This is a genomic window from Actinopolymorpha alba DSM 45243, from assembly GCF_000373925.1.
Taxonomy (GTDB): domain Bacteria; phylum Actinomycetota; class Actinomycetes; order Propionibacteriales; family Actinopolymorphaceae; genus Actinopolymorpha; species Actinopolymorpha alba.
On record NZ_KB892707.1, the window covers coordinates 344,579 to 459,921 of the forward strand.

The 115,343-nt window shown below is 69.2% G+C and carries 101 protein-coding genes, 1 pseudogene and 1 riboswitch (2 of these 103 running past the window's edge); of the genes and pseudogenes, 60 read left to right on the forward strand and 42 right to left on the reverse strand.

All coding sequences use genetic code 11. The annotated features are described in order from the left end of the window. The 4 genes from B141_RS0101530 to B141_RS0101545 form a co-directional block, all read right to left on the reverse strand. Positions 1-902 carry the 5' portion of a DMT family transporter gene (locus B141_RS0101530; protein ID WP_020573403.1) on the reverse strand. The gene continues 64 nt to the left of window position 1, outside the view, so 902 of the gene's 966 nt are visible here — the first part of the coding sequence; it begins with the start codon at positions 900-902; its stop codon lies beyond the left edge, outside the window. Beyond that, the gene (locus B141_RS0101535) at positions 899-1,762 is read right to left on the reverse strand and encodes a deoxyribonuclease IV (RefSeq protein WP_026256805.1); all 864 of its coding nucleotides are present in this window, start codon (positions 1,760-1,762) and stop codon (positions 899-901) included. Before B141_RS0101535 ends, B141_RS0101530 begins: the two co-directional genes overlap by 4 nt. 33 nt (positions 1,763-1,795) lie before the next feature. Next, on the reverse strand, positions 1,796-3,733 hold the full coding sequence (gene pknB, locus B141_RS0101540; RefSeq protein ID WP_020573405.1) for a Stk1 family PASTA domain-containing Ser/Thr kinase: 1,938 nt from the start codon (positions 3,731-3,733) through the stop codon (positions 1,796-1,798). 165 nt (positions 3,734-3,898) lie between these two features. Then, positions 3,899-4,678 (reverse strand): class I SAM-dependent methyltransferase, encoded by a 780-nt coding sequence (locus B141_RS0101545; protein ID WP_020573406.1) that lies wholly within the window; start codon positions 4,676-4,678, stop codon positions 3,899-3,901. Positions 4,679-4,772: 94 nt separating this feature from the next. On the opposite strand from B141_RS0101545, the gene B141_RS0101550 reads away from it, so the two are divergent. Genes B141_RS0101550 through B141_RS45200 form a run of 3 tightly spaced genes read left to right on the forward strand, consistent with a single transcriptional unit; the run spans position 4,773 to position 6,807 of the window. Beyond that, complete coding sequence (locus tag B141_RS0101550) at positions 4,773-5,957, forward strand: NAD(P)/FAD-dependent oxidoreductase (RefSeq protein WP_026256806.1); 1,185 nt, start codon at positions 4,773-4,775, stop codon at positions 5,955-5,957. Further along, positions 5,954-6,340, forward strand: coding sequence for an Rv2175c family DNA-binding protein (locus B141_RS0101555; RefSeq protein ID WP_020573408.1), 387 nt, complete (start codon positions 5,954-5,956; stop codon positions 6,338-6,340). The genes B141_RS0101550 and B141_RS0101555 overlap by 4 nt, the downstream gene beginning before the upstream one ends. 41 nt (positions 6,341-6,381) lie before the next feature. After that, on the forward strand, positions 6,382-6,807 hold the full coding sequence (locus B141_RS45200) for a barstar family protein (protein ID WP_020573409.1): 426 nt from the start codon (positions 6,382-6,384) through the stop codon (positions 6,805-6,807). Positions 6,808-6,910: 103 nt separating this feature from the next. Here the strand turns inward: B141_RS45200 and B141_RS0101565 are convergent, their stop codons facing one another. After that, positions 6,911-8,047, reverse strand: coding sequence for a polyprenyl synthetase family protein (locus tag B141_RS0101565; RefSeq protein ID WP_020573410.1), 1,137 nt, complete (start codon positions 8,045-8,047; stop codon positions 6,911-6,913). Between the two features lie 57 nt (positions 8,048-8,104). Between B141_RS0101565 and metF the strand changes: the two genes are divergently transcribed. Further along, a complete protein-coding gene (gene metF, locus B141_RS0101570) occupies positions 8,105-9,004 on the forward strand; it encodes a methylenetetrahydrofolate reductase [NAD(P)H] (protein WP_020573411.1) in 900 nt (299 codons plus the stop codon). A gap of 16 nt (positions 9,005-9,020) precedes the next feature. Here the strand turns inward: metF and B141_RS0101575 are convergent, their stop codons facing one another. From B141_RS0101575 to B141_RS38410, 3 genes are all read right to left on the reverse strand, one after another. Further along, entirely contained in the window at positions 9,021-10,391 is a 1,371-nt protein-coding gene (locus tag B141_RS0101575) for a phytoene desaturase family protein (RefSeq protein ID WP_020573412.1), read from the reverse strand. Positions 10,392-10,429: 38 nt separating this feature from the next. Continuing rightward, on the reverse strand, positions 10,430-11,023 hold the full coding sequence (locus B141_RS0101580) for a DUF4126 domain-containing protein (protein ID WP_020573413.1): 594 nt from the start codon (positions 11,021-11,023) through the stop codon (positions 10,430-10,432). Between the two features lie 366 nt (positions 11,024-11,389). Next, positions 11,390-12,883 (reverse strand): MFS transporter, encoded by a 1,494-nt coding sequence (locus B141_RS38410; RefSeq protein ID WP_020573414.1) that lies wholly within the window; start codon positions 12,881-12,883, stop codon positions 11,390-11,392. An 897-nt stretch (positions 12,884-13,780) separates the two neighbouring features. On the opposite strand from B141_RS38410, the gene B141_RS38415 reads away from it, so the two are divergent. The 3 genes from B141_RS38415 (at position 13,781) to B141_RS0101600 (ending at position 15,884) form a co-directional block, all read left to right on the forward strand. After that, entirely contained in the window at positions 13,781-14,287 is a 507-nt protein-coding gene (locus B141_RS38415) for an SAV_6107 family HEPN domain-containing protein (protein ID WP_020573415.1), read from the forward strand. A 155-nt stretch (positions 14,288-14,442) separates the two neighbouring features. After that, on the forward strand, positions 14,443-15,252 hold the full coding sequence (locus B141_RS0101595) for a class I SAM-dependent methyltransferase (RefSeq protein WP_020573416.1): 810 nt from the start codon (positions 14,443-14,445) through the stop codon (positions 15,250-15,252). A 203-nt stretch (positions 15,253-15,455) separates the two neighbouring features. Further along, positions 15,456-15,884 carry a DUF3040 domain-containing protein gene (locus B141_RS0101600; RefSeq protein WP_020573417.1) on the forward strand — a complete coding sequence of 143 codons (429 nt, stop codon included), beginning with the start codon at positions 15,456-15,458 and terminating at the stop codon, positions 15,882-15,884. A 241-nt stretch (positions 15,885-16,125) separates the two neighbouring features. Here the strand turns inward: B141_RS0101600 and B141_RS38420 are convergent, their stop codons facing one another. The 3 genes from B141_RS38420 to B141_RS0101615 are packed head-to-tail and all read right to left on the reverse strand — an operon-like array spanning position 16,126 to position 20,884. Next, positions 16,126-18,486: a transglutaminase TgpA family protein gene (locus B141_RS38420; protein WP_020573418.1), complete on the reverse strand. Its 2,361-nt coding sequence runs from the start codon at positions 18,484-18,486 to the stop codon at positions 16,126-16,128. Then, the gene (locus B141_RS0101610; RefSeq protein ID WP_020573419.1) at positions 18,483-19,856 is read right to left on the reverse strand and encodes a DUF58 domain-containing protein; all 1,374 of its coding nucleotides are present in this window, start codon (positions 19,854-19,856) and stop codon (positions 18,483-18,485) included. Before B141_RS0101610 ends, B141_RS38420 begins: the two co-directional genes overlap by 4 nt. Positions 19,857-19,861: 5 nt before the next feature. Next, the gene (locus B141_RS0101615) at positions 19,862-20,884 is read right to left on the reverse strand and encodes an AAA family ATPase (protein ID WP_020573420.1); all 1,023 of its coding nucleotides are present in this window, start codon (positions 20,882-20,884) and stop codon (positions 19,862-19,864) included. A gap of 598 nt (positions 20,885-21,482) precedes the next feature. On the opposite strand from B141_RS0101615, the gene mraZ reads away from it, so the two are divergent. The 18 genes and pseudogenes from mraZ to B141_RS38440 all read left to right on the forward strand — a co-directional run bounded on the left by mraZ (position 21,483) and on the right by B141_RS38440 (position 41,249). Then, entirely contained in the window at positions 21,483-21,923 is a 441-nt protein-coding gene (mraZ, locus tag B141_RS0101620) for a division/cell wall cluster transcriptional repressor MraZ (protein WP_020573421.1), read from the forward strand. 284 nt (positions 21,924-22,207) lie between these two features. After that, positions 22,208-22,450: a hypothetical protein gene (locus B141_RS0101625; RefSeq protein ID WP_157180729.1), complete on the forward strand. Its 243-nt coding sequence runs from the start codon at positions 22,208-22,210 to the stop codon at positions 22,448-22,450. Between the two features lie 14 nt (positions 22,451-22,464). Then, entirely contained in the window at positions 22,465-23,457 is a 993-nt protein-coding gene (gene rsmH, locus B141_RS0101630) for a 16S rRNA (cytosine(1402)-N(4))-methyltransferase RsmH (RefSeq protein ID WP_020573423.1), read from the forward strand. 76 nt (positions 23,458-23,533) lie between these two features. Continuing rightward, complete coding sequence (ftsL, locus tag B141_RS38425; protein WP_020573424.1) at positions 23,534-24,121, forward strand: cell division protein FtsL; 588 nt, start codon at positions 23,534-23,536, stop codon at positions 24,119-24,121. After that, positions 24,118-26,319: a peptidoglycan D,D-transpeptidase FtsI family protein gene (locus B141_RS0101640; RefSeq protein WP_084678039.1), complete on the forward strand. Its 2,202-nt coding sequence runs from the start codon at positions 24,118-24,120 to the stop codon at positions 26,317-26,319. The genes ftsL and B141_RS0101640 overlap by 4 nt, the downstream gene beginning before the upstream one ends. Positions 26,320-26,476: 157 nt before the next feature. Continuing rightward, positions 26,477-28,054: a UDP-N-acetylmuramoyl-L-alanyl-D-glutamate--2,6-diaminopimelate ligase gene (locus B141_RS38430; protein ID WP_020573426.1), complete on the forward strand. Its 1,578-nt coding sequence runs from the start codon at positions 26,477-26,479 to the stop codon at positions 28,052-28,054. A gap of 5 nt (positions 28,055-28,059) precedes the next feature. Beyond that, positions 28,060-29,466, forward strand: coding sequence for a UDP-N-acetylmuramoyl-tripeptide--D-alanyl-D-alanine ligase (locus B141_RS0101650; protein ID WP_020573427.1), 1,407 nt, complete (start codon positions 28,060-28,062; stop codon positions 29,464-29,466). Continuing rightward, positions 29,463-30,542: a phospho-N-acetylmuramoyl-pentapeptide-transferase gene (gene mraY, locus B141_RS0101655; RefSeq protein WP_020573428.1), complete on the forward strand. Its 1,080-nt coding sequence runs from the start codon at positions 29,463-29,465 to the stop codon at positions 30,540-30,542. The genes B141_RS0101650 and mraY overlap by 4 nt, the downstream gene beginning before the upstream one ends. Further along, positions 30,524-31,993 (forward strand): UDP-N-acetylmuramoyl-L-alanine--D-glutamate ligase, encoded by a 1,470-nt coding sequence (gene murD, locus B141_RS0101660; protein ID WP_169512890.1) that lies wholly within the window; start codon positions 30,524-30,526, stop codon positions 31,991-31,993. Before mraY ends, murD begins: the two co-directional genes overlap by 19 nt. A 33-nt stretch (positions 31,994-32,026) precedes the next feature. Beyond that, on the forward strand, positions 32,027-33,319 hold the full coding sequence (gene ftsW, locus B141_RS0101665) for a putative lipid II flippase FtsW (protein WP_020573430.1): 1,293 nt from the start codon (positions 32,027-32,029) through the stop codon (positions 33,317-33,319). 5 nt (positions 33,320-33,324) lie between these two features. After that, the gene (murG, locus tag B141_RS0101670; RefSeq protein ID WP_026256813.1) at positions 33,325-34,437 is read left to right on the forward strand and encodes an undecaprenyldiphospho-muramoylpentapeptide beta-N-acetylglucosaminyltransferase; all 1,113 of its coding nucleotides are present in this window, start codon (positions 33,325-33,327) and stop codon (positions 34,435-34,437) included. Further along, positions 34,434-35,873 carry a UDP-N-acetylmuramate--L-alanine ligase gene (murC, locus tag B141_RS0101675; protein WP_020573432.1) on the forward strand — a complete coding sequence of 480 codons (1,440 nt, stop codon included), beginning with the start codon at positions 34,434-34,436 and terminating at the stop codon, positions 35,871-35,873. The genes murG and murC overlap by 4 nt, the downstream gene beginning before the upstream one ends. Further along, positions 35,870-36,676 carry a cell division protein FtsQ/DivIB gene (locus tag B141_RS38435; protein ID WP_020573433.1) on the forward strand — a complete coding sequence of 269 codons (807 nt, stop codon included), beginning with the start codon at positions 35,870-35,872 and terminating at the stop codon, positions 36,674-36,676. Before murC ends, B141_RS38435 begins: the two co-directional genes overlap by 4 nt. 195 nt (positions 36,677-36,871) lie before the next feature. Further along, a pseudogene (ftsZ, locus tag B141_RS51165) lies at positions 36,872-37,810 on the forward strand (cell division protein FtsZ); the annotation flags it as partial. Between the two features lie 774 nt (positions 37,811-38,584). Then, positions 38,585-39,277: a YggS family pyridoxal phosphate-dependent enzyme gene (locus B141_RS0101690; RefSeq protein ID WP_026256814.1), complete on the forward strand. Its 693-nt coding sequence runs from the start codon at positions 38,585-38,587 to the stop codon at positions 39,275-39,277. A gap of 66 nt (positions 39,278-39,343) precedes the next feature. Continuing rightward, a complete protein-coding gene (locus B141_RS0101695; RefSeq protein WP_020573436.1) occupies positions 39,344-39,841 on the forward strand; it encodes a cell division protein SepF in 498 nt (165 codons plus the stop codon). A 198-nt stretch (positions 39,842-40,039) separates the two neighbouring features. Further along, a complete protein-coding gene (locus B141_RS0101700) occupies positions 40,040-40,336 on the forward strand; it encodes a YggT family protein (RefSeq protein WP_020573437.1) in 297 nt (98 codons plus the stop codon). A 97-nt stretch (positions 40,337-40,433) separates the two neighbouring features. Then, positions 40,434-41,249, forward strand: coding sequence for a DivIVA domain-containing protein (locus tag B141_RS38440; protein ID WP_020573438.1), 816 nt, complete (start codon positions 40,434-40,436; stop codon positions 41,247-41,249). 146 nt (positions 41,250-41,395) lie between these two features. On the opposite strand, the gene ileS is transcribed toward B141_RS38440, so the two are convergent. Next, the gene (ileS, locus tag B141_RS0101710) at positions 41,396-44,590 is read right to left on the reverse strand and encodes an isoleucine--tRNA ligase (RefSeq protein WP_020573439.1); all 3,195 of its coding nucleotides are present in this window, start codon (positions 44,588-44,590) and stop codon (positions 41,396-41,398) included. 216 nt (positions 44,591-44,806) lie between these two features. Here ileS and B141_RS38445 point away from each other — a divergent pair, with 216 nt between their 5' ends. The 8 genes from B141_RS38445 (at position 44,807) to B141_RS38460 (ending at position 54,996) form a co-directional block, all read left to right on the forward strand. Then, positions 44,807-45,142: a DUF167 domain-containing protein gene (locus B141_RS38445; protein WP_051113914.1), complete on the forward strand. Its 336-nt coding sequence runs from the start codon at positions 44,807-44,809 to the stop codon at positions 45,140-45,142. Between the two features lie 102 nt (positions 45,143-45,244). Next, positions 45,245-46,210, forward strand: coding sequence for a TraR/DksA C4-type zinc finger protein (locus B141_RS52510; RefSeq protein WP_020573441.1), 966 nt, complete (start codon positions 45,245-45,247; stop codon positions 46,208-46,210). Beyond that, on the forward strand, positions 46,183-46,923 hold the full coding sequence (gene lspA, locus B141_RS38455) for a signal peptidase II (protein WP_084678040.1): 741 nt from the start codon (positions 46,183-46,185) through the stop codon (positions 46,921-46,923). The genes B141_RS52510 and lspA overlap by 28 nt, the downstream gene beginning before the upstream one ends. Continuing rightward, a complete protein-coding gene (locus tag B141_RS0101730; RefSeq protein ID WP_020573443.1) occupies positions 46,920-47,867 on the forward strand; it encodes an RluA family pseudouridine synthase in 948 nt (315 codons plus the stop codon). Before lspA ends, B141_RS0101730 begins: the two co-directional genes overlap by 4 nt. A gap of 325 nt (positions 47,868-48,192) precedes the next feature. Then, complete coding sequence (locus B141_RS0101735) at positions 48,193-48,525, forward strand: chorismate mutase (RefSeq protein ID WP_020573444.1); 333 nt, start codon at positions 48,193-48,195, stop codon at positions 48,523-48,525. 242 nt (positions 48,526-48,767) lie between these two features. Then, the gene (dnaE, locus tag B141_RS0101740) at positions 48,768-52,301 is read left to right on the forward strand and encodes a DNA polymerase III subunit alpha (protein ID WP_020573445.1); all 3,534 of its coding nucleotides are present in this window, start codon (positions 48,768-48,770) and stop codon (positions 52,299-52,301) included. Positions 52,302-52,486: 185 nt separating this feature from the next. Continuing rightward, positions 52,487-53,077 (forward strand): hypothetical protein, encoded by a 591-nt coding sequence (locus tag B141_RS0101745; protein WP_020573446.1) that lies wholly within the window; start codon positions 52,487-52,489, stop codon positions 53,075-53,077. A 176-nt stretch (positions 53,078-53,253) separates the two neighbouring features. Next, positions 53,254-54,996: a DUF3352 domain-containing protein gene (locus B141_RS38460; protein ID WP_084678041.1), complete on the forward strand. Its 1,743-nt coding sequence runs from the start codon at positions 53,254-53,256 to the stop codon at positions 54,994-54,996. Positions 54,997-55,172: 176 nt separating this feature from the next. On the opposite strand, the gene ybaK is transcribed toward B141_RS38460, so the two are convergent. Beyond that, positions 55,173-55,676: a Cys-tRNA(Pro) deacylase gene (gene ybaK / locus B141_RS0101755; RefSeq protein ID WP_020573447.1), complete on the reverse strand. Its 504-nt coding sequence runs from the start codon at positions 55,674-55,676 to the stop codon at positions 55,173-55,175. A 1,233-nt stretch (positions 55,677-56,909) separates the two neighbouring features. On the opposite strand from ybaK, the gene hisD reads away from it, so the two are divergent. From hisD to priA, 7 genes are all read left to right on the forward strand, one after another. Beyond that, positions 56,910-58,235 (forward strand): histidinol dehydrogenase, encoded by a 1,326-nt coding sequence (gene hisD, locus B141_RS0101765; RefSeq protein WP_020573448.1) that lies wholly within the window; start codon positions 56,910-56,912, stop codon positions 58,233-58,235. A gap of 138 nt (positions 58,236-58,373) precedes the next feature. Then, positions 58,374-59,189, forward strand: coding sequence for an inositol monophosphatase family protein (locus B141_RS38465; RefSeq protein WP_020573449.1), 816 nt, complete (start codon positions 58,374-58,376; stop codon positions 59,187-59,189). Continuing rightward, positions 59,189-60,271: a histidinol-phosphate transaminase gene (locus tag B141_RS0101775; RefSeq protein ID WP_020573450.1), complete on the forward strand. Its 1,083-nt coding sequence runs from the start codon at positions 59,189-59,191 to the stop codon at positions 60,269-60,271. The genes B141_RS38465 and B141_RS0101775 overlap by 1 nt, the downstream gene beginning before the upstream one ends. Further along, complete coding sequence (gene hisB / locus B141_RS0101780) at positions 60,268-60,897, forward strand: imidazoleglycerol-phosphate dehydratase HisB (protein ID WP_020573451.1); 630 nt, start codon at positions 60,268-60,270, stop codon at positions 60,895-60,897. Before B141_RS0101775 ends, hisB begins: the two co-directional genes overlap by 4 nt. After that, the gene (locus B141_RS50200; RefSeq protein ID WP_020573452.1) at positions 60,897-61,046 is read left to right on the forward strand and encodes a hypothetical protein; all 150 of its coding nucleotides are present in this window, start codon (positions 60,897-60,899) and stop codon (positions 61,044-61,046) included. The genes hisB and B141_RS50200 overlap by 1 nt, the downstream gene beginning before the upstream one ends. 16 nt (positions 61,047-61,062) lie before the next feature. Beyond that, positions 61,063-61,701 (forward strand): imidazole glycerol phosphate synthase subunit HisH, encoded by a 639-nt coding sequence (gene hisH, locus B141_RS0101790; RefSeq protein ID WP_020573453.1) that lies wholly within the window; start codon positions 61,063-61,065, stop codon positions 61,699-61,701. A 72-nt stretch (positions 61,702-61,773) separates the two neighbouring features. Then, a complete protein-coding gene (gene priA, locus B141_RS0101795; protein ID WP_020573454.1) occupies positions 61,774-62,511 on the forward strand; it encodes a bifunctional 1-(5-phosphoribosyl)-5-((5-phosphoribosylamino)methylideneamino)imidazole-4-carboxamide isomerase/phosphoribosylanthranilate isomerase PriA in 738 nt (245 codons plus the stop codon). 24 nt (positions 62,512-62,535) lie between these two features. On the opposite strand, the gene B141_RS0101800 is transcribed toward priA, so the two are convergent. From B141_RS0101800 to B141_RS0101810, 3 genes are all read right to left on the reverse strand, one after another. Continuing rightward, positions 62,536-63,135 carry a Uma2 family endonuclease gene (locus B141_RS0101800; protein WP_020573455.1) on the reverse strand — a complete coding sequence of 200 codons (600 nt, stop codon included), beginning with the start codon at positions 63,133-63,135 and terminating at the stop codon, positions 62,536-62,538. A 165-nt stretch (positions 63,136-63,300) separates the two neighbouring features. Then, positions 63,301-64,362: a zinc-dependent alcohol dehydrogenase family protein gene (locus B141_RS0101805; protein WP_020573456.1), complete on the reverse strand. Its 1,062-nt coding sequence runs from the start codon at positions 64,360-64,362 to the stop codon at positions 63,301-63,303. 186 nt (positions 64,363-64,548) lie between these two features. Beyond that, the gene (locus B141_RS0101810) at positions 64,549-65,442 is read right to left on the reverse strand and encodes a helix-turn-helix transcriptional regulator (RefSeq protein ID WP_020573457.1); all 894 of its coding nucleotides are present in this window, start codon (positions 65,440-65,442) and stop codon (positions 64,549-64,551) included. Positions 65,443-65,733: 291 nt separating this feature from the next. On the opposite strand from B141_RS0101810, the gene B141_RS0101815 reads away from it, so the two are divergent. The 6 genes from B141_RS0101815 (at position 65,734) to B141_RS0101840 (ending at position 74,486) form a co-directional block, all read left to right on the forward strand. Next, complete coding sequence (locus tag B141_RS0101815; protein ID WP_237742593.1) at positions 65,734-67,986, forward strand: HAD-IB family hydrolase; 2,253 nt, start codon at positions 65,734-65,736, stop codon at positions 67,984-67,986. Then, positions 67,983-69,167: a zinc-dependent alcohol dehydrogenase gene (locus tag B141_RS0101820; RefSeq protein WP_020573459.1), complete on the forward strand. Its 1,185-nt coding sequence runs from the start codon at positions 67,983-67,985 to the stop codon at positions 69,165-69,167. The genes B141_RS0101815 and B141_RS0101820 overlap by 4 nt, the downstream gene beginning before the upstream one ends. Continuing rightward, positions 69,164-70,744, forward strand: a complete 1,581-nt coding sequence (gene larAH / locus B141_RS0101825; RefSeq protein ID WP_020573460.1) for an NPN-dependent hydroxyacid isomerase, LarAH14/15/16 family — start codon at positions 69,164-69,166, stop codon at positions 70,742-70,744. Before B141_RS0101820 ends, larAH begins: the two co-directional genes overlap by 4 nt. A gap of 7 nt (positions 70,745-70,751) precedes the next feature. Beyond that, positions 70,752-71,693, forward strand: coding sequence for a lysophospholipid acyltransferase family protein (locus B141_RS0101830; protein WP_020573461.1), 942 nt, complete (start codon positions 70,752-70,754; stop codon positions 71,691-71,693). Positions 71,694-71,796: 103 nt separating this feature from the next. Further along, positions 71,797-73,821 (forward strand): plasmid pRiA4b ORF-3 family protein, encoded by a 2,025-nt coding sequence (locus B141_RS45205; protein ID WP_157180730.1) that lies wholly within the window; start codon positions 71,797-71,799, stop codon positions 73,819-73,821. A gap of 113 nt (positions 73,822-73,934) precedes the next feature. Continuing rightward, entirely contained in the window at positions 73,935-74,486 is a 552-nt protein-coding gene (locus B141_RS0101840) for a YbhB/YbcL family Raf kinase inhibitor-like protein (protein WP_020573463.1), read from the forward strand. Between the two features lie 116 nt (positions 74,487-74,602). Here B141_RS0101840 and B141_RS0101845 read toward each other — a convergent pair whose 3' ends face one another. Continuing rightward, positions 74,603-75,778 (reverse strand): phosphatidylinositol-specific phospholipase C1-like protein, encoded by a 1,176-nt coding sequence (locus tag B141_RS0101845; RefSeq protein ID WP_020573464.1) that lies wholly within the window; start codon positions 75,776-75,778, stop codon positions 74,603-74,605. A 227-nt stretch (positions 75,779-76,005) separates the two neighbouring features. Between B141_RS0101845 and hisF the strand changes: the two genes are divergently transcribed. From hisF to B141_RS0101860, 3 genes are all read left to right on the forward strand, one after another. Beyond that, positions 76,006-76,773 (forward strand): imidazole glycerol phosphate synthase subunit HisF, encoded by a 768-nt coding sequence (gene hisF / locus B141_RS0101850; protein WP_020573465.1) that lies wholly within the window; start codon positions 76,006-76,008, stop codon positions 76,771-76,773. A gap of 88 nt (positions 76,774-76,861) precedes the next feature. Then, the gene (locus B141_RS38475; protein WP_169512891.1) at positions 76,862-78,331 is read left to right on the forward strand and encodes an FG-GAP-like repeat-containing protein; all 1,470 of its coding nucleotides are present in this window, start codon (positions 76,862-76,864) and stop codon (positions 78,329-78,331) included. Positions 78,332-78,340: 9 nt separating this feature from the next. After that, positions 78,341-79,171, forward strand: a complete 831-nt coding sequence (locus B141_RS0101860; RefSeq protein ID WP_020573467.1) for a phosphotransferase family protein — start codon at positions 78,341-78,343, stop codon at positions 79,169-79,171. A 178-nt stretch (positions 79,172-79,349) separates the two neighbouring features. Here B141_RS0101860 and B141_RS0101865 read toward each other — a convergent pair whose 3' ends face one another. From B141_RS0101865 to B141_RS52115, 6 genes are all read right to left on the reverse strand, one after another. Continuing rightward, entirely contained in the window at positions 79,350-81,020 is a 1,671-nt protein-coding gene (locus tag B141_RS0101865) for a dipeptide ABC transporter ATP-binding protein (RefSeq protein ID WP_020573468.1), read from the reverse strand. After that, on the reverse strand, positions 81,017-81,856 hold the full coding sequence (locus tag B141_RS0101870) for an ABC transporter permease (RefSeq protein ID WP_020573469.1): 840 nt from the start codon (positions 81,854-81,856) through the stop codon (positions 81,017-81,019). The genes B141_RS0101865 and B141_RS0101870 overlap by 4 nt, the downstream gene beginning before the upstream one ends. After that, on the reverse strand, positions 81,853-82,800 hold the full coding sequence (locus tag B141_RS0101875) for an ABC transporter permease (RefSeq protein ID WP_020573470.1): 948 nt from the start codon (positions 82,798-82,800) through the stop codon (positions 81,853-81,855). The genes B141_RS0101870 and B141_RS0101875 overlap by 4 nt, the downstream gene beginning before the upstream one ends. Positions 82,801-82,807: 7 nt before the next feature. Then, positions 82,808-84,331 (reverse strand): ABC transporter substrate-binding protein, encoded by a 1,524-nt coding sequence (locus B141_RS0101880; protein WP_020573471.1) that lies wholly within the window; start codon positions 84,329-84,331, stop codon positions 82,808-82,810. Positions 84,332-84,413: 82 nt separating this feature from the next. Continuing rightward, complete coding sequence (locus B141_RS0101885; protein WP_020573472.1) at positions 84,414-85,106, reverse strand: HAD-IA family hydrolase; 693 nt, start codon at positions 85,104-85,106, stop codon at positions 84,414-84,416. Between the two features lie 32 nt (positions 85,107-85,138). After that, the gene (locus B141_RS52115) at positions 85,139-85,267 is read right to left on the reverse strand and encodes a hypothetical protein (RefSeq protein ID WP_020573473.1); all 129 of its coding nucleotides are present in this window, start codon (positions 85,265-85,267) and stop codon (positions 85,139-85,141) included. Positions 85,268-85,368: 101 nt separating this feature from the next. On the opposite strand from B141_RS52115, the gene B141_RS0101895 reads away from it, so the two are divergent. Then, the gene (locus B141_RS0101895) at positions 85,369-86,679 is read left to right on the forward strand and encodes a hydroxyacid-oxoacid transhydrogenase (RefSeq protein WP_020573474.1); all 1,311 of its coding nucleotides are present in this window, start codon (positions 85,369-85,371) and stop codon (positions 86,677-86,679) included. A gap of 145 nt (positions 86,680-86,824) precedes the next feature. Here B141_RS0101895 and B141_RS51175 read toward each other — a convergent pair whose 3' ends face one another. The 5 genes from B141_RS51175 to B141_RS0101920 all read right to left on the reverse strand — a co-directional run bounded on the left by B141_RS51175 (position 86,825) and on the right by B141_RS0101920 (position 92,347). Next, positions 86,825-87,835 carry an HNH endonuclease gene (locus B141_RS51175; protein WP_237742594.1) on the reverse strand — a complete coding sequence of 337 codons (1,011 nt, stop codon included), beginning with the start codon at positions 87,833-87,835 and terminating at the stop codon, positions 86,825-86,827. A gap of 358 nt (positions 87,836-88,193) precedes the next feature. Then, positions 88,194-89,852, reverse strand: coding sequence for a glycosyltransferase family protein (locus tag B141_RS0101905; RefSeq protein WP_020573476.1), 1,659 nt, complete (start codon positions 89,850-89,852; stop codon positions 88,194-88,196). A gap of 31 nt (positions 89,853-89,883) precedes the next feature. Then, positions 89,884-90,882 carry a glycosyltransferase family 2 protein gene (locus B141_RS0101910; protein ID WP_020573477.1) on the reverse strand — a complete coding sequence of 333 codons (999 nt, stop codon included), beginning with the start codon at positions 90,880-90,882 and terminating at the stop codon, positions 89,884-89,886. 293 nt (positions 90,883-91,175) lie between these two features. After that, on the reverse strand, positions 91,176-91,940 hold the full coding sequence (locus B141_RS0101915) for a hypothetical protein (RefSeq protein ID WP_026256821.1): 765 nt from the start codon (positions 91,938-91,940) through the stop codon (positions 91,176-91,178). Then, positions 91,940-92,347, reverse strand: coding sequence for a hypothetical protein (locus B141_RS0101920; protein ID WP_020573479.1), 408 nt, complete (start codon positions 92,345-92,347; stop codon positions 91,940-91,942). The genes B141_RS0101915 and B141_RS0101920 overlap by 1 nt, the downstream gene beginning before the upstream one ends. 292 nt (positions 92,348-92,639) lie before the next feature. On the opposite strand from B141_RS0101920, the gene B141_RS0101925 reads away from it, so the two are divergent. Both B141_RS0101925 and B141_RS0101930 read left to right on the forward strand, forming a co-directional pair. Then, complete coding sequence (locus B141_RS0101925) at positions 92,640-93,503, forward strand: helix-turn-helix domain-containing protein (protein ID WP_020573480.1); 864 nt, start codon at positions 92,640-92,642, stop codon at positions 93,501-93,503. Between the two features lie 29 nt (positions 93,504-93,532). Beyond that, on the forward strand, positions 93,533-93,799 hold the full coding sequence (locus tag B141_RS0101930) for a DUF397 domain-containing protein (protein WP_020573481.1): 267 nt from the start codon (positions 93,533-93,535) through the stop codon (positions 93,797-93,799). A 135-nt stretch (positions 93,800-93,934) separates the two neighbouring features. On the opposite strand, the gene B141_RS0101935 is transcribed toward B141_RS0101930, so the two are convergent. From B141_RS0101935 to B141_RS0101980, 10 genes are all read right to left on the reverse strand, one after another. Continuing rightward, a complete protein-coding gene (locus tag B141_RS0101935; protein WP_020573482.1) occupies positions 93,935-95,614 on the reverse strand; it encodes a PH domain-containing protein in 1,680 nt (559 codons plus the stop codon). Next, a complete protein-coding gene (locus B141_RS0101940) occupies positions 95,611-96,132 on the reverse strand; it encodes a PH domain-containing protein (protein WP_020573483.1) in 522 nt (173 codons plus the stop codon). Before B141_RS0101940 ends, B141_RS0101935 begins: the two co-directional genes overlap by 4 nt. A gap of 92 nt (positions 96,133-96,224) precedes the next feature. Continuing rightward, positions 96,225-97,031 (reverse strand): energy-coupling factor transporter transmembrane component T family protein, encoded by an 807-nt coding sequence (locus B141_RS0101945; protein WP_020573484.1) that lies wholly within the window; start codon positions 97,029-97,031, stop codon positions 96,225-96,227. 67 nt (positions 97,032-97,098) lie between these two features. Then, positions 97,099-98,649 carry an ABC transporter ATP-binding protein gene (locus B141_RS0101950; protein WP_020573485.1) on the reverse strand — a complete coding sequence of 517 codons (1,551 nt, stop codon included), beginning with the start codon at positions 98,647-98,649 and terminating at the stop codon, positions 97,099-97,101. Beyond that, positions 98,646-99,272 carry an ECF transporter S component gene (locus B141_RS0101955; RefSeq protein WP_020573486.1) on the reverse strand — a complete coding sequence of 209 codons (627 nt, stop codon included), beginning with the start codon at positions 99,270-99,272 and terminating at the stop codon, positions 98,646-98,648. The genes B141_RS0101950 and B141_RS0101955 overlap by 4 nt, the downstream gene beginning before the upstream one ends. Before the next feature lie 117 nt (positions 99,273-99,389). Then, positions 99,390-99,508, reverse strand: a riboswitch (TPP riboswitch). A 218-nt stretch (positions 99,509-99,726) separates the two neighbouring features. Next, positions 99,727-100,359: a TIGR03085 family metal-binding protein gene (locus B141_RS0101960; RefSeq protein ID WP_020573487.1), complete on the reverse strand. Its 633-nt coding sequence runs from the start codon at positions 100,357-100,359 to the stop codon at positions 99,727-99,729. A gap of 60 nt (positions 100,360-100,419) precedes the next feature. After that, complete coding sequence (locus B141_RS0101965; protein WP_020573488.1) at positions 100,420-103,887, reverse strand: GH92 family glycosyl hydrolase; 3,468 nt, start codon at positions 103,885-103,887, stop codon at positions 100,420-100,422. A 35-nt stretch (positions 103,888-103,922) separates the two neighbouring features. After that, positions 103,923-104,462: a GNAT family N-acetyltransferase gene (locus tag B141_RS0101970; protein ID WP_020573489.1), complete on the reverse strand. Its 540-nt coding sequence runs from the start codon at positions 104,460-104,462 to the stop codon at positions 103,923-103,925. Between the two features lie 38 nt (positions 104,463-104,500). Then, a complete protein-coding gene (locus B141_RS38480; protein WP_020573490.1) occupies positions 104,501-104,701 on the reverse strand; it encodes a DUF6186 family protein in 201 nt (66 codons plus the stop codon). Beyond that, positions 104,698-105,135: a hypothetical protein gene (locus tag B141_RS0101980; RefSeq protein ID WP_020573491.1), complete on the reverse strand. Its 438-nt coding sequence runs from the start codon at positions 105,133-105,135 to the stop codon at positions 104,698-104,700. Before B141_RS0101980 ends, B141_RS38480 begins: the two co-directional genes overlap by 4 nt. Before the next feature lie 252 nt (positions 105,136-105,387). Between B141_RS0101980 and hisI the strand changes: the two genes are divergently transcribed. From hisI to B141_RS38495, 4 genes are all read left to right on the forward strand, one after another. Continuing rightward, positions 105,388-105,825 carry a phosphoribosyl-AMP cyclohydrolase gene (gene hisI / locus B141_RS38485; protein ID WP_084678044.1) on the forward strand — a complete coding sequence of 146 codons (438 nt, stop codon included), beginning with the start codon at positions 105,388-105,390 and terminating at the stop codon, positions 105,823-105,825. Next, positions 105,822-107,327, forward strand: a complete 1,506-nt coding sequence (locus B141_RS0101990; protein WP_020573493.1) for an anthranilate synthase component I — start codon at positions 105,822-105,824, stop codon at positions 107,325-107,327. Before hisI ends, B141_RS0101990 begins: the two co-directional genes overlap by 4 nt. After that, on the forward strand, positions 107,324-107,896 hold the full coding sequence (locus B141_RS38490) for a Trp biosynthesis-associated membrane protein (protein ID WP_020573494.1): 573 nt from the start codon (positions 107,324-107,326) through the stop codon (positions 107,894-107,896). Before B141_RS0101990 ends, B141_RS38490 begins: the two co-directional genes overlap by 4 nt. A 74-nt stretch (positions 107,897-107,970) precedes the next feature. Then, positions 107,971-108,273, forward strand: a complete 303-nt coding sequence (locus B141_RS38495) for an HGxxPAAW family protein (RefSeq protein ID WP_020573495.1) — start codon at positions 107,971-107,973, stop codon at positions 108,271-108,273. A gap of 123 nt (positions 108,274-108,396) precedes the next feature. On the opposite strand, the gene B141_RS0102005 is transcribed toward B141_RS38495, so the two are convergent. The 4 genes from B141_RS0102005 to B141_RS0102020 all read right to left on the reverse strand — a co-directional run bounded on the left by B141_RS0102005 (position 108,397) and on the right by B141_RS0102020 (position 111,575). After that, positions 108,397-109,398 carry a serine hydrolase domain-containing protein gene (locus B141_RS0102005; RefSeq protein WP_157180731.1) on the reverse strand — a complete coding sequence of 334 codons (1,002 nt, stop codon included), beginning with the start codon at positions 109,396-109,398 and terminating at the stop codon, positions 108,397-108,399. Continuing rightward, positions 109,395-110,099 (reverse strand): hypothetical protein, encoded by a 705-nt coding sequence (locus B141_RS0102010; protein WP_020573497.1) that lies wholly within the window; start codon positions 110,097-110,099, stop codon positions 109,395-109,397. The genes B141_RS0102005 and B141_RS0102010 overlap by 4 nt, the downstream gene beginning before the upstream one ends. A 157-nt stretch (positions 110,100-110,256) precedes the next feature. Continuing rightward, on the reverse strand, positions 110,257-110,895 hold the full coding sequence (locus tag B141_RS0102015; RefSeq protein WP_020573498.1) for a GNAT family N-acetyltransferase: 639 nt from the start codon (positions 110,893-110,895) through the stop codon (positions 110,257-110,259). 125 nt (positions 110,896-111,020) lie between these two features. Further along, the gene (locus B141_RS0102020; protein WP_020573499.1) at positions 111,021-111,575 is read right to left on the reverse strand and encodes a P-loop nucleotide/nucleoside kinase family protein; all 555 of its coding nucleotides are present in this window, start codon (positions 111,573-111,575) and stop codon (positions 111,021-111,023) included. A 128-nt stretch (positions 111,576-111,703) separates the two neighbouring features. Between B141_RS0102020 and B141_RS0102025 the strand changes: the two genes are divergently transcribed. The 4 genes from B141_RS0102025 to B141_RS0102040 all read left to right on the forward strand — a co-directional run. After that, on the forward strand, positions 111,704-112,159 hold the full coding sequence (locus tag B141_RS0102025; protein WP_020573500.1) for an Lrp/AsnC family transcriptional regulator: 456 nt from the start codon (positions 111,704-111,706) through the stop codon (positions 112,157-112,159). Positions 112,160-112,321: 162 nt separating this feature from the next. Continuing rightward, positions 112,322-113,224: a dimethylargininase gene (ddaH, locus tag B141_RS0102030; protein WP_337587597.1), complete on the forward strand. Its 903-nt coding sequence runs from the start codon at positions 112,322-112,324 to the stop codon at positions 113,222-113,224. A gap of 11 nt (positions 113,225-113,235) precedes the next feature. Continuing rightward, positions 113,236-114,462 (forward strand): ornithine--oxo-acid transaminase, encoded by a 1,227-nt coding sequence (gene rocD, locus B141_RS0102035; RefSeq protein ID WP_202805616.1) that lies wholly within the window; start codon positions 113,236-113,238, stop codon positions 114,460-114,462. A gap of 305 nt (positions 114,463-114,767) precedes the next feature. Continuing rightward, on the forward strand, positions 114,768-115,343 hold the start of the coding sequence (locus B141_RS0102040) for a GxGYxYP domain-containing protein (RefSeq protein ID WP_020573503.1). It continues 1,494 nt past the right edge of the window; 576 of the gene's 2,070 nt are visible here — the first part of the coding sequence; its start codon is at positions 114,768-114,770; its stop codon lies off the right edge, out of view.

The following is a 115,343-nucleotide window of genomic DNA, read 5'->3' on the forward strand; positions in this document are numbered from 1 at the left end:
ATCGCGGCCAGGATCAGGGCGCCTCCCGCCAGCATCCGGATCGTCACCGACTCACCGCCGAAGACGAGGGCGAACGCCGTGGCCCAGACGGGCTCCATGCACATGATGACGGCCGCCCGGGTGGGTGTGAGGTGCGCCTGCGCCCAGGTCTGCGTGACGAGCGCGAACGCGCCCGCGATGAGTGCCATGTAGAGCAGCGCCAGCCAGTCGCCACCGCTGTCGGGCAGGGTGATTCCACCGGGTACGGCGGCGATCCCGCAGACAACGGCGATCACCGCCATCTGGACCACCGACAGTCCGAACGCGTCGCGCGGATTCGTCCAGGCGCCGAGACCCACGATGTGCAACGCGTACAAAGCGGCGGAGAGCAGGGTGAGGACCTCGCCGTACCCGAACGCGAAGCCACGCAGCGCCAGCACCGCCAGTCCCGCTGTGGCCAGCGCCACCGCGAACCAGGTCGCCCGGCCAATCCGGTGCCGCAGGAGAACCCCGGCGAGTACGGGCGTGAGTACGACGTACATCCCGGTGACGAACCCCGAGACCGACGCCGCCGTGTGGGCGAGGCCTTCCGTCTGAAGGATCTGCGCGAGCCCGTACACCAGCCCGAGCACCATGCCCCGACGCCGTGCCGTCGGGCTCAGCCGGACCACCGTCCTGGGCGCGATGAGTACGAGGACCACCGCCGCCACCGCGAACCGCACGGCGAGGAAGTCGGGCACCGGCACTCGCGTGACGAGGTCCTTGATGAGAAAGAACGTCGAACCCCACGCCGCGGTGACACCGAGCAGCCCGAGGACCGCGAGCGTCGACCCACGCCCGCCCCCGTGGACCGGCCCGGCCACCGCCTTGATGGATCCGGCATCCTGACCCACCGCCGAGCGGTCCGGCGTACGGCCGGTCACCGCTTCCTCAGCTTCTTGAGCAGGGCGATGTCCTCTCGCCAGGCATCCTGGCCACCCGGTGTCTCGAGAATGACTGGTACGCCCCGCATCGCCGGGTGGCGGACCATCGCCCGGAAGGCGGCTTCGCCGATGTGGCCCTGCCCGATTCGTTCGTGGCGGTCGCGGAAGCTTCCCCGCGGGTCCTTGGAGTCGTTGCCGTGGACGAGTCGCAGCCGGCCCGGACCGGCGAGTTCGACGAGTTGCTGGAGCGTCCGGGTCATGCCGCCGCGACGGTCGAGCGGTGCGCCGGCGGCGAAGACGTGGCAGGTGTCGAGACAGATACCGAGCCTGGGATGGCGGTCGAGAGCGTCGAGGTAGCCGGGCAGATCCTCGATGCCGGCGCACAGCGAGCGCCCCTGACCCGCGGTGGGTTCGAGGAGCAGGGCCGGGCCGTCTTCCGGGAGCCGGTCGAGCAGGGGGAGCAGGCGTTCGCGGATCTGCTTCATTGCCTGTTCGTACGCACCATCCGACACACACGACCCGGTGTGGACCACCACGCCGCGCGCGCCGATCGCCGCCGCGCGGGTGAGGTTGTGGGCGATGGTGTCAACCGAACGTTGCACTGTCTCCTCGGTGGGGGATCCGAGGTTGACGAGGTACGGCGTGTGGACGAACGCCGGGACGCCGGCCTCCTCGCAGAGCGTCCGGAAGAGCTGGTCCTGGGTGGGGTCGCCCTGCGCCTGGGCCCATCCGCGCGGGTTGCCGACGAAGACCTGGAGGGTTTCGGCGCCAAGATCGCGGGCTACCCGGAACGCTCCCTTGGCGAGCCCGCCGGAGACGGGGACGTGACAACCAATGGGACTCAGGCGGGTCGGCGACACCGGCACAGCTTCTCAGACGCCCGGCCGGCCGGGTCAGACCACCTCGATCACGATCGTCGACCCAACCCGCGCGCGTTCACCGCCGCCCGGTGTCTGGTTGACGACGTAGTGGAGGCCCACGTAGTACTGGTTCTGCCGGACCTCGACCTGGAAGCCCGCGTCGGTGAGCGCCTTCTTGGCGTCCTCCTCGCCGAAGCTCTGCACGCTCGGCACCGGCACGAACTCCGGCCCCTTCGACACCTCCAGAGCCACCGTGTCGCCGCGGTAGCCGTTGCCCTGCCCGGGATTTTGGTTCACGACAGCACCCGGCGGCACTGTGTCTGAGAAGACCTCAGAGGTCGTGACCTTCAGGTTGAGCTGCTCGAGTGCGGCCTTGGCCTGGTCTGCTGGCTGGCCGATGACGGAGGGAATGGCGACCGGCTCGCGTCCCTTGCTGACGACCAGGGACACCGGGGTCTTCCGGCGAAGCGCCGTGCCGGGTACTGGAGTCGAGGAGATCACCCGGCCGGATCCGACGGTGTCGCTGAAGGCCTGCTCGGCCGTGCCCACGGTCAGGTTCGCGTCCTCGATGAGCTGCCGGGCCCGCTCCTCGGTCAGCCCGGCCAGTGTCGGCGCCGGGTGGAGTTCCGGGCCGCGGGAGAGGATCACCTTGACGGTGCTGCCGCGGAAGGTGCGGGTGCCGGAGGCCGGATCGCTCCGCACCGCGCGGCCCTTGCCGATCGTGTCGTTGTACGCCTGTCCCGCGACGACGAAGCGCACGCCGGCCGGCCCGCCGACCTTGGCGAGCGCGCCCTCCGCGACGTTCACAACGGAGGGCACGGTGGTGAACGGACCGAACCCGCCGAGCCAGGCGCCGCCACCGGCCGCGGCCGCGAGTAGCACGACCACCGCGACGACGAACGGTGTGCGCCGCCACCACGGCTGCACCGGCCGCGGGCCCGGACCCAGCCCGTCGTCGAGGCCGGCGTTCGGGTCGAGGGGCGTGCCGGTCGCGGGCGTCTGCTCGGTGGGGTCCTCTCTCAGCAGCTCCATCGGAGCGACCAGGGTGTGTTCGGCCCGCGGCCCGGCCTGCTGCCGGAACATCGTGAGGTCCTGGGTCAGCTCGGGATCGTCGACCCCCTCGGTCAGCGCGGTGCGGGCCCGCCGGAGATGCTGGAGGAACACTCGCGCGTCGGCGGGGCGCACGTGCGGGTCACGGGCGGTGGCGCTCAGGACGAGGCCGTCGACGTACGCCGGGATGTCGGGAACGGACTCAGACGGTGCCGGCACGTCTTCGTTCACGTGCTTGTAGGCGACCTGGATGGGGGAGTCGCCCTCGTGTGGCTTGGCGCCGACGAGCATCTCGTAGAGGACGATGCCGGCCGCGTAGACGTCCGCCCGGGCGTCGGCCGTGCCGTGGGTGACCTGCTCGGGCGCGAGGTAGGAGACGGTGCCGATCAGCAGACCCTGGGTGGCTGTGGTGGTGGCCGCGGAGACGGCTCGCGCCAGCCCGAAGTCGGCGACCTTGACCGAACCGTCGTCGCCGAGCAGGACGTTCTCCGGCTTGACGTCGCGGTGGACCAGGTCGGCCTCGTGCGCGATGGCGAGTGCCTGCAGGATCTGGTCGAGGATCTCCAGAGCCCGTGCCGGGCTGAAGTGCCCCTCGCTGTGGAGCTCCTGGCGGAGGGTGCGGCCGGCGACGTACTCCATCGTGAGGTACGGCGTGCCGTCGTCCTCGCCCTGGTCGAAGACCGCCACGACGTTTGGATGTGACAACCGCGCCGCCGAGCGGGCCTCGCGCTGGAACCGCCGGACGAAATCGGCGTCGTCGACGAGGCCGGCGTGGAGAACCTTGACGGCGACCGTGCGGTCGAGACGGGTGTCGACGGCTTCGTAGACCGTCGCCATCCCACCGCGGGCGACGCGGCGGCCCACGTGGTACCTGCCGTCGAGCAGGCGACCAACCATGGGGTCACTGACGGTCACATCCACGGAGGAGCCTCGCTCAGGTGTTGATTCGGACGAGATGAGTGTAAGGACACGAGGTCAGAGCGCTAAGGAGGCCGCGCCGATTCAACCGGTCACCACTCACGCTCGGTCTGACGACGGAGCCGGATCGTCGTCAGAACCCTCCTACCCCGCCATTGCCTCGCTCGCTCATGACGTCGCAGCGATGACTCCCACGTGACCGGTGAGACGGAATGCGCCCGTACGCGCGACCTCCGCTCGGATCCCGCCCTCGACGGCGGCGAGGTAGCTGGCCCAGGTCACGCCGTCCGGTAGGTGACGCGCCTGCTCGGCCCGGCAGCTGTTGACGTACGCGACCACGGGCGTGGCGTCGGGTACGACGATCTCGGAGTGGTACTCGTCGACCTCACAGGCGCCGAAGACCTCGCGGACCAGCTCGACGCCGCCCTCGAGCAGGAACCGCCGGCCAGGGTTGGGATAGGGCGGCGGGTCAACCACGCCGAGGTCGCGCAGCGCCGTGTCCCACAGATCGGCCAGCTCCCGGCTCGCCACCCGCCCGTTGGTGCTGGCCAGGAGGCGGCCGCCGGGGCGGAGCACCCGCCGCAGCTCCCGGAGCGCCGTCCGCGGCTCGGTGGCGAGGTAGAGCATGTGCATCGCCAGCGCGGCCCCGGCCGAACCGTCGGCGAACGGCAGCCGGTCGACCTCACCCACCACCTCAGGACCCATCCCAGCCGACAGGTCGACGGGAACCACCCGCAGCTCCGGTCGCGTGGCGCGCAGCCGGTTGGTGTAGCTGCCGGTGCCCCAGCCGACGTCGAGCACCGGGCCGTTCACCGTGCCCAGCCTTCGCAGGGCCAGGTCCACGATGTCAATGCGAGGTTGCTGCCAGGCGTAGATGGAGATCCGGTCTGCCAGGCGGGAGTTGTCGGCGTACGCCTCGCCGACGAGGATCGAGTGGTCGACCGTCATGGACCATCACCGTAGACCGTCGTAGAGGGTCCAAATGACCACGTCACGATGCCGCGATCTGTCGGTGCGAGAGGTTTTGAATAGGGTTCAGGACGTGGAGCGTGTCGTGGTGGTGGGAGCAGGACTGGCTGGACTCCGGACGGTCACAGCACTCCGGGAGCAGGGGTACTCCGGCGAACTCATCCTCGTCGGCGCTGAGCGGCATCCGCCGTACGACCGGCCGCCCCTGTCGAAGGCGATCCTGCTCGGTACGGCAGACGATTCGGCGCTGCCTCTCGATCCGGCGAGCCTGAAGGTCGACCTTCGCCTGGGAACGCGGGCCACGGGGCTCCGCGACGGTGTGGTCGAGACGGACGACGGCGACCTCGCGTACGACGGGCTGGTGATCGCGACCGGATCCGAACCCATCCGGCTTCCCGGCGAGGGGGCGCACTACCTGCGGACTCGCGACGACGCGTTCGCGCTGCGGAGCGTGCTGCGTCCCGGTGCCACGGTGGTCATCGTGGGCGCCGGGTGGATCGGCGCGGAGGTGGCGACGGCCGCGGCCCGGCACGGTGCGCGGGTGACGGTCGTCGAGCAGGCGGCGACGCCCGTCGCTCACGCGCTGCCCTCCGAGGTGGGTCAGCGGCTCGCGCCGTGGTACGCCGAGGCCGGGATCGACCTGCTGTGCGGGCAGCGGGTCGGCGTGGTCCGCCCTGACGGCGTCGAACTCGCCGGCGGGACGACGCTCCGCGCGGACGTGGTGGTGGTCGGCGTCGGCGTACGCCCGGCGACCGGTTGGCTCGACGGCTCAGGCCTGGAGGTCGATCGGGGAGTCCTGGTTGGTGCCGACCTGCGGACGAGCCTGCCTGGCGTCCTCGCCGTCGGGGACGCCGCTGCCCGATGGTCGCCGCGGTACTCCACCCGGATCCGCGGCGAGCACTGGGACGACGCGCTGCGGGCACCGGTGGTCGCGGCCGCGAACGCTCTGGGCGGCGCCGAGACCTACGACCCGGTGCCGTACGTCTGGAGTGAGCAGTTCGGCCACATGGTGCAGTACGCCGGGATCCCCGCCGCCGGCGGCAACCTGGTGTGGCGGGGGGACCCGGACACGGACTCCGGTTGGGCGGCGTTCTGGTTGGCGCCGGACGGCCGGATCTTGAGTCTGCTCGTCGTCGACCAGCCTCGGGACTTCGTCCAGGGCCGCCGGCTGGCCGAGGCCGGGACGCCGGTCGACCCCGAACTCCTGCGGGACCCCGCGATTAGTGTGAAGGCATCCGTGGCAGGCTCAGCAAGGTGAGCAACGACGAGCCGACGACACGCACGATGTCCACCGATCTGGATTCGCTGGTTCCCGAGTGGTTGACGCTGCCGGAGGTGGCCGACCGGCTCGAGGTCAGCGTGGGCAGGGTCCGCCAGCTACTGCGCGAGGGCGAGCTGCTCGCCGTACCCCATGGTGAGCGCGGCGCCCTCCACGTTCCGGCGGCGTTCCTGGCTGGTAACCGCGTACTCAAGGGTCTCGGCGGCACCCTCACGGTCCTTCACGACGCGGGGTACGACGCCGAGGAAGCGGTGCGCTGGTTCTTCACCGCTGAGGACGCTCTTGCCTGTCCGCCGATCACCGCGCTCGCCCAGAACCGCGGCAAGGAGGTCCGCCGCCAAGCCCAGGCTCTGGGCTTCTGAGCCAGGTCACTCCTGCTGAGCACGTGTGAAAGGAGTCGGCCATGCCGGAGCTTGCGCGGCTACTGGCCGGTGAGCGGGCGCCGGGCGTCTACTGGTGGCCCGTCGCGCCCGGGGCGGAGAAGCTACGGGTCGAGGCCGAGGACGCCGGCTGGCGGTTCGTGGAGCTTGACACCACCATGGTCGTCGACAAGGCGGGGTTGCTCGATGCGATCGCGACGACGTTCGGGTTCCCGGCGTACTTCGGCCGCACCTTCGACGCGCTCGCGGACTGCCTGAGCGACGTCCGCGACGAGATCGGTGTGCTGGTGCTGTGGGAGGGCTGGGCGGCGCTCGCGGAGTTGAACCCGCAGACGGCCGGACTGGCGCTTGAGGTGTTCGGCGAGCGGGCCGCGGAGAAACGCTGGGGGCCGTTCGCGGTGCTCGTCGCCGGCCTGGGTCCTGAGCTCGACATCCCGACCTTCGAGTAGGTCCGCCCCGAGCATCCGAGGACGCCTGCCTTCGTCACCGGGCGCTGCGATCTCCGCCGGGAATGACCACGTATACGTGATCATTCCCGGGCGGACCGCGCGGTCAGCCAGTGCGCTGCGTCGCAGCCTGCGCGAGTTCGCCGAACGCGTCCCGCACGCCCTCGTCCGCCAGAGGTGCCTGGGCGAGGGCGGCGGCGGCCTGCTCGGTGAGGTCCACGATGAGGCGTTCGACGGCGGCCAGCGCACCCGAGGCGACGATGATGTCCCGCAACTCGGCGACGCCTCGGGACGTCAGCGCCCGGTCACCGAACCGTTGTCGGAACCGCTCCGCCTGCGCCGGCGTCGCCGCCGCCAGCGTCTTGGCGACCAGCACCGTGCGCTTGCCCTCCCGCAGGTCGTCGCCGGCGGGCTTGCCGGTCACCGTGGGATCGCCGAAGACGCCGAGGATGTCGTCCCGCAGCTGGAACGCCTCGCCGAGCGGCAGGCCGTACGCCGAGTACGCCGAGATCAGCTCAGACGAGCCCCCGGCCAGGGCCCCGCCCAGGTGGAGGGGGCGTTCGACGGTGTACTTCGCGCTCTTGAACCGCACCACCCGCATCGCCCGGTCCTGCGGCGTCGTACCCGATGCCTGGCTCACCAGGTCGAGGTACTGCCCGGCCATCACTTCGGTACGCATCAGGTCGAAGTAGCCGAATGCCGGCAGCAACCGCTCGGCCGGCAGCCCGCATCCCCGGAGCATCTCGTCCGCCCAGCACAGGCACAAATCACCGAGGAGCAGCGCACCGCCGAGCCCGAAGCGTTCGGCCGGACCCTCCCAGCGCCGCTGGTCGTGCAGCGCCTGGAACCGCCGGTGAACCGACGGCTTCCCGCGCCGGGTGTCAGACGCGTCCATGAGGTCGTCGTGGACGATCGCCGCGGCCTGGAGCAGCTCGAGAGCCGCCGCCGCGACGACGATCCGGGGGTCGTCGGGGTCGCCGCCCGCTCCGCGCCAACCCCAGTAGCAGAACGCCGGCCGCAGCCGCTTGCCACCGGCGACCGAGTCGGTGATGATCTCGCGTTGGGTGTCGAGCTCGGCGTCGATCGACTGGAGTTCGGCGGCCCGCTCGCGTAGGAACTCCTCCAGGGCCTGGTCAACCCGGGCCCGCAGGCCACCGAGCCCCGCCAGGTCGGCCAGCGCGGGTACCCCGGCCAGCCCTGGCAGGTCGAGCCCGGTGGCGGCGCCGCTGTCCGTATGCCTCATGTCCTGCACGCGCGCCAGCCTAGACGGGGCAGTATCCGCTACCAGTAGCCTGGGCGCATGGCTCTCGGACTGCCGTCAACTAGTCCTGGCACGGCCACGATCCGCGAGCTGCTCGCGGGAGGTGACCGGTCGTACTCCTTTGAGTTCTTCCCGCCGAAGAACGACCAGGGCGAGCAACAGCTGTGGCGTGCGCTGCGCGAGTTGGAGACCCTCGGGCCGACGTTCGTGTCGGTGACGTACGGCGCGGGCGGTTCCACCCGCGACCGCACGGTCCGCATCACGGGCCGGATCGCCGCGGAGACGACGTTGACGCCCGTCGCGCACCTCACCTGCGTGGGCCATTCGCGCGCCGAGCTGCGTTCGGTCATCGGGGCGTACGCCGACGCGGGGGTCCATAACGTGCTGGCGCTCCGCGGAGATCCTGACGGCGGGCTCGGCCAGCCATGGGTGCGGCATCCCGAAGGCCTCGACCACGCGGACGAGCTGGTGCTGCTGCTCCGCGAGCTGGGGAGCTACTGCGTGGGGGTGGCGGCGTTCCCCGAGGGACATCCCGAGGCCACCGACCTGGAGGCCGACGCGAGGTTCCTGGCGCGCAAGGCCGCGGCGGGCGCCGACTTCGCGATCACGCAGTTCTTCTTCAACGCCGATGACTACTTCGCGCTGGTCGAACGGGCCAGTCGTTACGGCTGTGAGATTCCGATCATTCCGGGCATCATGCCGGTGACCAACGTCAAGCAGATCCAGCGGTTCGCGACCCTGTCGGGTGCGGAGTTCCCTGCCAGCCTCGCCGAGCGGCTCCTCGCGGTCGAGGACGACCCGGCCGCGGTCCGCGCCATCGGCGTGGAGGTCGCCACCGAGCTGTGCGCGAAGCTGCTCGACGGCGGCGCACCGGGCCTGCACTTCTACACCCTCAACCGCTCGACGGCCACTCGCGAGATCTACGCCAACGTGGTGTGAACGGATCCCGCGGGTCCTACGCCGGCCCGATCTCCTGGGCGATGGCGGCGGCGCCGAGCAGGACGTACGGCACGCCAGGTCCCGGGTGCGCGGTGCCGCCCGCGAGGAACAACCCGCGGATCGGCGACCGGTTGAGAGGCACACCGAGACCCCGCCACGCTCCGCGCCAGACCGGGCCGTACGCCGGGACCTCCACCTCCACGCGGGCCACCACCTGGTCGCGCAGGTCCAGCCCACGCCCGGCGAGGAGGTCGAGCGGATCCTCCACCGGACCCTCCGCTGGTCGACCCTGAGGGGCTAGCACCGTCACCGCCCGGTGGCCGGCGGGTGCCAGCGCGGGACCGTCCGGCGTCCTCACGACCACGGGAGCGCCCGGTGCCTCACCGTGCACCACGGTCTCGTACGGAAGGTCCTGATGCTCACCGCCGTCGTCGCGGAGCCCGAGACACACCATCCGGGATGCCGGCGCGGGACGCACGCGAGCGACGGCGCGGCGAAGCGCCCTGGGTGGCGGCGTACCCAGCAGGTCCCGCACCACCGAGCGGACGTCGACGTCCGTCACCACGACATCCGCGGGCAGCTCCACGCCGTCTCGCAGGCGTACGCCCGTCACCGTTCCGGCGTCGGCAGCGATCGCCGTGACCTCAGCGTTGCGGCGTACGTCGACGCGGCGCTCGGCCAGGCGGTCAGCCAGAGCCGTCACCAACGGGGCGAACCCGCCGGCGCAGGTCCAGATCCCGAACGTCCGCTCGACGTACGCCTGGACCGCCGCGAACCCCGGGGTTTGGCGTGGATCTGACCCCGCCGCGAGGGTGGGGTACTCGAGGACGCTCTGAAGGATCCCGCGGACCTTCGGATCCGGCCCGCCCGCGGCGTGCGCGGCGGACCGCAGTGACCGGCCGACGCCGAGCCGCCGGAGACCTGACAGGCCGAGGGCGCGCGGTCCGGCGTACGGCACCTCGAGCACGCGCGTGCGCAGCAGCTCCCAGGTCGGAGTGAGATCGTCGACCATCCCTTCCCAGCGTTTTGCGGCGGCCTCCCCGACGGCGCCGGTGAACGCCCGCAGCTGGTCTGACCGGCCACTCAGCGGGAGGTCGAGGACGCTGCCGTCCGCGAACAGGTGCCGGCGTGGAGCGGTGACCGGGACCAGGTCCAGAACGCGTTCGAGGGGGCGGCCGGACTTGCGGAAGAGGTCGCGGATCGTGGCCGGCAGGGTCATCGCGGCTGGCCCGGCGTCCCAGCGGAAACCCGCGTGCTCCACCGTGCGGACGACGCCACCGAGCTGCGCGGAGCGTTCGCACAGGGTGACCTCGTGGCCGAGCTTGGCGAGGCGCGCGGCAGCCGCGAGGCCGGCGAACCCACCCCCGACGACAACAATCCGAGCCACAACCGCTGGAGCTTAGGGCATGCCCTGACCCGCGCGGCTCAGACGTGCTCGAGCGCCTCCCGGCGGCGTTCCCGCCATCGTCGATAGCCCCGGCGTACCCTCCGCGTCAGGGCCACCGCGATGATGCCGCCACCACCCAGCAGGACGGCGACGATGCCGAACGCCGTCCACGGTTGGAAGACCGCGAGCGCCAGCGCCCCGGCGACCGAGAAGTCCTCGACAGTGCTCAGGACGATGTTGCTCGCGGGTTCTGGCGAGGTGTTGACGGCCAGGCGCAGGCTCGCCTTGACAGCGTGGCTGGCCAGCGCCGTCGTCCCGCCCAACGTCGCGGCGACGGCCTGGTCCAGGCTCGACGCGTCGCCGGTGAGGAGCAGGCCGAGGATCGCTCCGACAGTGGGCCGGATCGCCGTCGAGATGGCGTCCCAGCCGGAGTCGACATACGGGATCTTGTCGGTCACGAACTCCAGGGCGTACAACGCCCCGGTGACCACGAGTACGTCTGTGCGTTCCAGGGCGGCCGGTATCCCGTCGATGCCGGCGTACCTGCCCAGGAGGCCGAGCAGCAGCACGGTGGCGTACGCGTTGACGCCGCTCGCCCAGCCGCTTGTGAAGACCAGCGGCAGGAGCTCCATTACCGACCTCCCCCCGGGCGTCGTCGCGCGCCCGCAGGAGCCAGTGTCGCCTATGACGCTGGTCGGGCGCTGAGCTGCCCGCGCCGCGTCGAGGTCAGGTGACTGGGATGTTCTGCCCGGGCCAGGATCGGGGAAATACCTAGGCGGGAATGAGTACATCGCCGGATGGTGGTGGCACGGTGCGGGCGGCGAGGATTGCATCCGTGGCGCGCGGCTGGCCTGGGCCGTTCCGGCAATCCCGGCCCTCGACCCGGAAGTCTCCGGCCCTGACCGCGCGCTGACGTGGGGACGTTGGCTCGGGTGGGCCCCTACGGGGGTGGGGCTCACCCAAAGCGGCGACGATCTGCCTTGAGCCCGCCCGTGCGGTCAGGTCCTGACGTGGTACTCCGGGAGCACCGTCGAGACCTGAGTCCCCGGCCGGCGCCCCAATGTCTGTGACGGCACATGCCCGGCCGATCCGTTGACCGTGCTGGTGTACGGCGCGTCGTACGTCGGTGACTGCACAAGGGACTCGAGGGACTCTGGCGGCGGGACCGCGATCGGGTCGCGGTGCCGCCGGGCGCGGGCCAGCGCGAGGTCACGCGCCTTCTGAAGCTCCCGGCGTTGCCGGCGCTGTGCGCGCGGGTCGGCCCGATGCCTGCCGCCGTGCGGCGACCCGACCACCGACACGAGGAGCACCACGAAGGCAGCGGCGAACCCCGAACACACCAGCACGCTTCTGATCGATGTCGCCTGAGCGACGACTCCGGCCAGAAGGATGGACAAGCCCTGCCCGATCTGCAGGACCGTGTTGCCCAGGCCGATGACCCGCCCACGCACGTCCTGGTCGACGATCCCGACGATCGTCGCCTGAAGGTGCGCGATGTGCCCCATGGCGACGCCGGCGAGGAACAACCCGCCGGTGATCACGACAACGAACGGGGTGAGTCCGGCCGCGGCCACGCAGAGCCCGACGGCGAGGGAGAAGGGGACGAGGACGATTTCGCGTCGCCGCTGGGTCATGCGGCCGACGATGACCAGGCCGACAGCGCTCCCAAGAGCCGGTGCCGCGAGGAACGCCCCGGCCGCCTGCGTGCCCAGACCGAGTTGCTCGGCGTAGGGAATTGCCAGCCCCTCGGCGGTGGCGAGGACCGTTGGTCCAAGGAACAGCAGCCAGAACAACGTCGGCATCCGCCCCGTGTCGCGGACCACCCGGATGCCTTCCCAGGTGTCGCGGAGCAGGTTGGCCTTCTGCCCGCGCGCCTTGGCGGGGGCGGGCCGGCGTACGACGAACATCCCGAGCAGGACGGCGGAGAGGACGTAGGTCGCCATGTCGGCCAGCAACGCCGGCTGTGCCCCGACGAGAACGACGATGAAGCCGCCGGCCGCGAAGCCCACCACCTGCACCACCTGCTGGCTGGTGCCAACCAGAGCGTTCCCGGCGACGAACCGGTCGCCATCGAGGATGTCTGAGAGGATCGCCATCCGTGCGGCGCCGAATGGTACGCGGACGAACTCCACCAGCAGGAGTACGGCCAGCGCCACCTCCACCCGCGGAGTGCCCAGCGCGATGACTGCGGTCAGGGCGGCGCGGAGCAGATCACAGGAGATCAGCAACTGCCGGCGCGGGAACCTGTCGGCGAGGGTCGAAAGGACCGGCCCGCCGAGGACGCCGGGTAGGTAGGTGACAGCGAACGTCGCAGCGGTCAGGGCGGGCGAGTTCGTGCGTTCATAGACCAGGGCCGCGAGGGCGAACTTGCCGAGCTGGCTTCCGATCCGGGACAGGACGTCGGCGACGAAGAGCGCGCTGAACTCCCGGTTCCGAAAGAGGTCTCGGTACCGGACGGTCGATCTGCCGGCGCGGCTCACAGCATCGATCATGCCTCATGATCGACACGTTGTGTCGCACCGTAGTCACGGAAATTGGCATGCGAGACGGTTTCAATGCACCGCATCTTCGAACGAAGCGGTGAAAAGGACGCACCACTCTCCGGATATGTGCCGTGGCGCAGAGCATCTGGCTGGCTGCGTCGCTGCGTCTCGCGACCCGCAGTCGAGGGTGGCCGCATGGTGTCAGCCGGGCCGCTGTCGGTGGTCCCTGAGACAGTGCGGACATGGTTGATCACGCGGCGCTGCGGATAACTGGCCTGACCTGGCGGTTCGTTCGATGCCGGGCTGTCATCCGCGGCGTCCGAGCCGCATTCCGTCGCTTGCGTGCCGGGCGGGTTGACGCGCACCTGGCGGTGGGCTACGTTGGTGACGCTCGAACATATGTTCGAGCTCGCCGGGTGGGGGAGTCGGGTCCCTCACTCATTGGGCGGATCAGTCCGGCGAAGCAGTTCGACCCCTGCTCGCGCCGGACTGCCGCTGGATCCGGGCGGAGCACGCAGGGCAGGGGAAAGTGCTCCGCCCGGTCCGGCCATCGGGGTCGTGACAGCTGGCAGATGTGGAAGGCGGGACGTCTCCACCAGACAGGCGGGAGTGAGCCCATGGAGTTCGGGGCGGAGATGTTGGTCGGGTCTGAGGCCCCTGCATTTCCACCACGGCTCTGGCGCGAGCGGCTGTGGCTTGCGGGGGAGCGCTCCACCTGTTGGGTCGAGTTGGGGGCGCAGCGGCAGTCGACGTCGACGGCTCTTCGGAGGCGGGACGTCGGTTGTCGGCGAGGGGTGGCCGCTTGGACGCCCACCTCGCACGTTCCGGGGGCGCGCTCTGAGGAGCGCACCGTAAGCACCCCTCCGCGCCTTGAGAAGCGCTGAGCCAACTGGAAGGAGTCCTCTCATGCCGACACGTGCTGCGGCTCAGTTCCAGGCCCCTCTCGGGCCGAGCGTCTTCCTTTCCCTTGACCGCGCCCGTGCGTCCCTGGCCGACGCGATGATGAGCGAGACACCGGCCGAGCGCTACGTCGCGGCGCACGTCGCTGCCTTGCGCACGGCGGCCGCCGTCCTGGCCGCCCGAGCCCGGCCAGCGGTGCGGCGAGGCCAGCGAAATGCCTGGGCTCTGCTGACCCGTGTCGCACCCGAACTCGGCGAGTGGGCGACGTTCTTCGCCGCGGGCGCTGGAAAGCGCGCGGCGGCCGAGGCTGGTCTTGCGCACACGGTGACCGCTCGCGAGGCCGACGACCTGGTCCGAGACGCGGAGAGGTTCCTCGCGGTCGTCGAGCGCCTCCTCGAGTTGCCCCATCAACCCACGCTGCTGCGCCAGGTGGATGAAGCCGGCGGCGTCTCGCCCGCCATGGGCGTGGTGCGCGACTTGTCCCGCTCGCGCCAGCCGGGAGCAGCCGCCTAAGAGGTCGCGCGGATAGTGCCGTCCGCATCTGCGGCTGGCGCCGCGCGACCTCTAAGACCTCCGTGTTCCTCCGCGAGGCGGTGTCTCGACTTGAGCTTCCACCCGCGACACTAGGGTGGTCCGGCCTACCCGCCACCAGCTCAGAGGAGGCTTCCGTGCCCGAGCGCGGTCGGAGCGCAGGAGGTTCGCTGGGTGCCTCCGCGGGCGAGTCATCCGCGGGTGCGGCCGGCCACCGCCGGACCGTGCGGAGCGAACTCGCCTGGCGTCTGGTGCGCGCCGTTCTTGGTGATCAGATCACCGCGACCGGGCGGTCCGTGCTCGATGTCGTCGACGCCGGGGGCGGCACGGGCACTCTCGCCGTGCCCGTTGCGGAGCTGGGCCACCACGTCACCGTGGTCGATCCAAGCCCGGACTCGCTCGCCGCGTTGGAACGCCGAGCCGCCGAGGCGCGGGTGACCGACCGGATCCATGCTGTCCAAGGAGACGCGGTCGCGCTCTCCGACATCGTCGGCCCCGCCTCGACCGACCTCGTGTTGTGCCACAGCGTCCTCGAAGTCGTCGACGACCCAGCCGTCGCGCTCCAGTCGATGGCAGAGGTGCTCCGCACTGCCGGGGCGCTCAGCGTCGTGGTGGCCAACCCGAACGCCGTCGTCCTCGCCAAGGTGCTGGGTGGACACATCGCGGAGGCACGCCAAGCTCTGACTGATCCGGCCGGACGTTGGGGCGCGGCTGATCCGATGCCGCGGAGGTTCACCGTTGAGCAACTCCGCGACGTGGTCGAGCAGACCGGGCTCCAGGTGGTAGCCGAGCATGGCCTGCGGGTCTTCGCGGACCTCGTGCCAGGTGCGTTGTCGGACGAACCCGGCCTCGCGGGCATGTTGCTCGAGTTGGAGGCCGAAGCCGCCGAGGACCCGACATTCCGTGCCCTCGCCAGTCAGATCCACCTCCTTGCCCGCCGCATCTGAGCGGCACTTTCACGGGTCTCGGGTACCGTGTCGTACGGAAGTGACGTTTCGGACGTCCCTCGCGTGTCACCGGTTTGTGGAGCCAACGACAGGCGTCGGTACGGTCGAACGTGCTAGGTCGGCTACCGTGCACGTCCAAGCCTGCCTAGACTGCAGCTAGGTGTTTAGAGATCGAAACACGGCAGTGTCCCGTTGGAGGTCAGGTGCCTCTCTCCGACCACGAGCAGCGACTGCTCGAGCAGATGGAGCGGGCCCTTGCCGCCGAGGACCCGAAGCTGGCCTCGGCGTTGCGGGGGGTCGATCTCCGCACCCGGCAACGTCGCCGGGCGGTCATTGGTGCTGTTGTGTTCGTTGTGGGCATGGTGATGATGCTCGGCGGCGCGATCATGATGACGACCGGGCGTAATGTCGCCGGCTTCATCGTGGTGAGCGTGCTTGGGTTCCTCGTCATGCTCCTGTCGGCTTACTACGTCGCGACGAGTCTGCGCCACATGCCCGCCTCGGGTGAGATGCCCAAGGTCGTGCCCCTTCGCGCGCGGGGGCGCCGTCCCCGCGCGAAGTCCAAGACGTCCGGCACCTTCATGCAACGGATGGAGGAACGCTGGCGCCGACGTCGCGAGTCCGGCTTCTGACAGCAGGGTTCCGGCTTCTGACATAGACGCGGCGGAGTCGCAGCACGCGGGGAACCTTCCCCGCGTGCTTTCAATTGGACGGGCGACCTGCGCTGCCGGCTTGCATGATCATGATCCTCATCATGAAGACTCACAGTACGTAGAGTCCCGTCCGGCTTCATGAACACCATCATGATCACGGGATCAGCGTTGCATGCCTGTCCCGCGCCTCCAGGGAGCGCGGGACTCTTGGGTCGTCAGCTCACCGTGCGCTGGCCGCTGTACGCCGTCGGCGTGCTCGCCGGGTCAGCCGTCCGCCCAACGTGTCCGTGAAGTCGAGCACACCGACCAGGGGCTGCCACAGTGCCGGCACCCGCCGCCACAGCGAGGCCGGGAGCAACAGCGCGAGCAGACGGCGCCGCCGTGATGCTTGGGCGCGCAGGGCCTTCGACACCGTTTCGACGGCCTGACCAACGGCTCCCACCTCGCCGGGATCGAGCGCGTACCGGCTCCGCTGCACTGACTCAACAAGGCGACGGAGGGCGGGCGCGGCCTCCTGCGGAAGCCTCGTCAGCAACCGCTCGCCGGTTGAACGTGGGGTCGCGGAGCTGTCCCAGGACAGGCCGAGGTCGGTTGCGACGTCGGCGAGTTCGCGCCATGCCCCCTCGACCAGCCGACCCGGCTGCCGTTGTGACAGCCGAACGCGGCGAATGCCCAACCGGGTCAGCATGGGGAGCGAGAGTACGAGCAGGACGAGTACGCCGGCGAGGACGTACATCGGGTTGATACTCATGCCCCCGGAGGCGTCCGGCGTGGGTCCCGTCGGGTTGTTGTCGCCCGGGACGGGCGCCGGCGAGGCGCTGGCGCGGTTCTGTCGCGGGTCCTCCTGGCTGGAGGTCGCGCGAGGCGACGCCGTGACGGTGACGCCGGAGTCGGGCACGGTCCACGACGGTGCGCTACCCGTCTGTGCCTGCGGGGTGGGCTCGAACCGCACCCACCCGAAACCGGCGAAGTAGAGCTCAGGCCAGGCATGCGAGTCGTGAGCCGTGACCACCCAACGGTTGTCCGCCTGGCGCGTCCCTGGCATGTAGCCGATTCCGACCCTGGCGGGAATGCCGAGCGTCCTCGCCATGATCGCCATCGTCGCGGCGAACTGCTCGCAGTAGCCGCGCTTGTCGGCAATGAACTCCAGCATCGCGGAGCCGCCGTGGCCCTGCTGGGTGGAGAGGTCGTAGATGAAGTCGGTGCGGAACCACCGCTGGAGCGCGACCGCCTTGTCGTAGTTGGTGCGAGCACCGGCGGTGTGCTGCTTGGCGAGCTGAATCACCTGCTGGGGAAGGTCGGGTGGGACCTGGGTGTAGCGGCTGAAGATCGCCGACGGTGCCGGCCCCGCGGCCCGCAGCGCCTCCGGGTTGAGGTCGAGTTGAAGGCTGGTCACCTGGTAGGCGAGTCCCGCGGTCTCGCTGCCCTCCCCGGCGACGATGTCGAGGGTGTCGGGGTCGTACTTCCAGTCGCCCGGCACGCTGATGACGCTGCTGGGGTAGGGCGTCGGCAGCCACCTGGACTGCAGGATGTTGTTGATCTGGAACGTCGTACGGACCGGCGTGCGGGGTACGGCGGGGTTGAGCCCCGGGGGTTCGGGGAGTCGCCTGGTGTCTCGCGCTCCGCCGCCGGGTATGACGCGCACATTGCGCTGGGACGGCTTCCACAGCTGACCGTCGAAGACGTCGAGTGTGACGAGCTTGATGTAGTCAGGCGTCGTGGTATCGGTGACATAGCTCATCACCGGAAGGTCCTGGGGGCGCCTGAGGTTGCGCTTGAGGTCGACGATGGGGTTGTCGACCTCGATGGTCCGCCCGGTCGAACCAAAGCCGGAGCCCTCGCCCTGGCCGAAGACGCCGTCGGGGAGTGCGGGTACGGCGGCGGGGACGACGACCGACAGACCGATCACGGCGGCGCCGACCCGCCGACCGGTCTGACCCAGCAGCGAAGTCTGCACACCATCCTGCGGTCCCGCGACCTCGTCGGCGATGCCGATCACGCGGCCCCAACGGCTCAGGCGTTCGCGTCCCTCGGTGACCAGCAGGAGGACGTATCCGATGGCGGCGGGAACGAACGCGAGCGCGGAGACTCCACCCGACACCGTGGTGGCCGGGATGCTGTACAGCAGTAGAAGAGGGAGACCCGCCCACGGAGCCAGCCGGAAGGTCGCCGAGAGCGTGTCGACGGCGATGGCGACGATCCCGACGCCGAGAGCGGTCACCATCACGAGGTTGGCGTCGTAGGGCACCGGGGCCGCATACCGGACGACGATCAGCAGGCCCTCGTTGATGCGATCGACGAACGACTGGACCGACTCAGCGCTCGGCAGGACGCCGAAGCGGAGGTTCTCTCGAGCGAAGACGAGGATGAACCCCCAGCCGAGCGCGGCCAGCTGACCGAGCGGAACCAGCAGTCGTGGGGTGCCGAGCTGCCGGAGGCCGAAACCCACCGCCGCGACGAAGAGCACCACGAACGCGGTCGTACCAAGCCACCTCTGGCCGTGGTAGGCGGGAACGAGTGCGAGACAGGCGAGCAGCGTGGCGACGGTGCCCGCGATGCTCCTTCGCAGTGCTCCACTCACGGGGTTCGTCCTCCTACCAGGTCGGGCGGCGGCGAAGGCGTTCCGGCGGCGTCCGGCGCGACGGCCGCTGTCTGGTGAGGCGCCCGTGCGGTGTCGCCAACCGAGGCACCCTCTCCGAGGGTCAGTCGGGCCCATACCTGGGGTATGGCCTCGCCAGCGCGCGCGACGGCGACCCGCCAGCCGCCTCGGCGCAGCATGCTGAGGCTCTCGGAGAGTTGCTCGGCGACCTCCTCTGGCGCGCGTTCCTTACCCAACGCCCACGAGGGAGAGTCGATGACGATGGCGAGGGCACTGCTGGCCCGCTGCCGGAACCGCACCATCGCCTCGGCTTCCGCGGGCGTCAGGACACCGAGCACCGCGATGAGGACGCCGTGCGAACCATCGCGCGGCAGGTTGATCGAGGCATGACTGAGCTGGCCGGTCGACGACTGTCCGACCACGGCGAGGGCGTCGAGCAGGAGCCCCTCGGCGTCGGCGGACGGACCGGATTCGCGGGAAGTGGCCGCGACCGCCGCGCCGGCATCAGTGACCAGCCGGGTGGAGTAGCCGCGCCGGAGCAGATGTACGCCGATCGAGGCGGCGGCACTCACCGCCCACTCGAAGGACGAGGCGGGACCGCTGCCACGGTGACCGATCCGGCGGGTGTCGAGGAAGAGCGTCGCTCTGCTCTGCCAGGGTTGCTCTTCGCGACGAACCATCAGCTCGCCTCGCCGGGCACTCGACCGCCAGTGCACCCGGCGCAGGTCGTCGCCGTCGCGGTACTCGCGGACGGTGATGTCCTCCTGGCCGTCGGCGGTGGACGAACGCGGGCGGTTCTCGCCGTTCGTCGCCCACTCGCCGCCGACCCGGGCGGGCGGCAGAGCATGAATCTCGGGGGTGACCAGGAGAGTGTCCTGTGCCTTGAACGAACGGGTCAGCTCGACGAGTCCGAAGGGGTCGGTGACCCGTAGCGAGAGCGGGCCGATCGGGAACCGACCCCGGACGTCGGAGCGCACGGCGTAGCCGACGTCGCGGCGCCAGCGTGCCGACATGCGGTCGAGCACGAACCGAGGTCTGGCCCCGAGGACGTACGGCACCTGGTCTTCGAGGAGCAGCAGGCCGGTCGGCATGCGTCCGGCGTTCTCGAGTCGGAGTCGAACGCTGGACTGCTGGCCCACCGGCACCCGCACTGGCTGGATCGAGCGGGACGCGGCGATGCGGTAGCGCGTGCGGGCGACCACGAGCACAGTCACGATCGGCAGGGCGACCAGGAAGACGGCCACCCTGAGGAGGTCCTTCTGCCCGAGTACGAGTGCGCAGACGGCGGCGGCGCCGCCCGCGGCCAGGAAGGCCCGACCGCGGGTGGTGAGAGAGGAAAACCGGCCGCCCATCGGGCTCACCGGCGGCGGTTCGGGTCGGGTACCGGCACGGTACGGAGGAGGTCGGCGACGACCTGTTCCGCCGTACGGCGTGCGATCTGGGCCTCGGCCGCCGGTAGCAGCCGGTGGGCGAGGACGGGAATGGCGAGGGCCTGGAGGTCGTCGGGGAGGACGTACTCCCGGTCATCGAGCGCGGCGGCGGCCCGGGCCGCGCGGATGAGGTGAAGGGTCGCCCGCGGTGAGGCGCCGAGGCGGAGGTCAGGGGAGTGGCGGGTCGCGGTCACGATGTCGATGGCGTACTCCTTGACCGCGGGTGCGACGTAAACCCCCTGCACGATGTCGATGAGCTTGGCGATCTCGCGGGCGTCGGTGACCGGCTCGAGGTCGTCGAGTGGCGAGTGCGCGCCGTGGGTGTCGAGCATCTCCAGCTCTGCCTGGGCGCTCGGGTAACCCATGGACACCCGGGCCATGAACCTGTCCCGCTGCGCTTCGGGCAGCGGGTAGGTGCCTTCCATCTCGATGGGGTTCTGGGTCGCGATGACCATGAACGGCGGCTCGAGGTGGTAGGTCGTGCCGTCGACCGTGACCTGCCGCTCCTCCATGCACTCAAGGAGCGCGGACTGGGTCTTAGGTGAGGCGCGGTTGATCTCGTCACCGACGACGATGTTGGCGAAGATGCCGCCCGGGCGGAACTCGAAGTCGTGGGTCTCCTGGTTGTAGACCGAAACGCCGGTGACGTCGCTCGGCAGGAGGTCCGGAGTGAACTGGATGCGCCGCACGCTGCAGTCGATGGAACGCGCGAGTGCCTTGGACAGCATGGTCTTGCCGACGCCGGGCACATCCTCGATGAGCAGATGTCCTTCGGCGAGCAGGACGGTGAGCGCGACTTTGACGACGTCGGACTTGCCTTCGATCACGCGCTCGACCGCGTCGCGTACCCGTGCAGCGGTCTGGGTGAGATAGGGAAAGTCAGCCGCGGGAGCCCATCGTTGCTCACCTGGTCGCCTCGTCGGCTCGATCGTCGGGCCGGTCGACACCATGGCCTCCCTCATCAAGCAGGGCCGCTGCGCCGAGCGGCGTGATGGGTCGAGTCTCTCAGGTTCGAGCGGTGCACGGGATGGTGGTTCTCAAGACCTACACGCGTCTCCGGCCGTTCCGTCCTCCCGCAAGGGCGGTCGACCGTGGGGGTGCCAAACAATCTCAAATCAGCCCTCGCCGCGAGCCCGCGGGTCATGCCTTTACCGGGCGTCGAATGTCGTACGCACCTCTGCGTCAGACCGTACGTCTTCCACGACAAAACGTCGCCCTTCCGAAACAAATTCTCCAGGTACCCCTGCATACGTCGCAGCCGAGGTTCCGGTTCCGACGCGGAGCCCCTCCACTTCCCTCCCCGGCGTACCCGGGTCGGCCGCGTACACCGGGCTGTGGATCCGGGGTGCGGTGGGTGGGGACGCGCCGGCCCGCCACCGGCGCTCCACCCACGCCCCACTTCACTCCACCCCCTCTGACCTGCGGCGTTGCCGAAAGAAGCCGCCGGAACGACGGCGTGCAGGGCGCAAGAATGGTTGACCGGGGAGTGAAGTGGGGTAAAGTGGCGCGCAGTGGTGGAGAGCGGCACCCAGCGAGTTTCACGGGGAGGTGGCGGCCACGTTCCTCGGCACCCACACCCCGCGCCTCGACGAGAAGGGGCGGCTGTTCCTCCCGGCAAAGTTCCGCGACGAACTGGCGGAGGGGCTTGTGGTGACACGGGGGCAGGAACGTTGCCTGTACGTCTGGCCGCTCGCCGAGTTCGGTCGGCTGACCGAGCAGATGCGTCAGGCACCGGTCACCAACAAGGCCGCTCGCGACTACCTGCGGATGCTCTTCGCCGGCGCGTCAGACGAGAAGCCCGACAAGCAGGGGCGGATCACGCTCCCGCCGATGCTGCGCGAGTACGCCGGCCTCACCCGCGACTGCGTGGTGATCGGCGCGATGAACCGCGTGGAGATCTGGGACGCAGAAGCCTGGGCCAGGTACTCCAGCGAGCAGGAGCAGGCCTTCGCCGAGCTGAGCGAGGAGGTGCTGCCCGGAATCCTCTGAGCCCCCGGACCCTGGCGATGATCCCGGCCCTGACCTCCTTTGGTCGTGCCAGCTCGGGATCTGGCCACAGAAGAAGTACCCACGAGCGCTTGATCCCGGTCGTCCACCTGGTTGACCAGGTCGAGAACTCAACTCCAGCAACGAAGCAGTGGTCGTGCGGCGAGGTCTCCAGCCCGCTCTCTGCGCCTTCTGACGCAACTTCCCCGGCGCCAGACGGCGGCTTCCCCAGCGAGCGGGCGGGGACCTGGCCGCACGGAGTCAGATGTGTGGCAAGGGGGCACGACGTGAACGACCAAGCTCACGTGGACGGCGACGACCGTCGGGGGCACGTGTCCGTGTCGCTCCCAGTTCGGCCTCTCGCCGCGCCTGTCACGCAGGTCGTGCCCAGCGTGCCTGACGAGTCGGCGCCGGAGCAGATCTCCCTCGGCCAGGCCGTTCGGTCGCGGGCGCTGGTGATCGTCTTCTCCCTGGCCGCCTCGGTCCTGGTCACCCTGATGCTCTCGACCCTGCTGGGAATCCCGGGCTGAGGGTGGTGCGTGTCATGAATCCCACCGCCGACCAGCCGATCCACGTGCCGGTCATGATCGAGCGGGTCGTCGACCTCCTCGCGCCGGCGCTCGCCCGACCCGGCACGGTCGTGGTCGACACGACCCTGGGGCTCGGCGGGCACGCGGAAGCCCTCCTACGGGAGTGCCCCGAGACCCGACTCATCGGCCTCGATCGCGACCCCCAGGCGATCGCCGCCGCGGGTGCCCGCCTCGCGCCGTTCGGTGACCGCGCCACCCTTGTGCACGCGGTCTACGACGAGATCACCGCGGTCCTGGCCCGGCTCGGCATCGGCCGTATCGACGGCGTCCTCTTCGACCTCGGCGTCTCCTCTCTTCAGTTGGACGAGACCGCCCGCGGGTTCGCCTACAGCCGGGAGGCGCCGCTGGACATGCGGATGGATCCCACCACGGGACCGACCGCGGCGGACGTGCTCAACACCTATTCCGCGTCGGACCTGGCCCGGATCCTGCGTGAGTACGGCGAGGAGAGGTACGCCCGGCGGATCTCCGAGGCGATCGTCCGCGAGCGGCAGGTGGCGCCGTTCGTGACCAGCGAGCGCCTGGTCGAGGTGCTCCGGGCGGCGATCCCGATGGCGAAGCAGCAGACCGGAGGGCACCCGGCCAAGCGCACGTTCCAGGCACTCCGCATCGAGGTCAACGGTGAGTTGCGGGCGCTCGAGCGCGCGTTGCCGGGCGCTGTCGACGCCGTGGCGGTGGGTGGGCGGGTCGTGGTCCTGTCGTACCACTCGCTGGAGGACCGGCTCGTGAAGCGGACGCTTGGCGCGCTGTCCCAGCCGGACGTTCCGTACGGCGTCCCCGAGGTTCCACCGGGCTACGAACCCGTCCTACGGCTTCTCACGCGAGGGGCCGAGAAACCGTCCGCCGCGGAGGTGGAGGCGAATCCCCGGGCGGCGTCTGCCCGGCTGCGGGCCGCCGAACGTATCCGCGCGGGTCGCTTGTCGGCGAGCAAGGGGGGAGCCGCATGAGCGAGCGGAGCGAGCGAATCATCCAACGCAGCGCCTTGAGTGCCTCATGCGCGCCCGACGCGAAGCGAGGGCGCTCATGAGCGTTGTGGAGAGTCTGGACAGGCCGCGGCGTGAACAGGCACGACGCGAACGCCGGCTGCAGGTCGTACCCGACTCCGCGGGCCAACCGTCGCGCGCGCCGTTCGTCCTGCTCGTGGTCGTGATCCTCGGGGTGGGGCTCGTGGGTCTGCTCCTGCTCAACACCTCGCTGCAGCAGGGTTCGTTCGCGATCCACGATCTCAACCGGACGACCTCGCAACTCGAGGAACGCCAGGGTGTGCTGGAGCAGCGGGTCGCCACCCTGCAGGCCCCCGAGACGTTGGCGAGCCGCGCCCAATCGATGGGCATGGTGCCCAACACCAACCCGGTCTTCCTGCGGTTGTCTGACGGAGTGGTCCTCGGTGATGCGGTTCCAGCCAAGCCGCGGGTGACCGCGCAGCCCACCCCGACCGGAACACCTGGCGGACAGGCGACGCCGCCCGCCGGCCAGCAGACCGTGCCCCCGGGACGGGTGACGCCAGGACCCAACGGCCGGCCGACCCCGGCGCCCACTCAGCCCTCCGGGCAGGGACAGAACCACCCGAGTCGGGCGCCCACCGTGCCAACAACGGGAGGGAACCCATGACGGCCAGCCGCCCACCGCGTCCGGGCGACCCCGCTGGAGGAGGCGCCCGGCAGCCGCGTGCCCACGGGACGACTGGACAGCCACGAAAGGCCGCGACACCGAAGCGGACCGGCCAGGGCGGCCAGGCCGGCAGGACCAAGTCGAGCAAGGGGAACGATCCGGGCAAGCGGCGCACGCCGGTCGAGCCCGGTAAACCCGCCCGGTCCAGCACCGCGGGCCGGTCCGGAAACTCCGGCCGTTCCAGCAGCAGCCGGACCGGACAGCCCCGGCGGTCGGCGGAGGAGGGACGCTCAACCCCGCGCCGGAGCCAGGCGACCCGGAAGGGGCGCGAGGCCGTCGACAGCCGGCCACGCCGTTCGGCCAGCCAGTCAGGTAAGCGGCCGACGCGGCCGGTCAGACCATCGCGACCACCCAAAGCACGCAAGCCCCCCAAGCCGCCACGTCAGCGCCGCGGTCTCCGGCTGGGTACGTCGACGCGCCGACTCCGGGTGGGCTTCCTCGCCGTGGCCTTCGTGATGTCGGTGTTCGCCGGGCGGCTCCTGCAGCTGCAGGGCGTCGACGCGGCGGCGTACGCGGAGGCGGCCGTGAAGGAGCGCCTCCAGTCGGTGACGCTGCGCGCGACCCGGGGCGAGATCACCGACGTCAACGGCGTACCCCTCGCGGCGACGGTCGACACCGTCGCCGTCACCGCCGACCCGACGCTGACCAGGAACAACGCCAGTCAGGTTGCCGAGGTCCTCGCACCCATCCTGGACGTCCCGACCGACGACCTGGCGACGAAGCTGCGCAAGCCCAAGAGCCGGTTCGTCTACCTGGCCCGCAAGGTGCCCGCCGACACCTGGAAGAAGGCCAAGGACGCGCTGGACGCGGAGGGCCTGCGCGGCGGTGTCTTCGGACATGAGCCCGACCCTCTCCGCACGTACCCGTCCGGACCGGTCGCGGCGAACGTCGTCGGGTTCGTCGGCGGCGAGGGCAAGGGCCTGGCCGGGATGGAGTACGCGCTCGACACCGAGTTGCACGGCAAAGACGGCAAGATGGTCTACGAGCGGGGCACCGGCGGCCAGCAGATCCCGCTTGCGAAGAGTGCGGAAGAGGCGCCGGTGCCTGGTGCCAACGTCCGGTTGACGATCGACCGGGACGTGCAGTGGCAGGCCCAGCAGGCGATCGCCGAGCAGGTACGCCGTACCAAATCCCGCAGTGGCGACGTCGTGGTGTACGACGTCCAGAACGGCGAGATCGTCGCCTTGGCGACCGCGCCGACGTACAACCCCAACAACCCCGGCAAGTCACCGGGAGCCAACCGGGTCAACCGCCCGCTGCAGGAGGTCTACGAGCCCGGCAGCGTGGCGAAGGTCCTCACCGCGGCCGCGCTGATCGACGGCGGCTACGTCACGCCCGACACGAAGATCCGGGTGCCCGGGAGCCTCGTCCGCGACGGCAACCGGATCGGCGACTGGTGGGGGCACGGCACCATCAACCTGACCTTCGCCGGCGCCCTGTCGAAGTCGAGCAATATCGGGACCGTCCTCGCGGCCGAGCGGATGCCGAAGGCGCAGCAGGACAGCTACCTGCGGAAGTTCGGTCTCGGCCAGCGCACCGGCATCGATCTCCCCGCTGAGGGCAAGGGCTCCCTCGCCGACGGGAAGGACTGGAGCGACCTGACGCGGGCAACCATCTCGTTCGGGCAGGGCATGTCCGTGAACGCCGTCCAGATGGCCGCGGCCGTCGGCGCGGTCGCCAACGGTGGGGTCCGGGTGGAACCGCGGATCGTCAAAGGCTTTGTGGACGACAAGGGTCGGTTGTCGCCCGCACCGGAGCCGAAGAAGACCCGGGTGGTGAGCGCCGAGGCGGCGGCCACCGTGTCCCGGATTATGGAGCAGGTGGTCCAGGGTGAGGAAGCACTGGCGAAGAAGGCCGCGATTCCCGGCTACCGCGTCGCCGGCAAGACCGGCACCGCCCAGCGGGTCGACTCCTCCTGCGGCTGCTACCGCGGCTACACGGCGTCCTTCGCGGGATTCGCCCCGGCGGACAAGCCGAGGTTCGTGGTGTACGTCGTACTCCAGGATCCCAAGGGTGGCGACAACAGCGGAAGTGGCCTCGCGGCACCCGTCTTCCGCGACATCATGGCGTTCACGTTGCAGAAGTACGGCGTGCCACCCACGGGCACCAGGTCGCCGGCCCTGCCGCTCACCTGGTAGGCCGGGCGCAGGCGGTCTCTCTGCGTGACCGCGGTACTCTCACGCCCCGGACCGACGGTTGGGAAAGCCCACCACAAGGGCCGCTCGGCGAGCGGCCCTGGCTCATCAGGAGAACCCCCCGCTCCTGCACGTACGACACATCGAGGGAGGAGACGCCGTGGCCGTCCCCGTCGCTCGATCGACGACCCCTCGGCCGACCAACCCTCCCAGGCGCCGGTTGGCCGACGCGGTGACGGTCGTGAAGGCCCAGCCGGTCGATGATCCTGGCGACGTCGTGGTCACCGGCGTGGCGCAGGACTCGCGCCGGGTGGTGCCGGGTGATCTGTATGTCGCGCGTCCGGGTGGTTTCGCCCACGGTGCGGCCTATGCCCAGACCGCGGCACGTGCCGGCGCAGTCGCGGCCCTGACCGACCCCGCCGGGGTGGCGCCGTGCCAGGCGGCCGGGCTCCCGACCCTTGTCGTACCCAATCCGCAGGCCGTCCTCGGCGACGTCTCGGCCTGGGTCTACGGCTACCCCTCCCGAGATCTGCTGATGCTCGGCGTCACGGGGACCAACGGCAAGACGACGACCGCCTACCTCCTCGACGCCGCCCTGCGGCGGGCGGGTCACCGGAGTGGGCTGGTCGGGACCGTCGAGACCCGGATCGCCGACGAGACGATCCCGAGTTCGCGTACGACACCGGAGGCGCCCGACCTTCAGGCGCTCTTCGCTGTGATGCGTGAGCGCGGCGTGACCGCGGTGGCGATGGAGGTCTCGAGCCATGCGTTGTCGCTCGGCCGGGTGGACGGCACGGTCTACGACGTCGCGGGGTTCACCAACTTCTCCCAGGACCACCTGGAACTGCACGGCACCATCGAGGCCTACTTCGCGGCCAAAGCGGCGCTCTTCACCCCTGCTCGCGCCCGGCTCGGCGTCGTGAACGTCGACGACCCCGCCGGCAGGCGGCTCGCCGGGTCCGCCGACCTCGACCTGATCACCGTTTCTCCGTCCGGCCGGGAGGCCGCTGACTGGTCAGCCACGGGCGCGGGCCCGACGCCCGGCGGGGGCATGGCGTTCGACGCGCGCGGGCCAGGCGGGCTCGCTCTGCGGATCAGTCTCGGCCTACCCGGTGACTTCAACGTCGACAACGCCCTGCTGGCCGCCGCGATGCTCCACGCGGTGGGGATCGACGGCGACGCGATCGTCGAGGGGTTCGCGGGCGCGCAGGTGCCGGGGCGGATGGAACGCTTCGAGTCGGCGCGGGGCTTCACCGCGATCGTCGACTACGCCCACACCCCGGACGCTATCGACCGGGCGCTCCGCGCGGTCCGGGGGTGGACGAAGGGGCGGGTGATCGCCGTGGTGGGGTGCGGGGGAGACCGCGACCACGGCAAGCGTCCCCTGATGGGGCAGGCCGCGGTACGCAACGCCGACCTCGCGATCATCACCGACGACAACCCGCGCTCGGAGGATCCGGCCGCGATCCGAGCCGCCGCACTGGAGGGAGCGCGTGCCCTTCCGGCCGCTGACCGTGGCGAGGTCACCGAGGTCGGTGACCGGCGGGAGGCGATCCGGTGCGCCTTGGATGCCGCCCGACCCGGCGACACCGTGCTCGTGCTCGGCAAGGGACACGAGCAGGGCCAGGAGGTCGCCGGCGTGGTTCACCCCTTCGACGACAGGGTCGTCGTTCAGGAGGTTCTTCAGGAGATGTCCGACACGATCGAGACCGTCGAGCAGAAGGGCGCCGACCGGTGATTCGCATGACGCTCGCCGAGATCGCCGAGGCGGTCGGCGGCGAGCTTCACGGCGCGGACCCTGAGGCCGTGGTCAGCGGGCCCGTGGTCGCCGACTCCCGCAGAGCCGAGCCGGGCGGTCTGTTCGTCGCTGACGGCCCCGGTCACGGCTTCGCGGCGGACGCGGTCCGTCTCGGAGCGGTGGCGGTTCTTGGCAGCCGCCCACTCCCGGGTGTGCCCTCGATCGCGGCGCCCGCGGCGCCCGGGCACGAGGTCGACGCCTCCGTGGTCGCGGTGGGCCGGCTGGCCCAGCAGGTTGTCGACCGGCTCGTCGACACCACCGTGGTCGCCGTCACCGGGTCGTCGGGCAAGACGAGCACCAAGGACCTCCTGGCACAGGTCCTCGCGGGCGCCGGACCGACGGTCGCGCCGGAGGCGTCGCTCAACGACGAACTCGGGATGCCCCTCACCGTCCTGCGGGCCGAGGAGTCGACGCAGTTCCTGGTGCTCGAGATGGGCGCGAAGGGCGTCGGACACATCCGGTACCTCACCGGGATCGCGCCGCCCGACATCTCGGTCGTTCTCAACGTCGGGCTGGCCCACGCCGGCAAGTTCGGTAGCCGGGAGGCGACCGCGGCCGCGAAGGGCGAGCTGGTCGAGGCCCTGCTCGACGACGGGCTCGCGATCCTGAACGCCGACGACGAGCTGGTCCGCGCGATGGCGGGTCGCACCTCCGCGCCGGCCGTGCTGGTCGGCGAGTCGGCCGACGCCGCGGTCCGGGCTGAGAAGGTCCACCTCGACGAGGCCGGGCGGGCGGTGTTCGTCCTGGTCACGCCGCACGGCGCCACCGACGTACGCCTCAACCTCGTCGGCCGGCACCACGTCGGCAACGCGCTCTCGGCTGCCGCTGTCGGTCTGGCCGTGGGGATGGACCTGTCGACCGTGGCGGAGCGGCTCTCCGGAGCGGTGCCGCGGTCTCGCTGGCGGATGGAGGTCAGCGAGCGCGACGATGGCGTCACGATCGTCAACGACGCCTACAACGCCAACCCCGACTCGATGCGCGCGGCCCTCCAGGCGCTGCCGGCCATCGCCCGTGGGCGCCGGTCGTGGGCTGTGCTGGGGGAGATGCTCGAGTTGGGGGATGCCTCGGACAAGGAGCACGAGGCGATCGGCAGACTGGTGGCGCAGCTGGGCGTGTCCCGGCTGGTGGTGGTAGGTGAAGGCGCCCGCGCGATCGAGCGCGGTGCGCGGTCCGAACGACAGTGGGGAGAGGAGTCGGTCTTCGTGCCGGACGCCGAGCAAGCGTTCGAACTCCTGCGTAAGGAGCTTCGACCCGGCGACGTCGTACTCGTGAAGTCGTCCCGTGACGCGGGGCTCCGCCATCTTGGCGACGCCTTGCGTGACGGTGCGGAGACGGTGGAGGGCCGAGCGTGAAGGCGATCCTCCTTGCCGGCGGGGTCTCCCTGCTGATCGCCCTGTTGGGCACGCCAGTGGCGATCCGAATACTCGCCGCACGGGGGTACGGCCAGATCATCCGCGACGACGGACCGACGTCGCATCACACCAAGCGCGGCACACCGACGATGGGCGGTGTCGTGATCATCGCGGCCGCCGTCCTGGGCTACGCCGCGGCCCATCTGTACTCCTGGCGGCTGCCGTCGGCGTCAGGTGTCCTCGTCCTGCTCCTGATGGTGGGGCTGGGGCTCGTCGGGTTCCTCGACGACTACCTCAAGGTCTCGCGCCAGCGCAGTCTCGGCCTGCGCGCCAAGACCAAGCTCGCCGGCCAGATCTCGGTGGCGGTGATCTTCGGGATCCTCGCCCTGCAGTTCCCCGACGAGCGGGACGTCACACCGGGTTCGCCGTTCGTGTCGTTCATCCGCGACATCGACTGGCTGAAGCTCGGGTCGGTGGTCTTCGTCCTCTGGGTCCTGCTCATGATCGCGGCCACCTCGAACGGCGTGAACCTCACTGACGGTCTCGACGGCCTCGCCACCGGCGCGTCCGTGATGGTCTTCGCCGCCTACACACTGATCTGTGTCTGGCAGTTCAACCAGTCCTGCTTCAAGGAACCCGCGGCCAAGTGCTACGAGGTGCGAGATCCGTACGACCTGGCGGTGGTGGCGTTCGCGGTGACCGCGGCGTGTTTCGGGTTCCTGTGGTGGAACGCCTCACCGGCCAAGATCATCATGGGTGACACCGGTGCGCTGGCGCTCGGTGGTGGCGTCGCCGGCTTCGCGATCATGACGCGCACCGAACTCCTGCTCATCCTGATCGGCGGGTTGTTCCTCATCGAGGCCGCCTCGGTGATGCTGCAGACCGGCTTCTTCAAGTTCACCCGATGGCGGACCGGCACGCCGCGCCGGATCTTCCGGATGGCGCCGATCCACCACCACTTCGAGTTGAAGGGCTGGAACGAAGTCACCATCGTGATCCGGTTCTGGATCATCTGCGGCATCTGTGTGGCCGGCGCGATCGGGATCTTCTACGCCGAATGGGTGGCAGGCACATGACCATCACTCCGAGCTGGCTCGACACCGCGGACCGTCGTTCGCCCTGGTCGCAGGTGACGGCGCTGGTCGCCGGCATCGGCGTCTCGGGCTACTCCGCGGCGGCCGGGCTGCTCGGTGTCGGCGCCCACGTCATCGTCGTCGACGAGCGTGCCGGGGACGCCGAACGCGAGAAGGCGACGATCCTCGAGACCCTCGGCGCGGACGTCCGGCTCGGTCCCGGCGTTACGGCGACGCTCCCGGCGGGCGTCGACTTCGTGGTGACCTCACCCGGCTGGCAGCCGGACGCGCCCGCACTCGTGGCCGCGGCCGGCCGCGGCGTACCCATCCTCGGTGAGATCGACCTGGCTCTGCGGCTCCGCGATCCCGACAACGCCGCGCCCTGGCTCGCGCTCACCGGCACCAACGGCAAGACCACGACGGTGGCCATGCTGGCGGCGATCCTGCGGGCGGCCGGCCTCCGGACGGCGGCGGTCGGCAACATCGGCGACCCCGTCGTCGACGCGGTGCTGGACCCCGAGCCCTACGACGTCCTCGCCGTCGAGCTGTCCAGCTTCCAGCTGCACTGGGCCCGCCGGTTGTCTCCACGGGCGGCCGCGGTGCTCAATGTCGCGCCGGACCATCTCGACTGGCATGGCACCATCGACGCGTACGCCCGTGACAAGGGCAAGATCTTCGAGGGCTGCGAGATCGCCTGCGTCTACAACGTCGCCGACGCCGCTACCGAGGAACTCGTCAGGGAAGCCGACGTCGCCGAGGGCTGCCGCGCGATCGGGTTCACCGCCGGTGTTCCGGCGGTCGGCATGCTCGGGGTCGTCGATGGTGTCCTCGCCGACCGCGCGTTCGTGGAGCAGCGCCAGACCTCCGCGGCCGAGCTGTGCACGCTGGACGACCTGCCCTCGAAGGCGCCCCACAACGTCGCGAACGCGCTGGCGGCGGCCGCGCTGGCCCGGGCGCACGGCGTGCCCGTCAGCGCGGTGCGGGCCGGCCTGCGTGGGTTCACCCTGGAGCCGCACCGCATCCAGCACGTCGCAGACGTGGACGGCGTGGTGTACGTCGACGACTCCAAGGCGACGAACGCGCACGCGGCGCTCGCGTCCCTGATGACCTACGACCCCGCGGTCTGGATCGCGGGCGGCCTGGCGAAGGGCCAGGACTTCGACGATCTGGTGCACGCTGTCAAGGGCCGGTTGCGTGGCGTGGTGCTGCTGGGTCGCGACCGGGAGCTCATCGCGGCCGCACTCGCGCGACACGCGCCGGAGGTCCCAGTGATCGAGGTCGCTGACGGCGACACTGAGGTGATGGATCGCGTCGTGGCGCACGCACGCCAGCTCGCCCGGCCGGGCGACACCGTGCTCCTCGCGCCCGGCTGCGCGTCCTTCGACCTCTTCACGAGCTACAGCGCCCGTGGCGAGGCCTTCGCGGCTTCGGTACGTCGGCTCGGAGGTCGCTGACCTGGCACCACTCCGACCGGGAGGCCTGCGCGTGTGCACACAGACGGGACCCACGTGACGACCGCCGCCGAGGAACCCCGGCCCGCCGGCGGCGACCCGCGGGCCCGGCCCGGTGGCTGGCTGGCCGAGGTCCGGCGCTCGCTCGACCGGCCGCTGACGTCGTACCACCTGATCCTCGGGGTCAGTGGCCTGCTGCTGGCGCTCGGGATCGTCATGGTGCTGTCCGCGTCGAGCATCCTGTCGTTGCAGCGGTACGGCAACTCGTACGCGCTGGCAATCCGGCAGCTCCTGTGGGTGGCCGGCGGACTGCCGCTGGCGTTCCTCGCGTCCCGACTGCCGCTCCGCGTCCTCCGGGGCCTGGTTTATCCGGGCCTGGCCGTCTCCGTGGTGCTGCTCGGGCTCACGTTCACCCCGCTGGGCGTCGAGATCAACAGCAACCGCAACTGGCTGTCGTTCGGCGGGCCGTTCATGCTGCAGCCCAGTGAGGCGGCCAAGCTCGCGCTGGTGCTGTGGGGTGCGGATCTCCTCGCGCGCAAGGAGAAGCTCCTCACCGACTGGCGGCACCTGACCATCCCGTTCGTCCCCGTCTGTGTGGTCGTGCTCGGGCTCATCCTGGGTCAGGGTGACCTCGGGACCTCGCTCGTGCTGTTCTCGCTGGTCCTGGTGTTGTTGTTCGTCGCGGGACTGCCGATGCGGTTCTTCGGCATCCTCGTCCTGGCGGTCGGCGCGGTCGTGACGTACATGGCGGTGACCAGTGACCGCCGGCTCAGCCGGCTCACCAGCTTCCTCGACCCGTTCGCCGACTACCGCGACAGCGGCTGGCAGGCCGCGCACTCGCTCTTCGCCCTGGGCACGGGAGGCTGGTGGGGCGTCGGCATCGGCAACAGTCGGGAGAAGTGGGGCTTCCTTCCCGAAGCGCACACCGACTTCATTTTCGCCGTGATCGGGGAGGAACTCGGACTGGCGGGTGCGCTTGTCGTCCTCGGGTTGTTCCTGACGCTGACCTACGCCGGCGTGCGGATCGCGCTGCGGACGGAGGACACCTTCACCCGCCTCGCGACGGCCGGCATCGTAGGCTGGCTCACCGCCCAGGCGCTGGTCAATATGGGTGCCGTACTCGGGCTCCTGCCCATCACCGGCATTCCGTTGCCGCTCGTGTCATACGGTGGTTCCGCCATGCTCCCGACATTGTTCGCCCTCGGCCTGCTCGTGTCGTTCGCCCGACACGAGCCCGCGGCCCGGGCCGCTCTCGCCGACCGCAAGGCGGCACGCGCCGCCGCCAGGGCGGCAGCCAAGGCCCGCCGGGCCCTTACGAAGGAAGGGTGAGGTCCGTGCACGTAGTCCTCGCCGGTGGCGGCAGCGCCGGCCACGTCAGCCCGGCGCTCGCGCTCGCCGCCGCACTGCGTCGCGCCGACCCCGACGTCGGGCTTACCTTTCTCGGCACCGAGGAGGGCCTGGAGGCCCGGCTCATCCCGGCGGCCGGCTACGACCTCGCCATGATCCCGCGGGTGCCGCTGCCCAGGGAGCTGACCCCTCGCCTGCTCACGGTCCCGGGACGGCTGGCCGGTGCCGTCCGCGCGGCCGCGGCAGTCATCCAGCGGACGCGGGCGGACGTGGTGGTGGGCCTTGGGGGGTACGTCGCGATGCCGGCCTACCTCGCCGCCCGACGGCTGCGGGTGCCGGTCGTCGTCCACGAGCAGAACGCCCGACCCGGCATAGCCAACCGATTCGCGGCCAGGTTCGTCACCTCTCATGTGGCCGTGAGTTTTCCCGCGACGCCGTTGCGGCACGCGCGTTTCGTCGGACTCCCGATCCGGCGCGAGATCGCGACGCTCGACCGGGCGGCCGGCCGCGCGGAGGCGCGGGCGGCGTTCGGCCTCGACGCCGACCGCCCGACACTGCTGGTGACCGGCGGGTCCCAGGGCGCGCTGCGCCTCAACCAAGCTGTGGCCGGGGCAGCGTCCGCGGTGGCCGAAGCTGGGGTACAGGTCCTGCATGCCACTGGGCCCCGCAACGAGGTACACCCCGAGCTTCCGGCCGGCGCGCCGCCGTACGTCGCGGTTCCTTACATCGAGCGCATGGACCTGGCTTATGCTGCCGCCGACCTCGCGATTTCCCGAGCCGGTGCCAACACCGTCACCGAGCTCGCGGCAGTCGGGCTGCCCGCCGTCTTCGTGCCGTACCCGGTCGGCAACGGCGAGCAGCGGTTCAACGCGCAGCCGGTGGTCGACGCCGGAGGCGGTCTGATCGTCGACGACGCCGACCTCACCCCCGACTGGGTGCGCGAGCACGTCGTCGGGCTGGTCACAGACCCCGACCGGCTTACCGCGATGGCCAAGGTCGCCCACGACCTCGTCCCCGCGGACGCCGACGACCAGCTCGCCGAGCTGGTCCGCTCGGTAGCAGGTAGCACCCAAGGGAACGCCGGAAAGGTTGACCGATGATCGTTCCTCCACCGCCGGAGCTCGTCCCGGCGGAGAAGCTGGGGCATGTCCACTTCGTCGGCATCGGTGGTGCCGGGCTGTCCGGCATCGCCCGCATCATGCTGGCTCGCGGCATGACCGTGAGCGGCAGCGACGCCAAGGACTCCCTCACCCTCACCGCGCTCCGGGCCCTCGGTGCCACCTGCTACGTCGGACACGACGCCGACCACCTGGGCACCGCTGACACCGTGGTGGTCTCCACGGCGATCAAGGAGACCAACCCCGAGGTGGTCGAAGCCCGCCGGCGTGGCCTGCTCCTGTATTCCCGCGCGGCCGCGCTGTCGGCGGTGATGGACGGTCGCCGGGTGGCGGCCGTCTCCGGTGCCCACGGCAAGACGACGACGTCCTCGATGCTCGCGGTGGCGCTCCAGCACTGTGGTGCCGACCCGTCGTTCGCGATCGGTGGCAACTTCAACGACACCGGCACCAATGCGCACGACGGCACCGGCGACATCTTCGTGGTGGAGGCCGACGAGTCCGACCGGGCGTTCCTGCAGTACTCACCCGAGGTGGCGGTCGTGACCAACGTCGACCCCGACCACCTCGACATGTACGCCTCGCCCGAGGACTACCACCAGGCGTTCGACATTTTCGTCGACTGCATCGTGCCGGGCGGGTTCCTGGTCGCCTGCGTGGACGACCCGGGTGCCCGGCGCCTGGCCGAGTCGGCCCGGGCCCGCGGGGTTGACGTCCGCACCTACGGCGAGTCCGATGACGCCGACGTCCGTATCGACAACGTTGTCGTACGCCCCCTCGGGTCGACGTTCGAGCTCGTCGTCCACGGCCGCCGGCAGGGCACCATCGACGTGCACGTCGCGGGCCGACACCACACCTGGAACGCCGCGGCCGCCTACACCGCCGCCATCGGCCTGGGGTTCCCGTCGGCGGAGCTGCGGGAAGGGCTGTCCAACTACGCGGGCACGCGGCGGCGGTTCGAGTACAAGGGCGCCGCCGCGGGCGTCCGTGTCTACGACGACTACGGCCACCACCCGACCGAGATGCTGGTCAACCTCCGGGCCGCCCGGGGTGCCGCCGGCGATGGGCGGGTCATCGTGTGCTTCCGGCCACTCCGGCACACCCGTACGCAGTTCTTCTACCGCGAGCTCGGCGAGGCGCTCGGGCTCGCCGATGAGGTCATCGTGATGGACCCGACCGGCGACGACCCGATACCGGGCGTCACCGGCGCGCTGATCCTCCCGCACATCCCGCTCCCACCAGAACGCATCGTCTACGAGCGCTCCTGGTCGGCCGCTCCGGTCCGGGTGGCGGAGCGGGTGCGGCCCGGCGACCTGGTCCTCACCCTCGGGGCGCCTGACGTGGCGCTCATCGGACCCGAGGTGCTCGAGCTCATCGGCGACCGCCTGGAGTCTGAGAGCGAGCCGGACGCCGCGCGATGACGACCAGCCGGGATGCGGGGCGCCGGGCGCCAGCCTCCCGGCCGCGGGCCGCGCGCAAGGCGGCGGCTTCCTCGGCGCAGCGGTTCGCCCGGCGGCAGCGGTCCCGCCGGTGGTTGCGGCTGCGGCCTGCCCTGCTGGTCGTCGTAGTCCTGGCCGTCGCTGGTTTCGGTGTCTGGGCGGTGGGGTTCTCGAGCCTCCTCGACGCCCGCACGGTCGCGGTGGCCGGGTTGACGCCGGCGTCTGGCCTGTCGGCTGATGACGTGCGCGCCGCGGCCGGCGTGCCGCTTCGGCGTCCGCTCGCCAAGATCGACCTGGCGAGCGCACGCCGGCGTGTGGTCGCCGGGTTGCCGCCGGTCAAGGACGTCGCGGTGGCGCGGTCGTGGCCGCACGAGATCCGGCTCGAGGTCACCGAACGCACTGCCGTGGCGGTCTGGCGGGACGGTGCGTTCCGGCGGCTCGTCGACGCCGACGGCGTGGCGTTCCGTACGGCCGGCGGCACCGGTCCGGCGTTGCCCGTGATCGAGCTGCGCGCGGGCGGTGCTGACCAGGCGCGGACGGAGGAGCTGCGGGCCGCTGGCGCTCGGGTCGCTGCTGCGCTTCCCAAGAAGCTTGTCCGCCAGGTCGCGCTCGTGCAGGTCCAGACGATGGATTCGGTGACGCTCCGGCTCACCACCGGTGTCACCGTGATGTGGGGGAACGCCGAGGATTCACCCACCAAGGCGAGGGTGCTCGAGGCGCTGTTGCGGCAGAAGGCGAATGTCTACGACGTCAGCGTTCCGGGCTTCCCGACGACCAAGGCGTGACCGGCCAGGACTTCGGTCGGCCGAGGAAGTCGGCGCGGCACGGACGGGTACGGCGTGTTGCGTTGAATCGCCCCGAGCGCCTTCCGTACCTTGCTGCTCAGGGTCGAGGTTGACATAACTATAACCCTTAACTTGAGGGTGAGGGTTGTAGATCGACGACCAGGCTCAACAGATGTCTACCGAGAGGCGAGCGTCGTGGCGGCTCCGCAGAACTACCTCGCGGTCATCAAGGTCGTCGGTATCGGCGGCGGTGGTGTCAACGCGGTCAACCGGATGATCGAGGTCGGCCTCAAGGGCGTCGAGTTCATCGCCATCAACACTGACGCCCAGGCGCTCCTCATGAGCGATGCGGACGTCAAGCTCGACATCGGTCGCGAGCTCACCCGTGGTCTCGGTGCCGGTGCCAACCCCGACGTGGGCAACAAGGCGGCCGAGGACCACTCGGAGGACATCGAGGAGGTCCTCAAGGGTGCCGACATGGTGTTCGTCACCGCGGGCGAGGGCGGTGGCACGGGCACCGGTGGCGCGCCCGTCGTCGCGAGGATCGCCAGGTCTCTCGGCGCACTCACCATCGGTGTCGTGACGCGCCCGTTCGCGTTCGAGGGCAAGAAGCGCGCGACCCAGGCGGAGGAGGGGATAAACGCCCTTCGCGACGAGGTCGACACCCTCATCGTCATCCCGAACGACCGGCTGCTGTCGATCAGTGACCGGCAGGTGAGTGTCCTCGACGCGTTCAAGCAGGCCGACCAGGTGCTCCTCCAGGGTGTTTCGGGCATCACCGACCTCATCACGACGCCGGGTCTCATCAACCTCGACTTCGCCGACGTCAAGAGCGTCATGTCCAACGCCGGGTCGGCGCTCATGGGCATCGGCTCCGCCCGCGGTGAGAACCGCGCGGTGGCCGCCGCCGAGATGGCGATATCGAGTCCACTACTCGAAGCCTCGATCGACGGTGCCCACGGCGTGCTGCTGTCGATCGCGGGTGGCTCCGACCTGGGGCTGTTCGAGATCAACGAGGCGGCCCAACTCGTGTCCCAGGCCGCGCACGTCGAGTCCAACATCATCTTCGGTGCGGTCATCGACGACGGCCTCGGTGACGAGGTACGCGTGACCGTCATCGCCGCTGGCTTCGACGGCGGCATGCCCCGGCGCCGGGGCAGCGCTCCGCACCAGGAGGTCGCGGGTCCGTTCAGCGCGCGGAGTGGGACGTCGGGCAGCACGCAGGGGCCAGTCGGTGGCATCCAGGGTTCAGTCGGTGGCATCCAGGGTTCAGTCGGTGGCGCCCAGGAATTGGTCGCTGGCACGCCCACGCCGCCTCCCAACGGTCGTCGACCGGGGGAGCTGGGGCGTCCGGCCGCTTCACCGGCCACCGCGGCGGAGCAGGCGGGCACCACGCAGTCGGGCGTCGGCCACTCCGGGGTGGGGCAGGACGGCGTCGGGCAGCTTGGTGCGGCACACAACGGCGTGACCCACCTGGGCGTGGCGCCGGCAGCCGGCCAGTCGACGGTCGAGTCCGCAGAGGTTTCGCCGGTCCAGTCCGCGCGGCCGAGCGCTCCTCACGAGTCCGTGGCGGCGTACGAACCAGCGGCCACGCGTCCCAGCGTTCCCACACCGCAGACCGACCTCGCTGCACAGACGCAGGAGCTGCGGCAGCGGCTTCTCGGGCACACCGCCGCCGGTCGTTCGGACGTACGCTCCACTGATCGGGCTCCCCACCCAGACTCGGGAGTGACGCCCCGCGCCGACGCCGCGAGCCACATCGCGAGCCATCTCTCGTCGACCACGGGACGGCCACCGCGGCGACCCGCCACTGACGAGGGCGACGAACTCGACATCCCCGATTTCCTCAAGTAGCGGATGACGCACCCCGCCCGACGCTCTGAACCGCCGTCCGTCCACGATGATCCGGTGGATCGTCGTACTCAGGTGGCGGACAACCTCGCGGCTGTACGGGCGCGGATCGCCCGCGCCTGCGAGGATGCCGGCCGGGACCCGGGAGAGGTCACCCTCGTCGCGGTGACAAAGACGTTTCCGGCGAGCGACGTACGCCTCCTTGCTGGGCTCGGTGTCCGGGACGTCGGCGAGAGTCGGGACCAGGAAGCCAGCGCGAAGGCCGAGGCGTGTGCCGACCTCGACCTCACCTGGCACTTCGTCGGCCAGTTGCAGACCAACAAGGCGCGCTCGGTGGTGCGGTACGCCTCCGTGGTGCACTCGGTTGATCGACCCTCGCTGGTGACCGCGCTCAGTCGCGCGGCCGCCGAAGTCGGCCAGTCGGTGCGTTGTCTGGTGCAGGTCCGCCTTGACGAACGCCCCGGCCGTGGGGGAGCAGACCCGATGCAGGTGTCCGAACTCGCCGCGTCCATAGCAGAGGCGCCGGGCCTCGCACTCGCGGGTGTGATGGCGGTGGCGCCTATGGGCGCCGACCCCGGTCCGTCGTTCGCGCGACTCGCCGGGATCGCAGCGGACCTGAGGGCCGAGCACCCCGAAGCCAGGTGGATGTCGGCCGGCATGAGCGAGGACCTCGAGGCGGCGATCGAGGCGGGCGCGACACACGTGCGGATTGGGCGCAGGTTACTAGGTGCGAGGCCGCGCACCGGGTAGCGTCAACGCGAGACGGGGACTGGATGGTCTAGCCGTCGCAGCTCACAGCGGAAGGTGAGAGGTCACATGGCCGGCGCGATGCGCAAAGTCGCGGTGTATCTCGGTCTTGTCGAAGACCAGGACCGCTATGACGACGATTACGACCAGTCCTACGACGGCGAGTACGACGGGGAAGACCGCGAGTCCAAGCCCGCGCAGTCACCGCCTGCGCAGGACGAGCGATCCGCGACGGTGGCGGCGTTCCCCGAGCGGCGCCGGGTGCAGGCGGCTCCTGAGGTGCAGGAGATCTCCCGCATCACCACGCTGCACCCTCGGACGTACAACGACGCCCGGCTCATCGGCGAACACTTCCGCGAGGGCACTCCGGTGATCATGAACCTCACCGGTATGGACGACGCGGATGCCAAGCGACTGGTCGACTTCGCGGCGGGACTCATCTTCGGGGTCCGCGGCGACATCGAGCGCGTCACCGCCAAGGTGTTCCTGCTCTCGCCGCCCAACGTTCGGGTGCGGGCTGAGGACAAGGAACGCATGGCCGAGGCGAACTTCTTCAACCAGAGCTGATGGTCGCGGCGACCGGCTTCTCGTCGAGCCGCGAGCGGTCCCGCAACAGGTCCTGTGGCGCCCCCGGCAAGGTCGATCGGACGCCGGTCGTCGACCCGGCCTGGGGAGTGTCCACGTCAGTGTGGTGTGCGGTCGGCGCACGGCTTCAGGCGGGGATAAGGTCAAAGGCTCAAGGTCTGGCCATCCCAAGGAGCGGACGTGCAGGTCATTGGGTCTTTGCTGATCACCGTGCTGTGGATCTTCCTCGTTTTCTTGTTTGTCCGTTTGGTTGTGGATTGGGTGCAGTTCTTCGCCCGAGGGTGGGAGCCGCGCGGTGTCCTGTTGGTCGCGCTCGAAGGGGTCTACACCGTCACGGATCCGCCCCTGAAGGCGCTGCGCCGCGTGATACCACCACTGCGCCTTGGTGGCTTCGCTCTGGATCTTTCATTCCTGCTACTCATCGTCATCGTCTACGTACTTGTGAGCCTCGTGGGCTACCTGTTCGGCGTGGCATGAGACCATTCCTTTTGCAGCCCTCTCGGCCTTTGCTACTCAAACCGGGTACGGTTGCTCCGAACTACGTTGTCGAGTCCCGCGAGCCTGAGGTGAGGTCATGCCGTTGACACCCGAGGACGTGCGCAATAAGCGCTTCACGCCCGTCCGGTTGCGGGAGGGCTATGACATGGGCGAGGTCGACCAATTCCTCGATGAGGTCGAGTCCGAGCTCGAACGCCTCAACCACGAAAACGAAGATCTTCGGCAGAAGCTTGCCGCTGCTCAGCGTGGTGACGGCGTTGGCTATGCCAAGCAGCCCGTCCCCGAGCAGCACGAGCCTGTCGTTCAGCCGAGCGTGCGGCAAGCACCAGCGGCAGGTCCATCCAGCGTGGCCGAGGCCTCCAGCGCGGCGGCCCGCCTGCTGGAGATCGCCACACAGAACGCCGACCAGCTGGTCGGCGAGAGCAAGGAGCAGGCCAACCGGGTCCTCTCCGACGCTCGGGCCCGCGCCGAGCGGCTGGAGAACGAAGCTCGCGGCCTGGCCAGCAGGCTTGAGTCGGAGGCCCGCTCCAAGTCCGAGCAGCTGGAGCGCGAGACCGTCGACAAGCGCAATCAGCTCTTCGGCCAGCTCGACAAGGAGAAGGCCCGCCTGCAGCGCGAGGTTGACGAGCTCCGCACCTACGAGCGCCAGTACCGCAGCCGCCTCAAGGCTTACTTCGAGAGCCAGCTGCGCCTGTTGGCCGGCCAGGGGAGCATCGAGAACGGCATGGGTCCGAGCGTCGAGGCGAGTGCTCCGCGTTCGATCAACTCCCACAAGCCGTCGGCGCTTGCCGCTGGTGGCGAGCGCATGGAGCGCGGCGAGCGGATGAGCGCGGGTGGCGGCACCCCCCGTCTCAACGCCCTGCTCGAGGACGACGACGAGTCCTCGCTCTAGGACAGTCCGCGAGTCGAGGTTCTGACCGCACCACTGGCCAGGCCCGCGACCAACAGCTACGCACCGATGCCCGGTCCCTCAGCGAGGGGGACCGGGCATCGGTGCGTCTGTGAAACTCGCCGGCCGAGGTCAACCCTGCCGGGCCGTCAGGTGGCCCGGAACCAGACCGTCAACCCGACGTTGGCGAACTCCGCCCGCGTCAGGCCAGGCTCCGAACCCACTGGCTCACCGTCGTGGAGCGCGACCGCCAGCACCTCATCGGCGACGAAGCTCTGATGCTCGCGGAGGGCCGCCGCGGCGTCGTCGTCGGTGCTGGACCACCAGACGGAGATGCGGTCGCTCACCTGGAGGCCGGCGTTCTTGCGCGCCTCCTGGAGGAGCCGGATGATCTCGCGGGCGATGCCCGCGCGGCGGAGTTCCTCGGTGATGGTGAGGTTGAGCGCCACGGTCTCGCCCTGCGCGTTGGCGACGGCCCAGCCCTCGCGGGGGCGTTCGGAGACGATGATCTCGGCCGCCTCCAGCGTGACGTCCTGGCCGTCGACCGACACCTTCGCCTGGCCGTCCTGGCGTAGTTGCCCGGCGAGCTCAGCCGGCTCGGCCGACGAGACCGCCGCGGCGATCCGCGGTGTGTCCTTGCCGAACCGCTTGCCGAGGGTGCGGAAGTTCGGCTTGACGGAGTACTCCACCAGGCTGTCACCACCAGCTTCGCCGAGCCCCTTGAGCTCGAGGACGTTCAGCTCCTCGGCGACCTCGCGGCGCAGCTCTTCCGGAAGCTCAGCCCAGCCGGCCGCGCCGACGAGTGCCTGCCTGAGTGGCTGGCGGGTGCGCACCTTGGCCTCCGCGCGGGCGGCCCGCCCGAGTTCGACGACCCGCCGGGCCAGGGTGACGTCGGCGGCGAGCCCGTCGTCGATCGCCTGAGCGTCGACCTTCGGCCAGGCCGCCAGGTGGACCGACTCGGGCGCACCCGCTGCCACCGGGCGGACGACGTGCTGCCAGACGTGTTCGGTGACGAACGGTGTCAGCGGCGCCATCAGCGCGGTGAGCAGCTCGAGCGTCTCGTGCAGAGCGGCGAATGCGGCCGGGTCGCCGGCCCAGAAGCGTCGACGGGAGCGCCGGACGTACCAGTTCGAAAGGTCGTCGACGAACTGTCCGATGAGCTGGCCGAGCCGCTGGGTGTCGAAGCGTTCGTACGCGTCCTCAGCGTCGCGGAGCAAGCGGTGTGTCTCAGAACGCAGCCAGCGGTCAAGCACGGCGCTCGGCTGCGCGGGCCCGCCGGAGTCGTCGCTCGTGGTGTCGCCGGACGGCGCCCATCCGGCGAGGCCGGCGTACAGCGTGTGGAACGCCGCGGTGTTGAGGTAGGTCAGGATGACCTTGCGGACGACCTCCTGGATCGTGGCGTCGCCGACCCGCCGGGCCGACCAGGGCGAGCCCGAGCAGGCCATGAACCACCGCACAGCGTCGGCGCCGTGCCGGTCTATCAGCGGTATGGGCTCCAGCACGTTGCCGAGGTGCTTGCTCATCTTGCGGCCGTCCTCGGCCAGGATGAGGCCGAGGCAGACGACGTTTTCGTACGACGACCGGTCGAAGATCAGCGTCCCGACGGCCATCAGGGAGTAGAACCAGCCGCGGGTCTGGTCGATCGCCTCGCAGATGAACTGCGCGGGGTAGGCCGGCTCGAAGCGTTCCTTGGCGTCTGGAGCGTAGGGGTAGCCCCACTGCGCGAACGGCATCGAGCCCGAGTCGTACCACGCGTCGATCACCTCGGGCACCCGTCGCGCGGGTTCCCCACAGGTCGAGCAGCCGAAGGTGATGTCGTCGACGAACGGCCGGTGCGGGTCGAGGGCGTCGAGGTTGGTGCCGGCGAGGTCGCCCAGCTCTGCCAGCGAGCCCACACAGGTGAGATGGCCCTGCTCGCACTCCCAGATCGGCAGCGGAGTGCCCCAGTAGCGGTTGCGGGAGAGCGCCCAGTCGACGTTGTTACGGAGCCATTCGCCGTAGCGGCCGTTCTTGATCGTGTGGGGGTACCAGGTGGTGCGGGAGTTCTCGGCGAGCAACTCGTCCTTGATCGCGGTGGTCCGGATGAACCACGACGGCAGGGCGTAGTAGAGGAGCGGCGTGTGGCACCGCCAGCAGTGCGGATAGCTGTGTTCGTAGGTCTCGCCACGGAACAGCAAGCCGCGGGCGTCGAGGTCGGCGACCAGGCGCTGGTCGGCGGTCTTGAAGAACTCCCCACCCACGAGTGGCACCGAGGGGTCGAACGTGCCGTCCGGCAGGATCGGGTTGACGACCGGGAGGCCGTAGGCCCGGCCCACGCGGTAGTCGTCCTCGCCGAACGCCGGTGCCTGGTGGACCAACCCGGTGCCGTCCTCGGTCGAGACGTACTCGTCGACCACGATGTAGTTGGCGTTCTCGACCGGGACGAGATCGAACGGTCGGGTGTAGGTCCAGCGCTCCATGTCGGCGCCACGGAACCGCTCCGTGACCCGCCAGTCCTCGCCAAGGACCGGCAACAGCGCTTCCGCCACCACCAGGGTCTCGCTGCCGTTGGTCGCCACGGCGTACTCCACCTCAGGATGGACCGCGACCGCGACGTTGGACACGAGCGTCCACGGCGTGGTGGTCCAGACCAGGAGGGCGGCCCGCGGTGAGTCCGTGCCGCCGGCCAGCGGTCCGGACGTCAGTGGCATCCGGACATAGACGGACGGGTCGGCGACGGTCTCGTAGACGTCGGGCTGGCCGAGTTCGTGATCGGAGAGCGCGGTGCCGCAGCGGGGGCAGTACGGACTGATGCGGTAGTCGCGGACCAGGAGGCCCTTGTCGTAGATCTGCTTCAGCGACCACCAGACCGACTGGATGTAGGCCGGGTCCATCGTGCGGTAGGCCTGGGACATGTCGACCCAGTAGCCCATGCGTTCGGTGAGTTCGGTGAACGCGTCGACGTGGCGTTCGACGGAGGCCCGGCAGGCGGCGTTGAACGCCGCGACGCCGTAGTCTTCGATCTCGCGTTTGCCCGAGATGCCCAACTCCTTCTCAACCGCCACCTCGACGGCCAGGCCGTGGCAATCCCAGCCGGCCTTGCGCTCGACGTGCCGGCCCCGCATGGTCTGGAAGCGCGGAAAGACGTCCTTGAAGACCCGGGCCTCGACGTGGTGGGCGCCCGGCATGCCGTTCGCCGTCGGCGGACCCTCGTAGAACGTCCACCGTGATGCGCCTTCAGTCCGTCCGAGGCTTTTGTCGAAGATGGCGTGCTCGTGCCAGAACGCGAGAATCTCGCGGTCGAGCCCGGGCAGGTCGCCGTGCGGATCGACGGGACGAAAGGCGCGGTCGCTGGAGGCAGTCACCGGTCACTCCGGTCTTCGAAAGCTGCTCGTCGGGGCCCGCCATCTTATGACCCAGCTCAGGCCGGCCTCCGGAAGGCCGCTCTTGAGTTCGTACATATCGACCGGGATCCGGCAGAAGGACGGCGATCGGCATGTACGTCCCAGGCCGCGGGGGGAGCGGCTGGGCAGTCGCGCCGCTCGCCGGCAGGGGCTTGCATAAGCGTGCACACTGGCAGGATGGATACGCCGCAGCGGATCGCGGTTCGGGTCAAGCCTGGTGCTCGGCGGGCCAGGGTTGGTGGCCGGTACGCCGGACGGAATGGCCCTGCCCTGGTGGTCGCGGTCAATGCCCCGCCCGTCGACGGTCGGGCCACCGAGGCCGTGAGAGTGGCGCTCGCTCAGGCGTTCGGCGTGTCCATCCGTGAGATTTCGCTCGTTTCGGGAGCAAGAAGTAGGGACAAGATCTTCGAGGTCGTGGCGCCGGATGTCACCGCGCGGTTGGAGAGTCTTCTTGACGCGGACGGCGACGACGCCAAACCGGCGAATGGAGCCAGTGACCTGAAGGTCCGGTGAACACCGTATAAACCGCGATATCCGGTTGGGTGCTTCCATACCGGCCTGGGACCGCCTGGCATGCAAGGTCGGGTTGCGGTGGCCAGGATGAGGAGGACACATATGGCCGAGAAGACTGGCCGTGTGACGCGTTCGCGTGCGGCGGCGGACGGCTCGGCGGCGAAACGCGCCGCCCCGCTGACGAGGAAAGGCGCCGCATCAGATCGCGCGGTGACCAGAAAGGCCGCAGCCAACAAGACCGCGCCTCCTACGAACGCGGCGACCGGCAAGGCGGCGGAAAAGACGACGCAGCGAAAAAAGGCGACACCTGATCGTAAATCGACGCCGGTGAAGAAGGCCGCGCCGGTGAAGAAAGCCGCGCCGGTGAAGAAAGCCGCGCCGGTGAAGAAAGCCGTGCGCGAAAAGGCGGTGGCCGAAAAGAAAGCTGCGCGCGGTAAGAACGCCCTGCCGGAAAAGACGGCAACCGAAAAGAAGGCGCCGGAAGAGAAGGTTCCGGAAAGCAAGGCGCCGGAAAACAAGAGGCCGGCAAGGAACGCGTCGGCACGGAAATCTCCGGCGGGGAAACCGGCAGAGAAAACCGCGGCAGCTGACGTTCCCACCGCCGGCCCGGCGAACGACGTCGCGGTCCCGGCCTCGCCGCCCGAAACTTCGGCGGGAGACCTCGCCAAGCAGGCGTCCGCGCTCGTCGTCCGCGACGACGAGGAGCCCTGGTCCACGGCGGAACTCGAGGAAGTCTGTCGCGAGCTCGAAAGCGACGCGGAACGGCTGCGTACCGAACTCGCGTCCGCGACCATCGAGTTGGCCGACCTCCTTCGTGACAGCGGTGAGGGCGCCGGCGACGACCAGGCCGACGCGGGTTCGAAGACGTTCGAACGCGAGCACGAGATGTCCCTCGCCAACAACACGCGGGACATGCTCACTCAAACCGAGCGCGCGCTGGACCGGATCGCCCACGGCACTTACGGCATCTGCGAGGGTTGCGGTCATCCGATCGGGAAGGCTCGGCTGCTCGCGTTCCCTCGTGCGACACTGTGCGTGTCATGCAAACAGAAGGAAGAGCGTCACTGAACGACGCCAAATCCCACGACCCCGTCCGGTCCCGCCGGATCGCCCTCTTCGCCGCGGTGGCACTCATCGTCCTGGCCGTCGACGTGACGACCAAGATCATCGCGATGGCGGAGTTGCCCGACCGCGGTCCCATCCCCTTGCTCGGCGGACTCCTGACCCTCCGCCTGATCCGCAACTCCGGTGCCGCGTTCGGTATCGCCGAGGGCTACACAGTCGTCCTCTCACTCGTTGCCCTCGGAGTGGTTGTGGTCGTGCTCCGACTCTCCCGGACGTTGCGGAGTACGCCGTGGGCGGTGGCGTTCGGGCTGCTCCTCGGTGGTGCGCTCGGCAATCTCTCCGACCGGATCTTCCGGGAGCCGGGCTTCCTTCGTGGCCACGTGGTGGACTTCCTGGAGCTGCCCAACTGGCCGGTCTTCAACTTCGCCGACACCTCGATCTGTGTCGCGGCCGGCCTGATCATCCTGATGGCCCTGCGCGGTCGGCGCTGGGACGGCACGATCGAGGAACCCTCGCGTGGGCGTAAGCCTGCCGAGGTCGGAGCGGCCGGTGAGGCGACGGGCTCGGCCGCCGCCGACGCGCCGCCGGGTGCCACCGGATCGGCGACCGCTGGATCCCCATCTTCCGGATCCCCGTCTTCTGAGTCGCGGTCTTCTGAGTCGTCGTCCGCCGAGGCAGCGTCCACGGATCGCCAGCCTCGGGAGACGACGGAGTGAGCGCCTCCGCATCCACCGGCGACCGTCGGAGCCTCCCCGTTCCCGAAGGGCTGGAAGGCGAACGCCTCGACGCGGCGCTTGCCCGGCTCTTCGGGTTGTCCCGTACCAAGGCAGCCGAACTCGTCGAGCTCGGCCAGGTCCTGCTCGACGGCGCCGCCGCGCCCAAGTCAGAGCGGGTCTCCGCGGGTTCGTGGCTGGAGGTCGAGCTGCCGCGCCCTCAGGAGCCGGTGGCGCCGGTCCGCGTCGAAGGTATGCGGATCGTCCACGACGACTCCGACCTTGTGGTGGTCGACAAACCGGTGGGTGTGGCGGCGCATCCGAGTCCTGGTTGGCAGGGACCGACCGTGGTCGGGCACCTCGCGGCGGCGGGGTTTCGTGTCTCCACCTCGGGTGCGGCCGAGCGGCAGGGCGTCGTACACCGCCTCGACGTCGGCACCAGCGGCCTCATGGTCGTGGCGAAGTCGGAGCGGGCGTACTCCCTGCTGAAGCGGGCCTTCAAGGAACGCCGGGTCGACAAGATCTACCACGCCATGGTCCAGGGGCACCCGGATCCGTCGCGCGGAACGGTCGATGCACCCATCGAGCGGCATCCCACCCTCGACTACAAGTGGGCGGTCGTCGCGGGCGGCAAGCCGTCGGTGACTCATTACGAGACGCTGGAAGCTTTGCGGCACGCGTCCCTGCTCGAAATCCGGTTGGAGACCGGGCGCACGCACCAGATCCGGGTGCACATGAGCGCGATCCGGCACCCGTGCGTCGGTGACCTCACCTACGGCGCCGACCCGGTGCTCGCGGCCCGACTGGAGCTGACCCGCCAGTGGCTACACGCGGCCCGGCTCGGGTTCGAACACCCGGACACGGGGGAGTGGGTGGAGTTCACCTCGGCCTACGCCGACGATCTCGCCTCTGCGCTCGACAAGGCCAGGGCTGACAGTGAGCGCTGAAGGTGCGCTGCCTCGCGTGGCATAGGCACGAGCACGGAACTCCCACCGCCAAGCGGTGCTCCATCCGGGACAGGTGTCCATGAAGCGAGACGCATGTCTCGCGATGTTGAACGACCACCGCGCACTCGCCTACCGTTGCCGCGTGCGGAACGGCTATTTCACGTTTACCTGGCCGGCTCGGGGAGCCGGGCGGTGTGAACGTCGTTCGCGCTGATCCCACCCGCCCCGAGCCGGCGACGGAGGCAACTGCCTCCACGATCCCGTGTCTGTCAGACGCCGGCCGCTCGCGACACCGCCAGCCGGCGTCGCGAGAAGAGGAGTTGTGGTGTCTGAGTCGACCCTGGCCCATCCGTCCATCGATGCGCTCATCCGGCAGGCTCCGCCGGTCTCGGTGCCGGAGTGTCGAGCGGCCATCGACGAGGTGGACGCCGTGCTGGCGGCGCTCCTGGAGTACCGCGCCGCCCTCACCAGCCAGGTCCAGCGACTGAAGCCGGTGAGTGGGCAGGCCGGGCGCGACCCGCGACGTGAGGCGGAGATCGTCGAGCGGATGGCCGCCCAGGCCCCTCGATTGGGCAGTGAACGGCTGCGCCGGATCATGCTGGCGGTGATCGAGGAGAGCCTTGACCTGGCCGAGGAAGGCGTGCCGGCCGGCGGCTGAGGGATGCGCCGGCACCCCTGCCGGGGCACGAGAACCTTGCCCTAACAGGACGGTCTGGCGATCGTCTCGGCGGGGCGACTTGGGGCTGTCGGCGGGCGGTCCTAGAGTCTGATCCGCAGTGGCTGCGACCCCCGGTGAGCCAGGCGGTGCCGAAGGTCGGGGTCCAGGTCGAGCGCCCGCCACGTTCCCGCGGCCGGCGCCCCAACGCCTGTGCGTAGGCGGAAGAGGAGGCGCACCAGAGCATGTCCGATTCGTTTGTGCATCTGCATGTCCACACCGAGTACTCCATGCTCGATGGGGCGGCGAAGCTGAAGGACATGTTCGCCGAGGCGCAGCGGCTCGGCATGCCGGCCGTGGCGATCACCGACCACGGCAACCTGCACGGCGCCTACGACTTCTTCACCAAGGCGCAGGCGGCGGGCATCACGCCGATCATCGGGCTCGAGGCGTACGTCGCGCCGGAGAATCGCTTCCACAAGGCGCCGGTCCGCTGGGGGCAGCAACACCAGAAGAACGACGACGTTTCCGGCGCCGGTGCGTTCACCCACATGACGATCTGGGCGCGCAACGCCACCGGGCTGCACAACCTCTTCAAGATGCAGACCCGCGCGTCGATGGAGGGCTTCTTCCGTAAGCCCCGGATCGACCGGGAGCTGTTGTCCGAACACTCCGACGGCCTCATGGCGACGACCGGCTGCCCCTCGGGTGAGGTCTCGACCAAGATCCGGCTCGGCCTCGAGCGCGAGGCCCTCGCCGCGGCCGCGGACTTCCGCGACATCTTCGGGCAGGAAAACTTCTTCGTCGAGTTGATGGACCACGGCATCGACATCGACAAGCGGGCCCGGGCGGGGCTGGAGAAGGTCGCGGGGGAGCTCGGCCTGCAGTACGTCGTCACCAACGACTCCCACTACACCTACGAGCACGAGTCCACGGCGCACGCCGCGCTGCTCTGCGTTCAGACCGCGTCCACGCTCGCGGCTCCGACGTTCCAGTTCGAGGGCTCGGGCTACTACCTGAAGTCGGCCGAGGAGATGCGCGCGGTCGACAGCTCTGACGCCTGGCAGGCGGGCTGTCGCACCACCCTCGCGATCGCCGAGCGCGTCGACACGACCGGGATGTTCGAGTTCCGCAACCTGATGCCGCGGTTCGACGTTCCCGAGGGACACACCGAGGAGTCGTGGCTGCGCGAGGAGACCTGGCGGGGCATGGACCGCCGGTTCACCGAGGGGTACGACGAGACCTACCGCCAGCAGGTGGAGTTCGAGCTCAAGATCATCATGCAGATGGGGTTCCCGTCGTACTTCCTGGTCGTCGCGGACTTCATCATGTGGGCCAAGAACAACGGCATCGCGGTGGGTCCGGGCCGGGGTTCGGCGGCGGGCAGCATGGTGGCGTACGCACTGGGCATCACCGACGTCGACCCGCTCCAGCACGGCCTGCTGTTCGAGCGGTTCCTCAACCCCGAACGCGTCTCGATGCCCGACATCGACATCGACTTCGACGAGCGTCGGCGCGGTGAGGTCATCCGCTACGTCACCGAGAAGTACGGCGAGGACAAGGTCGCCCAGATCGCGACCTTCGGCACGATCAAGGCGAAGGCCGCGATCAAGGACTCCTCCCGCGTCCTCGGCTACCCGTACGCACTCGGGGACAAGATCACCAAGGCGATGCCGCCGGCGGTGATGGGCAAGGACATCCCACTCACCGGGATCTTCGACTCGAGTCACTCCCGGCACAGCGAGGCGGGCGAGGTCCGGGCGCTCTACGAGCAGGACCACGACGTCAAGAAGGTCATCGACACCGCGAAGGGCCTGGAGGGCCTGATCCGCCAGACCGGCGTGCACGCGGCCGGCGTGATCATGTCGGCGGAGCCGCTGGCCGACCACGTGCCGCTGATGAAGCGCGAGGCCGACGGCGCGGTGATCACGCAGTTCGACTACCCGACCTGCGAGACGCTCGGCCTGTTGAAGATGGACTTCCTCGGGCTGCGCAACCTCACCATCATGGACGACGCGGTCCGCAACATCGCGATGAGCCGCGGCGAGCAGATCGACCTGCTCAAGCTCCCGCTGGACGACGCGCCGACGTACGAGCTCCTTAGCCGCGGTGACACGCTCGGCATCTTCCAGATGGACGGCGCCGGGATGCGTTCGCTGCTGCGGCTGATGCGTCCGGACAACTTCGAGGACATTTCCGCGGCCAGCGCGCTCTACCGCCCTGGCCCGATGGGTGCGAACTCCCACACCAACTACGCGCTCCGGAAGAACGGCCAGCAGGAGATCACTCCTATCCACCCCGAGCTGGAGGAGGCCTGCGAGGAGATCCTCGGTCCGACGTACGGGTTGATCGTCTACCAGGAGCAGGTGCAGCGGCTCGCCCAGAAGGTCGCCGGCTACTCGCTCGGCCAAGCCGACCTGCTCCGCAAGGCGATGGGCAAGAAGAAGAAGGAGGTCCTGGACAAGGAGTTCGTGCCCTTCAGCGAGGGCATGCGGTCCCGGGGCTACTCCGACGCGGCGGTCAAGACGCTGTGGGACATCCTCGTCCCGTTCTCCGACTACGCGTTCAACAAGGCGCACACCGCCGCTTACGGCCTTGTGTCGTACTGGACCGCCTACCTCAAGGCCAACTACCCGGCCGAGTACATGGCCGCGCTCCTGACGTCGGTGCAGGACGACAAGGACAAGATGGCCATCTACCTGAACGCCTGCCGGCGTTCGGGCATCAAGGTGCTGCCGCCCGACGTCAACGAGTCCGCGTCCGACTTCACACCAGTCGGCACCGACATCAGGTTCGGCCTGACAGCCATCCGCAACGTCGGCGCCAACGTCGTCGACGCGATCGTCGCCGCCCGCGAGGCCAAGGGACGGTTCGCCGACGCCAGCGACTTCATGGCGAAGGTCCCGGCGTCCGTCTGCAACAAGCGGGTCATCGAGTCCCTGGCCAAGGCGGGTTCCTTCGACTCCCTCGGGCATCGCCGTCGCGCGCTGGTGGCCTGGCACGAGGACGCGGTCGACTACTTCATCGACCAGAAGCGCCAGGAGGCGATCGGCCAGGATTCGTTGTTCGGGTTCGGGGATGGTGACGACGCGACGTCCGAGTCACTCATGTCGCCGCAGGTCCCTGACATCGGCGAATGGGACAAGCAGACCCTGCTCGCGCACGAACGCGAGATGCTCGGCCTCTACGTCTCCGACCACCCGTTGTTCGGGATCGAGCACGTGCTCGCCAACGCGTCCGACTGCACGATCGGTTCGTTGCTCACCGACGAGGAACGCCCCGACGGCACGATCGTCACCGTCGGCGGGCTCATCACCGGAATCACCCGCAAGATGACCAAGCGGGGAGATCCGTGGGCCATCGTCACCCTCGAAGACCTCGAAGGTGGCATTGACGTGCTGTTCTTCCCGTCGACCTACCAACTCACCGCGCTCCAACTCGTTGAGGACGCCGTGGTGGTGGTCAAGGGGCGGCTCGACCGGCGCGACGACGTACCCCAGCTGATGGCGATGGAGCTGTCGGTCCCCGACCTCACCGCCGACCAGCAGACCGGGCCGGTCGCCATCTCGCTGGGCCGCGAGCGGTGTACGCCACCCGTGGTCGATCGTCTCAAGGAGATCTTCGCGACCCATCCGGGCATGACGCAGGTGCACCTCCACCTGCGTTCGAAGGGCAAGACCCTCGTGATGCGACTCGAGGACCGCTGGCGGGTCACGCCCTCGACCGCCCTCATGGGTGACCTCAAGGCTCTGCTCGGGCCTAGCTGCGTACGTACCTAACCCAGTCGTGCGGCGCCACTGCCCTCGACGAGTGGTACCGGTGACGGGGTGGGTGATGGGCGTCGCTGAGGTGCTGGGGAGGTTCTGATCCGGGGCACCGGTTCCAGAATCCCGTGTGTGCGTAGGATCATCCGACCATGACGACCGCGAATCCGCCGACGCCGGCATCCTCAGATCCTTTTGGCATGCCGTCCGGCTCCGGAAGCTCACCCGGTCGTCGTGGTACGGGAAGCGCGCTGGCGTTCACCACCGTCGTGGGCGTCCTGGCGCTTGCCGGCGTGGTGGTCGGCTTCGCCTGGGCCCGCCTCGCACCGCGGGTCGAGATGGTCATGACGCAGATCGGACCGTTCCCGCCGACCGAGCTCGAGGCAGGCAAGCTGGTCGCGATGGACGCGTGGTACGCCATCCTCGCCGGGGGCACGGGCGTCGTCCTCGGTGCCGTCCTGGGGACGATCTACCTTCGCCGGGGCATCTCCATGGTCTTCGCGCTCACCGTCGGGTCACTCCTCGCGGCGGTGCTGGCGTTCGTCGTGGGCGACCTGGTGGCCAACGGCGAGATCGTGTTGGCCTGGCATCCGCGCGCCCAGCCAGGCGATACCCTCACGACGCCGTTGACGTTGCACGCCTTCGGCGTACTCCTCGTCTGGCCTCTGGCAGCACTCGCTCCCGTCATCCCGCTCGCCTGGCTCGGATGGGCGGGTGAGGAGTCATCTGCGTCACCGGTTATCCACAGGCCCAACAGCCCAGATATGGGTCAAGAGTCAGCAGTGCGCTAATTTCGGACAGTTCACATACTCGCGTTTCGGGGGTGTCACCCTTGTCTCAAGATCGTCCGCCCTACGAGCCCGGCCGCCCTGGCTCCCCGCCGCCACACGGGGGTCAGTCCGGGCCTCGCCAGGGTCCAGCCGGCGGCCCGCCTCAAGGACCGCCACCCGCCGGCCCACGTGGGCCGATGCAGCCAGGTCAGCCGCCCTACGGCGCGCAGGGAGCTCAACCCGGCTACGCCGGATCGCCGTATCCAGGGCAGGGTCCTGCGCCCAGTGGTCAGCCGGGCGCCGGACAGTTCGGAGGCCCGGGCCAGGGCGGGCCAGGCCAGTTTGGCGGGCCCGCACAGGGTGGTCCCGGGCAGTTTGGCGGACCGGGTCAGGGCGGTCCGGCCTCCGGAGGCCCCTGGACGCCGGGAGCGTCGGGTCCGCAGGGACCCGGACCCTTTGACCCCGAGCCGAAGCGCCGGGGCTTCCCACGCTGGGCAATCGTCGCGCTGGCCGCGGTCCTGGTCGTCGTTGTCGGTGGCGGCGCGTGGGCGTTCACGAGTTTGCGCAGCGGTGGTTCGCAGCCCGATCAGATCCTTCCTGACAACGCGCTGGCCTATATCCGAATCGACCTCAACCCGTCGGCTCAGCAGAAGCTGGCGGTCCTGCAGTTCGCCCGGAAGTTCCCAGACGCGGCCAAGCGGCTCGGTGAAGGCGACGACCTCCGCAAGTCCCTCTTCGAGGCGATCAAGTCCGAGGATGATGATCTCAAGGATGTCGACTACTCCACCGACATCGAGCCCTGGCTTGGCGACCGGCTCGGAGTCGCGGTCGTTCCCGGCACCGACGGCAAGGAGACCACGTCCGTCGCGGCCGTCGAGGTGAAGGACCAGGACAAGGCCAAGGCGGGGATCGAGAAGCTACGCCCCAAGGACGACAAGACCGGGTTCGCCTTCACCGACGGCTACCTGATCATCGCCGACACCCAGGCGCAGGCCGATGGCTACGCGACCAGCGCCAAGGAGAAGCCGCTCGCCAACAACGAGCAGTTCAAGACCGACATGGGTGCCCTCGACAAGCAGGGTGTCCTCTCGTTCTGGATCGACGCGGGCAAGCTGGCCGAGCGCACCGGCGCGGACGCGAAGCTCCCGGTCGGAGCTGGCCAGACCACCGGTCGAGTGGTCGGCGCGCTGAGCTTCGAGAGCAGCTACGTGGAGTTGTCCGCGCAGGCGATCGGCACGAAGGTTCCCACGCTCGAGAAGTCCGGCATCAAGCTCGGGCAGCTGCCCAGCAGCACGGTCGCGGCACTGTCTGTCGCCGGCGCCGGACCTGCCTTCCAGCAGGCCTGGCCCGACGTCCAGAAGGCACTGCAGGCGACTGGTGGTGCCCAGGTCGAGTCGTTCATGCGCGCCGCCGAGCAGCAGTTCGGGATCAAGCTGCCCGACGACCTGGTGACGCTGCTCGGCGACGAGCTGACGCTTGCCGTCGACGAGCGGGGACTCGCGGAGAGCCTCCAGGGGCAGGGCGGATCCAACGGCATGCCGCCGCTGCCGCAGATCGGCCTGCGCTCTACCACTGACATGGCGAAGGCGAAGGCTCTGCTCCCCAAGCTCGACCAGCTCGTCGCCGCGACAGGGGCGCCGATCCAACTCGGGAAGGCGGAGGGGTCCGACTCGGTGGCCATCGCGACGGCACAGTCGTACGCCGACGAACTCGTCAAGGGTGGCGGCCTGGGCGGCAGCGAAACGTTCAAGACCGCCGTCCCCGACGCCGAGAAGGCACAGGTCGGACTCTTCGTCGATCTCGACAAGCTCGAGAAGTTCTATCTCGAAAAGGCCCCGGCCGATCAGCGCGCCAATCTGCAGCCGCTCCGAGCCGTTGGTCTGTCCGGCAGCTCCACCGAGGAGGGTGGCACCTTCACCCTGCGGCTGCTCGTCAACTGAGCAACCTAGAGTCGGGCCGGCTGCTGCTGCGGCTTGTCCTCGACTGCGACCAAGATCGTGAAGACTGCGGGGTGCCCTAGGCCCCCGCAGTCTTCACGTTCTACTCAGAGATCGCGGGGAGCCCGCGCCGGGCGGCGCCAGTCGCATACCGGCTCAGCCCTTAACCGCGCGACCTCTTATGACGTAGAAATCTTGGCCACCACGGCGTCGCAGAGGGCCACCAGGTCTGCGGGGGCCAGCTCCACCTGCAGTCCACGCCGCCCGGCCGACACATACACGCTGGCGAGGGTCTGGGCGCTGTCGTCGATGACGGTCCGCAGGCGGCGGCGCTGAGCGAGCGGGCTGATCCCTCCCACGACGTATCCCGTGGCCCGCTCGGCGGCGGCCGGGTCCGCCATCTGGGCGCGCTTGCTCCCGAGCGCGGCGGCAAACGCCTTGAGGTCGAGCGTCGAACTCACCGGCACCACCGCGACGGCGAGTTGACCGTCGACCTCGGCGAGCAGCGTCTTGAAGATCCTCTCGGGTGCGATGCCAAGGGCCTCGGCTGCTTCGACGCCATAGCCGCGGCCCGCCCCGCCCGCTCCACTGTCGTGGTCGTAGGGATGCAAGGTGTGGTTGACGCTCGCACGCTGGAGGGCGACCACGGCCGGTGTGCCCTGCGGAGCTCGCTTCTTCGCCATCTGTCGCTTCCTCGCCGCCGGAGCAACACAGCCGGGCTGGAGATGTCCGCTCGCTGCTTGCGCCAGACGAACTGACGTACGTCGACTGAACCTTCCTGATCCTCTCAGGGATCGAGGTACGCCCGGCGGGTGAGGCTTGCTCTGTCCAAGCTCGCCTGCCCGAAGGCATGTTCATGATCATTGGCAGCTCTACCGCTTCTGATGAGCCGGCGGGAAGTCGACTTGGGGAGCTGGGCGTCCACGCGAGGTTCGACGCGAAGCGTCTGCAGGTCTGCCCGCGATATGGGACAGGGCCCCTTGAGCTTGAGGGTTATTCAAAAGGCCCTCGCACCGCGCCAGACCGCGCGGCATCGTGGCCCCTCCAAGATCATTTCGGGGAAGTGGCCCACCTTTCGCGCGGAGCGTGGGCCACTTCTCCGAAATGATCTCGAGTGGAGCGCGGGCTGTCTGGATGTTGAGACATGAGGCTGCGCCTTCGAGGATCGTGAAGGATTTTGGTCATATAACGACGACAATCCTTCACGATCATGGTCCGCCGCTCCGGCGGAGTTGATCAACGGTCCCGGTTCCGGTTGCTCGCCGCTGGCGGCGGCCGAATCGCCCACCGTTCCGACGATCCGGAATAGCCGTGCCGCAGCCGTGAGGTTTTACCTCCTTGCCGGGTTGTCATAGGTATCTCGGCTAAGAGACCGAGATACCTATGACGACCCAGGTGGCTTATTCAAAACCTCTGGCGTCGGAGAGGTTGCTGGATCTGATTGAGCGGGAACCGGACCATGATCAAGATCATTTCGGGGAAGTGGCCCACGCTCAGCGCGGAACGTGGGCCACTACCCCGAAATGATCTTGGTCATGCTTCCGTCAAGTCGCCTCCCGCTGCTTTCACGATGCCGCGACCTGTCGGCGTAAACGGGTTTTGAATGAGGCTCCGGGGTTGCCCTGACTTTCTCGGCATCCGAAACGGTTGGGTGTAGGCCATTTGAGACGGGCTCGACCTGACGCGGCAGGTCCTCACGAAGCATGCTCAATGTGCCCTGCATGGTGACAACTTGCCGCGTGACGTCCCGGCTCGCGTACACCTAACGGCCCGGATGCTGAGATGACCGGCACCTGCGACCACTCGGTCGTCGTGGGGTGACGTCGCCTCGTGACGCCTCACGCTTCGCAGTGTCAGGGCACCCGAGGCGCGGCCTGGATGCGCCGCGGTCGCCGGTCGCTCCTAGACTCGGTGGCGTGATCCGCCGAATCGACCTGCGGGGACGCCTCGCCAGCGGTGAGGTTCCCGACTATCGCGCTCTTGTCCCGCGTGCCGCGCTCGACGTCGAGGCCGCCCTCGACGCCGTACGCCCGACCCTCGAGGACGTGCGCCATCGCGGGGTCGAGGCGTTACGCGAGTACGCCGCCCGGTGGGACGGTGTGGAGCTCACGGATGTGCGGGTGCCGCAAGAGGCGCTCGCGGACGCGCTCCGGCAGCTGGATCCACAGGTGCGGGTGGCGTTCGAGGAGTCGATCCGGCGCCTCCGTGCCGTGAGCGAGGCCGAACGCGAGTCCGACGTCGTGGCCGAGGTGGTGCCCGGCGGTCGGGTCACCCAGCGGTTGATCCCTTATGAACGGGTTGGCGTCTACATCCCGGGCGGTGTCACACCGCTCGCCTCGAGTGTGGTCATGGACGTCGTTCCCGCCCAGGTCGCGGGCGTCGAGTCCATCGCGCTCGCGTCCTCACCGCAGAAGGAGCACGGCGGCCTTCCCCACCCCACCGTCCTGGCGGTGTGCGCGCTGCTCGGGGTGGAGGAGGTCTACGCCGTCGGCGGGGCGGGCGCGATCGCGATGTTCGCCTACGGTGCCGGCGAGTGCCGCCCGGTGGATTTCATCGCGGGCCCCGGACGAATCACCACGGTCGCGGCGAAGCGGCTGGTCAAGGGCATCGTCGGCATCGACGCCGAGGCGGGTCCCACCGAGATCGCGGTCCTGGCCGATGACACCGCCGATCCGGCGTACGTCGCGGCCGACCTGATCAGCCAGGCCGAGCACGATCCGATGGCGGCGAGCGTGCTCGTCACCCCAAGCGTGGAGTTGGCCGCGGCGGTCGAACGCGAGCTGGAGGCGCAGGTCCCGGCGACCAAGCACACGCAGCGGATCAGCGAGGCGCTCGCTGGCGAGCAGTCGGGCATCGTCCTGGTCGACGACCTTGACCAGGGGCTCGCGGTGGTCAACGCCTACGCGGCTGAGCACCTGGAGATCCACACGGTCGACGCCCAGCGCTGGGCTGCCCGGGTCCGCAACGCGGGCGCGATCTTCATCGGCCCGTGGGCGCCAGTGTCGCTCGGTGACTACTGCGCGGGCTCCAACCACGTCCTCCCGACGGGTGGTTGTGCCTGCCATTCCTCCGGTTTGTCCGTACGCAGCTACCTCAAGGCCGTCCACGTCATCGACTACGACCAGCAGGCGCTTCGCGACGTGGCGGAGCATGTCGTCGCGCTGGCGGATGCCGAAGACCTGCCCGCCCACGGCGCGGCGGTGCGGGCGCGGTTCGACGACCGGCCCGGCGGGTATGCCTGACTGCCCGCGAACCCCCGGGTTCGACGAGGGTAGTGGGCGGAGGATCCGCGCGGCAGCGGGGGAGGCCCTCATGGGTGAGGGCCGCAAGCCGGCACAGCGCAGGCTCCGCGTGAGCCGACCGAACGGAGCGAACCTTTCATGACCACACCGATCAACGACTCCGACCAACCGCAGGACCCCGCCGCTGCCAACGGGGTCCTGCGCGACCTTGCCCTGGCCGCCGCGCAGGCGGGGTCGCACGCGATCCTGCGCGAACTCCGTGGGGGTGCCCTGCGGGTCGAGACCAAGGCGCATCCCGCGGACTTCGTGACCACCGCCGACAAGGCGGCGGAGACCGCGATCCTGCGGTTGGTCGCGGCGACCCGACCCCGCGACGCCGTACTCGCAGAGGAGTCGGGCGTGCACGCCGGCGACAGCGGCGTCCGGTGGCTGGTTGACCCATTGGACGGAACGATGAACTTCGTTCACGGCCGCCGGGACTACGCGGTTTCGGTCGGTGTGGAGCTGCACGGGCGGATCGTCGCCGGTGCGATCGTCCGCCCCTCCGACGGCGAGTGGGCGGCCGCCGGTGGATCGGAGGCCATCGCCCGTGACTCGACCCCGAAGGTCTCGGCCGCGGTGGATCTGGCCGACTCTCTCGTGGGCATCGGGCTCCCGAGCGTGCTCGACCACAAGGTCCGGGTGCACGCGTTCCTCGGCGACCTGATGCACCAGGCACGCGATTATCGCCGGACCGGTTCGTCGGCATGCGAGCTCCTGTCGGTCGCGCTCGGTGTCCAGGAGGGTTACCTGGGGTTCGGCGTCAACCTGTGGGACGTCGCCGCCGGCATCGCCCTCGTGGAGGCGGCAGGCGGCGCCTGCCAGTGGGTGACGACCGAGACCGGGATCAGCGTCCTGGTCGCCGGCACCCCGCCGGTCACGGAGGCCCTTGTCGGAATGGTCAAGGTGATCTGATGGGTCAGACTCTCGACGATCTGCCGCTGCGGGACGACCTGCGAGGCGAGGTGCCGTACGGCGCGCCGCAGCTTGACGTACCCGTGCTGCTGAACGTCAACGAGAACCCCTTCCCGCCGTCGGAGGACGTCATCGCCGACATCGCGGCCTCGGTCGCCGAGGCGGCCCGGGGGCTCAACCGCTATCCCGACCGGGAGGCGCTGGGGCTCCGCGCCGATCTCGCGAGCTACCTCGGTCACGCACTCACCTCCGCGCAGGTGTGGGCCGCCAACGGGTCCAATGAGGTAATGCTGCAGATCCTGCAGGCGTTCGGCGGTCCCGGCCGGCTGGCGCTGTCGTTCGCGCCGACGTACTCCATGTATCCGGAGTACGCCCGGGACAGCTGCACGACCTGGGTGGTCGGGCGGCGGGCCGAAGACTTCACGCTCGACCGCGAGCACGCGCTGGAGCTGATCCGTTCGCACCAGCCGTCGGTGGTCCTGCTCGCCTCACCCAACAACCCGACGGGCACCGCGTTGCCGCTCGATGTCGTGGAGTCGATCTGCGACGTGGCGCCCGGTGTGGTGGTGGTCGACGAGGCGTACGCGGAGTTCCGCCGCTCGGGCACGCCGAGCGCGCTCACCCTGCTGCCGCGGTACCCACGGCTGATCGTGACCCGCACGATGTCGAAGGCGTTCGCGTTCGCGGGTGGCCGGCTCGGCTATCTCGCGGCGGACGCGGCGATCGTGGACGCTCTGCGCATCGTGCGGCTGCCGTACCACCTGTCGGCCCTCACGCAGGCGGTTGCCCGCGCGGCGCTCCGGCACGCCGATGGGCTCCTCGCACGAGTCGACGAGCTGCGGCGTCGCCGGGACGAGACGGTCGCGTGGCTCCGGGAGTGCGGGCTGCGGGTGGCTGACACCGATGCGAACTTCGCGTTGTTCGGTACGTTCGACGACCGGCACGTGGTGTGGCAGGGGCTGCTGGACCGTGGGGTGCTGATCCGCGAGACCGGGCCGGATGGCTGGCTGCGGGTGTCGATCGGGTCGGCGGAGGAGATGGCGGCGTTCCGTAACGCCCTGCAGGAGGTGCTGGCACTGTGACTGACCGGACGGATGCTGGGGTTCGCCGGACCCGAACGGCCCGGATCGAGCGGGAGACCAAGGAGAGCAAGGTCATCGTCGAGCTGGACCTCGACGGAAGCGGACGGGTCGACGTCTCGACCGGCGTACCCTTCTACGACCACATGCTCGACCAGCTCGGCCGGCACGGGTTGTTCGACCTCACGGTCCGGGCGCAAGGCGACGTTGACGTTGATGTGCACCACACGGTCGAGGACACCGCGATCGTTCTGGGCCAGGCGTTCCGGCAGGCGTTGGGTGACAAGCGGGGCATCCGGCGGTTCGCCGACGCGACGGTGCCGCTGGACGAATCCCTCGTGCAGGTGGTGGTCGACGTCGCCGGGCGGCCGTACTGCGTGCACACCGGAGAGCCGGAAGGGCAGGCGTACGCCATGATCGGCGGGCACTACACCGGCTCACTGACCCGGCACGTGCTGGAGACGCTGGCGTTCCACGCGGCGATCTGCCTGCATGTCCGGGTGCTCGCGGGCCGCGACCCGCACCACATCGTCGAGGCGCAGTTCAAGGCGCTGGCCCGGGCCTTGCGGGACGCCGTGGCGCTGGACGTCCGCGAGACCGGCGTTCCGAGTACCAAGGGGGCGCTGTAGTGACGTACGTCTATTTCGCGCTGGCGGGGTTGCTCGTGGGTGGCGTGATCGCGACCAGGCAACAGAAGCGGCCGATCTGGGTGTCGTTGATCTTCGCCGTACTAGCCGCGATCTTCCTGTGGTTCGGGCTGCAGGAGGCGAAGCCTTGAGGGGATGGAGTAAGGCATGAGCGGGGCGAGGGTGGTTGTCCTCGACTATGGGTCGGGCAACCTGCGGTCCGCCGAGCGCGCGCTGGCCCGCGTGGGTGCTGACGTCGAGGTGACCGCCGACTACGAGGCGGCGTTCGAGGCGGACGGGCTCGTGGTGCCGGGCGTGGGTGCGTTCGCCGCGTGCATGGCTGGGCTGCGTGGGGTGTCGGGTCACCAGTTGATCGGGCGGCGGCTGGCCGGCGGTCGGCCCGTGCTGGGCATCTGCGTCGGGATGCAGATCCTGTTCGAACGCGGGGTGGAGCACGGTGTCGAGACCGAGGGGTGCGGTGAATGGCCGGGGACGGTCGAGCGGTTGAAGGCGCCGATCGTCCCGCACATGGGATGGAACCTCGTGGAGGTCCCGGAGGGCTCGAAGCTGTTCGCCGGTGTGGAGGACCAGCGCTTCTACTTCGTCCACTCCTACGCCGTGCGCGACTGGGAGCTGCACGCGACCGGGAAGTTCCGCCAGCCCATCGTGACCTGGACGCCGTACGACGGTGATCGGTTCGTGTCGGCGGTCGAGAACGGCCCGCTCTGGGCGACGCAGTTCCACCCCGAGAAGTCTGGCGACGCGGGTGCGCAGATCCTCGCCAACTGGGTCGCGACGCTCCGCTGATCATCTCGCCGGGGTGCCCGGCTCGGGGAGCCTGGTCGGAGTGAGCCCGGAGTCGCCGGTAGCCTCACGGCCATGAGTAACGCGAGTGGCCAGAAGCTTGTCCTCCTCCCCGCCGTGGACATCGTCGGTGGTCAGGCGGTCCAGCTGGTGCAGGGGCGGGATGGTTCGGGTGGGCAGTACGGCAGCCCGCTGGAGGCGGCCCTGGCCTGGCAGCGTGCGGGCGCCGAGTGGATCCATCTCGTCGATCTCGACGCCGCGTTCGGTCGTGGCGACAACCGCGCCCTACTCGCTGAGATCATTGGGCAACTCGATGTCAAGGTCGAGTTGTCAGGCGGCCTGCGTGACGATGACGCGCTGCGCTGGGCGATGAGCACCGGCTGCGCCCGGGTCAACCTCGGCACGGCGGCCCTGGAGAACCCCGAATGGTGCGCGAAGGCGATCGCTGCGTACGCCGATCGGGTGGCGGTCGGGCTGGACGTGCGGGGGCGGACGCTGGCCGCGCGCGGCTGGACCCGGGAGGGCGGGGACCTCTACGAAACGCTTGCCCGTCTCGACGCGGAAGGCTGCGCGAGATACGTCGTGACCGACGTGAACAAGGACGGCATGCTCCAGGGCCCGAACGTCGAGCTGCTGCGTTCGGTGTGCGCCGCGACCGACCGGCCGGTCATCGCGTCGGGAGGCGTGTCGAGTCTGGACGACCTGCGGGCGATCGCGGAGATGGTGCAAGTCGGTGTCGAGGGGGCGATCGTCGGGACCGCGTTGTACTCCGGGGCCTTCACGCTCGAAGAGGCCCTCGCGGCGGTCAGCTGAGGAAGGGCCTCGCGGCGCCGGGCTTCACATCTGGGAGAGGTTTGTCTTCCAGGCGTTGCCGGGTTCGGTGAGGAGTCGTGGTACGACGGTGAAGGGGTAGGGGCGGTCGACCTTGAAGACCTCATCGCCGGCGGCGAAGGCGGTTTGCTCATAATGCCCGTCGATCAGCTCGAAGGCGGTCAGGCTGGGGCGGTCGTCGTCGGGGATGCCGATCCAGTACGACGGGATCCCGAACTCCGCGTACTCCCGCTTCTTCGTCGTCCGGTCCTTCTTGCGGGTGCTGGTGGAGGCAACCTCGACGACAAGCAACGGTGGTTGGCCGATGTGTTCGCGCCGCTCGAACCATTCAGAGCGCACGACGCCGACGTCGGGTATGCGGTGGTGGTCCTCGGCCATGGTGAGCCCGAGCGGTGCCGCGACGGCGAGGTCGTCCGGGTTGTAGAACTCGAGTAGCCAGCCAAGCCGGAACGCGAAGAGGTCGTGCTCAGGGAATGCGGCCGGGGACACCTCAAGCACCCCGTCGACGAGTTCGTATCGGTAGCCGTCGTCGGGCAGGCGTTCGAGGTCGTCGACGGTCAGCGGCCGGTCGCGGGGCCAGACGTCGTACAAGCTCATGACCGTCATCGTGCCTCCTTGGGGCGTCGATTGGAACGGTAAGCGTCGAGTTGAGGTCGGTGTCGATCACCTCGCCGACCGTAGGGCCGATCGGGCAACCTGCCGCGGTGATCATCCACAGGTGGATAACGTCCAGGGCAAACCGGACAGGTTGCCCTTCGATCCGGTCCGGCGCTACGGGCGGAGAAGCACCTTGATCGCGCGGCGCTCGTCCATGGCGACGTAAGCGGCGGCGATGTCGGAAAGGCGCATCTCCGCATCGAACACACGCCCCGGCTGGATGGTGCTGTCCAGGACGTCGGGCAGGAGTTCGTCGAGGTAGCTGCGGACGGGCGCGACGCCGCCGCGCACCCCGACGTTGGAGCTGAACATCGTGCCGATCTCCAGGGGGCCGCCGTAGGGCACGCCGACGAAGCCGACCTGGCCGCCGGGCCGCGCCGAGCGCAGCGCCTGGTCCATCGACTCCTTCGTTCCGACGCATTCGAGAACGACGTCCGGGCCGATTCCGTCGAACATCTCCTTGAGCGTGGCGATGCCCGCGTCGCCGCGCTCGGGGACGATGTCGGTCGCGCCGAACTGGCATGCGAGTTCCTGCCGGTTGGTGTGGCGCGACATGGCGACGATGCGCGCTGCCCCGAGACGTTTGGCCGCGATGACGGCGCAGAGTCCGACCGCGCCGTCACCGACCACGGCGACCGTTGAGTCCTTGCTCACACCGCCGGAAACGGCGGCGTGGTGGCCGGTGGGCATGACGTCGGACAACGTCAGCAGGCCCGGGATGAGTGCGGGGTCGGGCTGTCCGGGGACGACGACGAGCGTGCCGTCGGCGAGCGGGACGCGTACGCGCTCGCCCTGGCCGGCGTCCGCGGAGCCTCCGGTTTGGGGGTCGCTGCCCCAGAACCCGCCGTGGAGGCAGTGGACGCTCCAGCCGTTACGGCAGTTGATGCAGGTGTCGTCGCAGATGTGGAACGGCGCGATCACGAAGTCGCCGACCCGAACGTTCTCGACGTTCGCGCCGACCTCCTCGACGACGCCGACGAACTCATGTCCGATGCGCCGGGGCGCCTCCACCTTGTCGATGCCGCGGTAGGGCCACAGGTCCGACCCACAGACGCAGGAGGCGACGACGCGGACGATCGCATCCAGCCCGATGGCCGGTCCGTCGGTCGCCAGGACGGGATCCGGGACGTTCTCGAGGCGAACGTCCCGGTCACCATGAATGACTGCGGCCTGCATATTTCTCCCTTTACTGTCATGCGTTTTCGTCCCCGCGCACTCCACGCTAGGGGCGGGTTCGCATGGTTGGGAGTCACGCTTAGTGACCCCCAAGCGCGTCACGCCGCGAGGGACAAGACTCATCGCCGGAGGCGAGCAGGGCCGAGCGCACGGCCGATCACCGCGGCCCGTTCCCGAAGATCCCGCTTACGCGTTATGAGCTGTGCGCCACTGTGCGTGCTGGTCGTTCGCGTCGTCGCGCGCCCAGAGCGCCAGAAGTTTCAGTGAGTCGTAGGCGGGCGAGCCGGGCTCGGGGTTGTAGACCAGGATCGACAGGTCCGGGTCGGCAGCCAGACACAGGCTCTCGTACGGCAGGTCCATGCGGCCTACGACCGGGTGGTCGACCGGTTTGATCCCACTCGAGTGGCGGTGCACATTCTGCGACGCCCACCGGGTGGCGAACTCGTCATTGTCGAGCAGATCCTCGATGAGGTCGGCGAGGTCGTGATCGTGCGGCTGCACGCCGAGCTCTGTGCGCAGGATCGCGGCGATGTTGTCGGCGACGGAACTCCAGTCGACCCACAGCGCACGGGCCGCGGCCTCGTTCCGGAAATGGAACCAGGCGGCGTTCACCGGGTCGCGGGTGTCGTCGTACATCGGTGCGTACAGGGCCCGGCCGACCAGGTTGGCGGCGACGATGTCCAGGCGTTTGTTCAGTGCGAACGCCGGCACGTCACCGAGCGCGTCCAGCAGGTACTGCACCTGCGGCCGCGCGTCCCGCACGATCCGCACAGGTGTGCCGCCCTCGCTCGAGGCCAGGAACAGCCGGCCCAGGTGCTCACGCTCGACGTCGTCGAGGCGCAGCACCCGCGCGACGGCATTGATGACCGACGGCGACGCACCTGCCGCGTCGCCACGCTCCAGGCGCGTGTAGTACTCGACGCTGATGCCCGCCAGCAGGGCGACCTCCTCGCGGCGCAGGCCCTTCACTCGGCGCCGCGGATCGTGCCCAGGGATGCCGACGTCACCGGGAGTCACGCGGGAGCGACGCGTCACCAGGAAATCGCGGATCCGGGCGCGGATCTCCCTGTCGTCGGCCATACCTCCAGGCTACGAGCGTGGTCGGCCCGAGAAGGAGTCCCTCTCAGTGCCCCTCAGCACAGCGAGATCCAGCGAGATCCATGCCCCCTGGTCCCGGCTGCACGGAGTGCCGGTACCCGGTAGCAGCTCGCGGTTGACATGGCGCGGACAAGGTGTCGCGGACGGGTTCGGTTGGTAACGGACGGCATCCGGATAAGGTGTGGCGAATCAGGGTCTGGGGGAGTCCTGCAGTCCGTTGTGCCGACAGAGGGGGAGCGTGTGAAGCTCAGGGAACGACTCGAGGGGAAGCGGATGCTTCTCACCGGGGTCACCGGCTTCGTCGGCGAGGCGTTGCTGCATCGCATCCTCGGCGACCTTCCCAACACCCACGTGGTCGCGCTCGTACGCCGGAAGGGTTCCCTGACCGGCCGGGCCCGCATGGAGCAGTTGCTCAACAAGTCGATCTTCGAGCAGGCTCGCGAGGAGTACGCCGGTGACACCGCGGCCCTTCTTGACGCGCGGATCACCGTGCTCGAGGGGGACCTGTCCGAGATCACCGAGCTGCCAGCTGGCCTCGACATCGTGATCCACTGCGCCGGCGACGTGTCGTTCGACCCGCCGATCCACCAGGCGTTCGAGACCAACGTGCGGGGCACCGAGCGGTTGCTCAAGCAGATCCTCGCGAGCAGCCCGCTGGCTCACTACGTCCACGTGTCCACGGCCTACACCGCGGGCCGGCGGCGTGGCGCCATTCCGGAAGGGCCGGTCGAGCATGAGGTCGACTGGCGTACCGAGGCGCGCTGGGGGCTCGCGATGCGCGACCGGATCGAGGAGACGTCACGGTCTCCTGGCGTCCTGTCGCGGCTCCGCAAGGAAGCCGAGCGCGAGCACCGCCGGGCCGGACCGATCACCTCGGCCCAGGACGCCGAACGCCGCCGCCGGGAATGGGTGGACAAGAAGCTGGTCCAGGCCGGTGGTGAACGCGCCCGATCCCTCGGGTGGACCGACGTCTACACGTTCACCAAGGCGATGGGCGAGCGCGTCGTCGAGGAGATCGGCGCACCTCTCCCAGTCACGATCGTGCGGCCGAGCATCATCGAGAGTGCCCTCGAGTCGCCGCACCCGGGCTGGATCGAGGGCTTCAAGATGGCCGAGCCGCTCATCCTCGCCTACGGTCGCGGGGAGCTGCCGGAGTTCCCGGCGAGCCCTGACGGCGTGGTCGACATCGTTCCGGTCGATCACGTGGTCGGTGCGATACTGGCGGCGGCCGCCGCGCCACCAGAGCCCGGGACGCCGTCGTACTTCCACGTCTCCTCCGGTGCCCGCAACCCGCTGACGTTCAGCCGCCTCTACGAGCTGGTCCGGGCGTATTTCGACGCCAACCCGTTCGACATGAGCGAGCGCGGCGCGGTACGCCTGCCGGTCTGGCGGTTCCCCGGTGGTGAGGCCGTCGACCGCCTGCTGGTGATGAGCGAACGCGCCCACAAGGTGGCCGACTGGGCGGTCCGCCACGCGCCCCGCGGCGAACGCATCCGCAAGCTGGCCCGCGAGCTCGACCAGCAGCAGCGGCGTCTCGACTTCCTCCGCCGCTACCTCGACCTCTACCGCCCCTACGCCGAGGCGGAGCTGCAGTTCACCGACGACAAGACGATGGCGTTGTTCCGCAGCCTCGACCCCGAGGACCAGGTGGCGTTCGCGTTCGACACCTCGGTGTTCGACTGGAAGCACTACCTGGTCGACGTGCACTGCCCGAGCGTCACGGCGTCGATGCGACAGTACGACGTCATCCGCCGGCGGCGCGGGCGGAACGCCCCCACGGTCACGAAGGATCTGCCGGAGGCCACCGACGTGGTGGCGGCGTTCGACATGGATGGCACCCTCCTGTCGAGCAACGTCGTCGAGACCTACCTCTGGCTGCGCCTGCCGGAGCTCGACCGGGACGGCAAGCTGCGCGAGGTCGGCGCCCTGCTGCGCAAGGTGCCCGGCCTGCTGGCCGCCGAACGCAAGGACCGGGGAGGCTTCCTCCGCGCGGTCTACCGCCGCTATCGCGGGGCGGACCTCGCCGAACTCGAACGTATCGTCGACGAGCTGCTGGCCCAGCACGTGCTCGAACGCGTCTCGGCCTCGGCGCTGCGGCGGGTGCGGGCGCACCGTGCCGCCGGCCACCGCACGGTGCTCATCACCGGCGCGATCCGCCCCCTGACCAGGCCGCTGGCCTCGCTCTTCGACGAGATCGTCGCCGCCGACCTCGCCACCGACGAGCTGGGCCGGTGCACCGGCTACCTCTCCTCACCGCCGCTGGTCGGTGAGTCCCGTGCGGCCTGGCTCCGGTGGTACGCCCGGCAGCACGGCTTCGACCTCAGCCGGTCGTACGCCTACGCCGACAGCCACTCTGACCTGCCCATGCTGCAGGTGGTCGGGCGTCCGGTGGCGGTGAGCCCTGACGTCCACCTGTGGCGGGAAGCCCGCAAGGGCCGCTGGCCGGTGGAGGAGTGGAAGTCCTCGGGCGCCGCTTCCAGGCTCGCCATGCCCACCCGCGAGTTGAGTGGGGAGCGCACGTCATGATGCTTGCTCTGGAGATGTACCGCTCGCTGCCGCGTTACATCGCGGCCCGGGCGGTTGGTGGCCGGATTCCCGGTGTCCTCACCGGCCCGGCCGCGCCCGTACGCCTGGTGAGTCGCGAGGAGCCCCGCCCGACCGGCGCGGGCTGGGCCCGGGTGAAGCCGATCCTGTCCGGTATCTGCGGCTCGGATCTCGGCGCGTTGTTCGGGCAGACCAGCCTCTACTTCTCGGCGCTCGTCTCGATGCCGTTCGTCCCGGGCCACGAGGTCGTGGGCGTGCTCGAGGACGACTGCGAAGACCTGCCCAAGGGCACCCGCGTCGTGCTCGACCCGGTGCTCGCCTGCGCGGCGCGCGGCGTCGAGCGCTGCGAGTCCTGCGCCGGCGGCCACACCAACCGCTGCGACCGGATCACCGTCGGGCACGTCTCGCCCGGACTCCAGACCGGCTACTGCGCCGACACCGGAGGTGGCTGGGGCGGCCAGCTCATTGCACACCGCAGCCAGCTGCATGCCGTACCCGAAGGACTCTCCGACGAGCGCGCGGTGCTGGTGGAGCCGCTGGCGTGCGCCGTCCACACCGCCCGCCGGGCACAGGTGCCCGATGGGGGATCGGTGCTGGTCTCGGGCGCGGGAGCAGTCGGTCTCTTCGCGACGCTGGCAATGCGGGAGCTGACCAACGCCGGCCGGATCAGCGTGGTCGCCAAGCATCCGCGGCAACGCGAGCTTGCGAAGGCGTTCGGCGCCTCCGATGTGCTGGCGCCTGACGAGGTACCCGCCCGGGTACGCCGGGCCACCCAGGCGTTCCGGCTCGCACCCGAACGCGGCGGGGAGTTCCTCCTCGGCGGCGTCGACGTCGCGATCGACGCGGTAGGAAGCAAGGATTCGCTCGGCAGCGTCCTCCGCGTGACCAAGGCGGGCGGTCGGGTGGTGCTGTCGGGCATGCCGGCAACCGGTGCCGACCTCTCGCCGGTGTGGTTCCGCGAGCTCGACATCACCGGGACCTACGCCACCGCGGGGCGCGAGGCGTTCCAGACGGCGTTCGAGCTCGCGGCCAGTGCCCCTCTCGACGGCGTGGTCGGGGGTCGGTATCCGCTCTACCGTTGGCGGGAGGCGCTGGACCACGCGCATTCCGCGGGGAGGCTGGGCACAGTGAAGGTGGCGTTCGATCTAAGGAGCAGCAGGTGAGCCGACCAGGATTCGTACTCGAGGTCGACGACCGTACGCCGCCTCTCATCGTCCACGAGGGCGAAGGGTTCCGGCTGGAGAAGTTCCCGACCGGGACTCGCGTGGTGTATTCGCCCGAGTCCCTGCCGGGGCTGCGGGACGTGGACGGCGCGATCCGGCAGGCGCTGGACAACCCCGAGAACTCCGAGCCGTTGCGGGCGTTGCTGCGGCCGGGCATGAAGCTCACGATCGCGTTCGACGACGTGTCGCTGCCCCTGCCGCCGATGCGTCGGCCCGACATCCGGCAGCGGATCATCGAGCAGGTCCTGACGATGGCCGCCGAGGCCGGCGTCGACGACGTGCAGATCATCGCGGCGCTCGCGCTCCACCGGCGGATGATGCCGAGCGAGTTGCAGCACGCGCTGGGGGAGCGGGTCTACCGCTCGTTCGCGCCAGACGGCCTTCTCTACAACCACGACGCCGAGGACCCCGACAACCTGGCGTTCATCGGGACGACCGACCAGGGCGAAGAGGTCGAGATCAACAAGCGGGCGGCCGAGTCCGACCTGCTGGTCTACGTCAACATCAACATCGTCCCGATGGACGGCGGCCACAAGTCGGTGCCGATCGGTCTCGCGTCGTACCGCTCCCTGCGCCACCACCACAACAGCCACACGATGGTGCACTCGCGGTCGTTCATGGACCACACGAAGTCGGCCATGCACCATTCGGCCTGGCGGATGGGCCGGCTGCTGAAGGACCACGTCAAGATCTTCACGGTCGAGACGACGCTCAACAACAACGTCTTCCCCGCGCCCTATGAGTTCCTCAACAAGCGCGAATGGGAGTGGAGCGTCCGCGACCAGGCCTCGATGCTGGCGGCTCGTCGCGGGCTCGCGATCGCTCCGTCGAAGCTGAAGCGCCGCATCTTCCAGAACGTCCAGGCGCCGTACGGCATCACCGGTGTCCACGCCGGCGAGACCGAGGCCGTGCACGAGAAGACCCTCGCCAACGTCTTCCGCCAGCAGGCGGTGGAGGTGCAGGGCCAGTCCGACGTGCTCATCATGGGCGTGCCCTACCTCGGCCCGTACAACGTCAACGCGGTGATGAACCCCATCCTCGCGACCTGCATGGGCCTGGGGTACTTCTTCAACTCCTACCGCGGCCAGCCGCTGGTCCGTAAGGGCGGCGCGGTCATCCTTTACCACCCGGTGCCGTACGAGTTCAGCCAGCTGCACCACCCGAGCTACGTCGACTTCTTCGAGGAGGTGCTCGCGGAGTCGACCGACCCCGCGACGATCGAGGAGAGGTTCGAGAAGCAGTACGCCACGGATCCGTGGTACATCCACCTCTACCGCACGTCGTACGCCTATCACGGCGTCCACCCCTTCTATATGTGGTACTGGGCGGCGCACGCGATGGATCACGTGGGCGATGTGGTGTGGGTCGGCGCCGACCGCAGGGCCGTGCAGCGGATGGGCTTCCGCGCCGCGTCGACGCTGGCCGACGCGCTGGAGATGGTGAGCGGGACGGTCGGACGGTCGCCGTCCATCACCTATACCCACAACCCGCCCCACCTCGTTGCGGATGTGCGGTGAGCAACCGATGAGTCCGAGCAGCAACAAGAGCCCGGTGCGGTTCGTGAAGGAGACCGTCCAGGAGGTGCGGATGGTCGCCCGCGGCTGGCGTTGGGGTCGCCGGCCGCTGGTTCCCCGCAGTGCGGAGCCGTTCCAACCCGCGAAGCAACCCACGGTCTTCCCGACCGCCTGGGCGCGCACGCCGATCGCGAACGCCGTGCGCGACGTGGTGCAACGGGTCGGGTTGGGGCCGCTGCTCCGCTCGACGGTGACGCCGCAGGTCGCTGGCCTCGACGTACTGACCAAGGTCAAGGGTCCGGTGCTGTTCGTCGCCAACCACACCTCGCACCTCGACACGCCGCTCATCCTGTGCTCGCTGCCGGACGAATGGCGGCGGCGGACGGCGGTCGCGGCGGCGGCGGACTACTTCTTCGACACCTGGTGGCGGGCCTCCGGCTCGGCGATGGTGTTCAACACGTTCCCGATCGAACGCCGCGGCGGCACCCTCTCCGCGACGCCGGGCGACCTGCTCGACGAGGGGTGGAGCGTCGTGGTGTTCCCGGAGGGCACGCGGTCGGTGGACGGCTGGGTGAGCAGGTTCCGGATGGGCGCCGCGTGGCTTGCCGTCGAGCACAACGTGCCGGTGATCCCGATCGGGATTCGTGGGTCGTACGCCGCGATGCCCCGCGGGCGCGGCTGGCCACGACCGGGTCGACTGCCGGTGCGCGTACGTTTCGGCGAGCCGATCTGGCCGGCGGAGGGCGAGGCTCCTCGCGCGTTCGCACCGAAGATCCGCGATGGGGTGGCCCGTCTGCTCGACGAGGACGCGACCACCTGGTGGGACGCGACCCGCCGGGCGGTACGCGGGGACACGCCGGATCCCACCGGCGAGCCGGTGGCGTCGTGGCGGCGGATCTGGGCACAGACGGCGCCGCCCGTCGAGGGCCGGCGGCGGGGCGCCTGGAAGTAGCCTGGCGTCCAGGGGCGAGCGCGGGGATCGCACGTCTGCGGTGCGTCGCGCACTCGCACCGCCCACCCGTGAGCTCGTGCGGATGATGTGGCATCTTCTTCGGATGAGTCTGAGAAGACGCGGTAAGGGCGATCGCTCGAATCGGCACCTGCGGGCGGTCTCGCCGGAGGAGCAGCCGGACGCATCCGCCACGGATCTGCCGTTCGACCTCTCGCAACTGCCGGACAACGAGGAGGAGTTCGCGGCGCTCCTGGAATCGAGCGCACTCTCGCCCGCACAGGCAGAGGAGGTCAGCAGGCAACTGTTCGCCACCGCGCTGAGCGGATTCGAGTCGACGCTTCGCCTGCGGGACCCGCTGGAGGCCGAGCTCGTGGCATCCGCGCTGCTTGGTGCCGCGCGCCAGCTGTCTGGTCACGAGGATGTCGGATCGGTCATCGAGGAAGCGTTTCTCCTCCCTGCTCGAGGCTCGTCGACCCCACTGGCCCTCGCCCTGCTGCGGGCCCTGGAAGCCGTCGCCGACACAGCTGAGCTACGAGCGCGGATCTCGGCGTACGCCTCCGAACTCTCCGCTCGCGGTGTGGCAGACCCGCGGTGGGCGGCGATGCTTGGGCAGGTGGAGGTCGGCGGATGCTGGCAGCTGGCCGATGTTTTTGGCGACCAGGCGTCGTTGTTGTGCACGTTCCATTACGGCAAGCGGGCGCATGCCTTTCTCGCGCTCCTCGACTTCAACCACGGGGGTGGATGGGTCAAGGACCTGTATCCGGCGGACGATCCAGACCGGGTGCTCAAGGAGTTCCGTAAGGAGGCGAAGCGCAACGTCGGACTCATGGAGCTGACCGCGATCGGCCCGGGGACCGCCCGGCGTCTGCTGGAGGACGGGATCCAGGTCGCGGACATGACCCTGAATCCGGACGTGACCGAGGAATACCTGCAGACTCGGGCGGTGGCGCTGGCGCGGTGCCGGACCATGCCGGACAGGCTGGGGGAGGATCTCGCGGACAAGGACGACGTGGAAGTTCCGGACGAGGAGCGGGACCGCATTGTGCGCACCTTCTTCGATTCGGACCAGGCCCGCGGACTGCGCCGGACCGACGCCGAGATGGCCGCCGTGTCCTTGCTGGTCGACTATGGCTGCGATTACGACGACAACAGACCGCTCCGGGTAAGTCCCGCGAAGACCGCTGGCTTTCTGCTGGATTTTGTTCACCGTAAAGTGATTCTTGACGCTGGGACAAAGGCGGTCCTGCCCTCGGTCGTCGGCGCATGGAATCGCTGGGTAGCGACCGAGATGAAGCTCGCACCGGCGGCCCGGGAAGAATTGTTCGCCGCGGTCGACTCCATAGTCCTGGAGTTCGAAGGTGCTCCGTCCCATGATCCGCTGGCGGAGCTGATGGGGAGTGGTGAATTGCCACCGGAGCTCGCGCAGGTGTTCGCCGCGCTCTCCGCGGATGATCAACCGGCTCCGGCGACCCGCGGCCGCAAGCGTGCCAGCAAGCGGGGCAAGGTGAGCGGCGCGACTCGGACGGAATCATCGCCGGCCGGTCCGGATGCGGTGTACCAACTGAAGATCAGCCTGCGGGGCGCGAGGCCTCCGATCTGGCGGCGGCTTCGGGTGCCGGCGTACGTCACCCTCGCGCAGCTGCACGAGGTTATCCAGGTGGCGTTCGGATGGGACGACTCCCATCTGCACGCGTTCTATTCGCCTGGGAACCTGCTGAGGTTCGGTGCGCCTGGAATGCTGGACGATGCCGAGGACGAAAATGGCGTCCGGCTCTTCGAAATAGCCCCGGATGCCCGGGCGAAGTTCGCGTATACGTACGACTTCGGTGACGACTGGGAGCACCAGATTCTCGTCGAGGACATCCAGGAATCAGTTGGTTCTGAACCCATCACTCACGCGGAGTGTGTCACCGGCCGCCGGGCCGCTCCGGTGGATGACTCGGGCGGCATCTGGGGCTGGGAGGCCATCTGCGAAGCTGTCGCGGACCCCAGCCACCCAGACCACGAGGACAGGGTCGAGTGGCTGGACGGCGCGCACGGTATCGACGCGGCGGACTTTGACCCGGCGCACTTCTCAGCCGCGGACATCACCCGCGCGCTGCGGAGCGTGCCCCTCCCGAAGGCGTAGCTCAGGCGTAGCTCAGAAACGCATGATTCGGAAGGCCGCGACTGCGACGGGCCGCGGACGGCTACTAACGTCAGGACGGACAGTCGGTCGACTCGAGCGCTACTGGAGGATCCATGACCGAGGCGAAGGCGCCGTTCGGTTTCAACCCATACGACTTCCTGCCCGGCAAGCCGACGTTCACGGTGACGAGCAACGACCTCGTCGATGGCGGGCCGCTCGCACGGCCGCAGGTGTCGGGGTTGATGGGTGCCGGTGGGGAGGACGCGTCGCCGCACCTGTCGTGGTCGGGCCAGCCCGCCGAGACGAAGAGCTTCGCGGTCACCTGCTACGACCCCGACGCGCCGACCGCGAGCGGCTTCTGGCACTGGGCTGTCTACAACCTCCCGGCATCGGTCACCGAACTCCCCACCGGCGCCGGTGGACCTGATGGGGTCGACCTGCCGGCTGGCGCGGTGACGATCGCGAACGACGCCGGGCTGAAGCAGTACGTCGGGGCCGCGCCACCTGCTGGACACGGGCCGCACCGCTACTTCTTCGTCGTTCACGCTCTCGACGTCGAGGCGCTCGACCTTCCCGAGGGTGCGAGGCCCGCGTACCTCGGATTCAACCTTTTCTTCCACACACTCGCCCGGGCCACGCTGGTCGGGACGTACGCGCAGTCCTAGCCGCAAGGGCTGCCAGGCTCCGCCTTCGGAGTTGTCAGAGGTTTCTCGGGCTGTCAGAGGTTTCTCGGTTAAGAGACCGAGAAACCTCTGACAACCGCGGTCGTGCGCGAGATCCGTCAGCGTTCGAGTCCCTTGTCGCGGCAGTACTTCGGCGCCGAAACCGGGTTGCAGCGGACGGCCGCACCACCCGGAAGCTCGGCCACGAAGTCGCTGTCGTACCTCGCCGTCATGCCCACCGACGGGAAGTCGGTCGTGACCAGCTGGGCGCCACTGTCGAGAGCAATCCCGACCCGGCTGTACTCCTTGTTCTTCACAGTGCTGAGCGGTTCGTCAGACCGGGTGCGAATCAGGTAACCCTTGCGTACGAGGTCCTGGATCGCGGCCTGGTTGGCGCCACGCGGGTCGTTGATCTGCGTGATCGCGGCGTCAGGCTGGCCGATCGGTCCGCGGGTGAAGACGGCCCGGCCTTCGAGGTTCGGGCGGCCTTCGAGATACATCTCGCGGACGTTGTCGAAGAAGAACAACACTTTGCCCCGCGCCCACGACAGCTTGGGCCAGCCGTACTTCAGGATCGACTGCTCCAGCGTCAACCCTGGCTTGCGCAGGTCGTCGGCGGTGATGAGCTGGTCCTCGGTGAAGACCGAGCGGATCTCGGCGTCGAGGTCATCGAGGAGAGCGGGGGTCCAGGGCGGGCTGACCGCGCCGCCGAGCTTCTCCCACCGGGCGTCGCTCCGCTTGGCTTCGACCTGGATGATGATCGGGACGTGCCCGGGGTTGGCCTTCGACCACGTCTTCACCTGCTGCAGGCAGCGGACGAAGGTACGGCAGGTCGTGTTGTAGTCCTGGTCGGCGACGTGGAGCACCTTCATGCCCGGCTTGGCCATGTCGGGGTCGTCGATGGGACCGAGGCCGGCACGCTGCCGGGCGAGAGGGTTTTGGTAGAGGCCCCCCTCGGGGTCGGCGAGTACGTCGAACTCCAGCGCGCGGACGTTCTGGCGGTCCAGCAGGTCGGGCACCGAGGCGTGCGAGTAGTAGCCCCACTGCGGATAGCCCGGGTCGATCTTTATGGACTCGGTGAGCTCCGCGCCCTGCATCTCGCGGTGATAGGCGTTGTGCGCGCCCATGAACTGGATCTGGTTCATGCGTACGTCGTCGTCCGGCCCGCTGGCCGGGGTGAGCTGAGACGTCTGCTCACGGTCTGGTACGTGCGTGAGAGTGGGTACGACTGCTGAGGCGAGGGCCGTGGTGGCCACCGCGACCACGGCGACGCCGAGGCGTGCGAGAACGGTCATCTGGTCCTCCAACGATCGGTCAGCCGCCCAGCCTCGGTGCCGTACGTGGCTACCTCGTGAACGCCCGACCATCGGTCGTAGAAAGTTGCCCACTACCTTGGCCGGCCGGTGAGTCGTTCTCCATCCATACGCCACTTGTCTGGCCGCCCCTGGTCAGGATGGGGCGGGGTCGCTCGGGTGACATCCCTCGCCGGACTGCTCGCAGCGGGTCGCTAGGGTCGGTGGGTATGAGCAGCAGTCTCGCGGTCCGGGTGATCCCGTGCCTCGACGTGGACGCCGGCCGGGTCGTGAAGGGTGTCAACTTCGTTGACCTCCGCGACGCCGGCGATCCAGTGGAGATGGCGAAGGTCTATGACGCCGAAGGTGCCGACGAACTCACCTTCCTCGACGTCTCGGCCTCGGCTCATGGCCGTGAGACGACGTTCGACGTCGTACGCCGGACCGCGGAGCAGGTTTTCATCCCGCTGACCGTCGGCGGTGGTGTGCGGTCCGTCGAGGATGTCGACCGGCTGCTGCGCGCGGGTGCCGACAAGGTGGGCGTCAACACCGCGGCAATCGCGCGACCTGAGCTGGTGGCCGAGATCGCGCAGCGGTTCGGTGCGCAGGTGCTTGTGCTGTCCCTGGACGCGCGCCGGGCCGAGGGTGTGCCGTCCGGGTTCGAGGTCACCACGCACGGCGGTCGGCGGGGCACCGGGATCGACGCGGTCGAGTGGGCCGCTCGCGGCGCGGAGCTGGGGGCGGGGGAGATCCTGCTCAACTCCATGGACGCCGACGGCACCAAGGCCGGCTACGACCTGGAGATGATCCGCGCGGTTCGTGCGGTGGTCGACGTACCCCTGATCGCCAGCGGTGGCGCCGGCACGCCGGCCGATTTTCCGCCGGCGATCGAGGCTGGCGCGGATGCCGTACTCGCGGCGAGCGTGTTCCACTTCGGCGACCTGCGGATCGGGGATGTCAAGGAGGCCTTGCGCGAGGCCGGCCAGACCGTGCGCTGACCCGCCGTGATGGATCTGCTGGCCGGGTCCCCCATTTCCAGGTGGGTGTCCGTGGCGTATGTCACACTTGCCGGACTCTTGGTCGATCATGCGGGGGTCTGTCATGCGTGGCGGGGGTGGGTGGCGGGCGAAGCCCGCGAGGGGCCGGATGATGAGGGTGTGGCGTTCGTTAACCGCCGCTGCCTTGGCCGGCGCGATCGCTCTTGGCGCGGCGATCGGCGTGCAGGGACCAGCGGTTTCGGCCGCGACTCCAGCCAGGCCGTCCGACTTCAACGGTGACGGGTTCATCGATCTTGCGGTTGGTACGACGGCCACCATCGGCAGTCAGCCGTTCGCCGGCTCCGTCGCCGTGGTCTACGGCACTGGATCCACGCTCGATCCGGCGAAGCGGCAGCGCATCGACCAGTCCCTGTCGTGGGTGCCGGGGTCTCCCGGTGCGGAGGACGGCTTTGGTGGGGCGCTCGCGTCCGCGGACTTCAATGCGGACGGGTACGCCGACCTCGCCGTGTGTACGCCGGGGGAGAGCGAGCATGGCTACAAGTTCTTCGGTTCGCTGAGCCTTCTCTTCGGCAGCTCAGGGGGACTCAAGCGGGCGATCCGGCTCACCGCGAACTGCCATGAGCTGGCGACCGCCGACTTCAACCGGGACAGCTTCCCCGACCTGGCCATTGTGGGGGCCGAAGAGGTGCGGATCATGTCCGGCGGCCCCGATGTGGTGAGGCTTCCGATTCCGCTTCAACTCATCGGTCCCGTCGGGCTCGACCTCATCCGCAAGGCGCCGGCGGTGGGTGACATGACCGGCGATGGCTATCCGGACCTGGTCTACGTCGCGCAGGTCCCACAGGGCGCTCGGCTCCTGTTGTTCCGGGGTAGCCGTGACGGCCTCGAGTCGTTGTTCGCCGACATCGTGGTCACCCAGGACGTCGACGCCACCGCGATCGCGGACGTCGACGGAGATGGTTTCGCCGACCTGGCGGCCGGCAGCGCCAGATCGAACGTCGGCGGGCGCGAAGAAGCCGGCCGGGTCCGCGTCTACTACGGCTCGGCCGCCGGCCTGGACAGAAATCGTGGCGTCACAATGATCACCCAGGACACCCCGGGCGTCCCGGGCGCGCCGGAAGCCGGTGACCTCTTCGGGCTCGACCTGGCGTTCGGTGACGCGAACGGCGACCGTAAGCCGGATCTCGCGATCGCCGCGCCGTACGAAGATCTTGGGTCGAAGTCGAACGCGGGGATGGTGACCGTCATCCCTGGCGGCAGTTCGGGGCTCGACTTCGCCAGAGCCAAGGGCATCACGCAGGACACCGCCGGAGTGCCGGGGGCGGCCGAGGCGAAGGACCTGTTCGGGTCCGCGCTCGTCTTCCGTGACTTCAACCGGGACGGCCGGGCCGAGTTGGTCGTATCCACCAGGAACGAGAACGCCGGCGAGGGCTCAGTAACCGTGCTGGTCGGCACTACCACGGGCGTCGGAGGTGCGGGGCGGTTCCCCGTCCTCGGCCCGCGTTCCCTCGGCATCACCGGCGAACTCCCGTACTTCGGTTCGGCTTTGTCGCGTTAGCGTGTCCGCATGATCGGACGACCAGCCCCGGCGTTGTTGGCGAGCGTCGACCTTCCGCCTGATGTCATCGTCGAGTCCGCTGGTGGTGCGACCGGCCAGGTGTGGAAGGTGACGACGCCGGACGGCCCTTGTGCCCTTCGGCGGGGGGGCTCGGCGGAGTCGGCCGCGACCGAACTCGCGACCATGGCGGCGGCGCGCGCCGCCGGGCTGCCGGTGCCCGACGTGATCCGGCACGGCACGAGTGAGGCGGGCGAGGCCGTGCTGCTGTCGTGGCTCCCAGGGATGACCATGGTGGATGCGTTGCGGAGTCGTCCTGAACGCGCCCACACCTTGGGCTTGGTCATGGGGGAGGCTCAGCGCCAGCTCCACACGATTGCCGCACCGGCCGGCCTCCCGACTGTGACTGTCGGTGGGATGTCTTTGAACGGCGCCGTTGCGGGCTCGCCGGTGTCCGGGTTGGGTGGCGTACTGCTGCACCTCGACTGGCACCTGCTCAACCTGTTGGTGGACGGCGATCGGGTGAGCGGCATCGTCGACTGGACGAACGCCCGGGCGGGGGACCCACTGTTGGACCTCGCCCGCAGCCACTGTCTGTTCACCGTCGATCCGGCGCTTGCGACCCTGACGCCCGTCGAACGCCGCCTGCTCGCGGAGGTGCACCAGGGCTGGGTCGCGGGCTACGGGCCAACCGCGGCTTCGATCCCGGCCCCCTACCTGGCCTGGGCGGGCCGCACCATGCTGGCCGACCAGGCCAGCCGGTACGCCACCAACCCGGCCGCCCTCGACGAGCTTCGTCGCTGGACCGAAGGATGGCAGTCGCGCGTAGGCCCGGTCGGGTAGGAGCATTTGTGCGGCCGACGTCCTCCCGCGCGTTCAGACCCCGAAATGACCACGTATACGTGGCGTGTACCTGCTTCACATGGCACCGACACCATGCGAAGCAGGCAATGACCACGTATACGTGATCATTTCGGGGCTCGGGCTCGGGCTCGGGCTCGGGGGCGGGGCCGGGGCCGGGTTAGTGCTCCGGGAGGTCGGCGGGGGCGCTGGCGAGGTCGCTGGCGCTGACGCCCGCGAGCGCCCTGGTAACGGTGGGGATGGCGGTCAGGAGGCGCCGGGTGTAGGGGTGGGCGGGTTGGGTGTAGACCTGCTCGGTCGGGCCGATCTCGACGAGTTCACCCTGGTGGAGGACACCGATCGTGTCGCAGATCTGGCGTACGACGGCAAGGTCGTGGGACACGAACACCAGCGTGAGTTCGTGGCTGTCGGCGAGCGAGGCGAGCAATTCCAGAATCCGCGATCGGACCGACGCGTCGAGAGCGCTCACGGGTTCGTCCGCGATGAGAACCTTCGGCGCGGGCGCGAGGGCCCGGGCGATCGAGATGCGTTGGCGCTGCCCGCCGGAGAACTCATGCGGGAACCTCACCGCTGCATCGGCCGGCAGTCCGACCGCGTCGAGGAGGTCCCGAACCCGGTTGGCCCGCTCGGTGCGCAGGCGTGCACGGCCCAATGCCACCAGGGGTTCGGCGACGATCTCACCGACCCGCATGCGCGGATCCAGGGAGCCCGAGGGGTCCTGGAACACCATCTGTACGTCCTCACGCAGGAACCGCAACCTGCGCTCCGGCAAGGCGCTGATCTCCCGGCCCGCGAAGCGGACCGATCCGCTGGTCGGCCGGTCGAGGCCGGCGAGGAGCCGGACCAGGGTGGACTTCCCGGAGCCCGACTCGCCCACGATCCCGAACCGCTGTCCGGCCGCGACGTCGAAGCTCACGTCCCGAAGGCCCGCCACTCGCGGGCGGGGCGTCAGGAGGGAGGTACGCGGACGGGTGTAGACCCGCGCGGCGTTCTCGACGCTGAGCAGGCTCTGCCCCGCCTTCTGGACAGACGAAGCTGCGTCGCTGGCCGGCGGCTCGGCCGCGTCAAGGAGTGCTTGCGTGTACGGATGTTGGGGCCGGGTGAAGACCTGCTCGACCGGGCCGCTCTCGACAATGGACCCGTCGCGCATCACCAGCACCCGGCTGCACACCGTCGCGACCACCGCCAGGTCGTGGGTGATGAAGAGCAGGCTCGTGTCACGATGCGCCGTACCCGCCACGATCAGGTCGAGGATCTGTGCCTGCACCGTGACATCGAGGGCGCTGGTGGGTTCGTCGCAAAGGAGTACAGCCGGCTCGTTGGCAAGCGCCATCGCGATCAGGACCCGCTGCCGCTGGCCGCCCGAGAGCTGGTGCGGATAGGCGCGGGCGGCCTGGGCGGGATCGGGCAGGCGTACCTGATCGAGGAGTTCCACCGCCTTCGCCGCGGCCGCCGCCCGGCCGATGCCGGTCTGATGGAGCCGCAGCACCTCAGCCACCTGGTCGCCCACCCGCATGAGCGGATTCAACGCGGACATGGGTTCCTGGAAGACCATGCTGAGGCGGTTGCCGCGAAGATCCGCGAGCGCGCGTTCGCCCGTGTCGAGCAGGTCGGTGGAGGTGCCGGCGAGCCGTACGGAGCCGCTGGCCCGCAGGCCCTCGGGGAGCAGGCCCATGATGGCGAGGGCGGTCAGTGACTTGCCCGAGCCGGACTCGCCGATCAGACCCACGCGTTCGCCGGGGGCGAGGGTGAGGTCGACGCCGGTCACCAGCGCCTCCCCATCATGCCGGTGTACGGCGAGACGGCGTACTGTCAAGGTTTCCTTGCTCATCGTCGCCGCTCCAGCCGCGGGTCGTAACGGTCGCGGAGCCCGTCACCGAACAGGTTGAAACCCAACACCGCAAGGGCAATCGCGACGCCTGGCCACACCGCGAGCAGGGGGTGGGTGAAGAGGAGTTCCTGGGACTCCTGCAGCATCCGGCCCCAGGAAGGTGTGGGCGGTGGCGTACCGAACCCGAGGAACGACAGTCCCGCTTCGGCGAGCACGGCGATCGCGAACGACACTGAGGCCTGCACGATCACCAGGCTCATGACGTTCGGGAGTACGTGGCGAACGGCGATACCAGGCCCGCGGCGTCCGGCCGCCCGTGCGGCGAGGGCGTACTCCGTGCTCATCACCTGAAGGGTTCCCGCCCGCACGACCCGGACGAACGCCGGAATGCTGGCCAGGCCGATCGCCACCATGGCGGTGAGCGTGCTCGACCCGAACACCGCCCCGAACATGATCGCCAGCAGCAATGCCGGGAAGGCCATCGCCAGGTCGGTGGCCCGCATGATGAATCCGGCCAGGCGCCGGGTCATGCCGGTCAGCACGCCGAGGGGTGTGCCCAGCACGGCGGCGACTCCGACCGCGATCACACCAACGAAGAGTGTGGTGCGGGATCCGACCATCAGCCGGCTGGCGATGTCGCGACCGAACGTGTCGGTGCCGAGCCAGTAGGTCGGGCTGGGGCCGAGCAGGCGATGGGTACTGTCCACGTGGTAGGGATCGTGCGGCGTCCACACGAACGACACCACGGCCACGAGAATCACCAGGCCGATCAGGGCACCGCCGGCGAGCAAGGAGAGGTTGACGGTGCCAGTGCCCCGAGTCCGTGCGGCGCTCATCGCGTGCCCCGCAGGCGCGGGTCGATTGCGGCGTACAGCAGTTCGACGGCGTAGTTGACGACCAGCACCGCGATGACGAGGACCATGACAACACCTTGGACGAGCAGCAGGTCGCGGTTGGCGACGCCGTCGAGGAGCAGGCTCCCCAGCCCCGGAATCACGAACACCCGCTCGACAACGATCGCACCGACCAGCAGGGTGGCCAACTGCAGGCCGAGCACGGTGCTGACCGGGATGGCGGCGTTGCGAAGTCCGTGCCGCAGCAGGGCTCGAGTCGGTGTGAGCCCTTTCGCGCGGGCGGTCCTCAGGTAGTCCTCCCGCAGGACGTCGAGCACCGCCGACCGAACGTAGCGCGCCAGGATCGCCGCCTGGGCGAGTCCCAGCGCCGTTGCGGGCAGGACGAGCTGCCGGACGAACTCCACCGGATCCTCGGCCGGTGGTGTGTAGCCGCCCGACGGCAGCCAGTCCAGGCGTACGGCGAAGAACGCCACGGCGAGCACGCCTGTCAGGAATGCGGGTACCGCAATCCCGAGCTGACTGAACGCCGACAGCACGAGACCGGAGAGCCGCCGGTGCCGCACCGCCATCACCGTCCCAGCAGGAACGGCGACCAACAAGGCGATCACCATGGCGGCTCCCACCAACCACAGGGTCACGCCCAGCCGGTCGATCACCTGCGGCCCGATCGCCTCCCGGGTGACGTAAGAGCGCCCGAAGTCACCGACCACGAGCCCGCGCATCCATCCGAGGTACTGCGCGAACAGCGGCCGATCGGTGCCGAACTCCTTCTGGAGTTGGGCTACCGCCTCCGGCGTCGCGTTGACGCCGAGCGCCACCCGAGCCGGATCGCCGGGCAGGACGGCCAGGAAGCCGAACACCACCACGCTGGCCACCGCCAGGCTGGCGACGAACACGCCGGTGCGGGTGAGGAAGCGGTGCGACACGGCCGACTCAGGAGGTGCTGACGGAGACGGCGGTCAGATCGAACGCTTCGGACACCACGTTCGTCGGCAGGCCCTTGACCTGCGGCCTGGCCACCATGAGGTTGGGGAAGAGGAACAACCAGTCAGCGGCCGCGTCGTCAGAGAGGGTGCGTGCCACCTGTTTCATCGCGGCGACCTGCTGCTGCGGAGTGCCCGCGTCAGCCCGCGCAAGGAGGTCTTGCACCTGCTTGTTGTCGTAACGCCAGTAGTAGGTGGGGTTTCCCCAGCTGGTGATGTCGCGCGGCTCCACGTGGGCGATGATCGACAGGTCGTAGTCGGCCTTCGTGTAAACCTCGTCGAGCCAGCGGGCCGGGAACTCCAGCACGTCGATCTGGGCGGTCACTCCGACCTCGGCGAGCTGGCTCTTGACGACCTGGGCGATGGCGACCGCGTAAGGCAGGTTGGGGATCCGCAGCCGCAGCGTGAGCTTGGGGACGCCGGCAGCGGCGAGAAGTCGCTTCGCCTGGGCCGGATCGTGGGGATAGCGGGTGGACAGGTCTTCGTACCACGGGTCGGTTGGTGGCACCATCGACCCGATCAGCGTGCCGTGGCCGGCCCACGCGGTGTCAAGGACGGCTTTGCGGTCGATGGCGTAGCGCAGTGCCAGGCGGACCCGGCGATCCGTCAAGGGCGCCTTGCTGTTGTTGAACGACAGCACGACCTCGCCGTTGGTGGTGCCCTCGATGATGTGGTACTTCGACTTGTCCTTGAACTCCGACAGGGTTTCCGGCGTCTGCACGGTGCTGACGACGTCGATCCCGCCGGTACGAAGGGCGTTGTTCATCGCCGTCGGGTCCTTGAAGTACCTCAGCGTCACCGTCCGTACGGTGGGCTTCCGGCCCCAGTAACGCGGGTTTGCCTTCAGGACAAGGGCATTCCCGCGGGTCCACCGGTCGAGGACGTACGGCCCGGTGCCGATGGGTTTGGTGGCGAGCTCCGCGACGCCGGTGCGGGAGAACATCGCCCCGATCCGGGTGGTCATCGCGAACAACCATGAGTTGCTCGGCCGCTTCAGCTTCACTGTAAGGATCGTCGGCGAGGTGGCCTCGGCCGTGTCGACGACATCCATGCCGGCCTTGAGCGAGGTTGTCCAGTCGGTCTTGACGCGATTGATGCTGAACGCCGCGTCCTCGGCGGTGAACGGCTTACCGTCGCTGAAGGTCACGTCCTTGTGCAGGGTGAAGGTGTAGGTCCTGCGGTCAGGGCTGACCTGCCACTTCGTCGCCAGCAACGGCACGATCTCGCCGTTCGCGTCGAGCTTCACCAGGCCCTCGTAGACGTTCACCAGCAGTGCCTGGGGGATGGCGGCACCGTCGTTCCTGGTGAAGTCCAGGCTCGCCGGCTCGGCGATCATGCCGACCTCGAGACTGTTGACCTTGTCAGGATCCTGGGACTGCTGGCCCGTGGTCCTGCTCCCGGCGGAGCAGGCGGGTATGAGAGTAAGCGCCGCGACGCTGATGAGAATCGCGGCCCGTCGGGGAATGCTCCCCATCGCTACCTCCTGTGCGTGTGCCCTGCATGCCGTACGGTCACGCGGGCGGGTCGGGGCGTCGACACCCCTGGCATGGCACCGATCATGCCGTCCCGGCGAGCCGGATGGTGAGGGCAGTGCCGTCAACCTCGACGCGGAGGTTCTGTAGGTCTTCCACAATGAGGTCGGCGTCGAGCTCTGCGGGGGAGTGGTGGGTCGTGACGGCGACGCTGCGCATCCCGGCGGCGCGGGCGGCGGCCAGGCCGGCCGGAGCGTCCTCCACCACCAGGCAGCGGCTCGGCTCGATGCCGAGGCGTTCGGCGCCGCGCAGGAAGGGCTCGGGGTCCGGCTTGCCGCGGCGTACGTCGTCGGCGGTGACCAACATCGGCGGCACCGGCAGAGCGGCGGCCTCGATGCGCGCCTGCGCGACCGCGCGGTTGCCGGACGTCACGATCGCCCAACGATCCACCGGGAGGCCGGAGACGAACTCACGCGCTCCCGGCAGAGCTGTGATGCCGTCCACGTCGGCGACCTCGAGCTCGTCGATCCGCCGGTGTGCGGCCGCCACCTGGTCAGCGGGAACGAGCGCGGCCACGATCGCGGCGGAGGTGAGGCCGTGGCCGACGACCCTGCTGAACTCCTCGCGAGTGACTGAGTGTTCGACGGCCCAGCGACTCCAGGCCCGGATCAGCGCTGGTGTCGAGTCGACCAGTGTGCCGTCGAGGTCAAGGAGGACCGCTTCCACCGTGAGTTCGGCGTCCGCGAGGTTTGAGGTGCTTCCTGTCGTAGTGGTCACGTCCCCCGACCGTACCTGCCGGGCCGATCACCTCAGCTGGCGACCGCGAGCAGGATCTTGCCGTGGCTCTGGCCGCTTTCGAGGCGACGGTGGGCCTCGGCGGCTCGGAGGGTCCAGGGAGCCGGCTTCCAACGTCTGAGCAGGGCGGGTCCGGCCTGCATGGGTCATGCGTTCGCTCCTCGCTTGCATCCGCCTTCGGCGTACGTCACGGTCGCAAGCGACGGTTGCCGCCGCTAATCCGGTTTTGGGGAAGGAGCTGAGGATGACTGCATCAGCCGCATCGCCACGGGGCTCAACCGGCCCCGCTCAGCCTGAAACGATCTTCACCTGGGCTGGACCGGCCCTGAAGTTCGGCGTTGGCGCGGTGGACGAGATCGGGTACGACGTGGCCGCTCTCGGAACCAACCGCGTCCTCGTGCTGACCGACCCAGGCGTCGCGGCGACCGGCGTACCGCAACGCGTCCTTGACAGTCTGCGGGCGTCCGGCCTCGTGGCGGAGCTGTTCACCGGCGTCCACGTCGAGCCCACGGACGCGAGCGTCCGCGCGGCCGTCGACTTCGCCATGGGAGGCGGCTGGGACGGCTTCGTCGCGGTCGGGGGAGGCTCGGCGATCGATACGGCCAAGGCCGTCAACCTGATGACGACCTACCCTGCCGACCTCGTGGAGTACCTCAACCCGCCGATCGGTGAGGGGAAGCCGCCCGCTGGACCGGTCAAGCCGCTCATCGCTGTCCCCACCACAGCGGGCACCGGCGCCGAAAGCACCGCGGTCTGCGTGATGGACCTTCTCGACCTGCGGGTAAAGACCGGTATCAGCCATCCCAGGCTGCGGCCGGTGCTGGCCGTGGTCGACCCGTCGGTGACGCTGACGCTGCCACCCGGGGTGACGGCCGCGACGGGGTTCGACATCCTCTGCCACGCGCTGGAGTCCTACACCGCCCGGCCGTACACCGCCTACGAGAAGCGGCGTCCCGAGCAACGCGTCGCCTACTGCGGTGCCAACCCGGTCTCCGACATCTGGATCCAGCAGACCCTGCCACTGCTGGCCCGGTCGTTTCGTACCGCCTACCACCACGGAGACGACCTCGCCGCCCGCACCGACATGCTGCGGGCGGCGACGTTCGCGGGCCTGGGGTTTGGGAACGCCGGGGTGCACATCCCGCACGCCTGTGCCTATCCGATCGCCGGGCAGGTCCGCGACTTCCGGCCTGCGGACTATCCCGATCATGTACCCCTCGTGCCGCACGGGATGGCGGTGGTGCTCACGGCGCCCGCGGCGTTCCGGCACACCTTCGCCGCCGACCCCGATCGCCATCTGTGGGCAGCGCACGTCCTCGATCCCGCGACGGATGCGGTCCGCGACGAGCGGGAACGCCTGCCCGAAGCGGTTCGGCGGCTCATGCGGGATCTCGCGATACCGAACGGCCTGATGGGAGTCGGCTACAGCGGGGCTGACCTCGACACCCTCGTGGACGGTGCGCTGAAGCAGCAACGCCTCCTCAGCATCGCGCCTGTTGATGTCGACGCCGACCTGCTGGCGACCGTCCTTCGCGAGTCCCTCACTGTGTGGTGAGACCCCCGCGCCGATCGTGTGGAGCGCAGATACGTACTCCGCCGCGCCGAACGCGTCACGCTGGCAAACCGGCAGGCTCGATGGCCCTTCTTTTCAAGGGTTGTCGAGCCTGCCGGTTTGTTTGTCCCGCATCGTCCCGCGCAGGTTAGAAGGGCGGCGGGTCGGGGTCAGCGGGTTCTACGGGGTCGGTGAGGCGTGGTGGGGTGACCGTGTACTGCCGGCTGTGTGGGTCGGTGTAGGTGAAGTGGCCTGGGCTGGTTTGTTCGACTTTCCAGTCGCCCTCGGTTTTGACGCGGTGGTGGCGGCGGCATAGTGGTGCCACGTTCGCGACGGAGGTCTCACCGCCTTCGGAGTATGGCTTCGTGTGGTCGAGGTCGCAGCTGATGGCTGGGCGTCGGCACAGCATCCAGGTGCAGCGTTGGTTGAGTGACTGCACGAACTCTGCCGGGAGACCACGTAAGAAACGCATGGACATTGGATGCAGGTTCAGCAGTTGCCCGGTGACGGGGTGGGTGATGCCGATGGCGAACATCGCGTCTGGGTTGTCGAGATGGTTGGCGATCAGGCGTCTCGCTACTTCGGTGAAGATCGGACCGAACCCGCCAAGCTCCGCTGGCCGCTCCGCCAACTCGAACAGGGTCGTGATCGGCACGTTCAGCTGGAGCTTCGCCTTGATCGCCGCTCTCCAGGACCGGAACGCGAGCGGAATCTCCTGCTCGGCAAGGTCATCGTCGGACGGGATTTCCTCGCGGGACACGTTGTCGTTGCGGGGCTGACGTGCGGGCCGGTCAAACGGGTGGGTGTAGGTGGCGGGTTTGCAGTCCTCACACGGGCAGCCCGCAAGGTGGTGGTCGTGGTCGCACCCGGTGTGCCGGCACCCATCCTGCTCGGCGGCAGAGTCGTCCTGCGCACCCTCAGCTTCGGAAGGACTGTCGGTGTTGTTCTGCTCGTCGAGCAGATCGTCAAAGGACCCTTGACAAGGACTGGAGTCGTCGTGCCTCGCGCCGCCGTTCTCGCAGTCGCAGTCCTCGCCGCCACTGTCACGGGCTTCTTCCTCGCCGTTGCAGATGAGGACGTCGGCTTCACCGGACAGCAGGGAGGCGGCGATATCGGCGCGCAACTGAGGCAAGGTGCGTTCGTCTCCGCCGGATTTCATGGTGCGGGCGATGGCGTCGAGGTAGGCCCAGGCTTGGGCTGCACGCCTCAGCCCAGCGGGCAACCTTCCGCCCCGCGCGGACCAGCTCCCCCACCTCGAACCCGTTGCAGGCAGACCGATCGACGCCAGCGAGCGCGGCCACCAACTCCGGGCCGGGAAGCATGTCGCCAAACCCGGGCGGGAGCGGAGAGATCCGCACACCATCGCCGTCGCTCATGCGTTCGATTTTAGTCGATCGCGATCAGGCTCGCAACCGATAGCAACCGCGAGCATCCTTATTTACAAGGAGATTCGCCCGACGAGGCCGGACCTGAGGCAAGCTGACGAGCGGCCTCAGAGCGTGACCACACGGACAGAGTCAGCGGACCTGATAGACCTCAGCGAGCCCATCGCTGCTCGCGAAAACCGGCCGCCAACCAGAGGGCACACTGACTGTCCGGCCGAGAAGTGCCTCCGCGTTGGCGCGGCATGGATTGCAGACCCGCGACCGCGCGCTGTAGAGGAAGACATAATCGCCCGCTGCCGGCCTGGGCTTGCCCGCGACCGGTGACCAGGTCTCGAGTCGTCCGTTCCAGATCGGCCCGCCGACCGCACCGTTGACGAAGATCCGAACGAGTCGGATCGCCCGGCGTTCTGTCCAGAGGGTGGTGACCTCCGGGCCCTCGCCGGCAAGCCAGGACCGGAACTCCTCCAGGCCGGTGCCACCGTTCGCGGCGTAGGTAGCAGTGGCGGGAGTGGGCTGCCGTCGGGCCTGTTCGGCAACCGTGACGGGTACGGCCACCGCCGCGAGGGTGACGATCCCTGCGATGAGTACGCCACGGGAGCGCAGGAACGGAATAGCGGGCGCCCCACCCCGCACCAGCAACCACAGCCCAGCGGTCGCGCTGAGCATCACGGCCGGGACGAGCGGAAGCCAGTATCTCTCCTTGAGGATCCGCAACATCGGAGCGTCCGGGTCGAGGAAACCACCGAGCGCTACCAACGGAACGTAGAACGACGCGGCCCACGCCAGAAGGAGCGCAAGCCTGCGGGACAGGAACCCGCCAAGCACCGTGGCGACGAGCGCGGCCTTGAGCAGGGTCCCTTCAGGCGTGGAGCCGGTGACGGCCGTGAGTCGGGTGAGATACCACTCGCGGCTGTGCCCGAGGAAGTCGGTGACGGGCGGCGTGCCGTCGCCATGAGACGCGGACGCGTGCAGGCGGGCCAGTGGGTCACCGAACACCACCGCATTGAGGATCGATTCGCCAAGCCCCACGACCGCGAGCGGGAGGAGGATCCAGAGCAGTCGGCGTACCGGGATCTTGCGGACCAGCAGGATCGGTATCAGCGGCCACACGAACACGATGTACTCGCGGGTGAGGTAGCTCCACCCGAGCAGGACGCCGAGCCCTATCAACGTGGCAGTTTCGCGCGACCGGGTTGCTGTGACAAGCGTCCCTCGTTGCCTGAGGGCGACCGCGAGCACGACCGCCCAGCAGAACAGCGTGGTCGCCGGCAGGTCCGGCAGCGGCGCGGTGAGGTCCGGAAACACGATCGAGTTGCCGATCGTGAGAATGGCCGCGCCCACCCCGACAACCCGGTTGAAGAGGAGGACGCCAAGGACATAGACACCGACGGCCAATCCCACGCTCGCCAGCATCGGGACAATCAGGTAGGCGACCTGCGAATAGCCGAACACCTGCTGGGCAAGCCACATCGGGATGATCAGGCCGTGCCGTAAGAACTGATGAAGACCGGCGTACGTCGGGTGGCTCGGAAAGTCCCGGGCAGCCTCGAAGTAGTTGAGCTGATCGGATGGATATGGCGCGAGCCGATAGATCACCTCGACGATCCCCACACCGAGTGCGAGCAGGCCGCCGACCAGCATGGTGAGGCGTCGTCCGCGCAAACGCCCGCGCAGAAGGCCACGCAGAAGGTCACGCAGAAGGCCGGGCGGTATTCGCCTCGACTCGGTGTCGACAGGGACGGAATCGTACGCAGGCGGCGGAGCGCCGACCTGACCCACCTCAGATGTCATCGTGCGTACCTCAGCTTTCCTTCCACGCCCGTCAGTCGGTACGCGAACGCACGATGAGATCGGCGAGGAGTGCGAGGGAGGCGATGATCAGCCCGGTCAGGAAGATCAGCACGGTGTTGGTGGCCAGCCGGACCGGTTGGGTGATCACGTCGTAGGCGGCCTTCGCTCCGCCGACCGTGAGAAGGATCAGCGACGGTGGCATGAGGACTTTCAGCGGATTGAAGTACATCACCATCCTGACCACCTGCAGGATGTAGCGGTAGGCATCCCTCACGAAGTGGAATTTCGACGTCCCCGAACGCTTCGAATAGCCGATCGGCAGGTAGTGGATGCTGTGCTGGTTGTGCAGGAACGCCATCGTGATCGTGGTCACGCAGGAGAACCCGGGCGGCAGGAGACGAAGGTAGGGCAGTGAAGTCTCGCGGCGGAAGGCGCGCAGGCCGGAGTTCAGGTCGGGGATTTCGGTGTTCGTCAGGCGTTCGGCGAGCTTACGGATGATCCATTTCGCGGGCACCCGCAGGAGTTTGTGCGAGCCCTGCTCGCTGGTGCGGGCGCCGACTACCTGGTCGACGCTCTCATCCTTGTCGAGCGTCTCGACGAGTTCGGGAATTCTCTCGTTGGGGTACGACATGTCCGCGTCGGTCCAGACCACGATCCGGCCCTGTGCCTGCTGGGTTCCAATTCTTCGGGCAGTGCCCGAACCACCGTTACTGCTGAAGGCGATGACGCGCAGCGGCGCGAACCGCGTCTCCGCGGCACGGAGAATGTCGAGCGTCTGGTCGGTGGAGGCGTCATCGATGGCGAGTAGCTCGTAGCTGTAGACACTCGCGTCCATCACCTCGGTGATGCGCTCGATCTCGGCGAGCACGTGCTCCTGTTCGTTATAACAGGGCAACACGATCGAGACCTCGACACCGGAATTCGTGGTGTCTGGAGCCGCGTTCGTGCTCGCAGGGTTCGACGCGGAATTCGGGTCTGCCTGAAAATGATGCTCGTCGCTGGTCCGGCCGGGGTCAATGGTCGTACTCACGATGGGTCCCTGCGTGTCGGTACGCGATTCGATGATCGAAATTTCGGTTCCTCACGCCGTGGTGGCGGCTGGAGGGTGCGTACGGCGCGCACGATGTCTGGGGATGCGCCGGAGCTGCGCGTAGAAGGCGAGAATAGGCAACGCTCGGTGCGGTGTTCTCTGACCACGCCGAATTACCCGCGTCGCCTTCAAGGAGTTACCGTGCGGAGTCACCGTGGGTCAGCGCGCCGCGGAGAGCGGTGGGGTGGCCCCGGACGGGCGGAGCCCGTGAGCGGCCGGATCCACACAGTTCGTCAGAGTCGCCAGATCCGGCCCGAGCAGCGGTGTCCGAGCCAGGCGAACTGGCCGAACGACGTCACGCTCAGACCGAATCGCTCACAGCTGGGCCGGTCATGGTCGACCCACCAGCGGTAGGCGGACTCGACTTCGCGCCACAGCAGCCGGGGCCCGTGCTGCTCCACCTGGGCCTCTCCGGACGGCAGGCGTACGGCGCACGCGCACGAGCCCGAGTCGTACACCCATCGCCGGACCTGGCCGAGCGGCTCGCCCAACTCGCTGACCGTGCCGTCGCCCGTCTGCGTCCACCGCAGCCGGGGGAGCCGCACTCCGAGCGCGAAGAGGGCTGCCGGGTCCGACCAGATGCTGTCGGGGTCGATGGAGGTGGTCATGCGGTACCACGGCACCGAACTCTCAGCCTCGACGACCACCTCGGGTAGCTCCGCCTCGTCGCCGTTCGCGTCCTCGACCATTCCGAGGAAATGACCGGACGCCCGGCCGTCAGAGGTGACGGTCAGGCGGGCGAGTACGGGGCCGGCGAAGGGATTCAGCCAGGAGACGGTGAGTTCGCCCCCCGGGCGTACCAACCGCACCCAGTTGAATGGCACCTCGCGCACGGGAACCGTGGCGACGACCTGGTCGTAGCACGCGTATCCAGCGGCCGGTGGGTCGTCGCCTGGTCCGAGCTTCAGGACAAGGGGTTCGTCGTCCGCCCCGACATCGGTCGCGTAGGCCGTTCGAGGGGCAGCAGTCGGCGGTTCGCCGAAAGGTGGCGCCGTCATCATGGAACCTCCTCACAGAGGTGCTCGCGACGGAAGCTGCCGAGGGTGGACAGCCGGGCGTGGGCCCACGCCGCCGGCGGACAGAGCCAGTCGCGGCCACAGAACACGCAGACCGGGTGCTCGAGAACCAGCCACGGCACAACGCCCCAGCGAAGGTTCCAGCGGAGACCGTTGCGGTCCGCGCGGTGGATGGTCGCCAGGTCCCTGGCCCGGCGATCAAGCTCGTCCTCCGGCCAGTCGGCCTGGCCGTAACTGGTGACGAGACACCAGATGTCGGCATCGGCCGATGATGTGCCGCCGGCCAGCGGTGTCCCGCCGGCTGGCGGAGTCGCCCCAGCCGATGGTGTACCCCCGACCGATGGCGTCCCCCCGGTCGGCCAGATATGTGCGGGTGTCGTCGTTGCCATCTCACGAACCTCCCCGTCGATGTGATGGCTTGCGGCCCGAATCTTCGTCGAACGTAATGCCACACTAGGCCGTTCAACACGCGAATACGTAAATTTGCACTTGTGTCGTGCAGTCGGGGAGATGTGGATCATCCCTGGACAGAAGTGTTGATCAAGCCTGGATGGGCACCCAGATGGGCGGGTCACCTCGGCTCCGACGCGTGGGAGAAACGCCGGAAGATCCCCACGCCGATCACCTAACATCCCGATGCCATCCCCCGATGGCATCCCCGAATCACGTGGAAGTACGCAAATGCCGAGCTCGAAGCCGCCAACCATCCAACGCCGCCGGCTTGCCGGCGAACTCCGTCTGCTCCGCGAGCGGGGTCAGGTCACTCTCGAGGAGGTGTCGCAACGGCTGGGATGGTCAGTCGCCAAGATCAGCCGGATAGAAACCGCCGTCGTCGGTATCAGCACAAAAGATCTTGCTCAGCTGCTCGACCTGTACGGCGTCGACGGAGAACGCCGTACCCGATTCCTCAGCAAAACCCGGACCGCCCGGACCAAGGGGTGGTGGGACGCCTACGCCGAATTCCTGCCGAGCGACTACGTCGACTACATCGAGTTGGAGGCGCAGCTCGCCGCCATGCGTTCCTACGACGCGCACCTGGTGCACGGTCTCATGCAGACCGAGGGATACGCGCGCGAGATCATCCGCGGCGCCACCATGGGACTTTCCTCGCCCGCGGAGATCGATCGGCGAGTGGAGGTACGACTCACCCGCCAGCGCCTGATGTTCCGGAACGAAAGCCCGCTCCGTTTCTGGGCGGTGATCGCCGAACCCGCCCTGAGTTGGCAGATCGGCTCGCCCAAGATCATGGCCGAGCAGTTCGACAAGCTGCGGGAGTTCTCCCAGCTCGACAACGTGACGGTCCAGGTCCTGCCGGCGTCGGCCGGAGCGCACCCCGCGACGGCTGGTTCGTTCGACATCCTGCAGTTTTCGAATCCTTATGAGCAGGATGCGGTTTATGTGGAGACCATGACGGCAAATCGTTATGTCGAGAGCGATGCGGAGATTTACCGGTATAGCCTCGCGTTCGACCATCTGCGCGCAATGGCGCTCAGCCCGGCCAACTCGGCTGAGTTCCTGGCGCAGGCGGCCGAAAAGATCACCTGAAGTGGATCCACCCCCGAGGAGAGAGACAGATGCGGGTGCCCGAGATGGACCCGTCCCGCTTGAAGTGGCGGACGAGCAGTTACAGCGGCAACGGCTCCAGCTGCGTCGAAGTCGCCGCCTGGAGGACGAGCAGCCACAGTGGCAACGGCTCCAGTTGTGTCGAGGTCGCTGACCTCGGCCACCGGATCGCGGTCCGTGACTCCAAGGACCGTGGCGGACCGGTTTTGGCGTTCACCGCCGGAGCATGGAAGACCTTCCTTTCCGGCGTTTGTGCCGGTGAGTTCGAGCAATCCTGATTCGACCAACTCCCGGTGGTCGGCGCGGCGTGGCGGTGGCCCGAACCACACCGCCTTCGTCCCTGGTTCGGAGGCTGGGGACCGTCGCGCCGGCCACCACCCCTGCCGGACCGGCATGGGTGGTGGCCGATCCGGTCAGCGGGCCGGCGCCGGTTCGCCGTCCGGGGCGGCCAGGAACGCCCTGAGTAGTCCGGGTACCGCTTCGTCCGCGACCAGCAGACCTTCAGCCAGGTCCACGTCCTGTATCGCGTAGTGCTGGTGACCGGCGGCCGTGGTCGCGGTCAGCGTTGCCAGGCCGGCACGGCGCTGGAAGTAGGACTGCCGGATGTTCCAGCCGATGATGCCGTCGCACGACAACACCGAACGCCGGCGTACGAGCGAACCCCACCGGCAGACGAGCCGGCCGTCCACGAGTGCGTGCCCGAGGCTGCGGGTGCGGTCGAAAGCAAGGAACGCCGCGGCGGGAAGCAGCGCCAGGGACGCCTCCCAGGCCCAGTCAGGGAAGCCGGCGAACCGCCGGAGCGCGACGAACACCACGACCAGCAGCGCGGCCATGCCGACCGCCCGGGTATAACGCCGCCGGCGGGCGCGCGGGCCGTGGGCGACCAGCTGGCAGGTGATCGGCCGGACATCATGGATGACCTCTCCGGCGACCCGGACCGCCTCTGACCGGGGTGCCGGAGGCAGGAGCAGCGAGCCGCCGCGCTCGGCTCCGCGGCCGACCCGAAGTCCGGTGGCGATCGCGATGCACCGCGCGCCGCCGACCGCGCGCAGCTGCAGGGGCTCGCTGAACTCCACGCCACGAAGCCGGCGCTCTTCGATACTGGTCGCCCGGGTGGTGATGAGACCGCGGGTGACGTGCAGGGTGCCGCCGGCGTGCCGGGTGAGCCGGAAGTTCCAGAACGCCAGGACGTACGCCAGGGTCGAGGCGACCGCGGACACGACGACCAGGCCGGCGAGCACCTCGATCGTCGCGACCAGCCAACCAGCCCGCCCCAGCTGGGTGATCGCGTCGTGCACCGGACCGACCTGCGCAGGATCGATGCCCGCCTCGGACACCGCGCGCCACCCGAAGCCGAGGAGCACCCCGATCGTGAGCAACCCCGACAGCGTGAACGGGCCGTACCTGATCCAGCGCGGGTCGAGGGTCGCGAGGCGGGTTTCCGGGTCGCCCGGCTCCGCTCGCCCGGCAGTCGTCGCCGCGCTCGTGGTGGCGAGCTGACCGGTGCTCGCGGCCGAGTCCGCGTCGGCGCACACCGGCTGCGGTTCGGTGGGCCGGTGCAGGAGCTCCTCGCGCAGTCGGGCGGCGTCTGCCGCGACGAGCGCGTCGAGCTTCAGGCCGTCGTCGCCCTGGCGGCTGGAGTGTCCGGTGCCGATGACGACCCGGGCCAGCCCGACCACCCGGTGCATGGCGTTCGCGGTGATGTCGACGGTGCGTATCCGGTCCCGTGGCACGGTGAGTACCCGGCGGCGCAACAGCCCGCGGCGTACCTGCACCTGCTCGGGCGTGATCCGGAACGTCGTGGTGAACCACCGCAGGGTCCCGAAGAGGATGACGAGCCCGAGGCCGACCAGGCTCCATGCCGAGCCGTGCCCGCTGCTGCTGCCGGCGATCAGGAGGCCGACCAGCGCGGGGAGGGCGCGGACGAGTTCCTGAACCGGGTGGACCGCGAGCATCCGCGGGCTCAGCCGGCGCCACTGCTCCGCGTGGGTGGCCGCAGCGGGTGCCGGCTCGGCTGTGACGGCGTCGGCTGTGACGGCGTCGGAGGTGGTGGGGTCGGAGGTGGTGGGATCGGCCGGCAGGTCGGGCGTCATGTCGCGTCACCTTGGTTCGCCTGGGTGTTGTTGGTCAACTCGTCGACGAGCCGATCGGCGGTGTCGCGGTCGAGTCCGCGAATCTTCAACGGCCCGGCGGCTGACGCGGTGGTGACGGTGACGTTGGAGAGGCCGAAGAGCTGCTCGAGCGGGCCGCGTTCGCTGTCGACGGTCTGGATCCGGGAGACCGGCGCGATCCGGCGTTCCTGGTCGAACCATCCGGACTGCGTGTAGACAGCCTCGGCGGTCGCCTCCCAGCGGTGCACGCGGTAGCGCCATTGCGGCATCACGATCAGGTGCGCCGCACAGACCAGCGCGGTCGCCACCAGGCCGGCGATGTGCCAGGCGCGCCTGTCGGAGTCCGTGGCGAGCAGCCAGACGACCTGGATGGCCGCGAGCACCAGCCACTCCACCAGGGCACGGACCGTCCAGTAGCGGATCGCGGTCCGGGACACCCGGTGCCGGGGCGGGCGGAGTTCCAGGATGGCGGGCGGTGTTTCAGTCTGGGGTGAGTCCACGCTGCGAGTTTTCCATTGCTCTCTCGACCTTGGCCAAAATGATCGTGCTGTTCCATGCATGACAATTGTCAGGGGCACCACGGCCGGAGCCGCTACCAGAACAGAAAGCGCCACGTCCCGAGGACGACGCTGAGGGCAGTGGCGCCGACCACTACCGCCGCGGTGCCGGCGACAAAGAGCCCGTCCGCCGCGCGCAGACGTTGCGGTCGGGCGAGCGTCCGATCGGGCCGTTGGGTGAAGCCGCGGGACTCCATCGCGGCCGCCAGTCTGACTCCCCGCCGGATCGCTCCCACCAGTAGCGCGAACACACCCGACGCGAACAACCTGGCCCGGCGTACCGGCGAACGGCCGGCATCGATACCCCGCGCCCGGCGCGCCAGCATGAGCGTGCGCCACTCGTCGCCCAACACTGGTAGGAGCCGGAACGCCGCGAGCGCACCGAACGTGAACCGCGGTGGGGTACGCAGGTGCTGCACCAGGGCGTCGGCGAACTCCGTCGGGTCGGTCGACGCCAACGCGACGATGCCGGGCAGTGCGATGGCGAAGACCCGGAGGATGACCGCGGTCGCGGCGAGCAGGCTTCCCGTCGTGACGTGCACGGGGCCGGCGTCGAGCACGTCCGCGCCGGAGCGCTGGTCGGTGAAGAGGAGCGTGGACACCCCCAGCCCGCCCACGGTGACGAACAACAACCAGAGCCGGCGTACGAAGACCCGCCAGCGGATCCCGGCGGCGGCGATCGCGAGAAGCTCGGCGCCGAGCACGATCGCGGGCGTCACCGCATCGCCGGTGAGGAGCAGCCCGACGATGACGACGAACGCGGCGGCCAACTTCGTCACCGGGTTGAGCCGGGCGACGGGAGCGCGGGGATTGTCGACGAGGGGTTCCGCCACGATGCTCATGCGCGTCCTCGCTTCGCTCCGGGCGCGCCTGAGGCACTCGAGGCGCTGTGCTTGATGATTCGCTCGCTCATGCGCGTCCTCGCTTCGCTCCGGGCGCGCCTGAGGCCACCTTCTGCGCGACCAGCTGGCCGGTCCGGACGCGCAGTTCCCGATCGGCGAGCGCCGACACAAAGTCGAGGTCATGGCTGACCGCGCACACCGCGTGCCCCTCGTCCCGGAGATCAGCGAGCAGGTGGAGAAGCTCCAGCCAGGTACGCCGGTCCTGGCCGAAGGTGGGTTCGTCCAGTACCAGGACCTTCGGTTCGGTGGCGAGGGTGGTGGCGACCGACAGCCGGCGCTTCTCGCCTCCGGAGAGCGTGAACGGGTTGGCACCGGCCAGGTGGGACAGGTGCAGGCGTTCGAGGAGTTCGTCGACCCGCGCGCTCGCCTGGGCGGGGGAGCTGCCGGCCATCCGCGGGCCGAGCGCGAGTTCGGCGCGGACGTTCGGTGTGAGGAACTGATGCTCGGGGTCCTGGAAGACGGTGCCGACCGCGCGTACGAGCGCGTTCGCGGGCCAGCGGTGCAGCGGCCGGTCGAAGGTCGTCCGGCGGCCACGACGCGGCAGGTCAGGAAGGCTCGCCCGGAGTGCCGGCTGAGCGAGGCTTACTCCTGACGTCGGTGTGAGCAACCCGGCGAGCATCATCGCGAGCGTCGACTTACCCGAGCCGTTCGGTCCGGTGACGGCCACAGCCTCGCCGCCACGCAGGGTGAGTGAGGCGTCGGCAACGGCCGAGCCGGCGGCACCGGGATAGGTGTATGTCAGGCGCTCGGCCGCGAGCAACGGCTCCCGCATCCCGGTGGACGACTGGCGCGGCGGCACCAGGCGACCTGGCACCCACACGCCGGCAGCCGCGAGCCGCTCACTGTCGGCGGCGAACACCTTCCCCGGATCACCTTCGGCCAGTACGCCACCCTCACCGCCCAGGACCATCACCCGATCGATCAGCGGGAGCCAGTCGTCGACGCGATGGTCCACGACGACGAGCGTCGCGCCGGTCTCGGCAACGATCTGCCCGACGGCCTGCCGCACCAGTGCCGCGCCGTCGGGGTCGAGGTTGGCGGTGGGCTCGTCGAGGAGCAGCAGGGATGGTCGCAGGGCGACGACGCCGGCGAGCACCAGTCGTTGCTTCTCCCCTCCGGACAGCCGGCCGGTCGGGTGGTCCGGTCCGTACGGAAACCCGGTGAGGCGGAGGGCCTCCTCGACCCGCGGCCAGATCTGGTCCGCCGGCACGGCGTGGTTCTCCAACCCGAACGCCACATCGTCGCCGGCGCGCGCCATCACCAGCTGGCTCTCGGGGTCCTGGAACACCAGACCGATCCGCTCCCGGATCCGCGCCGGAGGTACCCCGTCGACCGCGAGCGATCCGGCGGTCTCGCCGCTCTGGTCGGGGTCGAGCAGCCCGGCGAGGGCGGTGAGGAGCGTGCTCTTGCCCGCACCCGACGGCCCGGCGAGCAGGACGCGCTCGCCGGGATCCACCGTCAGGTCGAGGTCGCGGATCGCCCAGGCACGCCGCCCAGCGTGGCGGAATCCCCAGGCGTGGGCCCTGATCCCGAGCGGCGCGGTGACGGTGGCGGTCACGTGAGGGACTGTTCGCGTCCGGACGCGAACGGCGCGAGAACTCCGGTCTGTGCCAGGGCCCGGACCAGCGCGTAGCTGCCCACGCCGGCCATGGCGATCGAACTCGCGACAACCAGGCCGCCGTACACGATCATCCAGGTAAGCGCCCAGTCGTACCAGTAGATGACGTTGTCGAGCACGGCCGGCACCAAGCCGGCGACCATGCCGGCGGCGAGCGCTGTGGGCAGGCGCCACCTGCGGTACCTGAAGGCCGCGAACACGACCTCCGCACCAAGCCCTTCCAACAGTCCGTAAAGAATGATCGAGAGTGGCGACGTCGCGCCGAAGAACGCCGACACGGTGGCGGCGACGAGTTCGGTAAAGAGAGCCGCGCCCGGTTTGCGGATGAGCAAACCACCGAGGACGCCGGGCACCAGCCACATGCCGTACATGAACGCCTGTGCCGGTGGGAACGCCGCGAATGCCGGGCCGGTCGCCCCCCACAGAGCGTTCCAGCCGGCGAAGACGACACCGAACGCGACCGCGATCACCGCGGCCACGATGATGTCGACTGTGCGCCAGCGGGTGCTGGGTGGTGCGGTGCCCGAGTTGCCGTCACTGGACGAGGCGATGTCGTTCGCCATCGAAGTGCCCTCCCTGCGCGAGCCGCGGGAACGAGGGCGAAGCGTGAGGTGCCGGTACGGCGAACACACCAACGCACCCGCTCGACCGTGATCGAGACAGGTGCGCCGCACGTCGTCGTGACGGACAGACCGACTTCCTGCGCTGGAATTACCCAGATCAGGTTCGAGGGTCTGCGGGTCTGCCACCGTGGTGGACCCCGCACTCTCAGCGCTTCCGCGCTCCCCTGTCGTCTGCTGTTGTTGGACTGCTGCTGGGTGAACTGTTGGTGCCTGAACGGATGTTGCCTGAACGCTGCGTACTGAAGCTTCGCAGCGACACTAACACGCACGCCGGGGCGGCACCGGCCCGCCGATCACGGTCTGGACCCTGCCCTCGATCCGAACCCATGTTGATCTTGAATCCGTCGCAGCTGCGTGACTTGAAGCCACGAGCGGTCCGGGTGGCCGCTGCGGCTCAGACGCCGAACGGCGTGTGGGCGAGCGCCTCCACCGCGGCGTCGGATCCGCCGATCTCGACCCGGGCGACCGCCTTGCGCCCGAACATGTAAAGCGTGATCTCGCTCGGCTGGCCCGACACGACGGCGGTTGGCTCGCCGTTACGGACGCGTACGGTCGTCCCATCGGGGCGCGCGACCAGGACCCCGACCGCGGCCCGGCGGAACAGGAACCTCCCCGCCCTCGTGACACGCCGCCAGAGCAGGTCCTCCAGATCCGCCGGCAACTCCCGTGGCGACCAGTCCGTCTGTGCCCGGCGGACGTCCTCGTGATGGACGAAGAACTCCATCGTGTTGGCGGCCTCGTCGAGGGCGGCGACCCGGCTCGGCGACCACCGCGGGGGATTCCGGAACTGGTCGACCAGCCCGGTGTAACCGACCCGGGCGATCAGGCCGTCCATGGTGGCGCGGGTATGCCGAGACAGTGGACCGATCAGGATGCCGGCCGCGCCGAGTAGGTCGCCCTCGCGGACCACCAAGTGGGCCACCAGGTCAGAGGTCGTCCATCCCGCGCACAGAGTCGGCGCGTCAGGACCCACCGCGTCGAGCAGATCGGCGATTGCGTGGCGTTCGGCCCGGGCGTGATCAGTCATGGTCTCGATCGTAGGCCGGGCCGCTCGTCAACCGCCACGGAGCGGCCCGGCGGCACGAGGTCAGCCGCCCTCCCGACCGAGCAACTCGATCTCGGTCAAGGAGATCGTCTCGGCGGTGGCCGCCGTCACCTGAATCTCGTACCAGCTGTAGGCGCCCGGCGTCGCGATCTTGAACGGGCGGGTCTGCCGGCGCCAACGGAACTCCTCACCGTCGCGCTCATCCAGAACGGTCCAGTGCTCGCCATCCCGCGAACCCCTGACCACCCAGCCGCTCGGGTCACCCGCCGCTGGCCCAGATGTGAGGGTGTAGAACTCGACCTGCCGCGCGGTGTCAACGCGGTATCGCACCGCGGGGGTCGCCGAGCCGAAGGCCACCGCGGTCGCGGAGGTGTTGTCGAACAACGCGGCCGCGTCGACGTCCTCCTCGCTCGCGGAGGCCGTGCCGCGCCCAGGGCCGGTGACGTCCTCGAGCGGGCGGGGTGGTGCCTCGCCGGCCGTGAGAGACGGTGGCGCGGCGTCGGATCCGGTACCCCACGTAGAGGGCTCCGGTCCCATCGCGAACTCGAGTACGCCGCCGCGGGCCAGCAGGTCGTGGGGGAGGTAGGTCTTGTCGTACGCCTCGCCGTTGATGGTCAGGCCCTGGACGTAGAGGTTCTCGGCACGGTTGGTCGGTGCGTTGATGATCAGGTCCCGGCCGTTCTCCAGGTGGATCGTCGCCTTGGTGAACAGCGGTGCACCGATCACATAGACCGGCCGGCCCATCTGCAGCGGATAGAAGCCGAGGGCGCTGAAGATCTGCCACGCCGACATCTCGCCGTTGTCCTCGTCGCCGGGATAACCCTGGCCGATCTCGCTGCCGAGATAGAGCCGGGCCAGCACCTCGCGGACCTTCTCCTGCGTCCTGGCGGGCTGCCCGGCGTAGGCGTACATGTAGCTGATGTGGTGGGCCGGCTGGTTACTGTGGCCGTACATCCCCATCCGGACGTCGCGAGCCTCGATCATCTCGTGGATCACGATGCCGTAGGAGCCCTTGAACTCCTCCTCGCCGGTTTCGGGTGTTGCGAAGAAATCGTCCAGTTTCCTGGCGAGTTCCTGCTTTCCGCCGTACAGGTTGGCCAGGCCCTGCCCGTCGTGGGGGACGTGGAACGCCATGTTCCAGGCGTTCGTCTCGGTGTAGTCGAATCCCCACACCCGCGGGTCGAACTCCTCCGGTGAGAGCCGGCGGCTGCCATCGGCATGCCGTCCCTGGAAGAAACCGACCGAAGAATCGAAGAGGTGGACGTAGCCGAGCGCGCGGCTCCGGAAGTATTCGTACTCCTCTGAGTACCTCCTGCGGGCGTCCTCGGACTCGGCGCGGGCGGCGAGTTCCTTCGCCATCAGGGCGATACCGAAGTCATTGATGTAGCCGTCCATCGACCACGACATCGCTTCGTCGGTGGCCTCCTCGGCGGTGTAGCCAAGGAAGGGTGCGCTGTCGAATCCCTTCCGGCCGACGTTCAGATGTGGTGGGTTGACGGTGGCATTCTTGAGTGCGGCGTCGTACGCCTTCGGGGCGTCGAAACCCGTTATTCCCTTGAGGAACGCATCAGCGAACGCGACGTCCGAGCTGGTTCCGACCATGCAGTCGGCGTATCCGGGGGAGGACCAGCGGGCGATCCAGCCGCCGTCGTCGTACTGCCGCAGGAACCCCTCGATCAGCTCGCCCGCCATCCGCGGGGTGAGCAGGGCGTACGCCGGCCAGGTGGTGCGGTAGGTGTCCCAGAACCCGTTGTTGACGTACGCCTTTCCGGGCACCACCTCCGCACCCGTCTGGGTCGTGGAGCTCTCCGGCGAGGTGGTGGCCGCCTGCACCGCGTGCATCCACACCGGAGCGTCGGTCGTGCCGGTGTTCTCGTGCGCGGCGTTGGGGTAGAGGAAGAGGCGGTACAGATTGGAATAGAGCGTGGCCAGTTGGTCCCGGCTCGCGCCTTCCACCTCGACGAGCGCGAGCTTCGCGTCCCATTCCCGCTGCGCGCGCTCGCGGATCGCCTCGAACGAATCGGTGGCCGGGACCTCCAGGTGGAGGTTCTTCTTCGCCTGCTCGACGCTGATGAGGGAGGTCGCGATCCGCATCGTGACCACCTTCGCCGCCGGATCAGAACCCGACGTGTCGAAGCGAAGGTAGCCCGCCGCCTCCTCCCGATCGTCAACGCCTGAAGGGCATCCGCTCGCCAGCACCGGCCGGTCGAACTCCGCGTAGACAAACATCCGGCCGGCTCCGGACGCGCGTTCCCCACCCACGTCGGTGAAGCCGCTGACCACGCCCTGCTCGACGTCGACTGTCAACCCGGCATTGGCATCGACATTGTCGAAGAGCAGCGTCGACGCCTCGCCCGGGAAGGTGAACCTGAGGATCGCGGCATGGTCGGCCGGAGCGATCTCGGTACGGATGCCGTTGTCGAAGGTCACCGAGTAGTAGTGAGGACGCGCGATCTCGTTGTCGTGCTGGAAAGCGAGCGCACGGGTGGCGCGACCGGCATCGGGCACGCCAGGCCCCGCGTCGACCGACGGCATCACCTGGAAGGTGTGGCGGTCACCCATCCACGGGCTCGGTTGGTGGCTCAGTGCGAATGCCTGGAGTTCGGGACGATTGTCGGCATTGTTGGCGCGCTGGTATTCGTACAACCATCGCACCGTGCCCGCGTCGGTCACCGGCGTCCAGAAGTTGAAGCCGTGGGGCACCGCCGTCGCCGGGATGTTGTTGCCGCGGGAGAACCCGCCGGTCGAATTGGTGCCCCGGGTCGTGACCACGTAGTCGGACGGCCGGGAAGAAACATCCTCGACCGTCTGGCGTCCGATCCGGATGTCATCGATCCAACCCCGGAAGGTCGCGGGCCCCGCCGGGTTGTCGTAGCCGAGGAGGATGTGGCGAATCGTCTTGCCCGCGGCGACCGAGCCGACCAGCGCGCGCTTGGCATTCCACTGGTCGGCGTAGAGCGTCTTGGACTCACCCTGCCCGCGCGGCGTCAACGGTGCGCCGTGGTGGTCGAGCACGCCGAGGTCGCTGAGGTACGTGCCATCCGAGAAGGCCAGGTCGACCGCGACGAAGGTCGCCGGATAGCGAAGGTCGCCGGGGCCGAACTCGGGAAAGATGACGTACGAGAGTTCGGTGTCGGAAGCGACCTCGATGTCGACGTCGAACACCGTGGTGGACCCATACGCTCGGCCGGTCGCGGTGTGGTGACCCGCGAACCACAACGCGCGGGTGCCGGTGAAGCCCGCACCCGGCTTGGCCGTCGGCGAGTGCGTGGGGCCGCTGTCGACTCCGCATGCCAGGCCCGCGACGGCGGGATCAGGCGAGCCGTCCGGCTGATACTCGACTCCGGAGGTCCTGGCGTCGGCCGCGTTCCCCACCGTGCTGGTCAGGCGGGGCGCCGGATCACCGCTCTCGAACGACGAGAAGAAGTCGGGGGACTCGGCGGGCCGTCCTGTGACTGACGGCGTGGAGGAGCCGCGGGTGCCAGCGTTCGTGGTGCTCGGAGTCGCCATGAGCGATCAGCCTGCCACGCTCACAGGGGTACTCCTCAGCCGGCCCGTTCGTGCCCGGCGGCCGGATCGTTGAGGTCACGCTGGAGCAGCAGGGTGTCAATCCATCGGTCGTGTTTGTAGCCGACCGCCTTCAGGCGTCCCGCCTCCTCGAAGCCGAACGCCCGATGCAACGCGACCGAGGCGGGGTCTCCGGAATCGGCCACCACCGCGACGACCTGGCGGGCGCCCGCCTCGGCGCACCTGGCGAGCAGCGCCGCCAGCAGGAGGCGCCCGATGCCCTTACCCGTCCAGGTCGGTGACAGGTAGATGGAGTCCTCGACGGTGTGGCGGTAGGCGGGTTTCGGGCGGTAGGCACTCGCGTAGGCGTAGCCCGCGATGGCGCCGTCGGCGTCAGCGACCAGGAACGGAAGCCCCGCGGTGCCAAGATCGTCGACCCGGCGCCGCCAGACCTCCACCGTCGGTGGCACCTCGTCGAACGTCGCGACGGTGGAGCGGACGTAGTGGGCGTAGATCTCGGCGACCTGCTCGATGTCGTCTACCTGGACCGATCGGACGCTGGGACGCTCGGGGGACATTACTGCTCCATGGTCACGGCGGCTTGGCGCGAGGCTCGTCAGCGAGCCAGGAAGTGCCAGCCCAACCAAGCCCAGCAGAAGAGTACGAGAATCCGGATGGCCCGGCCCTTCGTGACGTGGCGCAAGGTCTCGGTGAACCTCGCGTGGCGTTCCGGGCGGAGCCACGAGGCCGCCACCAGCGTGCCCGCGGCGAGGAACACCACCACGAACCCAAGAATCGTGATAATCCGGGTCGTCATAGCCGCACCAGCGATCGGCCGGCCCAGAACCACAGCAACCATCCGGTGAACCGCACCGGGCGGTACTCCAGGAACGGGTCGAACAGGGTCGAGAGGGTTGGGTGAGTGAAGCTCGGAGTCAGCGGCGACGGCTGGTGGAAGAACGCGTACGCCTCCCAGAGCAGCCCGACGGCGAGGAGGACGCCCCAGACGAGGGTGCTGCGACGTAGAGGGTGGGGAACGCGTGCCGCATCTGGGCCCGTCAACCGACCGACCGGACGGCGGAACGCGAGCATGGTCACGATCCCGGCAATCATGAGGATGACGATCGTGGGCGGCCAGGTCTGAGCACGCAGACCGGAGCCGACCCAGGCGAGCAGCACCAGGGACGCGGCACCCAGAACCCGCACCCAGGTGAGTGGTTGTCGCTGACTTGCCGTCGACTCAACGGTCACTGTGCCATCATCTCCCGCCGCCCCCGTTTCCGTCGCATCGCCCAAGCGCGCTGGCGGGCACGATGCCAAGCGTGCGGCCGGCGCGGAATGATCACGTAAACGTGGCGAGTACCCGCCTCACATGGCATCAATGCCCCGCATCGTCAGTAATGACCACGTATACGTGATCATTCCGTCCTGTCCAGTCGACCTGCGTAGTGTGTGACCACCCGAGGTACCCGAGTCGGACCGCCGTTAACCGGACCCGGAAGAATGGCCCGCATGCCCAGTGCCAGCAGCGGGCTCGACCCCGAGATCGCCGCGCGCCTCAAGCGAGACGCGCAGGGGCTGGTCGCCGCCGTCATCCAGCAGTACGACACCGGCGAGGTCCTCATGGTCGGCTGGATGGATGACGAGGCGCTTCATCGCACCCTCACCACGAGGCGCAGCACGTTCTGGAGCCGCAGCCGGCAGGCGTACTGGGTGAAGGGTGAGACCTCCGGTCACCACCAGTGGGTGAAGGAGGTACACCTGGACTGCGACGGCGACGCGTTGCTGGTGAAGGTCGACCAGGTGGGGCCGGCATGCCACACCGGCGACCACACCTGCTTCGACGCCGGCCAACTGGCGATGCCCGCTGGCTCGCAGGGTGCTGACGCGCCACAGGAACAACGTGCCGACGCGCCGGGTGAAGGGGACACAGGCCAGTGACACTGCTCGGGACGACGAGCCCAGACCTCGCGACGTTCCGCGAGCTGGCGCCAGGGCGCCGGGTGATCCCGGTGACCCGCAAGCTGCTCGCTGACGCCGAGACGCCGCTCGGTGTCTACGCCAAGCTGGCCCGCGACGAGCCCGGCACGTTCCTTCTCGAGTCCGGCGAACACGGCGGGGTGTGGGGGAGGTTCTCCTTCGTCGGCGTCCACTCGGCCGCCACACTGACCGAACGCGACGGGGTGGCGCACTGGCTCGGTGCACCGCCGGTTGGACTCCCGGACGGCGGAGACCCGCTGGAAGCGGTACGGGAGACGATCGCGCGCCTGCGGACGCCGCGCCTACCCGATCTTCCGCCGCTGACCGGTGGTCTGGTCGGCTACATCGGGTACGACGCCGTACGCCGGCTCGAGCGCCTGCCCGAGCTGGCCGAAGACGATCTCCAGCTCCCCGAACTCACGCTCATGCTGGCGACGGACCTCGCGGTGTTCGACCACGTGGACGGCACGCTGCTCCTCATCGCCAACGCCGTCAACTGGGACGACAGCGGCGAACGCGTCGACCAGGCCTGGACTGACGCGGTCGAACGCCTGGACGCGATGACCAAGGCGCTTGCCCAGCCGACTCCGTCGTTCGTCGCCGCCGCCGACCTGCAGGCTGACCCGGCGTACGAGCGTCGGCGTACCCCAGCCCAGCACATGGCCGCGGTGGAGCGGGCCAAGGAGGAGATCCGCGCCGGGGAGGCGTTCCAGGTCGTGGTGTCGCAGCGGTTCGAACGCCGCACCACGGCTCGGGCCTTCGACATCTACCGCGTGCTGAGGTTCTCCAACCCCTCGCCGTACATGTATCTCCTACGGCTCGGCGACTTCGACATCGTGGGTTCGAGCCCGGAGGCGCTCGTCACGGTCACGGGCGATCGGGCGATGACCCATCCGATCGCCGGCACCCGCCCGCGCGGCGCCACCCCGGAGGCTGACCACGCCCTGGCGGAGGAGCTGCTCGCCGACGAGAAGGAACGCGCCGAGCACCTGATGCTGGTCGACCTCGGCCGTAACGACCTGGGCCGGGTCTGCACGCCCGGGACCGTCGAGGTGGTCGACTTCATGACCGTACGCCGGTACAGCCACGTGATGCACCTGGAGTCGACCGTGGTGGGCCGGCTGGCGCCGGAGCGGACGGCGTTCGACGCACTGTGCGCGTGCTTCCCGGCCGGCACTCTCTCGGGTGCGCCGAAGCCGCGGGCGATGGAGATCATCGAGGAACTCGAACCCACCCGGCGCGGGTTGTATGGCGGTGTGGTCGGTTACCTCGACTTCGCCGGCGACCTGGACGCGGCGATCGCCATCCGTACCGCCCTGCTGCGCGACGGTGTCGCGTACGTCCAGGCTGGGGGAGGGATCGTGGCCGACTCCGACCCGCCGGCTGAGGACGCCGAGACCCGCAACAAGGCGGCTGCCGCGCTACGGGCCGTCGCGATCGCGGAGACGTTCACGCAGCCATGACGACCCGCCGGGAAGTGTTCACAGCCCTGGGACTCGTTCTCCTCGGGGCGGCTCTGGTGCTGCTCGCCGCGAGCCGGACCTGGCTGTCCGCGTCATCGGTGATCCCCGACTTTCCGGTGGCTCGGGTCCACGTGAGCGGCGGCGAGGCGTCCCCGCTCACCCGGGCGTTGGGTTACGTCGCACTGGCCGGGGTGGTGGCTCTGCTCGCGACCCGGCGATGGGGACGCCAGCTTGTCGGAGGGCTGCTCGCCCTGACCGGAGCCGGGGTGGTGGTGGCCGGAGCGATCTTCTGGTCGCTCGACCGCCTGATCGCCGAGTCGGCGCTGGAGCGGGTGATGCACGACCCGAGCCTCAGCGTGTACGCCAAGGACGTCGCGACGACCGGCTGGCCCATCGTCGCCATGATCGGCGGACTGCTCGTCGCGGTGGGCGGGGTCCTCGCGTTGCTACGCGGGCGACGCTGGCCGGTGATGGGCTCGCGGTACGACGCGCCGGGCGTCCGCCGCCGTACCGACACTGACCCGTGGGCCGCGCTCGACCGTGGTGAGGATCCCACGGTCCAGGACTGATCACCCGACCCTGCTGTGGCGCGGCCCGATGGTGGCGCGACAATAGGCGTCGGACCGGAAGGAGAGGCTTTCGCATGGCGAACAACCAAGGCGGCGGGTCGGCACACACCGTTCACCACGGTCACGGGAACAGCCCCGCTGCATGGACGGCGGTGGCCATCATTCTCGTCGGTTCCGTGATCGCCGGTGTGGCCGTTGTGCTCGCGACGTGGTGGCTCTTCTTCGTCGCCGCCATCGGGATTCCCATCATCGGGCTGATCGTCGGCAAGATCATGGTCGGCATGGGTCTTGGCAACACTCCGGTGCAGGGCCACAGCCGCGCCGAGTTGGACGCGGCCGCGGCGAAGACGTCGCAGGAGAGCGTCGAAGCGTCCTGAGGTCCCGCGCCTTGTCGCGAAAATGATCAACGGTCCTGAAATGAGGCCAGGCCCGCTGCCGGTGTCCGAATCAGCCGCCGTTGATCAACTATTGCCCGCTGCGTCTCATGATCACGATCATGATCACCGGACGGACTCGAGGATGCTGGTCAGCAGTCCACGGCCGATCTCGTCCACCGACCTGGCCTGGTTGGTGAGGACGACGACACCAGCGCGGGCCTCACGAGCGACCGCGAGGTAGGCGCGGTAACCGGGCAGCGCACCGTTGTGCCAGGCATACTCAGCTCCCAACCCCGGAACGCGGTCGAGATGCCACAGCAGCCCGATCCGGTGCCCGTCGGGACCGTTGAAGTGGCATCGTGTCGCAAGCCCCGCCGCGGCGGTGAGTTCGGCGGGCGCGTCGCCCAGGTACGCACGGAGGAATCCGACCAGGGAGGCGACCGAACCATAGAACCCGCCCGACGGTGCACCGGTCGGAAAGGTCGGAGTGTGTGTCGGCGCTCCTTCCTCGTCGTGGCCCGGTGCCAGCCGCGCCTGTTGTGCCCGGTCAAGGGTGAGGACCACATCAGTGAGGCCGAGCGGCTGCGCGATCCGTTCCTGGATGAGAGCGTCGTAGCTTCGGCCGGCCCGCGTCGCGAGCATCGTGCCGAGGATGGCCGGGCCGAGGTTGGAGTACTCCTGGACCTCACCGGGCCTCGTCAACAACGACATCTGTTCCACTTCCGCGGCCATCGCCTCGACGCTCTCCCCGGCGGCAGGATTTGTCGTACCCCTGGGCAGTCCGGACGTGTGCGTCGCGAGGTGCTCGACGAGGACCCGCGCCCCGTCCTCGTACGCCGGAACCCTGAACCAACCAGGTAGGTGGCGGTCCACCGGATCGTCGAGCGCGACCTCGTGCCGGAGGGCCGCGACCGCGAGGGCCGTGCCGGAGAAGACCTTCGACAGCGAGGCGATCCGGAAGATCGTGCGGGCGTCTGGAGGTGGGCCGGTCCGGCCGGTCGAGCCGCCGCCGGCAGTGCTCACCCGGTCGTCGAGAACGGCGCCCGCGACCAGACCGAGGTAGCCACTCTGGACCGCGCTGGCGACGTGGGCACGGACGATCTCGCTCAGCTTCCGCACGGTCACACCGACCCCCTCGCATCCGCGGTGGACGGTGCCGCCGCAGCGGCACACGGATCGGTCGGGAGGTACGCCGCGAAGTGGTGGGCGACGGCGGTCGCGATCTCCTCAGCGTCATGTGAGCCGTCGACCTCGAGCACCCGGATGCCGAGCCGGCGCGCCGAGCCTACGGCGTCCTCGGCGATGATCCGGTCACGCGCGATCCGGTTGCGTTGCCCGCGTTCGGGATCGCTCAGTGGGGCGCTGAGTGCCTGTGCCCGGGGGAGCGTGGCCAGTTGGTACGCCCGGAACTCCTCCGTCGGCACCATGACGAGCATCCGATCCGGTGAATCGAGTAGGGGCGCCACGAGTTCGGGTCGAAGTCCCCACCCCTCGGCGACGACTGGTCGCCCAGAGACCAGACCGCGCAGGTCGTCCAGCGTCCACTCGAAGCGTTCCGAAAATCCGTCAAGGACCTCGTGCGCCATCTCCTCAGGAGAATGGCGTACCCACATCGATTCCGGGTCGGGTTCTTTCCACGCCTCCCCGCGTCGCACGTGGCGAGCGATGAGACGGTCGTAGTGGCCACGCGCGTCGTGGTAGTCGTAGTGGTACGCCGTCACTCCGTGGCGTCTCGCGAGAATGCGGGCGATCGTTGACTTGCCCGCCCATTGTGCGCCGCCGATCCAGAGTGTGGTGCCGATGGTGCCGAACGGATCCCAGGTCATGGTGGTCGATTGTGCGGGCGTACGACCAGAAATTGCAGTCTTGTTCTGGACCCCCGCAACCTGATTAATTGGAAGAGCGGGCGGATTTGGAGCCTTCCCTCAACCGACTGGGTGGTTCCGGCCCCCTCGGGCTTCGCCCGTTGGGCCCACCCCCACCTCAAGCACTCCACACCATGGACTGCTGGTGCAGCCGGACGCCGTCGTACCTCAACCCTGGCACCAGCGGGGTCGGGCCGTGTTTCACGAAACCCATGCGTTCGAAGAACTTCACGGCACGGGTGTTCTCCCGCAGGGTCTGCAGGTAACACCCGGGTGAGCCGGCTTCTCTGAGCCGGGCGAACCACCCCTTCATCAAGCTGTCGGCAGCGCCTGTACCTCTCGCCTCGGGCGCGACGTTGATGTGCAGGTGCGCGGGCCACCGAGGATCGTCGAACTCGCCGGCGATTGGCTGCCGCCGCAGCGCTGCCCCGGCCAGGTCGATCATGCTCCGGGCGAAGAAGGCCGCCGGCCTCCGTTGAAGGGTCAGCCGGTGTTTCCTGATTGCCTTCGCCATGCGTTCGCTCTCACTGGGAAGCGTCGAGCTGTCGACGCAGCCGGTCAGATAGCCGACCAGCGCTCCGTCGACGACGGCGAGGAAGAGCGAATGGGGTTCGAGGTCCATGTACGGGTCGAGATAGACCGCCGCCTCAGACTCCGCGTGGCCCCACAACGAAGCGGATGGAGAGCCCTCGCCAGCACGACCGAACAGCTCGCGCAGCTCGGCCCGGTCGGATTCTTCGAATGTACGGATGTCCATCACATCTGGCCCATTTCCTACATACCTCCGTCGGGGGGACCCGCACAGTCTTCCAGCCGTCCGGCCAGGACCGACCTTCGACCTGTCGGACCTGCCAGCTCGCGGACGGAGATTCCAGATCAGCTTTAGCCGGTGGTCGCGGTCCGGCACCAGGCGGCGAGGGCCTCCACGTCGACCGGCCCGGTGGTGTCGACCCGGCGTACCGGCCCAAGCTCCAGCGGCTCGGCGTGCCCGACCATCTGGTCGTGCTCGTCCTCGGAGATCAGGGTGCCGTGGATCGGGTGCGAACTCGGCCACCGCGCGATGAAGCGTTCGCGGGCTACCTCTGCGGGTACGTCGCACCACACCTCGACGATGCGGTCGACGCCGGCGCGCGCGAGGCCAGCGACGACGAACTTACGTACGTCCGCTCGCCAGGAGCTCTCGAGCACGGCACCGCACGGAGCGAAGCGCAGCAACGACCACATGGTCTCGCTGGCCGCTCGCCCGAGCGCGGCGTTCCAGGCCCGCTGGGGCCGGTCGTCCGGGGAGTCAGAGCCGAGGCAGTCGGCGTGGGTCTCCTTGATGACGTCCTTACTGAACAACGGCAGTCCAAGCGCCCGCGACAGCGGCGGCGCGAGCGTCGACTTTCCCGCCGCGGGTAGACCGTTGACCAGGACGACGAGACGACTGTCAGCCATGATTGGGCAGGCTACGCGAACGGCGCGGCTTGGTCCGGACGCCCCGAGTTCCGGCCGGCGCGCCGGAGAATGGGTCGCATCAGAGGTCGCGCGACCTCATAGTCGGGACCGGCCGAAGGAGCGTGCGCGTGCGCCTGGACCCCCTTGACGAACGAATCGTCGCCCTGCTGCTCGAGGACGGGCGGGCGAGCTTCGCCGACATCGGCGCGAAGATCGGCCTGTCGGCACCCGCGGTGAAGCGGCGCGTCGACCGGCTCCGTCAGGTCGGAGCGATTACCGGGTTCACCGCCAAGGTCGACCCGCGGGCGCTGGGTTGGACCACCGAGGCGTACGTCGAGTTGTACTGCCAGGGCAAGACGTCACCCGCGACGATCCGGGATGGCGTCGCGCGGTTCCCCGAGGTCGTGTCCGCGTGCACCCTCACTGGCGAGGCCGACGCGCTGGTGCACGTCCTGGCCGCCGACATCCACCACTTCGAGGAGGTGCTGGAACGCATGAACGCCGAGCCTTACGTCGCCCGCACCAAGAGCGTGCTCGTGCTCTCCCGGCTCCTGGAGCGCCCTGGCCTCACCGCCACGACCTGACACCGCCACGACCTGAAACCCTGCCGGTCGGACGTACGCAAAGAGGCCCGAAGTCAGGTTTGAACGCCGCGACGCAACGATCAGCTTGATCCGGACTCAACCACGCAACGATTCGCCGCCACAACGCAGGTTCTGCGCATTGGATGACCGCTCCGGTGCTCCATACGCTCGTGGTGCAGCAGTCACCACGCCCGTGCGGAGGGTTCGATGAACGCGCAGACCGCTACCCGGCGGCACTACCTGATGTGCCGGCCGACGTACTTCACCGTGGCGTACGCCATCAACCCGTGGATGCATCCCGACGACGAGGCCGTCGACACCGAGCGCGCGCTCGCCCAGTGGGAGGCGCTCCGGCGTACCTACCTCGACCTCGGCCACGACGTCAGCCTGATCGAGCCGGCGCCGGGGCTGCCCGACATGGTGTTCGCCGCCAACGGAGCCGTCGTCGTGGACGGCCTCGCGTTCGGGTCGAGGTTCCGGCACATCGAACGCCTGCCCGAGGCGGTGCGCTACCTCGAGTGGTTCAAGGCCCACGGTGTCGAGCACGGCGTCCGGGACGCGTACCTGCCGCTCGGGATCGCCGAGGGCGAGGGTGACTTCCTCACGACGTCGACCCGGATCCTCGCCGGCACCGGCTTCCGTACCGAGCCGGGGGCGCACCGCGAGCTGGAGGAGTACGTCGACCGCGAGGTGGTGTCGCTGACCCTGGTCGACCCGCGGCTCTATCACCTCGACACCGCGCTCGCGGTGCTCGACGAGGAGACCATCGCCTACTACCCGGCAGCGTTCGCGCCGGAAAGCCAGCGGCTGTTGGCGACGCTGTATCCGGATGCGATCCACGCCAGCGAGGAAGATGCCATGGTGCTCGGCCTGAACGCCGTATCCGATGGACGGAACGTCGTCCTTCCCGTCCAGGCGGCGGGCCTGGCCCGGCAGCTCGAGGCGCGCGGATTCGAGGCCGTTCCGGTGGACGTGTCGGAGTTCCGCAAGTCCGGAGGCGGGCCGAAATGCTGCACCCTGGAGATCCGCGTGGGCGGCGGTCCTGAGCGTGGGAGCCAGCCATGATGATCGACGACATGACATCCGCCTCTGGGCGGCACATCGGCCTCGCCGAGCGCTTCGCTGCGCACAACTACCACCCGCTGCCCGTCGTGGTCGCCGAGGCCGAGGGGTCCTGGGTGACCGACGTCGACGGCCGGCGCTACCTGGACTGCCTGGCCGGCTACTCCGCCCTCAACTTCGGCCACCGGCATCCCCAGCTGCTGGCCGCGGCGAGGGCCCAGCTGGACCGGCTGACGCTGTCGAGTCGGGCGTTCCACCACGACCAGTTCGGACCCTTCTGCGCGGAGCTCGCGGCCCTCGCGGGCACGGCGGGGATGGGGCCCGACCCGATGGTGCTCCCGATGAACACCGGCTCCGAAGCCGTCGAGACCGCCCTGAAGGTGGCCCGCAAGTGGGGCTACGAGGTGAAGGGCGTCCCCGACGGTCAGGCGACCATCATCGTGGCGACCGGAAACTTCCACGGCCGCACGATCAGCATCGTGAGCTTCTCCGACGACCCCGACGCGCACGACCACTTCGGGCCCTACACCCCAGGGTTCCGGATCGTGCCGTACGGCGATGCGAAGGCGGTCGCGGACGCGATCGACGACACGACGGTCGCGGTTCTGCTCGAACCCATCCAAGGTGAGGCCGGCGTGATCGTGCCGCCGGAGGGATATCTCGCCGAGGTCCGCCGCGTGTGTACGCAGCGGAACGTGCTGTTCCTCGCCGACGAGATCCAGTCGGGTCTCGGGCGGACCGGCGCGACCTTCGCGTGCGAGCATGCCGGCGTCGTTCCAGACCTCTTCATCCTGGGCAAGGCACTCGGCGGCGGGATCGTGCCCGTGTCCGCGGTCGTGGGAGGCGCGGAGGTGCTCGGTGTCATCCGGCCCGGCCAGCACGGCAGCACCTTCGGCGGAAACCCGCTGGCCTGCGCGGTCGGGCGGGCCGTCATCGCCTTGCTGAACGAAGGAACGTACCAAGCGCGGGGCCGCGAGCTCGGCGTACTCCTGCACGAGCGCCTGCGGGGCCTTGTCGGTCAGGGGCTGGTGAGCGTGCGCGGAGTCGGGTTGTGGGCGGGCCTCGACGTCGACCCCGCGCTCGGAACCGGCCGCGACATCTGCGCCGGCCTGGCGGATCGGGGGGTTCTGGCCAAGGACACCCATGGTTCGACGATCCGGCTCGCGCCACCGCTCGTGACCGAGCCGGCCGACCTCGACTGGGCGGTCGACCAGCTCGCGGACGTTCTGCGTACCCGCTAGGACGCAGGCACGCTCAATGATCACGTATACGTGGTCATTGCCTGCCTCACGCGGCATCCACGCCATGCAAGGCGGGTAATGACCACGTATACGTGATCATTGAGGGGTCTCGCGCGGGGCATCTTCGCACAGATATGGGTCGGGGGCACCCTTGTACGGCGCTATTGGCCAAGGGTGCCCCCGACCCATATCTATGCGGCGGCCTGGTGTGGCCAGTGATCTTGTACCCGGCATAGCCGTCCTCGACAATCGGTGCACCCAAAGCGCCTTGTACACAAGGGAAGCGCGCTTACCAAGTCGAGGTGATGGCATTGAGTCGTGGATCCGTCCGCCGTCCGCGCAGGCGCGCGTTCCTGGCGGGTGTGGGAGCGGCGCTGGCCGCGTCGACGATCGACCTCCCGACCGCGCACGCGGCGACGGGAGCCAGCGGTATCAGCTGGCCGCAAGGCCAGGCCCTCCCGCGGTTCGCCGCACCGAAATCGCTCGACGTCACAGACATCGTCCCGTTGTCAGGTGACGAGAAACTCCTGCTGGGAACGCTTCAGGGCCTTGTCAACCGCACCCTGCCGCGCGTCTACCTCATCGGTGACGACGCGGCCAACGGCGAAGGTCGCCTGACCTGGTTGCGTGACCTGAAGGTGCCGTACGCCATGGTGAACGACGCCTGGTCGCTGGTCGCGAAGTATCGCTCGGTGATCCGGGGCAGCATCGTCTTCGATCCCGCGGTGCCCGACTCCATCAATGTCGCCACCACCCTCGCCGGCCTGAAGGACGGCGTCGTGGCCAGCCCCGGGTTGGCGGACAAGCTCACGCAGGAGCACGGCGTCCCTGTCATCGAGGACCTCCGCGGGCGCTTCGCCAGCCGGATCGAGGCGTACCAG

Bases quoted from the DNA above. Each gene is read 5' to 3' on its own strand.
- B141_RS0101545 (WP_020573406.1), bottom strand. From the start codon at position 4,678: ATGACGGTCGACCACTCGATCCTCGTCGGCGAGGCGTACGCCGACAAC.
- B141_RS45200 (WP_020573409.1), top strand. From the start codon at position 6,382: ATGCCGGAGCTTGCGCGGCTACTGGCCGGTGAGCGGGCGCCGGGCGTC.
- B141_RS0101565 (WP_020573410.1), bottom strand. From the start codon at position 8,047: ATGAGGCATACGGACAGCGGCGCCGCCACCGGGCTCGACCTGCCAGGG.
- metF (WP_020573411.1), top strand. From the start codon at position 8,105: ATGGCTCTCGGACTGCCGTCAACTAGTCCTGGCACGGCCACGATCCGC.
- B141_RS0101580 (WP_020573413.1), bottom strand. From the start codon at position 11,023: ATGGAGCTCCTGCCGCTGGTCTTCACAAGCGGCTGGGCGAGCGGCGTC.
- B141_RS38410 (WP_020573414.1), bottom strand. From the start codon at position 12,883: ATGATCGATGCTGTGAGCCGCGCCGGCAGATCGACCGTCCGGTACCGA.
- B141_RS38415 (WP_020573415.1), top strand. From the start codon at position 13,781: ATGCCGACACGTGCTGCGGCTCAGTTCCAGGCCCCTCTCGGGCCGAGC.
- B141_RS0101610 (WP_020573419.1), bottom strand. From the start codon at position 19,856: ATGGGCGGCCGGTTTTCCTCTCTCACCACCCGCGGTCGGGCCTTCCTG.
- B141_RS0101615 (WP_020573420.1), bottom strand. From the start codon at position 20,884: ATGGTGTCGACCGGCCCGACGATCGAGCCGACGAGGCGACCAGGTGAG.
- rsmH (WP_020573423.1), top strand. From the start codon at position 22,465: ATGAATCCCACCGCCGACCAGCCGATCCACGTGCCGGTCATGATCGAG.
- ftsL (WP_020573424.1), top strand. From the start codon at position 23,534: ATGAGCGTTGTGGAGAGTCTGGACAGGCCGCGGCGTGAACAGGCACGA.
- B141_RS0101640 (WP_084678039.1), top strand. From the start codon at position 24,118: ATGACGGCCAGCCGCCCACCGCGTCCGGGCGACCCCGCTGGAGGAGGC.
- B141_RS0101650 (WP_020573427.1), top strand. From the start codon at position 28,060: ATGACGCTCGCCGAGATCGCCGAGGCGGTCGGCGGCGAGCTTCACGGC.
- murD (WP_169512890.1), top strand. From the start codon at position 30,524: ATGGGTGGCAGGCACATGACCATCACTCCGAGCTGGCTCGACACCGCG.
- murC (WP_020573432.1), top strand. From the start codon at position 34,434: ATGATCGTTCCTCCACCGCCGGAGCTCGTCCCGGCGGAGAAGCTGGGG.
- B141_RS38435 (WP_020573433.1), top strand. From the start codon at position 35,870: ATGACGACCAGCCGGGATGCGGGGCGCCGGGCGCCAGCCTCCCGGCCG.
- B141_RS0101695 (WP_020573436.1), top strand. From the start codon at position 39,344: ATGGCCGGCGCGATGCGCAAAGTCGCGGTGTATCTCGGTCTTGTCGAA.
- B141_RS38440 (WP_020573438.1), top strand. From the start codon at position 40,434: ATGCCGTTGACACCCGAGGACGTGCGCAATAAGCGCTTCACGCCCGTC.
- B141_RS38445 (WP_051113914.1), top strand. From the start codon at position 44,807: ATGGATACGCCGCAGCGGATCGCGGTTCGGGTCAAGCCTGGTGCTCGG.
- B141_RS52510 (WP_020573441.1), top strand. From the start codon at position 45,245: ATGGCCGAGAAGACTGGCCGTGTGACGCGTTCGCGTGCGGCGGCGGAC.
- lspA (WP_084678040.1), top strand. From the start codon at position 46,183: ATGCAAACAGAAGGAAGAGCGTCACTGAACGACGCCAAATCCCACGAC.
- dnaE (WP_020573445.1), top strand. From the start codon at position 48,768: ATGTCCGATTCGTTTGTGCATCTGCATGTCCACACCGAGTACTCCATG.
- B141_RS0101745 (WP_020573446.1), top strand. From the start codon at position 52,487: ATGCCGTCCGGCTCCGGAAGCTCACCCGGTCGTCGTGGTACGGGAAGC.
- B141_RS38460 (WP_084678041.1), top strand. From the start codon at position 53,254: ATGCAGCCAGGTCAGCCGCCCTACGGCGCGCAGGGAGCTCAACCCGGC.
- ybaK (WP_020573447.1), bottom strand. From the start codon at position 55,676: ATGGCGAAGAAGCGAGCTCCGCAGGGCACACCGGCCGTGGTCGCCCTC.
- B141_RS38465 (WP_020573449.1), top strand. From the start codon at position 58,374: ATGACCACACCGATCAACGACTCCGACCAACCGCAGGACCCCGCCGCT.
- B141_RS0101775 (WP_020573450.1), top strand. From the start codon at position 59,189: ATGGGTCAGACTCTCGACGATCTGCCGCTGCGGGACGACCTGCGAGGC.
- hisH (WP_020573453.1), top strand. From the start codon at position 61,063: ATGAGCGGGGCGAGGGTGGTTGTCCTCGACTATGGGTCGGGCAACCTG.
- priA (WP_020573454.1), top strand. From the start codon at position 61,774: ATGAGTAACGCGAGTGGCCAGAAGCTTGTCCTCCTCCCCGCCGTGGAC.
- B141_RS0101800 (WP_020573455.1), bottom strand. From the start codon at position 63,135: ATGACGGTCATGAGCTTGTACGACGTCTGGCCCCGCGACCGGCCGCTG.
- B141_RS0101805 (WP_020573456.1), bottom strand. From the start codon at position 64,362: ATGCAGGCCGCAGTCATTCATGGTGACCGGGACGTTCGCCTCGAGAAC.
- B141_RS0101810 (WP_020573457.1), bottom strand. From the start codon at position 65,442: ATGGCCGACGACAGGGAGATCCGCGCCCGGATCCGCGATTTCCTGGTG.
- B141_RS0101815 (WP_237742593.1), top strand. From the start codon at position 65,734: ATGCTTCTCACCGGGGTCACCGGCTTCGTCGGCGAGGCGTTGCTGCAT.
- B141_RS0101820 (WP_020573459.1), top strand. From the start codon at position 67,983: ATGATGCTTGCTCTGGAGATGTACCGCTCGCTGCCGCGTTACATCGCG.
- B141_RS0101830 (WP_020573461.1), top strand. From the start codon at position 70,752: ATGAGTCCGAGCAGCAACAAGAGCCCGGTGCGGTTCGTGAAGGAGACC.
- B141_RS45205 (WP_157180730.1), top strand. From the start codon at position 71,797: ATGAGTCTGAGAAGACGCGGTAAGGGCGATCGCTCGAATCGGCACCTG.
- B141_RS0101840 (WP_020573463.1), top strand. From the start codon at position 73,935: ATGACCGAGGCGAAGGCGCCGTTCGGTTTCAACCCATACGACTTCCTG.
- B141_RS0101845 (WP_020573464.1), bottom strand. From the start codon at position 75,778: ATGACCGTTCTCGCACGCCTCGGCGTCGCCGTGGTCGCGGTGGCCACC.
- hisF (WP_020573465.1), top strand. From the start codon at position 76,006: ATGAGCAGCAGTCTCGCGGTCCGGGTGATCCCGTGCCTCGACGTGGAC.
- B141_RS38475 (WP_169512891.1), top strand. From the start codon at position 76,862: ATGCGGGGGTCTGTCATGCGTGGCGGGGGTGGGTGGCGGGCGAAGCCC.
- B141_RS0101860 (WP_020573467.1), top strand. From the start codon at position 78,341: ATGATCGGACGACCAGCCCCGGCGTTGTTGGCGAGCGTCGACCTTCCG.
- B141_RS0101865 (WP_020573468.1), bottom strand. From the start codon at position 81,020: ATGAGCAAGGAAACCTTGACAGTACGCCGTCTCGCCGTACACCGGCAT.
- B141_RS0101870 (WP_020573469.1), bottom strand. From the start codon at position 81,856: ATGAGCGCCGCACGGACTCGGGGCACTGGCACCGTCAACCTCTCCTTG.
- B141_RS0101880 (WP_020573471.1), bottom strand. From the start codon at position 84,331: ATGGGGAGCATTCCCCGACGGGCCGCGATTCTCATCAGCGTCGCGGCG.
- B141_RS52115 (WP_020573473.1), bottom strand. From the start codon at position 85,267: ATGCAGGCCGGACCCGCCCTGCTCAGACGTTGGAAGCCGGCTCCCTGG.
- B141_RS0101895 (WP_020573474.1), top strand. From the start codon at position 85,369: ATGACTGCATCAGCCGCATCGCCACGGGGCTCAACCGGCCCCGCTCAG.
- B141_RS51175 (WP_237742594.1), bottom strand. From the start codon at position 87,835: ATGAAATCCGGCGGAGACGAACGCACCTTGCCTCAGTTGCGCGCCGAT.
- B141_RS0101905 (WP_020573476.1), bottom strand. From the start codon at position 89,852: ATGACATCTGAGGTGGGTCAGGTCGGCGCTCCGCCGCCTGCGTACGAT.
- B141_RS0101915 (WP_026256821.1), bottom strand. From the start codon at position 91,940: ATGACGGCGCCACCTTTCGGCGAACCGCCGACTGCTGCCCCTCGAACG.
- B141_RS0101920 (WP_020573479.1), bottom strand. From the start codon at position 92,347: ATGGCAACGACGACACCCGCACATATCTGGCCGACCGGGGGGACGCCA.
- B141_RS0101925 (WP_020573480.1), top strand. From the start codon at position 92,640: ATGCCGAGCTCGAAGCCGCCAACCATCCAACGCCGCCGGCTTGCCGGC.
- B141_RS0101930 (WP_020573481.1), top strand. From the start codon at position 93,533: ATGCGGGTGCCCGAGATGGACCCGTCCCGCTTGAAGTGGCGGACGAGC.
- B141_RS0101935 (WP_020573482.1), bottom strand. From the start codon at position 95,614: ATGACGCCCGACCTGCCGGCCGATCCCACCACCTCCGACCCCACCACC.
- B141_RS0101945 (WP_020573484.1), bottom strand. From the start codon at position 97,031: ATGAGCATCGTGGCGGAACCCCTCGTCGACAATCCCCGCGCTCCCGTC.
- B141_RS0101955 (WP_020573486.1), bottom strand. From the start codon at position 99,272: ATGGCGAACGACATCGCCTCGTCCAGTGACGGCAACTCGGGCACCGCA.
- B141_RS0101960 (WP_020573487.1), bottom strand. From the start codon at position 100,359: ATGACTGATCACGCCCGGGCCGAACGCCACGCAATCGCCGATCTGCTC.
- B141_RS0101965 (WP_020573488.1), bottom strand. From the start codon at position 103,887: ATGGCGACTCCGAGCACCACGAACGCTGGCACCCGCGGCTCCTCCACG.
- B141_RS0101970 (WP_020573489.1), bottom strand. From the start codon at position 104,462: ATGTCCCCCGAGCGTCCCAGCGTCCGATCGGTCCAGGTAGACGACATC.
- B141_RS38480 (WP_020573490.1), bottom strand. From the start codon at position 104,701: ATGACGACCCGGATTATCACGATTCTTGGGTTCGTGGTGGTGTTCCTC.
- hisI (WP_084678044.1), top strand. From the start codon at position 105,388: ATGGCCCGCATGCCCAGTGCCAGCAGCGGGCTCGACCCCGAGATCGCC.
- B141_RS38490 (WP_020573494.1), top strand. From the start codon at position 107,324: ATGACGACCCGCCGGGAAGTGTTCACAGCCCTGGGACTCGTTCTCCTC.
- B141_RS38495 (WP_020573495.1), top strand. From the start codon at position 107,971: ATGGCGAACAACCAAGGCGGCGGGTCGGCACACACCGTTCACCACGGT.
- B141_RS0102010 (WP_020573497.1), bottom strand. From the start codon at position 110,099: ATGACCTGGGATCCGTTCGGCACCATCGGCACCACACTCTGGATCGGC.
- B141_RS0102015 (WP_020573498.1), bottom strand. From the start codon at position 110,895: ATGGACATCCGTACATTCGAAGAATCCGACCGGGCCGAGCTGCGCGAG.
- B141_RS0102020 (WP_020573499.1), bottom strand. From the start codon at position 111,575: ATGGCTGACAGTCGTCTCGTCGTCCTGGTCAACGGTCTACCCGCGGCG.
- rocD (WP_202805616.1), top strand. From the start codon at position 113,236: ATGACATCCGCCTCTGGGCGGCACATCGGCCTCGCCGAGCGCTTCGCT.